We start from the raw sequence: 115,343 nt of genomic DNA, 5'->3' as shown, positions 1-115,343 counted from the left end.
TGCCGCATCCTGAAGTTCGACAAGCCCATCTTTATAAGCCCGACTTTGTGCGATCTTGCGGGCCCCTTCGACGACTTCAAGTGCAGTGTCACTGGCCGGATGAGCGCGTGCAACGATCCCTCCCTGAATCAGTGCCGCAATAGCGTCGAACCGATTGGTTTTGATCAGGTTGGCGCGTAGATGGATCGGAGCGCGTTTTTGCAACGCTTCTGCAACAGGAACAGCCTGATCCCCCAAGGAATCCTTGAACATAGGCCACATCCAATCGGGGATATCGTACCGCTCTGCATCAAATGCAAAGTCCCGCCCGGCTTCCGTTTCCAGCACAGCAGTCGGCGCGTGACGTTCGCTAGTGAAAAGCGCGGCAAGGTCAGCCTGGGCTGCGCGTGACGCGCCAATCATCAGCCCCCGCCCGGTTGCCGCTCCGCCAAGTGCTGCAAAGGATCGTTTGCATCGCACAGCACCGAAAACATGGTCACGAATGGCAGCACGATCTTTGGACCCCGCAAAACGGCTACGTCGCGCCCATCCCGTAAGCGCCTTTTCAACCGGCACTCCGCCTAGAATCTCGTCCAGAATGTCGATGGAGGCCTGAACGCGGGCTGCTGGTGTCATCGGGCTGTCCCTTGCTCTTTAGAAACACAAAACGGCGCCCTAACAGGCGCCGCATTGCACAATTCGAGAGTTTACATCACGCGGTAATTCGGGCTTTCGCGGGTGATCTGAACGTCATGCACATGGCTTTCCTTAAGCCCCGCGCCCGTGATTTTGACAAAGTTGCAGTTGCGCCGCATCTCTTCCACGGTTGCGCAGCCAGTATAGCCCATCGCCGCGCGCAGACCGCCGACCAACTGATGCACAACCGCGCTGGCCGAGCCTTTGTAGGGCACCTGCCCTTCGATCCCTTCGGGCACCAGCTTGTCGTTGGCGGCGTCCTTCTGGAAGTACCGATCCGCCGAGCCTCGCGCCATTGCGCCCAAGCTACCCATGCCGCGATAAGATTTGAACGAGCGGCCCTGATACAAAATCACTTCACCGGGGCTTTCATCGGTGCCCGCGATCATAGAGCCGACCATCGCGCAGGACGCCCCCGCCGCGATTGCCTTGGCAAAATCGCCCGAGAATTTAATGCCGCCATCGGCGATTATCGGCACATCCCCGGCCGCCGCAGCGCAATCCATGATCGCGGTCAACTGCGGCACGCCCACACCGGCCACCATCCGTGTGGTACAGATCGAGCCGGGCCCGATCCCCACCTTGATCGAGTCCGCGCCCGCGTCGATCAACGCTTTGGTCGCCTCGCCAGTGGCTACATTACCGGCGATGATCTGAACCTCGTTCGACAGGGTCTTGACCCGTTTCACCGCGTCCAGAACGCCTTGTGAATGGCCGTGTGCGGTGTCCACAACAATGATGTCGACGCCTGAATCCACCAATTGCTCGGAACGCTCAAACCCGGCATCCCCGACCGAAGTCGCCGCCGCAACGCGCAAACGGCCCAGGCGGTCTTTGCACGCAGTCGGGTTCAGCACCGCTTGTTCTGTATCTTTCAGGGTCAGCAGGCCAGTCAGTTTGCCTTCGGCGTCAACAACCAGCAGCTTTTCGATCCGGCGCGCCTTCATCAGGCTTTTAGCTTCTTCCAGATCGGCGGGTTCCTGCAGCATCGCCAGATTGTCGGCGGTCATCATCGCGTGGATCGGCGTGTCGTCCGAGGTCGCAAACCGCATGTCGCGGTTGGTCACGATACCGACAACGCGCCCCTCGGGGTCGACAACGGGAAAACCGGTGAAGTTATACCGCTCGACCAGCGCCTTGGCATCAGCCAGCGTCTGATCCGCGCGCAATGTCACAGGGTTATAGACGATGCCGGATTCGAACCGCTTGACCCGGCGTACCTCGCGGGCCTGTTCCTCGGTGCTCAGGTTCTTGTGGATCACGCCGATGCCGCCCGCTTGCGCCATGGCGATGGCCATGCGCGCCTCGGTCACTGTGTCCATCGCTGAACTCAGCAGCGGGATGTTCATGGTAATCTCGCGCGTCACGCGCGTCGTCGTGTTCGCCGTTGCGGGCAGCACAGAAGATGCGCCCGGAACCAGAAGAACGTCGTCAAAGGTGAGTGCCTCACGAATCTGCATCTGCTAACCCCATGCAAAACCCCGTTTGACGGCGACCCTATTGCATGGATTCAAGCTAAGGAAAAGCCCCTGACCTAAACTAGTTTTGCCCTGCGGGACATTGCCGCGGCAAAAAACGACGCAAGACGGTCAAAACCTGCCGCTGATTGCCCTTTCCCTTTGCGCACAAACCCATATCTTGCGCGGCAGATGCGCGAATACAAAAGGCAGGCCAGATATGACCACCGAACCCCTTGTCGTTTTTACCCCCTCGGGCAAACGTGGGCATTTCCCTGTCGGCACCCCGGTTCTGACCGCTGCCCGGCAGTTAGGTGTCGATCTGGATTCGGTCTGCGGCGGGCGCGGGATTTGTTCGAAATGCCAAATCACGCCCAGCTATGGTGAGTTTCCCAAGCACGGCGTGTCGGTATCCGAAGGCGCGCTGAGCGAATGGAACGCGGTGGAACAACGCTATGACGACAAGCGCGGGTTGAAGCCGGGGCGCCGTTTGGGGTGTCAGGCCACCGTTCAAGGTGACGTGGTGATTGACGTGCCGCCCGAATCTCAGGTCCATCGTCAGGTCGTGCGCAAAGCGGCTGCGGCCCGTGCCATCACCATGGATCCGGCGACGCGGCTGTATTTCGTGGTGGTCGAGGAACCCGACATGCACTCGCCCACCGGCGATCTGGAGCGGCTGGAACGCGCCCTGCGCGAGCAGTGGAAGATCGGCGCCGTCACCGCCGATCTGTCGCTGATGTCAAAGTTGCAGCCTGTGCTGCGCAAAGGCAAGTGGGAGGTCACGGTAGCCGTCCACAAAGGCCACAAGGATGAGGTCGCGCAGATCGTGGAAATCTGGCCCGGCCTGCATGAACAAGGGCTGTACGGTCTGGCCATCGACCTTGGCTCAACCACCGTCGCCGCCCACCTGACTGATCTGGAAACCGGTGAGGTCAAGGCATCGTCCGGCTTGATGAACCCGCAGATTCGCTTTGGTGAAGACCTGATGAGCCGCGTGTCCTACGCCATGATGAACCCCGGCGGTGATCAGGAAATGACCCGCGCCGTGCGCGAGGCGATCAACGACCTGACCACCTCGATCGCGGATGAGGCCGGGATCGACGCCGCGCTGATCGTGGAAACGGTATTTGTATGCAACCCGGTCATGCACCACCTGCTGCTGGGACTGGACCCGGTCGAACTGGGGCAGGCTCCGTTCGCGCTGGCGACATCGGAAAGCATGTCCCTGCCCGCGCGTGAGATGGACCTGACCAAGATGAACCCCCGCGCACAGGTCTATATCCTGCCCTGTATTGCGGGACATGTGGGGGCCGACTGTGCCGCCGTTGCCCTGTCCGAGGAACCGGGCAAGTCGGAAGACCTCGTGCTGATCGTCGATGTCGGCACCAATGCCGAAATCCTGCTGGGCAACACCACACGCGTGCTGGCTTGTTCCTCGCCCACCGGCCCCGCCTTTGAAGGCGCGCAGATCAGTTCTGGCCAGCGCGCTGCGCCCGGCGCGATTGAACGGATCGAGATCGACCCCATTACCAAGGAACCCCGCTTCCGCATCATCGGGTCTGACAAGTGGTCCGACGAGGACGGGTTCGATCAGGACATCGCCACCACGGGAATCACTGGCATCTGCGGCTCAGGCATTATCGAAGCCGTGGCGGAAATGCGCATCGCCGGGCTGCTGGACGAAAGCGGTCTGATCGGATCGGCTGAACAAACCGGCACCACGCGCTGCATCCCCGAAGGGCGCACACATTCCTATTTGATCCACGACGCCAGCGCCGAAGGCGGCCCGCGTATCACTGTGACCCAAGGTGACATCCGCGCCATCCAACTGGCGAAATCGGCGCTTTATGCCGGTGCGCGCCTGCTAATGGATGAGATGCAGGTCGACACCGTGGATCGCGTGGTTCTGGCCGGGGCGTTCGGCGCGCATATCTCGACCAAACACGCGATGGTGTTGGGCATGATCCCCGACGCACCATTGGACAAGGTCTCCAGCGCAGGAAACGCGGCCGGTACCGGCGCGCGGATCGCCCTGTGCAACATCGGATCGCGCAAGGAAATTGAACGAGTCGTGCGCGAGATCACCAAAGTCGAAACCGCGATTGAGCCCAAGTTTCAGGATCATTTCGTAGCCGCCAACGCGATCCCGCACAAAACCGACCCATTTCCGGAACTGGCGCAGGTGGTCACCCTCCCCTCGCCTTCATTCAACACCGGTGGCGGGGATGAGGAAAAATCTGGCCGCCGCCGCCGCCGCAGGTCATAGTTACCCCAAAGAACCGGAGGCGACATGGCGATAACAAACGAAGAACAGGCTGAATTCTGGGGCAACTCACCCTCAGGCGCAAAATGGCTGACCTATGAGGATCAGATGGATGCCCTTCTGGCCCCGGTTCTGGATCTGGTTCTGGATCGCGCCGCTCTTCAACCGGGGCATCGTGTGTTGGACATCGGCTGCGGCACTGGCGCGAGCACGGTTCAGGCCGCCCAGGTCGTTGGCCCCAAAGGTCACGTTCTAGCCGCTGATTTTTCACAGCCTTTTCTGGATCGAGCTGCGGTACGCGCAGAGGCAGCCGGGCATTCAAATGTCGGCTTTCAATTCGCAGACGCGCAGACCCACCCTTTTGACGAAGGCGACCGGGATGCCATGATCTCGCGTTTTGGCGTGATGTTCTTCGATGATACGGTTGCTGCCTTTGCAAACATGGCACGAGCCCTGAAGCCCGGCGGGCAAATGACTTTTGCCGCTTGGGGGCCGCTCTCCGGCAACCCCTGGTTCTTTATTCCACACATTGCGGCCACCGCGCGTCTAGGAACACCACCAAAAGTGGATCGCAACGCACCCGGACCTTTGGCCTTTCATGATCAGGATCGCGTCACAGGTTTGCTGGCAGACGCCGGACTGACTGACATCAAGGTCGACGCGGTTGACCTGACCTTACCTGTATACGGAACGCTAGAGGATTGCGCTGCACTCTGTACACGAGTTGGCCCAGCGGCGCGGGTGATCGCCCATTTCGACGGTGGACCCGAAGATATCGCGGTCATTCGGGACGCAGTAGCAGGTGAATTCCAGCCCTATCAGGCAGGGGATATGGTCAACGTACCTGCGCTTATAAACTTGTTTCAGGCACGTAGGCCCGAGTAACTGGAGCGGGTAGCGGGAATCGAACCCGCGCGTTCAGCTTGGGAAGCTGACAGGCTACCATTACATCATACCCGCCGCGCGGGTTTGAATAACATTGGCTCACGACCAGCTTCAAGCGCGTTTCGACAGGATGCCACAAGATTATTCTGTCCGGGCTCGCAGGCTGTCGATCAGCGATTTTTCAACGTCCAACACTTCGCACGCAGCATCGAGGGTTCGCTGATCCAGATGTTGCGGGCTCAGGTCGATGTCCCTGGAGAAAACCTCAACAATCGTTCGCATCGTCTTGATCCGGGCGTATTTCTTGTTATTGGCGGGGATCACGTGCCACGGCGCTATCTGGGTCGAGGTGCGCGCCAGCATCTCATCCACCGCGACTTCCGCCTCGGACCAGTGTTCGCGGTTGCGGAAATCCTCATAGGTCAGTTTCCAGCGCTTCAGCGGGTTGCGTAGACGTTCGGTGAATCGCGCCATCTGTTCCTCGGGCGAGATGTGGAAGAACAGCTTTACGATCCGCGTGCCGTCATCCACCAGCATTCGCTCGAAATCGTTGATCTCACCATAAGCGGCGCGCCAGCGATCTTCGGAGGTGAACTTTTCCAACCGCTCGACCAGCACCCGCCCATACCAGCTTCGGTCAAAAGCCGAGATCGCGCCCTCGGGCGGTAGCCGTTCCCAGAACCGCAACAGGTAATGACGATTCAGGTAGTAGTTGCGCGGCGCACCAATCGGCCAAACCTTGAAGCTGCGCGGGTCCAACGCCTGACTGATCCGCCGGATCGTGCCGCCTTTGCCCGCCGCGTCCCATCCTTCGAACACCAGCACGCCCTTGGTCCCGTGAAACAAAAACGCCTGTTGGATCAACGCCAGTTGCGCCTGCAACTCTACCAGTTCCTCAAAATACTCTTTCTTGCCCAGCCTCAGCGACAGATCTGCCTCGGTCAGTTTCGGGGGAAAATGCTTGGTCATAATGGCGCCCTGATCTGCGAAAAAATCACAACCAGTGTCACTACAACGGCCACAAGAGGCATTGATCGGTGTCAAACGAAAAAAAGCCGGGCACTAGGCCCGGCTTTGACTCAAAATGTGATGCGGATCACGCGCGGCGGCGACGTCCACCACCACGACGACCACCTGCGGCACCGGCTGCCGCGGCTTCTTCAGGCGACTTGTTGAACTTGATCCATGCCCCGCCATGCGGGTCGTTGTTGGTCAGCAGGTTAGCGGCTCGGATGGCCTCCATCTCTTTGCCAGCGCGCGGTTGGGTCGAGCCCAGGCCGAACAGTTGGCAGAAGGTCTCATCATCCATATCCGCAGGCAGTACGATGCCTTTGGCTGCTACCTCGGCCTTCTTTTCAGCCAGCTTTTTGGGACCAACTGGCAAGGCCACAGGGTTCATGATCGCCGAGGTCATGCCAGCGCCCATTGCCATCGGCAGGAAGGCATTGTTGATGCCGTGACGGTTCGGCAGACCGAACGAGATGTTGGATGCACCGCAAGTCGTATTCACGCCCAGTTCCTCGCGCAGGCGACGAACCAATGCAAATACCTGCTGGCCAGCGGTTGCCATCGCGCCGATGGGCATAACCAGCGGGTCAACCACGATGTCATGGGCCGGAATGCCGAAATCGGCGGCGCGTTCAACGATCTTCTTAGCGACGTCAAACCGCACATCAGGGTCTTCGGAAATCCCGGTGTCGTCGTTCGAGATTGCCACAACCGGCACGTTGTATTTCTTGACCAGCGGCAGCACCAATTCCAGACGCTCTTCTTCACCGGTAACCGAATTCAGAAGCGGGCGGCCCTCAGCCGCCTCAAGACCGGCTTCCAGAGCGCCCGGAACGGACGAGTCGATGCAGAGCGGGACGTCAACCAGGCCCTGAACCAGCTCAACGATCTTGGTCATCAGCGGTGGCTCGGTCTCGTTCGGGTTGGGGTTCGAGTTGTAGACAACGCCCGCATTGATATCCAGAACGGTCGCGCCTGCTGCAACCTGCGCGATGGCGTCCTTCTCGACAGTCGAGAAATCGCCCGCTTCCAGTTCTGCGGCCAGTTTCTTGCGGCCAGTGGGGTTAATCCGCTCACCGATCACGCAGAACGGTTCGTCAAAGCCCAGAACGGCGGTTTTTGTTTTTGATTCTACGACAGTACGGGTCATGTCCGTTCCTTAGGTATTTGCAGGCTTTGCCGAAGCGCCGCCATTGTTGATAGCCCAGTTGGCGTTGGTCTTGACGCCGCCAAGCGGGAAGAAATGTACGTTGGTGATGTTGAAATCCGGGTTGGCGGCTTTGTGGTTGGCCAATTCGGTGATCACATCGGTCGGCTCATAAGGCAGCAACAGCTTGGATACATCCATCGCACGCTTTTGCAGAACCTTCAGCGATGGACCAACGCCACAGGCAATCGCGAATTTGATCAGAGTCTGCAACTTGGCCGGACCCGCAATACCAATATGGATCGGTAGGTCGATCCCCGCGGCCTTCAGACCGTCTGCCCATTCGATGATCGGCTTCGCGTCGAACGCAAATTGTGTCGCCAGCGCCATTTCGGCGTCGGTTGTCTCGCTGAATTTCTGTTTCCAGCGCAGCGCATCGTCAACATTCTTGGTCGAGCCGTCCGGGTCGATATCCTTGTTGCCCTCGGGGTGACCAGCCACGTGCAGACGCTTGAAACCTGCCTTCTCAAACAGGCCGGTCTCCATCAGTTGCATCGAACTGTCAAAATCACCCTGCGGCTTGTCCAGTCCACCGGCCAGCAGCAGCGCCTGATCCACGCCTGCTTCGCCCTGATACATGGAAATCCAGTTTTCCAGCGTCGCCGCGTCCTTGATGATCCGCGCAGGAAAGTGCGGCATGACCGGATAGCCCTCGGCGGCGATGCGCTTGGCGGTCTTGACCATGTCCTCGATCGGGGTGCCCTCGATATGGGCGATGTAGACGCGGGTGCCTTCGGGCAGTAGAGCGCGGAAATCCTCGACCTTTTCGGCCGTACGGGGCATTACCTCGATCGAATAGCCCTGCAAAAAGGCTTCGACGGTCGGGTTCACAGGGCCGTTTTCGGCCGCATCACGTTTCTTGAAGTTCAGCAAAGCCATCGCGGCCTCCCATACAGATTTCGGGCTCATGCCCAACCGTCATTTGCGATCAGCGCCTTGATGCGGTCCTGATCATATTCCGCTTCCAGACGCACGGCCTCGGCCTCGGCGATCTCGGACGGGTCGCCCTCAACCGCAAAAGGTTCGGCCTTGCGCCACTCGGCCAGATAGGCGTCGCTATCCTTGGCGTTCACCTTCATAGCCGCGCGGTCGATGGCTTGCTCGAACCGTTCCTCCAACTGCCGCTTTGCGCCCCGGCGGCCTTTGCCGACGATGACTTGAGCTGGGATATCGCGCCAAAAAACGATGGTGACGTCAGGCATCGCGTTTGATTCCTCCTAACCAGATGGATCGGTTCTAAACTTCAATATGGGCTCAGGTCGGTCGATTTTCGACACAAGGCAGAGTTCTAACGACCTTTTTACCCACGATGGGATACCGGCCTTGTAACGAAGTCTTGAGCAAACCCTCACATCAAAATTCTCATCACCTTAATGAGCGTCTTGCACGACGCAGGCGCGCGACCTATGGTCGGGGTAACTCGAAAATCGGAGGGCGTTACGATGGCGCCCAAGCGTCCCAAAGGTGCGGGCGCGTTCCCGAAGGCGGTCGAAAGCCCCGCGCCGGCAAGACCCGATCCAGATGCGTTGTATGCGGCGCTGGATTTGGGGACAAATAGCTGCCGCATGTTGATAGCCCAGCCCAAGGGCAGCGGGTTCCATGTGGTCGACAGCTTCTCAAAATCCGTGCAATTGGGCGCGGGTCTTGAGCGGACCGGGCGTTTGTCCCGGTCATCCATGGCGCGCACCATTCAGGCGCTGCGGATTTGCCAGCAAAAACTGAAACGCAATAAAGTCCGACGAATGCGGCTGGTTGCGACGGAAGCTTGTCGGCGCGCCAAAAACTCACGCGACTTCATCCGGCAGGTGCTGCGCGAAACCGGGCTGACGCTTGAGATCATCCAACCCGAGGAAGAAGCACGGCTTGCCGTGATCTCCTGCGCGCCTCTGGTTTCAACCAAGACCGAACAATTGCTGGTCGTGGATATCGGCGGCGGCTCGACCGAACTGGTGTGGATCGACATCTCATCCGTTCCGCGCCGGGACAGACCTGCGGCGATCATGCGCCTGCACAATGGGTTCCACGCGGCCGAAAGCCCATTTCCTGCGGCCAAGGTTGTGGACTGGATCAGTGTTCCCTTGGGGGTCGCGACCCTCCGGGACCAATTCAATGACGTCGAGGACGACTCGGCTCGGTTTGCCTTGATGAGCTGGTTTTTCGAAGAGAACCTGGCCGATTTCGCCCCCTACAAAGATGAGCAGGCACGTGAAGGGTTTCAGATTGTAGGCACCAGCGGCACGGTCACAACCGTTGCTGCCTCCCACCTTGGGCTCAAACGGTATGACCGAACCAAGGTCGATGGCCTGCGCATGACCAGCGATCAGATTGACAAAGTGATACGTGGTTATCTAGAACTCGGCCCTCAGGGTCGGCGCCGGGATCCGCGTATCGGTGATGACCGGCAGGCCCTGATCATGTCCGGCTCGGCCATTTTGCAGGCACTATTACGCTGCTGGCCCACCGACCGTCTTTCCGTGGCGGATCGTGGGCTGCGCGAGGGTCTGCTTTATGCACAAATGAGCGCGGACGGCGTATTGGAAGACGGACCGTTCTGATGGCGAAGACACCGACTGGTAAAAACAACTCGGGCCGCGGGCAGCGCGACCTGAAGGTTAAGGTCAAGACTGCACGTGGGCGCAAGCTCAGTTCAACCCGCTGGCTCGAACGGCAGTTGAATGACCCTTATGTCAAGCGCGCGAATGCCGAAGGGTATCGCGGACGTGCGGCCTATAAAATATTGGAACTGGACGACAAGTTCCGCTTTCTGGTCCCCGGCGCGCGCGTCGTCGATCTGGGCTGCGCGCCCGGCGGGTGGTTGCAGGTCGCTGTCAAGCGGGTGAATGCGCTGGGCGAAAAAAGCGGTAAGCGGATCGGCACGGTTCTGGGCGTAGACCTGCAAGAAGTCGAGCCGGTCGCTGGCGCAACGGCCCATGTGCTGGACTTCATGGAAGACGACGCCGACCAAAAGGTCAAAGAATGGCTGGGCGGCAAGGCCGATGTGGTAATGTCGGACATGGCAGCCGCCTCATCGGGGCATAAGCAAACCGACCATTTACGGATCATGGCACTGTGTGAGACAGCCGCCTATTTCGCATTTGATGTTTTGGAAGAAGGCGGCACCTTCGTCGCTAAAGTCCTGGCCGGTGGTGCCGAGGGCGATCTGCAAAAACTTCTGAAACAGAAATTCACCAAGGTCGCCAACGTCAAACCACCTGCGTCCCGCTCAGACAGTTCCGAGAAATTTGTTGTAGCGACTGGGTTTCGGGGCGACTCTTAATCCTCTAACGAAACCCGCTCTCCCGTTAGAACCTGCTCGCGCAGGGACGCAGCCGCGATGCCCTGTAGCAGCAGAGCCTCGCCATGGTTAAGGTATTGCGGCTTCCGTGTGCGCAGATCTTCAATGCGCTGGGACATTGATAGCGGTCGTTGCAATTGCGATATCCGAACCGGTTTTCCAAGCATTTCAAACCCCTTACCGAAAAAAGCTTCTACTCCTTCCGATTTGGATACCGATAGATTTTGCCGTGAACGTGGCCGAAAGCGGGTATTACAATGCCAATTCAGCGCCCGATCTGGGCCTTTAATTGCAGCAATTCGGGGTGGTTTGGAACCCGCGACAACCCTTCAGCAAGAACGCTCTGCGCGGCCTCGACCCCACGGTTCAGTTGAACGAGTTGAACCAGTATCGGCCACGCTTCAGCACGCTGCGGGTCAAGGGTAATCACTTCGGCAAAGGCGCGCTCGGCCGCTTCGGGATTGCGAAGCGTCAAAGCCATGCCACCCAGCACCATGTGCGTTTCGGGAAAATCCAGACGGTTGGCAATCGCGCCTTGCCACTCGGACATACCCTGCCCGGCCAGTTGCCCTTGTTCGCGGGTCATTACTTGCGGCGGAATAGTCAGAAACTCTTTCGCCGCTGCAATCCGAACATTACGGCGCGGGTCCGACAGCAACGGTTCCAACCGCTGAACCCGATCCGACATACTCGCATATCGTTGCAGAGGGGCTGCGTTGGCGCGGACAACCGGATCAACGTCCGCCAGCATAGACGCCGTCTGAGCCGCAATTTCGTCCGAGCTAAAATCTTGCAGCAAATACGCCGCTGTCGCGCGAACGATGCCCGCCTGCCCGGGATCGGTGGCGATATCAAGCAACGCGGCGGGTCCGTCCGCACGGCCTGTCAGCGCTTGCTGAAACGACGTGCCATAATGCGTGCCACGCTGTTCCGACTGGGGAAACCATGCCTCAATCTGTGTCGCCGCCCATTCCTGATCCTCGTCCTTATGACAATCGGTGCAGGCATCTTCGCCAAGCCCCAAGTCCGGGCGCGGAATACGGAAACTGTGATCACGCCGACCATCGACCCCCATGTAGACACGTTCGATCATGTGGCACGACTTGCACTGTGCGCCGTCGCTGCCGTCAGGATGGTGGTGGTGATCAGGCGCGTCGTATTCTTTTGCCGTCAAAGTCGGAAAGCGGCTGTTCCCAGCGGGAGAATGGCACTGTGTGCAAACACCATTCCCCTCGGCCCGCAACGTTGCGCTGTGGGGCTCGTGGCAGTCCATGCACCCTACGCCTTGCGCGTACATTTTGGACTGCAGGAACGAGCCATAGACATAGACTTCATCCAGTATCTGCCCATCCGGGTGGTACAATCCCGGCCTTAGGACCGCGAGGTTATAGGCATCATGATACGGCGTTCCCGGCAAGGGGTTGCCGTCACCATGTGCTTCACGGCGTGAATGGCATCCGGCACATTGCTGGATTTCAGCTTCGGTCTGACCGCTGCCCCAATCCGTAGTGAACCCGTATTCTGTCAGGTCGCCGCCGACACTTTGGCCGTTGGTCCAGTCGATATGGGCAGAACCCGGGCCATGGCACGCCTCACACCCGACACCTATTTCCGACTGTATTGATGTGTAAATGCGGGTTTGCGCGTCGTAGTTCTTTTCAAAAGCAGTCGCATGACATTCTGCGCAGCGGGCATTCCAGTTTTTGTAGGGTCCGGTCCAATGCAAGCCGTCATCCGGGGGCAGATCTTGATCGGGGTAAAGGTGAAACCAACGCTTTTGCTCGGTATCCCAAACCACGTCAAAGCTTTGCAATCTGCCCTGTTCGGTTTCGAACAGATATTGCTGAAGTGGCGCGATTCCGACCACTGAATGCACATCATACTTGGTCGCTACACCGTCTTTCTCGGTGACCCGAGCACGCAGGGTATCGTCGCTGGAAAACTCGACAGACATGCCGTCATGCTCAAATCTGGTGCCGTCAAAGTCAGCGACAACATGACCGGCATCTGCCTCGTTCCACGCCAATGCGTGATGAGATTTGGCCCATGCGTCGGCTTCGGCCTTATGACACTCAACACATTTATCCGAGCCGACATAAGACGGAACCTGTGCCCAAGCGAACGCCGGGAAAAGCACTAACAAACCGAAAAGAAAATGTCTCAATCCACGGTCCCTTCGCCGGAGTTCTGAAGGTCCATCAAAGCGCCGTTAAACTCAGCGCCCAAGATCAGGATCGCGGCGCATAGATACAGGAAGATCAAGGCCGCCATTGCACCGGCCAATCCGGCGTAGGTCGTGCTGTAAGACGCAAACTGACCGATATAGATCGAGAACGCCCATCCCCCTGCTGCCCAAAGCGCCAGCGTAAGAGCCACGCCGGGCAGAATCTGCATCACGGAATGTCGACGTGTCGGCAAAAGAAGATGCGCCAGAATCACGGTTCCGGCTGGAACGGCAACCGCAAAGGTCCATCGCAGCCGATCCACGGACAACCACTCTGATACGTTTACATCAGTCCTTTCAGACACAAGTTTTGTATAGACCGGCAAGACCACCTCGACCGCAGCGATCGCCAGAATCGTGGCGCCACCGATTACCACCAGCGCCAAACAGAACAGCCGGGTTTTCCAGAACGGCCAGCTATCGTGATCATGATATGCCTGGTTCATCGCTGCACGAACGGCCGCAACTCCGTTGGATGCGAAGAACACGGCCAACAAACCCCCGATGGTTATGACGCCTGAACCGGATTCTTCCAGCACGGCCCGCAGCTCGGCCACAATAGGGTCGGCCACGTCTTGCGGCCAAGCCCCAAAGATCAGCTCAATCAATTCGTTGGTGACATAATCCTGAGACAAGGATCCGGCCAAGGCCACAGTGAACAAGACGAACGGAAACAAGGCGAGCATAAGGGACATGGCGACATGGCTGCTCATCACCAACCCGTTCTTGGCACCAAAACGACCAAGGGCCAGCCACAGCGCCTGAAGAGGCCGGCCAAAAAGGGGAATCACGTTCGCGCTCATGCCGAAAGCCTACCCCGGCTCATTGGATCACAGAACCATCAAATCCAGTATAAAGACAAATTAATCCGTACAAATATCTGGGTGCATTGCATAATCCCGCGCGGCTGTGCAGGATCAGGATAGGATAACCAGCTTGAGGCAATCTCAGCTCAGCGGCGGGAAACCGATGCCCTTGGACCAAAACGATACGTATACGACACCCCGGCTGAAGCTGTCTGTCGTCCGCGATACCGCCATTGTTGCCACGCTGACCGTGCTGGGCCTGTATGCCGGGTCCGCATTTCTTATTCCCTTGACGATGGCATTGCTGATCAACGTTCTGATTATCGCCCTAAGCGACCGGGTGATTTCCGTCACCCACGCCCCTGTCTGGCTGGCCAATGTCGCTGGTGTGACTGTCGTTTTGGCGGGCTTGTTCATGATCATGTATATTCTGGGCAGCCAAGCGACCCAGTTCGCGCGGTCCATCAGCACCTATGAAAATCAGTTCGACGGCGCGGTAAACCGCGTCACAGGGCTGGTCGGCAATGACGTGACCACCTTTATCAGGGACAACCTAATCAGCATCGACATGTCTTATGTCGCCCGCGTTCTGTTGGGCAGCGCCACGTCCTTGCTGAACCATTTCTTCCTGATCAGCCTTTATGTGGCTTTCCTCATGGCTGAACGGCTGGCCTTTCGAAAAAAGATACAACTGGCGGCAGGAAACCCTCAGACCGGGGCCGAATTTGCGTCGGTACTGGACGCGATCTCTTACAGCCTGCAGCGTTATGTCGGTGTTAAGACATTCATCAGCCTGATCACCGCCGGAATCAGCTATTCGGTTTTCAAACTATTGGGTCTTGAATACGCCGAAACATGGGCTGTACTTACTTTTGCGCTGAATTTCATACCCTCAATCGGTTCGATCATTGCGGTGATTTTTCCTGCGATGATTGCACTTGTTCAGTTCGACAGCATCGGTCCGTTCCTCATCATCGTATTTGGATGCGGGACGATCCAGTTCCTCATCGGCAATTTTCTGGACCCCGCCATGCTGGGGCGTTCGCTGAACATGTCGACGTTTCTAGTCATTCTCGCGCTGACCTTCTGGACAACCGTCTGGGGCATGATCGGCGCCTTTCTAAGTGTACCTCTGACGGTCTGCATCCTTATTGTCTTCAGCCACATCCCCGCGCTGCGCCCGATCGCAATCCTGATGTCGCTGGATGGACGACTGGGTGAAGATCAACAACCAACTTCCACCACCTGAGCGATGCGCCCACTGTTCATCGGATCAGAGATCTATCGAAACTCGACCTATGGTTCGAAACACGCGCTTGCGATCCCGCGCGTTTCAACGGTTATTGATCTATGCCGGGCGCAAGGATGGCTTCCCCCCGAGGCATATCGGGTCAGCCCCCGGGCCAAGCCTAACGCCCTGCGCCTCTTTCACACGCCCGATTATATTGCCGCGCTTCAAAAAGCGGAAAAGACACAGTCGGTTTCCGATGAAACGCGCAAGAAATACGGCCTTGGCACACTTTCAAATCCAGTTTTCGCCGAAATGTTTCGCAGGCCAGCAACCGCCGCAGGGGGATCGTTGCTGGCCGCAGAACTACTGCGGGACGGCGGGATCGTTTACAACCCGGCCGGAGGGACGCATCACGGCCTGCCTGACCGCGCAAACGGGTTCTGCTATCTGAACGATCCTGTACTTGCGATCCTGACCTTTCTGAACGCAGGTCTAGAGCGTATCGTTTACGTGGATATCGACGCGCATCATTGTGACGGGGTCGAAGCCGCCTTTTGCGGATCTTCCAAAGTCAGAATGATCTCGGTCCACGAGGCGCGGCGCTGGCCCTTTACCGGCGCGCTTGAAGACACGGCTGGGGGTGCTGCGTTCAACCTGCCAGTCGCGCGCGGACTGAACGATAGTGAGTTCTACGCGATACTGGATCAGGTGATCCTGCCCGCCACGGCCACGTTTCGCCCGCAGGCGATTATCCTTCAATGTGGCGCGGATGCTGTCGCCGAAGACCCGCTGTCGCGCCTGTCTCTGTCAAACAACGCCCATTGGCGCGCCGTGGCACACCTAAGAGATATGGCACCCAGGTTTCTTGTTCTGGGCGGAGGCGGCTATAACCCATGGTCAGTCGCCCGGCTGTGGACCGGCGTTTGGGCGGTGCTTAATGGCTTTGAAATCCCTCAGGAATTAAACGCCGATGCGCAATCCGTCCTCGGCGCTTTGACGTGGAACCGGGCCGCTGGCAAACAGCCGCCGGACCATTGGTTCAAGACGTTGCGCGACAATCCAAACACCGGAGAGATCAGGCCCGATCTGTTGGCGGATATGAGGCGGCTTGCAAGCCGGATTTCGTAGTGGATTGACTTCGGAAGGGCTGCTAACCTGCAGTCATTACGAAATATTTCTGACCGCCCGGAAAATTTGGAAACCTGCCAGCCTGTTTTAACCGATTGGCTGCAATTGGATCACCAAAATGAATGCACACGAACAAATAAGCGACCTCAAGGCCCGAATGGGACAGTCCATCATTGGCCAGACCGAAGTCATTGATCGCCTGATCATCGGTTTGCTGGCAAACGGTAACCTGTTGATCGAAGGATTGCCCGGCCTTGCAAAGACCCGCGCCGTCAAAGCAATGGCGCGCAACATGGACGCCAGTTTCAGCCGGATTCAGTTCACGCCAGACCTTCTTCCGTCAGACGTGACCGGAACCGAAGTGTTTCAGCAAACCGATACGGGCAGCACGTTTCGCTTCGATCCCGGCCCGATCTTTGCCAACATCGTATTGGCAGACGAAATCAACAGAGCCCCGGCCAAGGTTCAGGCCGCGCTGCTTGAGGCGATGGAAGAACGGCAGGTCACGGTTTCCGGAACAACGCATAAAATGGACCCGTTGTTCATCGTAATGGCCACGCAAAACCCCATTGAACAAGAGGGCACGTACCCCCTGCCCGAAGCGCAAATGGACCGGTTTCTGATGCATGTTCAGATCACCTACCCGCCGGTCGAAGACGAGGTCGAAGTCATTCGCCTGGTCCGGAACGAGGAAATCGCAACAGGCCGGGAAATGTCTGGGGAACGCCCTGCCCCAATCCCGCAGGACGCCGTGTTCACCGCGCGTTCGGAAATCGGCCAGATCCATGTCTCGGACGCGATGGACAGGTATATGGCAGATCTTGTGCAAGCGACCCGAACACCGGAAAACCTGAGCGAAGAGCTTGCCAACTGGATCGAGATCGGGGCCAGCCCCCGCGCGTCATTGGCGCTTGATAAGTGCGGGCGCGCTCATGCCTGGATGAACGGGCGCGACTATGTCGACCCCGCCGACATTCGCGCTATTGCCCATGACGTCTTTCGCCATCGCATATCCTTAAGCTTCGAAGCGCAGGGCAGCGCCAAAACCGCCGATGATGTCATTGCGGAAATCCTGCGCCTTGTGGCGTTGCCGTAAGGGCCCCACATGGCGCAGACAGCCACATATCTCTCAGACACGCGCATCCATGTGAATGCCGAACATTTACAACGGCTGGGTCCGAAATCGCGATCGCTCAGCCTTTTGCCCCGGCAACCCGCGCGATCAATCCTCAATGGACGTCACGCATCGCGTTTACGCGGACGTGGGCTGAACTTTGAGGAATTGCGCACGTATATGCCAGGTGACGACATTCGAACAATTGACTGGAAGGTCACCGCACGCACCGGCACACCCCATGTTCGGGTCTATACGGAAGAGCGCGATCGCCCCGCCCTTTTGTTGGTCGACCAAAGGGTATCCATGTTCTACGGAACCGAGATCTATATGAAATCCGTGATCGCGGCAGAAGCCGCGGCCATTGCCGCACATCGGGTTCTGGGGCAAGGCGACCGTGTTGGCGGGATTGTTTTCGGTGATACGGACTTGGCCGAGCATCACCCGCAACGGCGCCCTGCTGCACTGACGCGGTTCCTATCATCTGTTGGAGAATTGAATTGTAGCCTGAACGCGAAGCTGCGCCCAAAACCAACTGTGACACTGAACGACGTACTGAAACAGGCAGTCCGACTTGCACACACGAACGCATTGGTGTGCGTGTTTTCCGATTTCGACGGGATCAACGACAGGTCCGAACGTCTTTTCAGCAGGTTATCGCGATCAAATGATCTGATCCTTTTCAATGTTTTTGATCCAAGTTCGCGCGCATTACCTCCGGGGGTAAAACTGACGGTATCCGACGGGGACAACCAGATCGAAATCGACAGCTCGATCCCTGATCTGCCCGATCGCGTCAGATCAGCGATGGAGGACAGGCTTTCGCAGTTGAACCTGTGGTCCCGCCGCTATGGCTTCCCAATTGTCCCCCTGACAACAGCGGTCCCTGCTCTGGATCAGTTGCTGAAGCTGTTCGGGCATCCGGGGGGACGATGATGGCGGTCGATGTTTCGGGCAAATCACTGGTTGAACTTTTGGATATGCTAGAGCCTGCTCCGGCCCCAGATCCAATCGCAATGACCCCGCAAACATGGAGTTGGGCGGTTCTTGCAGTGGTGCTGGCAGCGGCCTTGACCTATTGCTTCTACCTGGCCCGTCGACATTGGTCGGCAAATGCCTACCGACGCTCGGCCCTTGCAGAACTGGATCGGGCCGGAACCGATGCGGCACGCGCGGCCGAGATTCTGCGGCGGACCGCTCTGGTCGCTTTTCCGCGTGCGACTGTGGCAAGTCTTCACGGGCAAGAGTGGTTGAATTTTTTAAATCAGACGTATGAAAAGAAAGAATTTAAAGGCGCCTCCGGCGAAGTCCTCCTTGCCGCGCCGTATCAAGAAACCGTTCAAAACACCGACGTCCCAGATCTGGTTCGCAGTTGGATCAAACTCCACAAAAGGGACCAAGGGGCATGACCTACACCTTCGCCGCGCCCTGGGTCTTTGTTCTTTTGCCATTGCCTTTGGTCGTGTTTTGGTTCGCCCCACCACATAAGGAAAAGGTGCAAGCCACACGCATTCCGTTTTTCCGGCACATCGCGGCCGCGACCGGCCTTGAACCCAAAACCGGATCAAGCATTCTAGGACGAACATGGTTGCAATCTATAATTGCGACGCTGGTTTGGGTCTTGTTGGTTACAGCGCTGGCACGCCCTGAACGGCTGGCGGATCCCATCGTGGTGGAAAAATCGGCGAGGGATGTGGTCCTGGCCCTAGATATATCCGGGTCAATGGACCAACGGGATTTCACGTCCGAGGATGGAACCCACAAACAGCGCCTCGCAGCGGTCAAAGATGTACTGCGGGACTTCATTGCCGCGCGTCAGGGGGATCGAATGGCCCTGATCATCTTTGGGACACGCGCGTTTGTGCAGGCACCGTTCACCGAAGATTTGAATAGTTTGAATGGGTTCCTCGACCAGACTGAAGTGGGAATGGCTGGGCCGAACACGGCGCTTGGCGATGCCATTGGGTTGGGCATACGGCTGTTTGACTCGAGCGAAGTCGATCAGCGCCTGATGATCGTCCTCAGCGACGGGGCCGACACGTCAAGCCGCATGACACCCGTCAACGCGTCGGCAATCGCTGCGGACAAAAATGTGGTCATTTATACGATCGGAGTTGGCGACCCGAACGCAACAGGTGAAGACCGCGTAGATTTGCAAGCCCTTCAAGACATCGCGCAAACGACTGGCGGACAATACTTTTTTGCCGATGACGAAGCAGCTTTGACGCAGACCTACCAACAGATCGACGAGCAAAATCCAAGAGTTGTTGAAACTCAAAGCTATCGACCGCGCGAAAGCCTTACCCATATACCGCTTTTAATCGTCATTGCGGTGATCCTGTTCAGTTCCGCAGGATTTCATATCGCGCAACACCAGCGGAGTGTTCGATGATTGAGACACTCGCAGATTTCCACTTTATCCGAGCGGCTTGGCTTCTTTTCCTGATACCGGTTTTTGCAGTTTGGTGGCTGATCCGTCCAAGATCGGAACGGTCCACTCAAGTTCCAGACGGTATCGCCCCGCACCTGGCCCAAGCCCTTGAGGTGGGCGACACGGACAAACGCAAGCTGAACCCCGTAGACGGGGTCATGGCCATCGCAGTGCTGGTCACCTTGGCCGCCGCGGGCCCAACGTGGTCGCGCGCTCCCAACCCACTGATTGCAGACACCGCGCCGTTGGTTATTGCGCTGAAAGTCACCGAAAGCATGGAAGGCACCGACCTGCCCCCATCCCGGCTTGAGCGTGCGAAATACAAGATCACCGATCTGATCAACACGCGCTCTGGGGCGCGGACCGCTTTGATCGCGTATGCAGGCAGTCCGCACCGCGTTGCCCCCCTGACCGAGGATGCCAACATCCTTCGCCCGCTGCTGGAGGGGTTAACGCCCGCCGTTATGCCGCTGAAAGGCGACGCGGCAGCCGATGCCCTGGCACTGGCTCAGAACATACTCGCCGATGCGGAAACCCCGGGCGCCATTTTGTTTGTGCTGGACGATATCGACCCGTCGCAGGTTCAGGCAATGAATAGTGCAGAGGCCGACCTGTTGTTTCTTACGATGCTGCCAGAAGGTAAAAAACTGGTTCAGCTAGACGCGTTAACATCCACAACCGTGGTGCCGTTTTCGGCTGGTGATCAGGATGTTACGCGGCTCAACAGAAGTATTCACAACGCCTATGTCGACGCTCTGGACGAAGAGGATCAGTTGGATTGGCAGGATCAGGGTTGGATTTTGGCTTGGCCTGCGGCGTTGCTCTCACTTTTGTGGTTCCGGCGCGGCTGGGTCATTCGGTGGGCATTTTTGCTTTTTTGCATCACGCACCCATCCGGTCCTGCGCGGGCCGAAGGTTGGAAGGACTGGTTCCTGACACCTGATCAACAAGGCCAAATCGCCATGAACCAAAAGCGCTTTTCTGACGCGGCCGATTTGTTTCAGGACCCCTACCATCAAGGATACGCCATGCTCAAAGCAGGCCGCTATCCTGAGGCGACCGAGGTCTTTTCGTCGTTGAACACACCTGAAGCCGCGTTTGCGGAAGGAATGGCGCGCATCCGTAACCGCGAGTACCGCCCAGCGATTGCAGCATTTGAAACCGCGTTAGAACGTCGACCAGACTGGCCAGAAGCCCAGCACAATTTGGAAGTTGCGACAGCAATTCTGGAGTATGTCGAAACCACCCGAGAGCAATCGGATACCAGCGAAGAGGCCGGGATCGGCGCGGATGATACAGTATTCGACAATGAAGGCGCGCGTGGTCAGGACACCACAGTGCAAGCCCAGACCGAAGTAGCGCAGCCGATGTCTGCAGACCAGTGGATCAGCGCAATTGATACCGACATGCAGGACTTTCTGAGAAACCGGTTCCTGCTGGAAAATCAGGTGCAATCGCAATGAGATATTTTCTATTCCTCATTTTACTGTTCCTGCCGACGGTGGTCACTCCGCAGACCCCAACAGATATTGCCCCACTTGTAACAGTGGACCTTGCAGAGGGCGATGTGATCGTCGGGCAACCCACCATTTTGCGCGTCAAGGTTTTGGTTCCTACCTTCATGCCGGCCCCTCCGGTCTTTCCGTCATTGGAGCAAGAAAACTTATTGGTCCGCTTGCCCGAGCGCGCATCCGGCCCGGTCAGCGAAACTGTGCAAGGCGACACGTGGTCTGGTGTTCAGCGCAGCTATCGCCTTTATCCTTTGCAAGTTGGAAAAATCCAGCTGGGCCAGATGGATATTTTGGTTACTTACGCCGATCCTGATACCAACGCACCGATTGAGGTTTCAGTCCCGCTGCCACCGATATCCTTTGACGCTGTGGTCCCGCAAGGAGCGCAAAATCTGGACCCGCTTATTCTGGCGTCGGACTTTTCCATTGAACAAACGCTGGATGGTGACACTGACATTCAAACCGGAGGCGCGATTACGCGAAAGCTCACTGCCAAAATTTCGGGGACTACTCCGATCTTGATACCTCCTCTTATTCCGGAAAATCAGGATGAACTTCTGCGTGCATACCCAAAAGAGCCGCGTTTTACCGAAGCTGAAGATCGCGGAGTGTTGTCAGGTCAGCGCGTTGATGAAGCCGTTTATCTGGCTCAGGCAGGTGGGCAGACGCAACTTCCTGCTGTTTCGATCGACTGGTTCAATCTGACGACCCAACAGGTTGAAACTGTTGATATCCCTGCAGTCGACTTAACCTTGGCTGCACCCAAAACGCCCCCGAAAGACATGGGCGATTTTCTTAGGCTTGGCTTAGGGGTAACACTCGTGTTGCTGATGATCTGGACCGGCAGGTGTTGGGTTGCACCCCGCTTCAGGACGCGCCGGGAAGAACGCGAACGTGCTTATAGGTCCTCAGCCGAATATGCCCTTGCACAGCTCAGGCTGTCTTTGAAAAACCACGACCTGTCAGGCGCCTATTCGGCACTGGATCTTTTGAAGGCACGCGCAGAAACACCCGTGGATTTACATAAGCTTGAAGCGCAATTGGCATTGATCGGCGCAACACGCTACGGGTCTGATGCCGGCCGGCAGGCCCCGCATTGGTCCGAGGCTGTCGCCACCCTTGACACCTTTGTCCGGCCGCGAGGGGCTAACGCCAATTCGTTGCCCCCATTGAACCCTTGAACCCATTGAACCCATTGAACCCATTGAACCCATGATGCTTAGTTCTGACAATTTGCAATAAGGCCACGCCGGTCCTTTAGAAGCACACGGCCATAGCCCACCTCAACCAAACCAAGATCAGCCAAGCGGTGCAGACTGCGGTGAAGTGTCGGTTGCGAGACCGCTATCATCTCGGCCAGCTCCTCTTGCGACACCTCAATCCAGCCGTCGGACTTCGAAGTGCCCTCGTCCAGATGGAGAAGGCGCAGCGCAAGGCGCTTTTCCGTACCAGTCACTACAAGGTTCGCCACGATACGCAGCGCGGTCTGCATATTCTCATGACTGAGCGCATAGAAATCCCTAACATAATCAGGCTTCTCCTGAACTAACTTCGTGACACGCGAGTTTGGAAAGAACAGGGCGCGGGTTGTCTGTGTCGCGACAACACTGACCAGCCTTGAGGAATCGGCGAACAAAGCCAGGTCGCCAACCCAGAAACCTGCGCCTTCGCGGTGTATGACGAACTCCTGCCCATCGTCGGCTGGCACGGTTATCTGTACGCCCCCCTCAAGGACGGCGAAAATACCGTTCACTGTATCGCCGTGATGATACAACGCCTGGCTCGCTTCAAAGTCCTTCGCGATTCCACACTCCAGCAAGTCGCGTTGAAATGCGGTCGAACGGTTGCTGAACCAGCCGCCTTTCCGCAAGGTCTTAAGATTGTTGGATTTGTTTAACATTAGAATTTTCCAAACTCGTCAAATGATAAGTTTTTAACACAGATCATCGCCTATGCTAATTCCGTTCGATTCCTTCTATCACGCATTATCGCAGATCAATATCGAACCGACTTTCAGGCCGCGTTTTTAATTAGTTATCGCGCCAAATTTAAGTTTCAACAAAGGGTCGTACAGGGCCCAGAAAAACGGGAGAAAACCATGTCACCACCACGTTCAATGGCAGACACTTGGCGCAGGGGCTTACGTAGATTCGCTGTCGCAACGGTTGCGGTCGCGCTGGCGGTTCCCGCATGGGCGCAAGACCAAAAGCCAAATATTCTGGTGATCTGGGGCGATGACGTCGGACAATCCAACATCTCGGCCTACACGATGGGTCTGATGGGTTATCAGACGCCAAATATCGACCGTGTCGCGAAAGAGGGAATGATCTTTACCGATTACTACGGTGAGCAATCCTGTACCGCCGGTCGATCCTCTTACATCATGGGTCAATCCGTATTTCGGACCGGGCTGTCCAAGGTGGGTTTGCCGGGCGCCGATCTTGGTATGCAAGTCGAAGATCCGACCATACCCGGTCTGCTTAAGGATCATGGCTATGTCACGGGTCAATTCGGCAAGAACCACCTAGGCGACAAGGATGAACATCTTCCGACAAACCACGGTTTTGATGAATTTTTCGGAAACCTGTATCACCTGAACGCCGAGGAAGAGCCCGAAAACGAAGACTATCCCGGTGATACTGTACTGGCCGACGGTCGCACCTTCCGCGAAGCCTACGGCCCGCGCGGGGTGATCAAGTCAAAGGCCGATGGCACCATCGAAGACACCGGTCCGCTGACCAAAAAGCGTATGGAAACGGTGGATGACGAAACCGTTGCCGCAGCGATCGACTTTATCAAGCGTGCCCACGAACAGGGTCAGCCTTTCTATGTCTGGTGGAACGGGACGCGCATGCATTTCCGGACCCACGTCAAGGATGAGATGCGCGCTCAGGCCAACGAAATCGTTGGCGGAGTGGCTGACGAATACACCGCTGGCATGATCGAACACGACATGCATGTTGGTCAGTTGCTTGATCTGCTGGATGAACTCGGCATCGCCGACAACACCATCGTCCACTACTCAACCGATAACGGCCCCCATATGAACACCTGGCCTGATGCGGCGGCGACCCCGTTCTGGGGCGAAAAGAACACCAACTGGGAAGGCGGCTGGCGTGTGCCCTCAATGGTGCGTTGGCCCGGCAAGATCGAAGCCGGTTCTGTAACCAACGAGATCGTTCACCATATGGACTGGCTGCCAACCTATCTGGCCGTCGCCGGTGATCCGGAAATCAAGGACAAGCTGAAGGCGGGATACAGCTCTTCAGGCATGGGCCGTGATTACAAGGTGCATTTGGATGGCTACAACATCCTGCCCCTTCTGACTGGTGAGGCGACCGAAAGCCCGCGTAAGGAGATCTTCTATTTCTCAGACGATGGCGACCTGACCGCGCTGCGCTTTGAGGATTGGAAACTGATCTTCCTTGAGCAGAAAGCCTGGGCAACGCTTCGTGCGTGGATCGAGCCGTGGACCGAATTGCGCATTCCACTGATCGTCAATCTGCGCCGCGATCCGTATGAACGGGCCTATCGTACGTCCAACACCTATTACGATTGGTTGCTGGAACGTGCGTACTTCCTGGTGCCTGCGCAGCAGTATGTCGGAACCTTCCTTGAAACATTCCAGGAATTCCCGCCTCGACAGAAGGCGGCCAGCTTCAACCTGGATCAAGTGATGGAGAAACTGGCCACACCGACAAACAACTAAGGCCAGACAACAACAAACAAGGGGCCGCCACGCACATGGCGGCCCTTCTAAGATATTTATTTAGGGTTTTGGAATTTCCTATGAAGGCAGCTCTGTTCACCACGTTCCTTTCGATAACAGCGACGACCTTGTTCGCCGACCCGCTGCCCAGTTGGGATGATGGAGACTCCAAGTCCCGGATCGTTGAATTCGTCAGCACGGTGACCGACCCAAACCACTCGGATTATGTAACTCCAGCCGAACGGATCGCAGTATTCGACAACGACGGCACTCTATGGGCCGAACAGCCGGTCTATTTTCAGTTGATCTTTGCCATGGATCGGCTTGAAGAACTTGCAAAAACAGACCCGTCCATCCTGAACTCCCCCATTTTGGAAGCCGCAGCCAAAGGCAATGTCCAAACCATTGCAGAAGGCGGGCATGAAGCATTGATCGAGGTAATCAACGCCTCACACGCGGGCGCCAGCGTCGATGAGTTTCAGGCTTCCGTAGCCGACTGGCTGCAATCAGCGCGCCACCCTGACACGGGCCTGCCTTACGACCAAATGACCTATCAGCCGATGGTGGAACTTCTGCGGTATCTCCGGGACGAGGGTTTTAGCACCTATATCGTGTCCGGCGGCGGCCTGCACTTCATGCGCGTTTTCGCCGAAGACGCATATGGCATTCCACCTGAGCAAGTGCTTGGCACATATGCTGACGCCACATACGAATCCATCGACGGTACGCCCACTATTGTAAAGTCACCCGGAATTGCGTTCATCGACGACAAACAGGGAAAACCCATCAACATAGAACGTACAATTGGCCGACGTCCCATATTGGCGGCTGGCAACTCGGATGGCGATTTTGCGATGTTGGAGTGGACGACTGCTGGGGAAGGCAATCGTCTTGGGGTATTGATCCATCACACGGATTCTGAACGTGAATGGGCCTATGACCGCGAAAGCCCGATTGGCAAGCTTGTGGACGGGCTGGACAAAGGCCCGGACATGGGATGGGTCATCGTCGATATGGCGGAAGATTGGAAACGCGTCTACACTGGGGCAAATTAGGTAGAACAGAGACTGATAACCCCATGTGGACACTACTTGTTTCCGCGTTTGTCTTTATCCTATATGTCACCGCGATCCTCTTTGCGATCCGGGCGGCGCAAACGGCGCGCACGCCACAAGGTGCAGTTGGATGGGTTGTCTTATTGATCTCCGCTCCGGTGTTCGGCGTGCCGCTCTATCTGTTTTTAGGGCACCACCGGTTTCGCGGGTATCGGATTGCGCGCAAACAAAGCGAAACCGTGGTCGAAGGCATCAAGACTTTCGCCGACTTCTCAAAACCCGACCCAGACACAATGCAGGTGAACCCAAGACCGTTTGAGGCGCTGGCGCACCTGCCTGTATCTCGTGGAAACGGGGCCGAGTTGCTGATCGACGGTCAGGCCACGTTCGATTCCATTTTCGAGGCGATTGACGCCGCGCAGAATTACGTCCTGATCCAGTTCTACATCGTGCGCGATGACGCTTTGGGCCAACAACTTCAGGCAAAGTTGATCGAAGCGGCTAAACGCGGTGTCAGTGTTCGATTCATGACCGATGCGGTCGGCAGTTATGGCCTGCCCACGGCGTATCTGGACAAACTACGCTCTGCAGGGGTTGAGATCGCCAATCCACGTGATCGACGCGGCCCGCAAAACCGGTTTCAGCTCAATTACCGCAACCACAGAAAAACCGTGATCATTGACGGGGAAACCGGCTTTATCGGCGGTCACAATGTGGGTGTCGAATATCTGGGACAGGACCCGCATTTCGGCCATTGGCGGGATACGCATATCAAAATGTTCGGCCATATTGTCCGCCAGTTGCAACTTATCTTCTGCGAAGATTGGCATTGGGCACATGAAGAGGATCTGATTGATCAACTGGACTGGGCCGGAACAGAGGCCGAGCAGGACATGAACGCGCTTCTGGTCGCCACAGGTCCCGGCGACGATACTGAGACCGGGGCAATGATGTTCTTCGCCGCCATCGCTGCGGCGAAAGAAAGAATCTGGATCGCATCCCCCTATTTCGTGCCTGACATCGACATCATGACGGCGTTGCAACATGCCTCATTGCGCGGAGTGGATGTTCGAATTCTTGTGCCTGACGTGATTGACCACCGCCTGCCCTGGCTGGCCGCTTTTGCCTATTTTGACGAAATTCGCGAATGCGGTGCGCGCGTTTTTCGCTATACCAACGGGTTCATGCATCAAAAGGCATTTGTCGTTGATGATACTCTCGCGGCGGTCGGCACGACCAATCTGGACAATCGCTCTTTCCGATTGAACTTTGAGGCGATGGCCCTGTTCTTTGACGAACGCGCAGCGCAGGCTGTGGACGATATGCTAAAGGCCGATTTCAAAGACTGTTACGAACTAGAGCGGAACTTGCCTGAACAACCCGCCTTTATCCGCTTTGGCTCTCCACTGGCGCGGCTGTTTGCCCCGATCCTTTAGGACATCAATTCCTCTTTGAACACCTGAGTCATCAAGGCAACCATAAAGGCCGTCGACAATCCAAAGGCCAGCAAACCCGTGACGGAAGCAAACGCGCCAAAAATCCGCAGGTCCTCACCCAAAACGATGTCGCCATAGCCAAGCGTTGTGAAGGTCACCAAAGAGAAATAAAGCGCCGAATTCCAATCCGGCAGGGTTTCCCCAAGAACCCAGACGATCGCCCATAGCCACACCTGAAACGTGTGAATCGCGACGATAAACACCAAGGCAACGCAGATCGGTGCGGCGATTGTGACAAACCGTTTACTTTCTTCCAGTTTCAACGCCATGCTGCGGATTGTCTGCGTGCACCAAGTCAGCAGAACAAGTTCAATCAAAAAGCAAATACCAAGATATATACTGCCCCAAAGAATCTGCTGCGCTAAGGTCATAATTCGGTATCTCTTGTCTTGGTCAGTGAATGCAGCGTCAGAATGACCGTTTAGGCAAAGGCTCACAACCCTGCCTCGGGCACCGCGACGAATAGAACCGAATCTGTGTCGGGTCTGGACTCTGCCCGGGTGGGTTCCACATTGTTGCAAATACGACCCGAGGCTTACTGATGCTGTTGAAAATAGACAATGTTCAGAAATCCCATCCCGGAGGGCGCCCTGTCCTGCGCGGTGTCTCACTGGCGCTGGACAAGGGGCAAACGCTTGCGCTTACCGGTGAAAGCGGCAGCGGGAAAAGCACGCTGCTGAACCTTGCCGCCGCGCTGGACAGTTTTGACGGCGGAGAGATCACGCTAGACGGAACCGATCTGTCCGGGCTGGAAGATCCCGGTCGTGCCGCGTTGCGCCGTCAGAGCGTTTCTTTGGTGTTTCAGCAATTCAACCTGATCCCTTCTTTGACCGTCTCGCAGAACCTGTCCTTTCACGCGCGTCTGGCAGGAAGACTGGACGAAGCGTGGTCGACCCATCTTGCGGACAGGCTTGGGCTGTCGGATTTACTGAACCGCTATCCCGAAAATCTGTCGGGCGGCCAACAGCAGCGTGTTGCGATTGGGCGCGCTATGGCTGCGCAGCCTAAACTGCTGCTTGCAGATGAACCCACCGGAAATCTGGATGAAACCGCCAGCGCAACCGTTCTGGACCTCATGCTATCTCTTGTAGCCGAAACCGGGGCCGCGCTGCTGCTGGTCACGCATTCACAGGATATTGCCGCACGGCTGGACCGAAGGGCGCATCTGTCCGGTGGGCGTATCACATGACTGTGGCGATTATTCAGGTGCTGCTGTCTCATTGGCGGCGGCACCGCTTGCAACTTGCAACCCTATTAATCGGGATTGCGCTGGCGACCGGCCTGTGGTCAGCGGTTCAGGCTATCAACGCCGAAGCACGGGCAAGCTATCAGCGCGCCAACGAACAACTCGCGCTGGGACAACACGACGAATTGAGAAATCCGGCTGGTCCAATCACGATCGACAGATATCTGTCATTGCGGCGGGCCGGATGGCAAGTTGCGGCCGTGTTGGAAGAAACCACGCGCATAGGGGGGCGCAGCATCCGCGTCATGGGCGTCGACATGGTCGCCTATCCAGCTCTGCCTGCTGTTACGGGCATTGAGCAAAGCGCCACCCCACCGGACCCGGCTGACATGCTGACCGCCCCCGGTCGGTTGCTGGCCTCACCTGACTTGGCTCGGTTTCTGAGCAACCAAACCGGACTGCCGCCCGTTCTGACAAGCCCGGACCTTCCCCCTGATCTGATCCTGACAGATATCGGTGTGGCCGAGGTTTTGCTGGACAGGAAGGGCCAAATCTCAAGGCTGATCATTCTGCCAGACCAGCCACGCACGCTTCCTGAAATCGCCGCGATTACACCCGAGCTGGAGCGGGTCGAAGCGTCGTCGCAACTGGACACCGCGCAACTGACCGACAGTTTTCACTTGAACCTGTCGGCCTTTGGGCTGCTGTCTTTCGCCGTTGGCCTGTTCATCGTGCACGGAACGGTTGGGCTGGCTTTTGCGCAGCGTCGGGGGATCATCCGAACGCTGCGGGCGCTTGGCGTTTCCATGCGGCAACTGGTCTGGGTGATCCTTTTGGAACTGTCCTTGCTGGTACTGTTCGGCGGGTTGGCAGGGCTGATGCTTGGGTACTTTCTGGCGGGTGCGCTCTTGCCTGATGTCGCAGCAACCTTGCGGGGGCTGTACGGCGCTCCGGTAAGCGGCGAAATTGCATTACAGCCGAAATGGGCGGTGGCTGGTTTGGCAATGGCTCTGGGCGGAACGCTGCTGGCCAGTGGTCACGCACTAATCCGATTGTCCCATATGCCCCTGCTGTCCGGTGCCGGAGTTCAAGCGTGGCGGACAGCCGCCTTTAACGGTTTCACCACCCCGCTTTTGGGCCTGTTGATCATATTGGTCGGCATCATCGTGCAACTGTCCATTGGTGGATTGGTCGCCGGGTTTACACTGGTTGCCGGCATGCTGCTGGGTGCGGCGCTGCTTTTGCCGTCCTTGCTTTCGCTGGTGATCGCGATTTTTCAGCGCTTTACCAAAGGCCCAATAGCCCAGTGGATCTGGTCGGATATGCGCGCGCAGTTGCCCGGCCTTTCCCTGGCGTTGATGGCGCTTCTACTGGCCCTTGCGGCCAATATCGGCGTTGGAACGATGGTTTCCAGCTTTCGCCTGACCTTCACAGGCTGGCTGGATCAACGCCTGACGTCCGAGCTGTATCTGACGGCAAAGGATGACCAGCAAGGGCGCGAAATCTCAAATTGGTTAGCGCCGCAAGTAGACGCAATTCTGCCAATTCGCAGCGTGGAACTGGCGCATCCCAGCGGACCCCTTTTTCTGTACGGAGTCGTCGACGATCAAACCTACCGCCAGCATTGGCCTCTGATCGCCTCGGGTGCGGATGTCTGGGATCGCGTGAATGCGGGCGAAGCGGTGCTGATCAATGAACAACTCGCCCGCCGTCAGGACCTGTGGCCCGGTGACGATCTTATAATCAACCGTGAATACACATTGCCCGTTGCTGGCGTGTACTCTGACTATGGCAACCCAACTGGACAAGCGATTGTCTCGATGACGCGGCTGGATCAAATCGCCCCGGGGGTTGAGGCAAGGCGCTTCGGGATACGTACGCACGCCGAAAGTGCAACGGAACTGGCACACACGCTACGGGACAGATTTGACCTTCCAAGGCAGGCCGTGATCCAACAGGCCGCGATGAAGGCACAATCCATGACCGTGTTTGAAAAAACCTTTGTGGTCACTTCGGCGCTGAATGTGCTGACGCTGGGTGTCGCGGGGTTCGCCATTCTGACCAGCCTGCTGACCCTCTGGACCCAACGCCTGCCGCAGATTGCCCCCGTTTGGGCGTTGGGCCTGACCCGCGCCAGACTCGCGCAGTTTGAGCTGTTGCGCAGCGTATTGTTGGCGGCGATTACCGCGATTATTGCGCTGCCCCTTGGCTTGGCTCTAGCCTGGACCCTTTTGGCCATCATCAATGTCGAGGCATTTGGCTGGCGCCTGCCGATGTACCTGTTTCCCGCAGATTGGGCCCGATTATTCCTTCTAACCTTGCTGGCGGCTTTGGTTGCAGCGGCTTTACCCGCCATGCGCCTTCTGCGCCTGCCTCCGGCTGAATTGCTAAGGGTGTTCGCCAATGAACGTTAAATCGTGGCTATTGATCCTTGCTCTGCTGCTTCCATCCTTCGCGCAGGCCCAAGGATATGCGGGGTTGGGCGGATCGGCTGAAGGGTTCGACATTCCGCAGCCGGGATACCGATTCAAGTTTCCGCAGGATCACGGCCCACACCCGTCCTTTCGCATTGAATGGTGGTACCTAACGGCAAACCTGACCGGAGAGGACGGGCGGCCCTACGGTATTCAATGGACGTTGTTTCGTTCTGCCCTCAAACCCAAAGAAACCGCGGGTTGGCAAAGCCCCCAACTATGGATGGGGCACGCGGCGGTTACGACCCCGGATCACCACTACTTTGCGGAAAGACTATCACGCGGCGGCATCGGGCAGGCTGGTGTGACGGCGCAACCGTTCGAGGCTTGGATAGACGAATGGCACATGCGCGGACCGGATATCAATAAGCTGTCCCTTTCGGCCAATGGGGGCAATTTCGGATATGACCTAAACCTGAACGCTCAGGGCCCGCTGGTGTTTCACGGCGACCAGGGATATTCGGTGAAATCAGGGGTTGGACAGGCCAGCTACTATTACTCTCAGCCGTTTTTCGCGGTCGAGGGCACGTTACACCTGCCGGATCAGGATATCGCGGTCACCGGACAAGGCTGGCTGGATCGCGAATGGTCATCGCAACCACTGGCAGCAGATCAAAGCGGATGGGACTGGTTTTCGCTGAGCTTCGACGACGGGAACAAACTTATGGCGTTTCGCCTGCGCGGGGATCGCAGTGACTTTACGGCAGCGACCCTGATCTCGGCAGAGGGCGAGACAACTGCCCTGCCCGATGGTTCCGTCACGTTTAGCCCGCTCGAAACGTCCACGGTCGCTGGCCGCACGATCCCGACACGCTGGCGCGTGACGCTGCCTGACCGGAACCTTGATGTCGACGTGTCCGCACTGACACCCGAGGCTTGGATGGCGACAAGGTTCGAATATTGGGAAGGTCCGGTTACGATCTCGGGCAGCCACTCGGGGCGTGGATACCTTGAGATGACAGGATACTGAGCCCTAGCGCACGACGTAGACCGAAACCGTCGAATGCCGCACAACCCGCGCAGCGTTCGGGCCCAGCAAGTAATCCTTCAGGTCCGGTTTATGCGCCCCGATCACGATCAGATCGCTGCCTGCGCCCTCGGCCGTTTTGAGAATTTCCTGATAAGCCGTTCCCGTCGCGACAACATGGCGGATTTTTTCGTTCCGCTCTTTGCCAACCGCTGCGACGCACATCTCGACCAGTTTGGAATGCGCTTCTTCCATCGCCTTGTCGTGAAAGTCTGGCTGGAAGAACCCGGAAACCCAGCTTTCCCCGAAATCGGGAAGCACCGTCACCACATCCAGTTGCGCATTATCCTGATCCGCCAGAGCCGCGGCTTTGCTCAAGACATTGCTATCCAGTTCGCCGTTGCTGATGTCGACGGCACAAAGCACCGAGTTCGTCATGCGGGCACCTCTTGTCTGGCGGCTCGGCCGCGTTGCAGGAATGCGATCAGACCCAGAAAGATCATAGCGGGAATGTAGATCAATTGCTTGGGAGGCTGGCTGGACGGCAGGCTGACCGAGGACAGACGCACCGCGTCATCGCCGTAATAGTCGAACATATCCAGCTCATCCGCCACGGGTGTGCCAAACAGCGGTTCTTCTAGTTTGACCAACCCGTCTTCTTCCAGAAGAAGCAAGCCCATAGCATCAACCCGCGCCGCGCCGCCCTCTTCGCTGCCGACCGTGACAACAACGGTTGTGTCTGTCATCTCGAGCGTGTCGAAATCCGGGCCGCTGACGACCATGCGTACTTCGGTTCCGGGCGGGGTCTCCCCGATGGTTTCCACAAATGCAGCAGGCTCGACCGATGTATAGGGCGGCGCGATGCGGTCCATGAAATAATCCGGCCTGAACAATGCAAAGGCCACCGCGATCAACGCCACGCTTTCGTAGATGCGGCTGTGGGTCAGGAAATACCCCATCGTTCCCGCCGTAAAGACAAGAATCGCTATGGTCGCAAATATCGCGACGATTATCCCTTCTACCCAAGTCACGTCGATCAACAGCAAATCGGTGTTGAAGATGAATACAAACGGCAGCGCCACGGTGCGCAGGCTGTAGAAGAACGCGGTGAACCCGGTCTTGATCGCATCCCCACCAGATACAGCAGCGGCGGCGAAACTGGCCAGGCCCACAGGCGGTGTCACATCCGCCATGATACCGAAGTAGAACACAAAGAGATGGACCGCGATCAGCGGCACGATCAGTCCGCTTTGCGCACCCAGTTCAACGACAACCCCGGCCATCAATGAGCTGACCACGATATAGTTCGCAGTGGTTGGCAGGCCCATGCCAAGGATCAGACTCAGCAGGCCGACCATCACCAGCATCAGGATCAGGTTTCCGCCTGACAGGAACTCGACCAGGTCGGCCATGACCTGCCCCACTCCGGTCAGGGTCACGGTACCCACGATCACACCCGCGGTGGCCGTGGCCAGGGCGATCCCGATCATGTTGCGTGCGCCGTCGATCAGGCCCTGCCACAGGTCGGCAACACCGTCGATGAACGTGTCTTTCAGATTGCTTTGCCCCCGGAACAACGCTTTGAGTGGCTTCTGCGTCAGAAGGATTACAAACAACAGCGCCGTCGCCCAGAACGCCGACAACCCGGGCGATTTCTGTTCGATCATCAGGAAATAAACCAGCACGATGATCGGCAGCAGATAGTGCAGACCTGCCTTGTAGATGTCCGCGATCACCGGCAGCGTAACTTCCTTGGCATTCGGATCGTCGGGTTCAAGGTCCGGCACCTGCGCGGCCAGATACAGCAGCGCCACGTACACTGCGCAGACGACAAGGCTCAGGATCAAACCCGCCGAGGACGGTGCCCAGCTTGTCACCGCCTCGACTGGGAACTGCGAGCCATAGCAAAGACCCGCAAAGACAAGGAAGAAGGACAGCATACCCAAAACAGTGCGTGCCAGATGAACGTCGCGGTCACCCAGCGTGGGCATGTTCCGCTTCACCGCCTCAAGGTGGACGATATAGACCAGTGCGATGTAGGAAATCGCGGCAGGCAGGAAAGCATGGGTGATCACCTCGACATAGGAAATGCCCACATATTCCACCATCAGGAAGGCGGCAGCGCCCATAACGGGCGGCATGATCTGGCCATTCACGGAGGAGGCAACCTCGACCGAGCCTGCCTGTTCGCTGCTAAAGCCTACCCGCTTCATCAGCGGGATGGTGAAAGTACCGGTCGTCACCACGTTCGCAATCGACGAGCCCGAGATCAGGCCGGTTGCAGCCGAACCCACAACGGCTGCTTTGGCAGGTCCGCCGCGCAGGTGGCCCAATGCTCCAAAGGCCATCTTGATAAAATAGTTCCCTGCCCCCGCCTTATCCAAAAGCGCACCGAACAGAACGAAGAGGAACACGAATTTGGTGGACACACCCAAGGCAATGCCGAACACGCCCTCGGACGTGATCCACATATGGCTCATGGCTTTCTTGAGGCTGGCCCCTTTCCAACGGATAACTTCAGGCACCCATTCCGACGAGCCAAAAAAGACATAGGCCAGGAATATGGTCGCGATGATCGCCATCGCAGGGCCGAGCGCACGGCGCGCGGCCTCAAACAGCAGCAGCAGACCACCCAGCGCGACCCATTTATCGGTGTCATCGGCAAGACCGCCTGCGTTTACGATCTTGTCGTAGAAGAAATACCCATACAACGCCACAAAGGCGCCAAGCGCGCCCATAATCCAGTCCTGCACAGGAATGTAATCCCGCGGGCTGGACTTGAGCGCAGGATAGGCGGCAAACGCCAAAAACATAGCGAAAGCCAGATGAATCTGGCGCGAGTTGTTCACCACGCTGCCCGGCAGCACCACATTCGAAACAGGTGAGGCCAAAACAACCTGAAACACGGACCACAGCGCCGCGACAACAGCCAGAAAAATTCCGACATTACCGACCGGGTTACGCCCGCCCGCATCGGACGAGGCGACAAGGTCCTGTAGCTCTTCTTCGGATAGCGGTCGGTTGGATTGGGTGTCGGAACTCATCAAGATGTCTCCCCGTCATGCGGCCTTTTTGACCTTATTTACTGCCCGGTCGAGCCGGGCTTGGGTTGCGGGGCGCCCGAAGGCACCCCGCGTCAGGTCTGGCTTACTGGATCCAGCCTTTTTCTTTGTAGTACTTCTCGGCACCCGGATGCAGAGGTGCCGACAGGCCGTCTGCAATCATTTCCTCGGGTTTGAGGTTGGCAAATGCCGGGTGCAGCTTTTTGAAGTCGTCGAAGTTTTCGAAGACCGAGCTGACAACCGCGTAAACCGCGTCATCCGACACGTCGGCCGAGGTCACAAAGGTTGCACCCACACCGAAGGTGGTGGTGTCGCCATCCGACCCACGGTACATGCCGCCCGGAATGGTCGCGGTGCGGTAGTATGAGTTACCGTCAATCAGGCCGTCGATCGCATCGCCGGTCACGTTGACCAGAACGGAATCACAAGCTGTGGTCGCTTCCTGGATCGAACCCGACGGGTGACCAACGGTGTAGATCATCGCATCGATCTGGTTGTCGCACAGAGCCGCCGACTGTTCAGCCGCCTTCAGCTCGGACGCCAGTTCGAAATCGTCAAGGCTCCAGCCCATCGCTTCGAGAACGACGTCCATGGTGCCGCGCTGACCGGAACCGGGGTTGCCGATATTCACGCGCTTGCCCTTGAGGTCTTCAAAGCTGGCAATGCCGGAGTCAGCACGGGCCACAACGGTGAACGGCTCGGGGTGGACCGAGAACACCGCGCGCAGGCTTTCGAAGGGACCAGCCTCTTCGAACTTCGAGGTGCCGTTGTAAGCGTGGAACTGCCAGTCGGACTGGGCAACACCAAACTCCAGCTCGCCTTCGCGAATGGTGTTGATGTTGTAGACCGAACCACCGGTAGATTCTACCGAGCAACGCACGCCGTGCTCTTTGCGGCCTTTGTTGACCAGACGGCAGATCGCACCGCCTGTCGGATAGTACACACCGGTTACACCGCCGGTACCAATTGTGATGAATTCCTCGGCGTATGCGGCCGGAGCCATAAATGCCGCGGTTACGACCGCGCCAAGGCTAAGCTTGCTGCTGTTTTTCATTTTTGAGAACTCCCAAACTCTTATTATGGATGAGAGACTTTTCAGCGGTCCCTCATCTGGGACCTTGCCGGTACGACAAGCCACCCCGTCTTGCAACAGGGTCAAGCATCTGAATTTTCAAAATCTCCCAACTTATTTGACGTTTCATTCAGACACTCCGCTTGTCAACCCCCGCGCCCCCCTCAACCGCCCCGAGCAGCAAATGTGAGAGAATTTCCAGAACTTTCCCCCCGAGATCAGGGGAATTCACCAGAACTGGTCTGATTGCCTTTGTTCGAAGGTGCTCACATTGAATGACGACACAGCGTGTAAAGCACGCCGGTCCTTTCGGTCATGCGCGCAAATGGAATAACCTAGAAGAAATGGCGCAGAAAGGCCTCGGATCGTGGACAGGAAATCCCCCAGCCCGCTTTTGATAATTGCTCTGACCCTCAGCGCGGGCATCGCTGCATGGGGCATTGCCGATCCGCATGGACTGGGTCGCCTTGCGACTGCGGCTGTCGAGACACAATTCAGCAGCCGTGGCTGGTTTATCATGCTCGAAGTCAGCGGCCTTCTGTTTGTTGCAATCTATCTGGCCTTTTCGCGCTTTGGCGACATACGTCTGGGGACCGATACGTCCGAGCCCGAATTTTCAACGCCGGTCTGGATCGCGATGCTGTTTGCAGCCGGGATGGGCGTGGGCCTGCTGTTTTACGGAACGGCCGAACCCCTGACGCATTTTGAGCTTTTGCAAAACTATAGCGACGATGCCGAAGCCGCCAGCCACGCCATGTTCGTGACCTACTTGAACTGGGGTTTCCACGCCTGGGCGATATACGGGATCGTAGCGTTGGTCATTGCCTATTTTGCATACCGACAAGGCCGCGCCCTGTTGCTAAGCGCACCACTGCTCGCCGCATTGGGAGAGGCTCGCTGGGTCAAGGCGTTGGGCTGGGTTTTCGATCTGCTTTCAATCGTCGCCATCGCGGTTGGTCTGGCGGGATCTATGGCGATGGGCGTCTTTCAAATTCAAACCGGGGTGGCCGGTTTGATTGGTGTTGAGCAGCCCGATAGCCTGACCCTTCCAATATTTGGAGCCCTGTGCATCGCCTTCATCATTCCCCTGCGCAGAGACCTCGGCGACGGCATGGCGCTTTTGTCGAATGCCGCGATGCTGATAGCCGTAGGGCTGATGATCTACCTTTTAATCTTCGGCCCGACTTCGTATGTGATGGACGACATCGTATCGGGGTTTGGGCGCTACCTGTTCGGCGTTCTGCCCGCTGGTTTTTCAACGGCCGGATTCTTTGACCAAAAAATCGTCAACTGGTTCCATAGCTGGACGCTGAATTACATGATCTGGTGGCTCGCTTGGTCACCATTTGTGGGTATTTTCATCGCCCGCATCTCGCGCGGGCGAACGATACGAGAGTTTTTGATCGGCGTTATTGTCACCCCCTCCCTGTTTTCAATCCTTTGGTTCGGAATCTTCGGGGGGCTAGGATTCTTTGACACTCTCAGACAGGACGGAACGCTGGCCGCGGTAAATGCCGAAAACCTTGACGCGACCACATTTGCATTGCTTGAAAAGTTTCCGCTGGACGGTTTGACCCGCACGGCGACAGTTCTGGCAGCGTTCCTGTTCGTCGTTACAAGCGTAGTCAGCGCAGGCTTTACCCTTGCTATGATTGGCGCCGGAGGGGATGAGAACCCTTCGCCCCGCATTCGTACAATTTGGGGCGGGATTCTGGGGGCCCTTGGACTTGCAATGATTTTGGTCGGGGATATCGGCCTAGTGCGCTCGATCATCGCGCTATCCGCCATTGCTTTTGTGTTTATTGTTCCGGTTCTGGTCATTTGCTTGTTCAAGTCCCTCACCAAGGAGGAAAACGCATGACTGGTGGACTGATTGATACAGTGCTGAACCTAAGTGTGTTCGCCTATGTAGGCTTTCTGATTTGGCTCAGCCAGCGCCCGGATCCGTGATCCACGGTTGCACAACTTAGAAGGCGACGCTGAACACCACGCACAAAACAGCCGCCACGCCGAACCCCATTGCAAAGCGACTGAACAGCTTTGATCCCGTGATTTCCTTCCACGCCAATTGAAAGGGTTTCAAATATAGCTCGACGATCGACCCAAACGGGTTGGGTTCGGCGCGTGAAATGCCAAATTCCAGCTTTTCGTATCCTTTTGGAACGTAAAGCGTGCCGAACAACCAATCCCAAATCGCGAAGATAAAGCCAAAGTTTTTGTCAAAGTGCTTTTCGTCAATCGAGTGATGGGTTTGGTGCTGCGCCGGGCTGATGAAGATGTAAGACAGCCAGCGCGGATAACTGAGCCAGATATGCGAATGCCTCAGATTGTACCCCAATAGGTAAAATCCAAAGAGCACAACATTCAGCCCTCCGATCGTAAGCTGCGCGGGTTCGGACATCGTCAGATAGGCATAGAACGCAAAAGCGACCTCGGTCAGAACCACCATGAACGTACCCGTAATGAACAGGTCGACCGGGTGTTGACGATAGACAGTTACGATGTTCAGCACTTCGGCAGAGTGATGAACAGAATGGAAATGCCACAACGGTGCAAACTTATGCTGCACGTAATGGGTTAGGAAAATGGCAAAATCAATCGCAAGGACCGCCACCAGAGTATAGGCCAGTGACGTGAACACGGACAACGTGAATAGGGCCTCGTGACGCGGTCCGAGCACTGACTCAAACACGTTACCGAATGCGTTGAACACGATATGCCCCGAGATCATAAAGTGGGCAATGATCCCAGAATAGATGAAAGTGTTTACGATAAAGAAATAATAATCCTGCCTTGAAGACGGGTGAAGCCAGACTTTTCGGTCAAAAATATACCCAAAAAGACCCTTCTCGATCTCGTCAGGTCGGCGCTCGCCCTCTTTTCTTTCGAAGAAGAAAAACACCGCAGCCGAGATGATAAACGCTGAAACTACATAGAGATAGAACAGGCTTGTCGATGGCAACAAAGGTGCCATGAAGTTCTGAATAACTCCGTCTTTGAACAGATCAACAAACACTGCTGGATGTACCTTTTACTTCTTTTCCCAAACAGTGAGCGGAACGACGCCGCAAGTCAACGTGCGCCTCAACCAGTCTATTTGGAAACAGTGGGTCCGACACTGCGCGGAACTACAGCAAGCACCGCAGGTCGCGCACGCGCGACTTTTCATTAGACCTAAGACCGCTTCCAGATTAGCACTTGAAGACTTAGTTTATTTTCGGAGCTTTGTCGGATGAGTTACTGGTTAGCTTTGTTGCTTGCGATTTGCGGGAATATTGGCGCGAACTTTGCTTTCAAGAAATTTACAGTTGAAACCGAGATATCCCGCTCGTGGTCTTCCACGCTGTCTGCCGCACTGCACCCGATGCTGTGGGTTGGACTGACGTTGGGTGTCATGCTTTTACTCAGTTATCTATATGCTTTGCGCGGGCTTCCTTTGCGCACCGCGTACACGCTTGCGACAAGCCTCTCTATCGTCGGAATTTCAAGCGTCGGGATGATCTTTTTTGGCGAGGCCATAGGTTTGAAAGCGGTACTTGGAATTGCCTTTGTTATTGTTGGAGTCGGGCTTCTGACAACCGGGTGACCTGTCCAGCAGTTTCAATTTTTACTCTTTCCTCAAAAGCAGACCGTATCCAAGTTCACCGAACTCAATCTTCTCGCCTTTGGCAATCGCTTGCTTGGGCATTTTTGAGTAAACTTCCGTCAGATTACTGGCTTGCTTCAGAGCCAAGGCAGAGGGTGCAATGACATCTGGGTAGATCATGACCTTATGACCACTATCCATGGTACCCTCCAGCCGACTAAGAATGACGTCGGTCTGTGTGTCCTTGGCGAAAATCGTATCGGCGGCGCCTACATAACTTAGATATTTAAACAACGGCCAGTCGGCCCCAATGATAACCAAGTCCTTCTCGCCAAGGCGGGTAATGGCGGGTTCGGCCAGTATGCGATTGTAGTCCCGCGTTGCATTGGCAAACACTCCAACGCCTGCAAACCAGTTATGAACTCCAAAGACCGCAACAATTAAAACAAGTACCGACACATGCCCAGAGCGTTGCAGAGGTCCGGAAATACGACTTCCCAACAGTAAGAATACAGGCACAAGCGTTGGCAACCACGCTTCGAAACCTTCGGGGTGCAATCCCAGCACCATAAGCGCCTGCACGGTCAAAAGCGAAATCGCACTTAGTTCAGGGCTGGTCAGCGGGCGTCTTTCACGCGCCTTAAGAACGCGAACGACTGCAAGAAGCAACAAAACCAATGCTGCCGGAATCGTAAGAAGGAATAGGCGGTAACCCCAATAGGCCGGGTCAGTGGCGACCAACTCGTGCATGAAATGGTCCGCAAACTTGCTTTCGATGACGTCCCGTGTTGGTGGGAACGCAAACATCCAATTCGCCGACAACAGGTTTTGAAAGAACGCCACCGCCGAAGCGGAAAGACTGACCATGTCGGGCAGCACAACAACTTTGCCGTCCGTATCTAAAATTGTGTGCAACGGATCACTAGATCCCCCGGTGCGTGCCAAGCTTAGAAACCCCGCCGCCAAGAACAGACCGTAGATTGCACAGTATTGAATAAGGTCTTTCAAGACCCGCCGGGACAGGAAGAATACCGGGATTGCTATGCCTGCGACGATGCCCAACGGCTGATAGAAAAACGAAGCAACTGCACCCGCTATCGCAGTGATCCAGATCCGTTTTGACCGCGCAGAGGGCACCATCCCCGCCGAAGAGAAGGCCAAGGTAAGCAGAACTATCGTGAACAACATCGCTGAGGGATAAACCTCAAGCTCGGTTGCGTATCGCCATGTGCCGTAACTGACCCCGAAAGTAATGGCGGTAAGCCAAGACGCAGGTGAAGGCACAGCGAATTGTCGCGATAACAACCGTTCAAGCAAGATGACTGAAAGCGAAGCAAATATCGCGTTGGCGATACTCAGGATCAAAAACGGATCGGGCTCGGCCTGAAAAATTGAAACTATCTGGTAAAGCAACTGCATCGAAGACAGCCACAACAACAGCCGGACCGGCGCCTCGAAAAGGTCATGTTGCGAGATAATCTCGGCGAAATAATACGAGTCGATTGCTGTCGTATGATACTGAGGCGCAGTCACCAGATAGGAAACAGTGAGAATGCAGAACACGCTGACTCTCAGCAGCGCCTGATAAGATTGAGTATGCCGGGCCGCAATCATCGGGTGGCGCTCGTTTCTTGGGCCAAATCGACGGCATCCGTGTCTTCGACGGCGAAATCCGGTCTTCGCAAAGGCAGCTCGGTGCTATTCAGAGTCTTCGCGTGCCCAGCCATCGTCGTGACGTCATACTCAGCGTTCAGCTTGGACAAGAAGCGCTTCATGCGGGCAAGCTTTTCAGTAGAGGGTTGGTTCATACCGGGGAAAAATGCCAACTGCTGCACGTCATCCCCCCCCATGAAGTCCAGCGGATGCAGTAACATCGAAGGGGCTACACCGGCCACATCACAAGCTCGTAAAGCGGATGCATAATAGGCCGAAGCCAGCCCCTCGGACGCGCCTGCGATCCAGTGCAAATAACTGTAATGGAACGGTATTCGAGCAAACGGCATAGTCGAAACTGGGATTTCGACTATCCGCTCTCGGTTCAGGTCCCATGCATAGGGTTTTAAGGGTCGAAAGCCATCCTTTATCCCGCCGAACAGGACTTTTCGTCTTTCCTTTTGATCTGATGACAAGCGCGACTTGGCAAAATAATAAGCCCGCGCCAGAGGGCCGACGATCGTGGGAAAGGTCGAGCAGTCATAGTCATACCCACGTTGTTTCAGTACATCCAAAACGGTTTCTGACAAACTGTAACCCGGACCCCGGAACCCCTTGGGCGTAACGCCTGTAGCAGAGTGGATCGCCTCTTCCGCGCGTTCGATTTCCTTACCGATCTCCTCGGGGGAATAAAGGTGCAACCAAGGTTCATGGTTGAATGAGTGATTGGCGATCTCGTGACCTGCATCGGCGATGGATTTTAGGATCGGCTTGTTTTCCTTGATCACCGCATCCTGCCCGACAATGAAAACCGTCATGCTTATGGAAAGCTCGTCAAGCATGTCCAGAAACCGCGGCACGACAACGTCCAAATATCCGGGAAAATCCTGCCATCCCGGATCGCCATGCGTTTTCATGTAGGACCACAGGTTATCAAGATCGAGCGACAGGCTTGCGAGCTTCTTTGTCATGCTGCTGGCCTCGCCTCGGCTGTGGTGCGGCCCAGTTCGAGTTTCGCCATGGCCTCGTCTAAGACGCCCAGTGTCGCATCGACGTTCAACGTCCCGTCAATGATCTGGGCCGAGTTCACAAAGTAAAGGCCAGGCACCGAAGTCACCGATTGCGGAGCGTTCTCACGATACCCAATGGTTGGCACGGCCATCACCTCGCGTACTCTTGATACTTTTATGTCCAGAACATCGGTGCTTGCGACGTCCGGATGCACCTTTCGCAGCGCGTCAATAAATTGCAGCGCGATCCCTTCATCGCTTTGGGCCCAATACGGATCATCCTGCGTGACGTAACGCGGTAAATAGACCAGGGTTTTGCCGTCAAACGCATCGGTGCCCGTCAAAGCAGACATTTCAACGATGCCTGTGAAAGGCAGCGCCTCGTCTGTCAGGTAGGTCAGATAATAACCGGCCAGCGGTCGATTCAGCACAACGGACGCGCAAATTATGCCTTGGTAAACCACCCCATCCAGACGGTTTTTCTCCTCGGCATTCAGCCCCTCGCACACTGCCAGATTTGCTTTTGTCGGAAGTGTCGAGACAACATTTTGGAATACCTGCCTGCCGGATGGGGTTTCGACGCAAACACCTGCGGCGGAACCAAAAACCCGGCTTACGGGGGTGTTGGTTTGCACCTCGATCCCTCTTGCGGTCAACGTATCGCGAAGGGCGTTCAGGATACGGGCATAGCCACCATTCTTTACAAAACCAAGCTGTTCAACTTTTTGAACACCCTGCCGCGCAAGGTACAAACGGCGTATGCTTGACCAAATGAACGCCGCCGATGCCCGCGATGCATTATCACCCAACTTTGCCCTGAGTAGCGGCCGCCAGAGCCGTTCAAACCCAGCCTGTCCACACCAGCGGGTTAACCACTCTTGAACGCCGATCTGCTCAAGCGGAGCCCCATCCCTGATCCGTCCAGCCGCCATCAACAGATAGGCAACCCGCATCTTGGTCACCAAACCAATTGATCTGAGGCGCAGATAGTCGAGTGCCCCGTTCAGCGGCATCAGCCGTCCGTCGCTGAAAAAACCTGTTCGCGTTGACCTCCATTCAACGTCGTCCCCCAACCCTATGTCATCGATCAGAGCGAGAGTTCGTTTATCAAACGGCAAAATCACGTGATAGAACTTGTCGTAGGTGATACCTCCGACCTGCTGCGCCATTGCAAGACCGCCCAACTCTGGCGCGGCTTCAATCAGGGTCACGCGCTTACCGGCTTTCTGCAACCGAAGCGCCAGTGCCTGACCCAAAATCCCCCCGCCAAGGACCGCCCACGTATCCGCCTGCCCAACAGTCATGACACGCTTTCCAACTCGGACGAAACGACCCCGTCTTGATAACTGTATTGCCGGTCGCACTTTGGGCAGGTCACCCTTCCCTGCCCTTCAAGGCTTCCACGGACCAAAACGTGGCCGCATTTGCAAACAGCCCCCTTCAGCCGGGCCGGGTTACCAAATACCAGATGGAACGCGCCCACGTCTTTGGTGACAACCGATCCCATTCCTACCATTGCGAACTCAGCAATTGTTATCCCGCCAGAGATTCTGCTGCCCGCTCCGATGGTGACACCGTCCCCAACAAAGGTCGGGAGCGTACTATCCTGCGGACCGGAATCCAAAAGCTGTGTGATGTCGGGGTCAGTGGCACGCGGTGTGATGTCATTGGTAAAAATAGTGCCCGCAGAAATCATCACGCCATTCCCGACCTTGACGGCATTCGGAATGTAGACAAACGAGTTTATCTTTACGAAATCGCCGATTTCGACCCCGTACGCGATATAGCTTTTGCCACCAATAATGCAGTTGTTGCCGATCTTACTGGGACCGCGCAGATGAACGTTGTCCCATACCGATGTGCCGGCGCCGATTTCTACGCCCTTCTCGACGATCGCCGTTGGGTGAATCCTGGGCGTCACGACACCACACTCTTGGGCATGACCCTGTCGATGGTGGCAACGCCGTCAACATCAACCCATCTGCCGCCTTCTGCAATCGATGTGTAACCGGCGGATATCACGTCCACTGACGCCAGAATATCCCGCCCTGTCGCAAGGCTTTTGGTTGGTTCTCCGCGAACTCCGGCTGCAAAATCCAAGACCTGATTGGAGAATGCCGGCACCTTTCCATAGCCGGTGCCAAAGGTTTCCCACTGTCCGGTCAAAGGACGCCGTATGCGCGAGGACTTCCAACCGACTTCAATGACGCCTTCGTCGCCGTACAACGCCAAGTAGTCCGAACTGTCCTTGTGGAAACTCCAAGACGTTTCGATCTGGGCCAGAGCCCCGTTTGCCGTCCTGAGCGACATGAAGACGTGGTCTTCGACACTGATATCCTGAAGACTTGGGCCCACCATGGCAGAGGCGGCGACAATACCGCCCGTGAAGAAGCGCACTATATCCACGCAATGCGTGCCATTATCCACCAAGACGCCGCCGCCAGATATTTCAGGCTGCGCGTTCCACCGGTCGGACATGTCCACCACGCCCGTAAAGACGTTCTCGATCAGTTTGAGTTCGCCAATCTCTCCCGCAGCCACCTTTTCCCGCGCGATCTGAACGTCATCCACATAGCGAAACTTTGACGCCATCGAGATCAGAATGCCTTTCTCACCAGCCGCCGACGCCATTCTGCGCGCACTTACACCATTAATCGCAAAAGGTTTTTCGCAGAGCACGGGTAAACCCGCCTCAATCAGATCCAAAACCACAGCTTCATGGGTCGCGGGCGGTGTGGATACGATCACCGCGTCACACAGCCCTGACAACGCCAATTCCCGATGCGACGCAAACGTCGCAGCGCCGTGGCCATCGGCCAATGAACTTGCGGCATCAGGTACCGTATCTGCAACGGCAGCCAGGCAGACGCCTTCGGCCTGCTCCAGTGCTTCGGCATATGCTTTTGCAATCGCGCCAGCCCCAACAATACCAAATCGTACCATCAGCTTTACTCCGCCACGTCCAGATGCGGCACGCCAGAACACACAGCGGCAATCTGTTGTGCCAAGTAATCGACGTGCTCGTCGGTGTAACGCTCGTTCCACGGCAGAACGAGAACATCGTTAAGGAAAGAATAGGTTCCCTCAAATCGCTCGGGCGCATAGTCAACAGCTTCGGGCCGGGCAAGGTTAAAGGGAAAGCCGCTGTCTCCGAACGTCTGTTGATCACGGATCACGGCGCATTCAAACGCGGGCTTCTGGATGTATCGTGGCGCCGAGTTGATGCCAAATCCGCGCAACGCCTCGGCAACGCGAACGGGGCCGCCAATTTCGGGCTGAACGATCAGCGGATATTTCCAATAGCTGTGAACAGTTTGGTCATCCGAATACGGAGCCACCAGCATGGGCAGGCCAGATATCGCGTCCGTCAGCTTTTGGGCCATCGCTTTTCTCTGGTGTACGCTATCATCAAGCTTGGCGAACTGAGCAAGCGCCACCGCGCCTTGAAGTTCGGTCATCCTCCCGTTCAGCGCGACAAAATAATGGTCCGGCTTTGGATCCCCGTAACCCCACGCCTTGTCGATAAACAACCGTATGCGCCGGGCAAGACCTTCGTCGTTGGACGTTACAATTCCACCTTCGCCGGTCGTGATGTGTTTACCTTGCTGAAGGCTAAAGCACCCGATGTCGCCAAATGTCCCGACATGACGACCGTCTATGGTTGCGCCATACGCTTGCGCGCAGTCTTCAATCACTGGAATTCCATGCTGACGGGCAACAGCGCAAATCGCCGGCATGTCTGCGGGATACCCAAAAAGGTGCGTGACGATGATGGCTTTCGTGCGGTCACTAATCGCGCGCTCAATCGTTTCCGCGGTCAGGTTTCCCGTGATCGGGTCGACATCCGCAAAAACAGGTATGGCGGTCTGGTACAGGATCGGGGTTATCGCACCCATATCGGTGATCGCCGACGTGACGATCTCGTCGCCGGGACTTGGGTCAATTGCGGAAACCGCGGCATGGATCGCCCCTGTACCCGAACTGCAGGCATACCCGAACACAGCCCCGATGGATTGGGCGAATTTGGACTGAAACTCTTTTACGAAATGACCTTTGGTCGACGTAAGCGTACCAGAGCGAATTGCGGACGTCAGGGCCACGATTTCTTCTTCACCCAACTGGCGACCGCTAGCATCCTGATCTGAAGGGAAATCGGGAACAGATGTACTCGTCATTAATCTCTTTCTCCACGAACTTGAGGGCCCGCAGAAACTTCCTGCGGGGGGATACGGTTAAAAAAAATCTTTCCGACTGCGATACTGGACATCAAGGACAGGTGATCGCGAACCACCCGCATCAGCTTCAGCTTGGACTGCCCGTATTTGCGTGTTGTCAAAACGGCCGGAACCTCATCAATGCGCCACCCACGGCGGTCCAGCAAAGCAAGAACCTCGGCCACACCGGAAAACCCGTCATGCCGGCGGGGTAAAGATACAACCGAGCTTTTCCGATACAGGCGAAAGCACGACGTGTACGTAGCCAGATTGTTCCGAAGCAACTGCCGATAACCCCAAGACGCGCCCTTGGACAAAAACAGACGCCATTCTGGTACACCTTCCACTTGTCCCTGCGGATGGTACGGTGATGCCGTCACGATCGACGTGTCTTCTTTCAGCAAGGGCAGCATCTTGGAAATAAGCGCCGGATCGTAAGAACAATCGCTGTCGATGACCGCGACCGCCTCGTCTGTCGATGCCGCTATCCCGGTGGCCGTCGCCGCCATGATCCCAAGATTTTCCTTATGACGCAGGCAGGTAACGTTCGGCGAACGCCCGAACAGGTCGTGCATTACATCCCACGTGTTGTCAGTGCTTCCGTCATCGACCAGAACGATCGACAGAACCACTTGCGAACCAAGGTTCGTCTGCAATTTGGCAAGCTTCTCTGCCAAATAATGCAGCCCCTCTTCCTCGTTGAAACACGGTGCGACCACGGTCAAGGACTGGTGATCAAGGAAGGTATCCGCCCCACTTTGTGCGCGCTGATTGTCCGCCGGAGTGGGATCGGACATGCCCGTCATTGCACCGTCCCCGCAGTAGCCAATTCAACGGCTCGCGCCACCGTCTGCCTTTTTTGCAGGATGTCCAATATCCTGGCTGCGCTGTTTCCCCGGCCAAATGGGTTTTCAACTTCTCCGACCTTTGTGGCCCAACTTTTGGGGCAATCAAGCTCCAGAAGTTCTTCCTGCAGGCGTTGCGCCGATTGACCGACAAGCCGCGCGATCCCGCAGCTCACGGCTTCCGAACGTTCTGTTTCGTCGCGCAAAATCAGCAGCGGCTTCCCAAGGCTTGGTGCCTCTTCCTGAATGCCTCCTGAATCTGACAGAATAACCCACGAGGCCGCCAGCACGTGCAGGAAATCCGGATAGGCCAAAGGCTCAACCAAGTGAATCTGATCGGACCCGGATAACTCGGCGCGCGCTACATTCTTGACCTGCGGGTTGGGGTGGACCGGGAACACAAGGCTGATGTCTGGCCGTTCTTCGACATAGCGGCGCAAGACCTTAAGGCGATCGCACATAACGGACCCAAAGCTCTCTCTTCTATGCGTCGTCAACACAATAATTCGACGCCCCTTAAGGCTGGATATCAACGACGCAACAGGCTTGGAGGGACGCCTTTGCCCCATTACATGCCTGATCGAGTCCACCACCGTATTGCCAGTCAGGAAAACCCCCTGCGCTGGTACTTTCTCGGCCAGCAACGCGTTTTTATTGCTTAGGGTTGGTGCGAAATGAAAACTGGCTATGCGGGAAATCAGCCTCCTGTTCGCCTCTTCGGGGAACGGAGAATCGATACTCGCAGTCCGCAGTCCAGCCTCGACATGACCAACAGGTATCTGTCGCTGCCACGCAGCCAAAGCACTGCCAAACGCGCTTGAGGTGTCACCCTGAACAAGAACCACATCTGGCTTCTCTTCCTCCAGAACGCGATCAATCCGTCCAACAACCCGAGAAATCACGTCATTCAATGACTGCGCGTGCTTCATGACTTCAAGGTCGTAATCAACGGGGATTGCCCATTCTTTAGCCAGAGACCGCACAAGGTCAGTGTGCTGGGACGTCATCACTGTAATCAGCTCAACATCTTCACGCTCACCCGCTTCGCGAATAATCGGCAGCATCTTGATTAATTCCGGGCGCGTTCCAAAAACCAACATGACTTTCAACGCCGCACGACGTGATTGTCTGCCCGAACGCCGACCCAAAGGTGCTTTTCCAAACACCTTTTGTTCAGACCTATTTTCCGAATGAGGGTTCCCCATAACGCTTAAACAGCGCCGAAAACTGCGCCCATTCGAGCGCACAAATAACCAAATTCACACAAACCAAACACCCCACTATTCATCATTACCCCGGGCGTAAAATTCCGCCCAAGTCACAATACTTTTCGTACTGCTCTGCTATGAATAGTCGCGAGATTTTTACTCGCAAAAATTGCCTGCCCCCACATTCAAAGTCCGTTATGGGATGCAGAATTGTCAACCGATTCGTTTAAAACGGCCTGAATTCGCCCCCGAGCATCCAGTCTTTTTAACAATTTAGGGCAAGGCGAAAGGGAAACTGAACGACAAAAAAAGTGTCCACGAAAGAGAAACAATTATAGCTATTTTGGAAATATTGACGCCCAATTTATCCCGTCAACCATCACAAAGATCTGACTTTCAATCAGCCGTCAACGCGCCCGAATTAAGTGCGACTTGATATCAATTTAATTGGCGATCATTCAATCCATACGCCTTTAATTTTGACGATCGCGCACAGATTTGCGACATGTTGAAGACCGATTTGAACAATTGCGGCGGGATTTGCCGAGTGAACCATGCACGTGAATTAAAAACAGGCCAAAGCTCAATTTGCCCGGCCTGTGAAAATAGAACCGAATTTGCATTCGCCAAAAACGGACACTCAATTATGCAATGCCCGGCCTGCGGAAACCGCTCGGTTGCAGGCTTGTTTGATCAGGACCACGTTGCATCAGTTTATGACGATAGCTATTTTTTTGGTGGTGGCGCTGGGTATTCCGATTACCTGAGCGAGGCTCAGTTGTTGCGAGACCAAGGCCGACGGTACGGAGAACTCCTGTCCCGCCATTCAAAAAATGGGCGGCTTCTTGAGGTTGGTAGTGCCGCAGGCTTTCTTCAAGCCGGGATGGAGGATGCAGGCTGGGCGACGACAGGCCTGGACCCCAACCAGACGATGGTTTCGCACGCTCGGGACACGCTGGGTCTGAACGCGCTGCAGGGAAGCCTTGAAGACTGCAAAGGACTGGAACCTTTCGATGCCGTCAGTTTGATACAGGTTATCGGCCACTTTCACGACCTGCCCAAGGCCATGAAATCGGTCGCGGATTTGACGCGGCCAGGCGGTATTTGCGTGATTGAATACTGGCGTCTGGACAGTTGGATGGCACGTTTGATGGGCAAGCGTTGGCACGAGTATTCGCCCCCAAGCGTCCTGCATTGGTTTACGCGATCCGGGCTTGATACACTGATGCGGCGTCATTCTTTTTCGGTGATGGATAGCGGCAAACCAAAGAAATACATATCCGCAGGGCACGCTGCGTCGTTGTTGGAACATCTTCTTGGCAGCAAGATACCTGTTAAGCTCCTTCGAATGCTGCACCCTGACGCGAAAATCCGCTATCCGTCATATGATCTTGAATGGAGGCTGTATCGCCGCGGGTAACGTGCACGAAACCACCAAGTAGACAGCCGACTGGACGGACGGACCAAACGCATCGGCGGAAATCGCTTGCCTCAAAGCGCCAAAAATATGGCTGCCGCATTGCGCAACAAATTCACAAACGTCGAAATCGGAATTGTGGTGCCCAAGGAGAGACTCGAACTCTCACGCCCGTGAAGGCGGGGGATTTTGAATCCCCTGCGTCTACCATTCCGCCACTTGGGCCACGGACACTGAATTATCGCCCAAGAACCGGAACGTCCAGAGGCAAAAAACACCCCAACGCCAGATTGTTTTCCTCCGGTAGGTTGACGACACATCTGGCCCGTGATTTTGCTTGAACATCAAACCAACAGGATTTTAGCACCTAATGTTGCGATCGCTTTATGACTGGACCATTCGTCTGGCCGAACATCCGCACGCGCTGTGGGCGCTGGCCGTGGTTGCCTTTATCGAAAGCTCGTTTTTTCCGATTCCCCCCGACGTACTGATGATTCCAATGATCATCGCCCGACCGTCACGCGCATGGTTGATCGCGACCGTTGCCTTGGTTGCTTCGGTATTGGGCGGATTGCTGGGTTATGCCATTGGTGCGTTTTTCTATGAAAGCATTGGACAGCCCATTCTGGAATCCATGGGCAAGGCGCACGCCATGGAGGAATTCAACACGCGATTCAACGATTTCGGATTCTGGGCCGTTCTCGGCGCGGGAGTGACTCCGTTTCCCTACAAGGTCGTTACGATCATGTCCGGGTGGACCGGTATGCCCTTTGGCACCTTCGTCGCGACGTCTATTCTGGCGCGTGCTTTGCGCTTTTACGTTGTGGCAGGGCTGCTATGGGGATTCGGGGAACCCATTCGCGCCTTTATCGAAAAGCGCCTTGGCCTCATGTTCACGCTGTTTATCATCCTGCTGTTTGGCGGGTTTATTGCGGTGAAGTACCTATGACGCGTCGAAACCTTTATGTCCTGATCGCCGCCGGAGGCTCTGCTGCGCTTTTACTTGGGGCCTGGGGTTTTCAGTATTTGGGTGGACTGCCGCCCTGCAAGATGTGCATCTGGCAGCGATACCCGCATGGGGCGGTCGTTTTGATTGGTGTATTGGCGCTAGCCCTGCCCCGTAACACGTTGCTTCCGGTATTGGGCGCTCTTGCAGCGATGACAACCGCCGCCATTGGCGTTTTTCACGCAGGCGTAGAGCAGAAATGGTGGGAAGGCCCGTCAAGCTGCACTTCAGGAGACATTGGAGGCCTGTCCACACAAGAACTGATGGACCAGATCATGTCTGCCCCATTGGTACGCTGTGACGACATCCCGTGGGAGTTTCTGGGTTTATCCATGGCCGGCTGGAATGCGGCTATCTCGGCTGTGCTGGTTATGATCTGGCTCGCAGCGCGACGCGCCAGCGATTAAAACTCATCTAATTCTGCATCCCAGTACAGAAAATCAATCCAGCTATCGTGCAGGTGGTTTGGCGGGAATTTCCGACCGATATTCCGAAGCGCCTCGGCGTCCGGTTGACGTGGGGGCTTGCGCAACGCCATCCCGGCCTGACGCAACGATTTTGACCCCTTCTTCAAGTTGCAGGGGCTGCACGCTGCCACAACGTTTTGCCAACTTGTCACGCCACCTGCCGCGCGGGGGACGACGTGGTCAAACGTCAGGTCTCCGCGTGCGCCGCAGTATTGGCAACGGAACTCATCCCTCAGAAATAAATTAAAGCGCGTGAAGGCCACGCGCTTTCTGGGTTTTACATAATCTTTGAGGACAACGACCGAGGGTATTCGTATCTCGGTACTCGGGCTTCGCACGACTTCGTCATATTCTGCGACGATGTCCACCCGGTCAAGCCAGGCCGCCTTGATCGCCTCCTGCCAGGGCCACAATGACAGTGGGTAATAGGACAAGGGGCGGTAATCGGCGTTCAAAACCAATGCCGGATGATGCTTTAGCGCACCGGGTTCCCTGACAAATTCGGTTCTGAAGTCTCCATCCATATCAGAATCGCTCCTCGCTCTGCTCTGCCCGTTTTGACATCAGAGCGGGGAACACCCGCCCCGGCCTTAACTCAACTATATATCGTGTTAAAACTCTGACAAGCCCTGAGTTTCCACAATATCTCGGGCATGGGGTAAGCTGCCTAAGTAACAGGCACGTGACAGTTATCCACAGGTTGCGTTGCCTGTGTCGCTCGGGCTATGGCGTGACTTATGTCCTGGTTCATCCGCTTCAACAAACCTTTCGACGTGTTGCCGCAGTTCACCGATCGCGCCAATGCAGATTCGCCGCGCAGCACCTTGTCTGACTTCATTGATTTACCCGGCGTTTATCCCGCCGGACGATTGGATCGCGATAGCGAAGGGTTGATGCTGCTGACCGACAATGGCCGGTTGCAGGCGCAGATATCTGACCCGCAGCACAAGATGCTAAAAACCTATTGGGTTCAGGTTGAAGGTCTGCCCGATGCTTCCGCGCTGAAGGCGCTGAGGAACGGGGTCGAACTGAAGGACGGTTTGACCCGCCCTGCAAAGGCACGCCTGATGGATGAACCCGACCGGCTGTGGCCGCGCACACCTCCGATACGGGTTCGTCAGACAGTGCCTGATTGCTGGATCGAATTGACCCTGCGCGAGGGTAAGAACCGGCAGGTCCGCCGGATGACGGCCGCGGTTGGCCACCCAACCCTGCGCCTAATCCGGGCCCGCATCGGAGACTGGACACTTGACGGGCTGGAACCGGGCCAATGGGACAGCCTGCCTGCACCTGCCATCGATGTCGCGCCTCAGCGCAAACGGGACCGCCGCCCGCGCCGGTGACAAAAACCGCGTTTTGTGATAGACTTACGCCATGAAAGTCACACCAGACATACCAAGAGCACAAGGTGTTCTGGAGGCCGCACTTTACGTCGATGATCTGGATTCAGCAGAACGGTTCTATGGCGAAATATTGGGGCTGGAGAAAATTCAACGTGTCACCGACCGCCATGTTTTCTACCGCCTCGGTGCAACGGTTTTGCTGATCTTCAATGCGGATGAAACTGAAAAGGCCCCAACGAACCTGGACCTTCCTGTTCCGCCCCACGGGGCACGCGGGCCCGGGCATGTCTGCCTGTCCATGCCACGCGCGCAGATACAAGTGATGCGCAAACATCTGCTGGACTGGAACGTACCCATTGAGGCCGAGTTCGACTGGCCGAATGGCGCGCGCTCACTCTATATCCGTGACCCGGCTGGAAACTCGGTGGAATTCGCCGAACCTCACCTTTGGGGCTAGACTTAGCGAAGGGGTTGCTTTTCGCCCCCGACGATGCGGCAGATATCGCTAGACGTCACCCCTGCTTCGCCCAATGCCGCCCGAAACGCGGCCATATGCGGAGCGGCAAAGTGCGCCTCGAGTGCAGCTTGGCTTTCCCATTCCTCATACACGCGGAACCGGTTGGTGTGGCCTAGGACCTGACTGAACTCATAGGTGATGCAGCCTGCTTCCTTGACCGTTTCCGCCACCATTTCCAAAGCCGCTTTCTCAGCCTTTTCAACACCTTCCGGCGCAACTTCAACCGTTCCTGTGACAACCAGCATTCTTAGCCCTTTCTCAATTCAAACCGTTTGGAAATCCGATCCACCGGGGTACCGTCCCTAAGAGGAACACCATAAGAGACCGAGTAATCCTGAAACCCCATTTTTTCGTAATAGCTTAACCCCTGCCGGTTATCGGCCCTTATCGTCGCGTTGATCTCCCGCAGCCCGAGCGCCCCGGCATGTTTCGAAGTCTCGGCAAACAACGCCCGCCCTGCACCCTTCAACAGAGGCTCTCGGCGCGTGAATGTGGCGATGTCGGCGCATCCGTTTGGCAGAGCTTCGTTCAAACCCAACCATTGAAAGCCGGCGACTTCACCCTGTTCATCAAGCGCGACATGGCAACAAATCTTGTCCGGCCCATCCAAGTAGCTTTGCGTGAATAAGGCCTCGGAATACGGGATTTCATGTGCGGTCGTGCCGCCGATGTCTATGATTTGGTTGAGGACATGGCAGGCAACTGCCACGTCCTCTCGCATCATCGGACGGACCGCGATCACGGGGTCAGAGGCTCAGCTTGTCGCGCATAAACGCCAGCGCAACGCTGAGGCCGTCGGGTGCGATACCGTGACCAGTGCCTTTCATGACATGGGCGAAGACCTCTTTGAAATCGGCGGCCTGCAACGCCTCGGCCGCCTCGGGCAAGGATTGCGGTGGAACCACGTCATCCGCATCTCCATGTACCAGAAGGATCGGCATCCGGCTGACGGTTTCATCGGGTAGTAGGTCTGGCTCCAGCAAACGGCCCGAGAAGGCTACGATCCCGGCCACCGGGTCTTCGCGGCGGGGGGCGACATACAAACTCATCATCGTGCCTTGCGAAAACCCAAACAGAACCACCTGTTCGGGCAGAACGTCCTCGTCCACCATCAGCGCATCGAGAAACGCGTTGAAATCCTCAACCGCCATCGCCATTCCGCGCCGTGCTTCTTCCTCGGACGATCCGTCAATCCACGGGATCGGGAACCACTGGTAACCATTCGGCATTCCCGGGATTTGTTCCGGTGCATCAGGCGCCACGAAAAGCGTGTCGGGCAGGTGTTCGCCCAGTACATCCGCGATCCCCAGCAGGTCTGCGCCATTGGCCCCATAACCATGCACAAATACCACGACCGAGCGCGTGTCGCCCGAAACCGGCTCTTTTCGGAGCGCATTTAATACTCGAGTCATCTGATCCCTTCTCGTTCCTTTGCCACCCGGTAATAGGCCCACAGCACCCGCGCCGCAACCGACCGCCAAGGCGACCACGCCTCGGCCATTTGTCTCAGTTCTTTGTCGGTTGGACGCTTGGGCAGGTCATAGAGAATACGCGCGGCCTCTTGCAGGGCCAGATCACCGGGCGCGATCACATCCGCTCGGCCCAGCGAAAACATCGCGTAGATCTCGGCGGTCCAGACGCCAATGCCCGAAACCTCGGTAAGGATCGCGACAACTTCGTCGTTTGGAGCATCCCGCAACGCTTTGTAATCTATACGTGCCTCCGCCAGCGCGCGGGCATAGCGTATTTTCTGTCGGCTGAGCCCAACTGCCCGTAGGTCGTCATCCGTGGCCCACATAATCTTGCGCGGACCGGTCAGTTTTGCGTCCTTCAACCGGGTCCAGATCGCATTGGCCGAGGCCACGCTGACCTGCTGACTGACAATCGCGCTAAGCAGTTGAGCGAATCCGTCCGGTCGCCGACGCAGAGGCAACGGCCCCACCTGATTCAACGCGTAAGCCATACGCGGGCAAGCGCTGGCCAGCCACACGGCACCCTCGCTGACACAGTCATTGGTTTCTATGATACGTCCGACGGACATGTGCGCTCCGGGGGCTGAATAATCACGAGCACGTTAGGCTGCTTTGCCGTATATGCAACCCGCTTGTATGCCACGCTTTTCACGGATACGCATAGGCACATGACAATGACCGCCTCTTCCCCAAATGATAGTGTGGCCAAGCGCAACGTCGCTGTGCTGGTCGCGGTGCAAGCCGTGCTTGGCGCGCAACTGCCGATTATCTTTATCGTCGCTGGATTGGCGGGGCAGTCTCTGGCAACCAACGCTTGCCTGGCAACACTTCCGATTTCGTTGATCGTGCTGGGGTCAATGCTGGCGGCTACGCCGATCTCCGCGATCATGCAACGCTGGGGCCGGCGCGCGGGTTTTCTTTTGGGGGCAACGGCCGGTGCCCTAGGCGGGCTTGTCGGCGCGTATGGGCTGTACCTTGGGTCTTTCCCAGTGTTTCTTTTTGGAAGCCTTCTGACCGGCATCTACATGAGCGCGCACGGCTTCTATCGCTTTGCCGCTGCAGACACGGCCTCGGATGAGTTTCGCCCCAAGGCAATTTCTTACGTTATGGCAGGCGGTCTGGTTGCAGCAATCATCGGGCCTCAGATCGTCAAGCTTACCTCGACGGCATATGTCATCCCTTTTCTCGGTACTTATCTGGCTGTGATTGCTTTGAACGTTGTTGGTTCAGGTCTGTTCTTCTTTCTGGACACCCCAACCCCCAACATGGCCGAGAAAGGCACACCAAGGGGCAGAACCCGGCTTGAGATGCTAAAGACGCCGCGCATCGCCGTGGCCGTCATCTGTGCGATGGTGTCCTACGCGCTGATGAACCTTGTCATGACTTCGACCCCGCTGGCTGTCGTAGGCTGCGGATACTCGGCGAATGATGCGGCGGATGTGGTAACCGGTCACGTGTTGGCCATGTATATTCCCAGTTTCTTCACCGGCCAGTTGATCGCACGTTTCGGGGTCGAAAAGATCGTTGCGCTTGGCCTCGCCATTCTGGGCGGTGCGGGTATCGTGGCCTTGCAAGGCGTTGAACTTGAAAACTTCTTTATTGCCCTGATCTTGCTGGGTGTCGGCTGGAATTTCGGCTTTATCGGGGCAACCACGATGCTGGCCGCCTCACACGACGTAAATGAACGCGGTCGGATGCAGGGCCTGAACGACCTGTTGGTGTTCGGCGGTGTGACGTTAGCCTCTTTGTCCTCGGGCGGGTTGATGAACTGTTCGGGCGGGTCCCCGGTTGAGGGGTGGACTGCCGTCAACCTTGCCATGATCCCGCTGTTGACTTTGGCTGGGGGCGCGTTGCTGTGGCTGGTCCTGCGCCCGACTGAACCGGAAACGGCCTGACCGTTACCAGCGCCCCCGGGCGACGTTCCACATCAGTGACAGCCTACGCCGGATTTCACCTTGCGCCAGCGCACTAGCGGCGACGCGATCTGGTTGCGCAATCGCCTGCCGCAACACCCATTCTGCCTGCCAACCGGCGTACAGGGCCGGACGCGCTTCGTTTGAGACAGCAGATCGCTGAGCGCGGGCGGCGTGAAGTCGATCCAGTGCCGATTTTGCCAATTGCTGCACCCCGTCCGGTGTTCCATCCAACAGGGGAACACGCCCGCGCGCCTCAAGCTCGGGGATCGCCCGCAACCAGTTCGCGACACCCACTGCATAACCGAAATTGCGCAGAACCTGTTCGTCCGCCTCGCCCAACGCCTGCGCGGACGCGACAATCAAAGTTCCGGCGCTATGGTTGAAATAGGACTCAAAATGCGCCTGATCCTCAAACGGATCACGGTAGATATCCCAACGCCTTACGGCCACATACTCATCCAACTGAGCCGCCAAATGCGGCGACAGAATTCGGGACAAAGGCGTCACGACCTCATGCCTGCGTACCGCCTGCCCCTCGGCAATCTCCTGCAAAGCGTCACGCCACCATTGAAGGCGCATTTCGGCAATAATGGGTTCCTGCGTGACCCATGGTGCGCGGGCGACTTCGACATTCAACGCATAGATCGGAAACAGAACCGCCCGTGCTGTGACAGGGGCAGCCATTGCCGCCATAAACCGATCCGGGTCGGCGCGATGCACCAGTGCGGCACAGGCTATTACGTCATCGTCGAAGGCAACGCTCACTCGGCCACCGCCGTCTGCGGTCCGCAATCGCGAACCAGTTTCCACTGAATCGCATCCAAAAGCGCCTCGAACGAGGCATCGACTATGTTCGCGCTGACGCCCACAGTGGACCAGCGCCACCCCTGCCCGTCTTCGCTGTCGATGATGACGCGGGTGACAGCCTCGGTCCCGCCTTGCGTAATGCGCACCTTAAAGTCCACCAACCGCATATCCGCCAGCACCTGCGAATATTGCCCCAGATCCTTCGCCAGCGCTTTGGCCAGCGCGTTCACCGGGCCGCGATCGCTGCCATCCTCGTCCAAAGACTCGCTAACCGACAGCTTCTTTTCGCCGTCGACCTTCACCACGACCACGGCCTCGGACAGGCTGACCATCTTGTTGTACTTGTTCTTGCGCCGCTCGACCGTGACCTTGTATCGCTTGACCTCAAAGAACGCTGCCAATTGCCCCAGTTCGACCCGCGCCAGCAATTCGAAGCTCGCCTGAGCAGTGTCGTAGGAATAGCCCTCAGCCTCGCGCTGCTTGATCCGATCAAGGATACGCCCCAATGCCGGGTCGCCTTTATCCACTGACAACCCCGCCTCGGTCAGGCGTTTTCGCAGGTTCGATTGCCCCGCCTGATTGGACATCGGAATGATCCGCGCATTACCAACCGCGCCCGGGTCCACATGCTCATAGGTCGATGGGTCCTTGAGGATCGCGCTGGCATGCAACCCTGCCTTATGCGCAAAGGCCGAGGCCCCCACATAGGCCGACTGCTTGCTGGGCACCCGGTTCAGAATATCATCCAGCATCCGGCTGATCCGCGTCAGACCGGCCAGCGCCTGTGCACTGACGCCTATTTCAAACTGCGAGGCATAGGGTTCTTTCAGCAACAAGGTCGGGATCAAGGCGGTCAGGTTCGCATTGCCGCACCGCTCTCCCAGCCCGTTCAGCGTGCCTTGAATCTGGCGCGCGCCAGCATCCACGGCAGCAAGCGAACAGGCAACCGCGTTTTCCGTGTCGTTATGCGTATGGATGCCCAAACGATCGCCCGGCAGCCCTGCGGCGATCACCTCGGCCACAATGCGTGAAACCTCGGCAGGCAGCGCGCCGCCGTTCGTGTCACAAAGCACGACCCAACGGGCGCCTGCCTCCAACGCGGCCCGGCAGACATGAACCGCATAGCCGGGATTGTCCTTATAGCCATCAAAGAAATGCTCGGCATCGAACAACGCCTCGCGCCCCTGCGCCACGATATGCGCGACCGAGGCTCTGACATTCTCGACATTCTCCTCCAGCGTGGTCCCCAGCGCGTGGGTCACGTGGTAATCATGCGATTTGCCCACCAGACAGACGGCTTGCGTCCCCGCATTCATCACGGCGGCCAGCACATCGTCATTTTCAGCCGACCGGCCCGACCGCTTGGTCATCCCGAACGCCGTCAACCGGGCCGAGGTCTGTGGCGCAACCTCGAAAAACGCGCTGTCGGTGGGGTTCGCACCCGGCCAACCGCCCTCAATGTAATCGACGCCCAACTCGTCCAGAGCCTTGGCGATCTGCACCTTTTCAGAGGTCGAGAACTGTACCCCCTGCGTCTGCTGCCCGTCGCGCAGGGTGGTGTCGTATAGATAAAGCCGTTCCTTCGACATCACACACCCTCCAGCTTGGCCGCATCAAACCCGGCCCCCGGCACCAACTCCACGCCGTCCTTGCTCATCCGCACTTCCAGCCCTGCCGCGACAAAGGCCGCCTTCAGGCGGTCCACTTCCGAGAAATCCTTGCTTTGCATCGCAATGACCCGGGCATCTGCAAGCCGGTTTTCGTGTGCAGACAGGTCTACCGAACCAATATCCGCCCACTCGCCCATTTGTTCGGAAAGAAGCCCGAGAAGCTGAGCCGAAGCAACAAAACTTCTTTTGGCTTCTTCAGGGCTTCCATATTCTTCTAAATTCAAAACGGCTTTTGTTTCCAAAGCATAAACACGGGCGAAAAGCGCGTGTAGCTCGGCCAATGCCCCCGCCGTGTTCAGGTCATCACTCAGCGCCGCGATTACCGAGGGGGCCGCGCTGGGGGCGGGCTCGATGCCCGCTGTAAGTGCCCGCCACTTGCGCAGCGTCGCCTCTGCCTCGCGCGCCTTTTTCTCGGTCCAGTCCATCGGCTTGCGGTAATGCGTTTGTAAGAACACAAACCGGATCACTTCACCCGGCACACCCTGATCCAAAAGATCGTGGACGGTAAAGAAATTGCCCAGCGATTTGGACATCTTCTTACCCTCGACCTGCAACATCTCATTATGTAGCCAGACCCGAGCGAACTCGCCCTCGGGGTGCGCGCAGCAGCTTTGTGCGATCTCGTTCTCATGATGCGGGAACATCAAGTCATTGCCACCGCCATGAATGTCGAAACTTTCACCCAACAGTTCATAGCTCATAGCCGAGCACTCAATGTGCCACCCCGGACGACCCCGGCCCCACGGGCTGTCCCAACCCGGCAGTTCATCGCTTGACGGTTTCCACAGCACGAAATCCATCGGGTTCTTCTTGTAGGGCGCAACCTCGACCCGCGCCCCCGCGATCATGTCATCGACCGAGCGGCCCGACAGTGCGCCGTAACGCTTTTTCCAGCTATACACAGCGAACAGAACATGCCCCTCGGCAACATAAGCGTGGCCTTTGTCAATCAACCCTTCGATCATCGCGATCATCTGCGGGATATACTCGGTCGCGCGCGGCATCTCGTTCGGTTCAAGCGCGCCCAAAGCGCCCATATCGTGCAGATACCAGCCAATCGTTTCGTCCGAACGTTCTTGTACCAATTGCTCCAACGTGCCTGGCGAACCTGCTTTTTGCCGCGCCAAGGCCGTGGCGTTGATCTTGTCATCCACGTCAGTGAAATTGCGCACATAGGTCACGTGATCCGCGCCATAGACATGGCGCAGCAACCGATACAGCACATCAAACACCACCACTGGCCGCGCATTGCCCAGATGGGCACGGTCATAGACCGTGGGACCACAGACATACATCCGCACATTGTCGGCGCTGATCGGCACGAAATCCTCTTTCGTCCGCGTCCGTGTGTTGTGCAGTTTGATCGTCTTCATCGGTCGGCTCCTCAGAACAGCATGGGCTGTGTCGCGTTGGCGCGGGCATAGCAACTTGTCTCAGGGATGAAAACGAAAGAAACCTGCCCGCTTGAATAATCAGCAGGAAATGCAGCAAATAATGATGCAGGTCATCCGGTTCATGACACCCTGATTATCACGCAGCATCCCTCTCGCCAAGTCCCCACGATCCGGCGGGTATTCGATTGACAATTGAAACGCCCTCTGGCCCTTTCAGCCCAAAAGACCACCACAGGAGCGTGCCATGAAACTGTCGCAGCGTATCACTCATCTAACCCCTGGCGGCAACGACGGCTGGGATGTGTTCTATCGCGCGCGCCGGATGATCAGTGAGGGCCACGCCATTACTGAGCTGACTATTGGCGAACATGACATTCGCACCGACCCTTCAATCCTGCAGGCAATGGACCTGTCTGCCCGGCAAGGTCACACCGGATACGCGATGGTCCCTGGCACAGATTTGTTGCGTGATACGGTCGCGGCCCGCGTTCAGGCCCGCACAGGCGTACCCACTTCGCGCCGCAACGTCCTGATCACGCCAGGGGGCCAAGCCGCACTGTTTGCCGCCCATGTTGCGGTCTGCAATCCGGGTGACGTCGGGTTGTTTCTCGATCCATACTACGCCACGTATCCCGGTACGATCCGTGGTGCGGGCGCAATTGCCCGCCCGGTGCAAACCACCGCAGAAGATGCCTTTCAACCCTGCGCCGAGCGGATCGACGAAGCAGCCGAAGGTGCGGTCTCATTGCTGATCAATACGCCCAATAACCCGACCGGCGTGACATATTCCCGGCAGACACTTGAGGAAATCGCCAAGGTTTGCCGCAGGCGTGACCTGTGGCTGATCTCGGATGAGGTCTACGACACTCAGGTTTGGGAGGGCGACCATATCTCTCCGCGAAGCTTGCCTGACATGGTCGAACGGACGTTGATTGTGGGGTCGATGTCAAAATCTCATGCGATGACAGGCTCCCGTTGTGGCTGGATTGTTGGTCCCGAGGACGTCATCTCACATCTGATCAATCTTGCAACCCATACGACCTATGGCGTTCCCGGTTTCATACAGGATGCAGCCAGTTTCGCGTTGACGTCTGGCGTGGCAATGGAAGAGGAAATCGCCGCGCCATTTCGCAGGCGACGCGCCAAAGCGGTTGAAATTCTTGCGGCACAAAACACGGTCGGTCTGGTTCCGGCGCAAGGTGCCATGTACCTGATGCTGGACATCCGCGCCACCGGTCAAAGCGGCGAAGGTTTTGCCAATGCCTTGCTGGATACGCACGCGATCGCGGTCATGCCGGGTGAAAGTTTCGGTGACGCTGCTGCGGGGCACATTCGCGTGGCTATGACAATTGACGATGACCGCTTTGCTTCGGCGCTTCAGACAATTTGTAACTTTGCAAGTGAACTGGCCGACCGCCGCGCAGCCGAGTAGCGGTGTTCAGAACCGAAACGTCGTCCGCAGGTTGAACACGTTGGAATCAAGGCCGCCTTCGGAGCGGGTGACATCGTCGAAATTCTGGCGCAGCGCCTCGCCACTGATGACAAAGTTCTCACCGATCGGATAAGCGACGCCAATGCCGTAGACGGCGGCGGTGTCATTATCGACCGTCGAATCCACGCGCGCGGCTCCAACCACGACATACCCCAGCGCGGATCCAAAATCGTATCCACCCCGCAATTTCAGACGTGTCATGCTGTCCAGGCTACCCTCACCCTGCCCTAGATTCAGAGACAAGCGGTTATATTCCAGCTCACCCCCAAGCACGAAGTTCCCGAAATCATGATCGTACCCGAAATGAGGACCAAAAGTCAGGTCGCTGCCGCTTGAACCGTTGGGCCCATCTGCGTCGGCATACCCAAAGCTGAAACCGGCATAAGCCCCGCTCCAATCCTCGGCAACTGCCGGGGCAGCGCACGTTATGATCAGAGTGGCGATAAGGGCCGAACGAGGTATCACAACTTTCACCAAAAACCTTCCAATAAGGAATTCGAGAATTTAGTTCACTTTCGCATAAAACTGGGTCGCAATCGTTAACAATCAATTGAGATCACGAACCGCTCTTAAATAAGTGACAGAAGTATAACAGATTTCCCGCGTTTCGGTAGAAATTATTGAACTCTTTCGCATCTTTGATCCGCACCCAAGCATCCATTTCGTTTTTGAACCCCAAAGTCGCAAACAGGACAGAATGTCGCGACCTGTATTGAAAGACTGATAGCATAAGGTGAGGACCTGCATGCAAAGCGACGTTTGGAAGATCCGTCTGATCAGCCGCACAATAGGCGCGGATCGAGGACGCGCGGCCCGAGGGCGCCCGACGGGGGTGTAACCACATTCACCCCCCTCACGTGCCACCTAGCGGAATCTCAACATGAACGATCAATCCCGTAATAATTCGCGCAGCGGCGGACGCGCCGCGCGCCGTGCCGCCCGTGCCTCTGCCCTTCCGGATCATTTGCGTCCCATACGCCCGGGGCTTGAGGGCGGAACCTACAAGCCGTTGACCCAAACTCAGGTTGAACAAATCCACGACGCAGCGCTGACCGCGCTTGAAACGATTGGTTTGGCAGACGCCCCGCAAAGCGGGATCGACTATCTGGTCGGTGCCGGGTGCACATTGGGCGATGATGGCCGCATACGGTTTCCCCGGGCGTTGGTTGAAGACACGATCGCCAATGCCAACCGATCAGTTACTCTGTGCAGTCGTGACGGGAATACCGATCTGGAACTCTCGGGCACTCGCGTTCACTACGGCACGGCCGGGGCTGCTGTCAGCATGGTGGACGTGCACGGGCGCGAATATCGCGACTCGACCGTGCAGGACCTGCACGACGCAGCCCGGATTTGTCAGCAACTTGATAATATCCATTTCGTTCAACGCCCTATGGTGTGTCGTGACATTTTCGACAATCAGGAAATGGACCTGAACACAATCTACGCAAGCTGTTCGGGAACTTTCAAACATATCGGCACGTCTTTCACTGAACCAAGCCATGTCGCCCCGGCGATGGAAATGCTCCACATGATTGCGGGTGGTGAGGACAAGTGGCGCGAACGTCCGTTCGTCTCAAACTCGAATTGCTTTGTCGTGCCGCCGATGAAGTTCGCCACCGAAAGCTGCGAAGTAATGGAAGAATGCATCAAGGCAGGCATGCCCGTTCTTCTTCTTTCCGCAGGGATGGCCGGAGCGACCGCACCTTCAACCATCGCCGGTGCCATCACGCAAGCCACGGCGGAATGTCTTGCAGGATTGGTTTACGTAAATGCCGTAAGTCCTGGGGCACCAGCCGTTTTTGGCACTTGGCCATTTGGTTTGGACCTGCGCACCGGGGCAATGTCCATCGGCTCGGGTGAACAGGCCCTTTTGACCGCAGGCTGCGCCCAGATGCACCAGTTCTACGACCTGCCCGGTGGGGCTGCAGCGGGGGCGTCGGATTCGAAATTGCCCGACATGCAAGCAGGATGGGAGCAAATGTGCTCGAATGTCATGGCGGGGCTGTCTGGGGTTAATATGGTTTACGAAGCAGCCGGAATGCACGCTTCGCTGCTAGGATTTTGCTTTGAAAGCCTGATCTTGGGGGACGATCTTATCGGACAGGCCCAGCGTTGCATTCGCGGAATTGAAGTGAACGAAGAAACGCTGGCCTTGGATCAGATCGCCGAGGTTTGCATGGGCGGACCCGGGCACTATCTGGGTACCGACGCAACACTCAGCCGTATGCAGGCGGACTATGTCTATCCTACCTTCGGTGACCGGACATCACCAAAAGAATGGGCCGAACTAGGCAAGCCGGACCTGATCGAAAAGGCGACCGCGCGGAAAGAGGAAATCCTGTCCAGCCCGTCACCTGCACAGTTTGATCCGCTGCTGGATGCCCAGATCCGCGCCCGGTTCAACATTCACCTTCCGACGTAATCCAAGAAAAAAAGGGGGCCGAAGCCCCCTTTAAGTTTCGCCATCCAGGCTCATATCGTTGACCGCCCGGTGTTTTTTTGCCTGCGGCCTGGACTGCGCATGGGACGAGCGCACCCGTCCCGTGAAAGAGTGGGAAAGAGCAATATTCCGCCCCACCCTGTTCCCGGTCGACACGGGCATGTCGACCGAGTGGAGCAAGGCAGCTTGGGTAAGTCTCAGTGCCTTGCTCCGTATTCGTCGGGACCGGATATCCGGGGGGAAGATCGCGGTCCCTACACCCCGTTGCCGGGGCGCTTGCCTTAGCTACACCCGCTTGTTGCCCCGCAGGTGTTGCATTTCATGCAGGTGCCGTTACGCACCAGCGTGTAATTTCCGCACTCGCCACAAGGATCGCCCTCATAGCCTTGCATCTTGGCTTTGGTCCGGGCGTCCATTCCGGTTGCGACGGCGGTTTCCGCGACAGGGGCCTCAAACGCCGCAGCAGCTTCGACCATACCGGACAAATCCGCCTGGGGATTGAACACCGCCAGATCCTGCGGCAATCGCTTGCGCAGATACCCGGTCGAACTGATTTGTTTCAGCACTTCCAGCGACTTGGATGCCGCAGTATCAGTGACTTCGGAGACATTCGAGACACCTTCTTCCTCACCGCGGCCCAGATCATCGAAAGTGGCACCTTCGGGCTTTACGTGGGCCAGATCGGTGCGGTCCAGATAGCTGACGGCCAGTTCGCGGAAGATGTAATCTAAGATCGACGTCGCGTTCTTGATCGAGTCGTTGCCCTGCACCATCCCCGCCGGTTCGAACTTGGTAAAGGTGAAGGCATCCACAAACTCTTCCAGCGGCACACCGTATTGCAGGCCAACCGAGACCGCGATGGCAAAGTTGTTCATCATCGCCCGGAAACCAGCACCTTCCTTGTGCATGTCGATGAAGATTTCACCCAACTGTCCGTCTTCGAACTCACCGGTGCGCAGGTAAACCTTGTGCCCACCTACGATCGCCTTCTGGGTATACCCTTTGCGGCGATGCGGCAGCTTTTCGCGATGGCTGCGGATGACTTCCTTGACGACCACTTTCTCGATGACCTTTTCGGCCAACACGGTGGCTTTTTCCTGCGGCGAGCCGCTTTCCAGAACTTCGGCCGCCTCGTCGTCATCCTCGACCAGCGCAGCCGCCAGCGGTTGCGACAGTTTCGAGCCGTCGCGATAGAGCGCGTTGGCCTTCACACCCAGCGACCACGACAGTTCATACGCCTTCTGGCAATCTTCGATGGTCGCGTCATTCGGCATGTTGATCGTTTTTGAGATCGCGCCCGAGATAAAGCTTTGGGCCGCGGCCATCATGGTGATGTGGCTATCAACCCCAAGGAAACGCTTGCCTTTCTTGCCGCATGGGTTGGCACAATCGAAGATCGCATAATGCTCTTCTTTAAGGTGCGGAGCACCTTCCAGCGTCATGGTCCCGCAGACATGGTCGTTGGCTGCGTCGATATCGGCCTTGGTGAACCCAAGGTGACGCAGCAGGTCAAAGGTTGGGTCATTCAGCTTAGTCGCTGGGATTCCCAGAACACCCGTGCAGAAATCTTCGCCCAGCGTCCACTGGTTGAAGACGAACCGGATGTCAAAGGCGCTTTCCAGCGCAGCGTCCACTTTCGCCAACTCGTTTGGACCAAAGCCGTGACCAGTCAGCGACGTATGGTTGATCCCCGGCGCGTTGCCGATGGTGCCATGGCCTACCGCATAACCCACGATCTCTTCGATCTGCGCCGAGGAATAGCCCAGCTTTTCCAGCGCCGACGGCACCGAGCGGTTGATGATCTTGAAGTAACCGCCACCGGCCAGCTTTTTGAATTTTACCAGCGCAAAGTCCGGCTCAATCCCCGTAGTGTCGCAATCCATCACCAGCCCGATGGTACCGGTCGGCGCGATCACGGTGGCCTGCGCGTTGCGATAGCCGTTCTTTTCGCCCAGGCTCAGGGCATCATCCCAAGCGGACATTGCCAGATCGACCAAACGCTTATCGGGGCAGTTGCCGTGATCCAGAGGCACCGGCTTCACGGCCAGCTTTTCATAGCCCGTCGTGACACCCTGCGACGCGCGGCGGTGGTTACGAATAACACGCAGCATGTGGTCCGCGTTCCGCTCGTACCCCTTGAACGGCCCCAGTTCACCCGCAATCTCGGCCGAGGTCGCATAGGCCACGCCGGTCATGATCGCGGTCAGTGCACCACAGATCGCCCGACCCTCATCCGAGTCATAGCTGTAGCCCATGTTCATCAGCAGACCGCCGATATTGGCATAGCCCAGACCCAAGGTACGGAAGTCATAAGAAAGCTGCGCGATTTCCTTCGACGGGAACTGCGCCATCGTCACCGAGATTTCCAGCGTCAGGGTCCACAGGCGCGCCGCATGCATGTAGTCGGCCGCCTGGAACTCACCATCCTTGAGGAAGGTCAGCAGGTTCATCGACGCCAGGTTACAGGCCGTATCATCCAGGAACATATACTCGGAACACGGGTTCGAGCCGCGAATCTCACCATCCTCGGGGCATGTGTGCCACTCATTGACGGTGTCATGGAACTGAATACCCGGATCGGCACAGGCCCATGCAGCGTGGCCGACCTTTTCCCACAGATCGCGCGCCTTGACGGTCTTGGCGACTTGGCCATCGGTCCGATTGATCAGCTCCCAATCGGCGTCTTTCTCGACCGCAGTCAGGAACGCGTTGGTCACGCGGATCGAGTTGTTCGAGTTCTGACCCGAAACCGAGCTGTAGGCTTCGGAATCCCAATCCGTATCATAGGTGGGGAATTCGATGCTGTCGTGGCCCTGCCGCGCATAATCCAGCACGCGCTTGATGTAAGTCTCGGGGATCGCGACCTTTTTTGCCTCGCGAACCGCTTTCTTCAGGCTGTCATTCTTGTTGGGATCATATGCATCTTCCTGCGCGCCGTCCCATGAGCGGATGGCCTCGAAAATGCCGTTCAGCATCTTCTCGTGCATCTTCGATCCGGCAACGATCGAGGCCACCTTCTGCTCTTCGATCACCTTCCATTCGATGAATTGCTCGATGTCCGGGTGATCTGCATCGACGATTACCATCTTTGCTGCTCGACGGGTTGTCCCGCCTGATTTGATCGCGCCAGCGGCGCGGTCGCCGATCTTGAGAAAGCCCATAAGGCCCGAGGACTTGCCGCCACCCGACAGCGCTTCGCCCTCTGCACGCAGATGGCTGAAGTTGGTCCCGGTGCCCGAGCCATACTTGAACAGGCGCGCCTCACGCACCCACAAATCCATGATGCCGCCTTCGTTCACCAGATCATCATCGACGGACTGGATGAAACACGCGTGCGGCTGCGGATGCTCGTAAGCAGATTTCGATTTTGTCAGCTTGCCGGTTTTATAGTCGACATAGTGGTGACCCTGCGCAGGACCGTCGATTCCATAAGCCCAGTGCAGACCGGTGTTGAACCATTGCGGACTGTTCGGCGCGGCGCGCTGAGTGGCCAGCATATAGCGCATCTCGTCAAAGTAAGCGCGCGCGTCTTCCTCGGTCGAGAAATAGCCGCCCTTCCAGCCCCAATACGCCCATGCACCTGCCAAGCGGTCAAAGACCTGCTTGGACGACGTCTCACCGTCGAATTCAGCGCCATCGGCAGGCACCGAGCGCCACAGGAATTCGGGAACGTCTTTCTCTTTAACCTTTTTCAGCTTGGACGGAACACCGGCTTTGCGAAAGTACTTCTGCGCAATGACATCGCTTGCGACCTGGCTCCAGCTGGCAGGAACTTCAATGTTATCCAGGCGAAATACTATCGTCCCGTCTGGGTTCCGAATCTCGGACGTTGCAGACACAAAGTCCAGGTCCGCATATGCATCCTGCCCCGATGTAGTGAATTTTCTGTCAATCTTCATGTCCGCCGCCCTAGATTCAATCAACTTATTCTTTGGTTTCAGGTCCGAAACTGTAGACCATCGACCGCGCCAGAAATTTGGGCGCAAAAGACCGTTCGCTGCCTATGACAGCGCAACCCGTCCAAACGGTTGCACGTTAGTATAGCTGTGCTTTCCGACCCTCGCCCTGTACCATCTCTGGATTTACTACCAGATTTAGTGGCACCACCTTCGGCCCATACAAGTTGACGCATTCAGCCATAGATCGTCAACGTCATTTTTCGGTCATTTTTGGAATCTTTACTGTTGACCGGTTCGCACTCGAACACTGTCGAACTTTCGTGGCCGATTCCTCCACAGCTTCATCCACCACTCTTGGCCGATGAACTCATGTTCGGGAGAACCAATTAACTGTGTTGCCTCGTATGGTTATCGGCATTTGATAAACCCGCGCTATGATTGCCGTGTCAAAAAAGAATCGGTGCAAGGACGGTCATGAAGAAAAATTCGGTCGAAAATTTTTGCAGGCCAAAAATTGGGCAAGCAGTCTGATGAGATGGCTTGGATTGGTTCCTCTGATTGGCCTGATCGTGGCCTGTGCACCACAAGATGTGCCCCTTCCATCGCGCAGCGCGCAATTCGAAAACTATCCAGAGCGCTTGTTTAAAACCTTTGAAATTGGATGCGACGGACCCGGCGAACAGTTTCAAAGGCTTGGGAATCGGGTTTTTGAATGCTCCGAGTTGCTGCCCCCGGATACGACGGCCTACCTGATTCTCAACTACGACGGTTACCCGCAGGATCTTCCCACCAGTGTCATGCGGCTGACATCGACCAAGAACTCAACCGGGTACCGAGTGGATGCTGATTTGTATTTTGACGTACCGCGACGAACAGGACCTGCCGTTCAGGTCCCTGTGGAAAGCGAAACGCTGGATAAGGCGCTGACAGCGCTTTATCAGGCTATGGGTGGATCACCAGCGATTTAAGAAGAAGTGGTCGGGGCGGCAGGATTCGAACCTACGACCCCCTGTACCCAAAACAGGTGCGCTACCAGACTGCGCCACGCCCCGGACCGTGCGCCTTCCTAACGATGCCTTTCTGATTTGAAAAGCCCTAACAGGGCCAAATTGCGGGACCTTGTGCAAAAATTTCGTGCTGCACCTCGGTTCCCGGCGTAATCGAATACCGCGCAGACAGCCCGGCATTGATTTCCAGCACCGCAAACACGGAATCACCGCCTTCAATCGGCGTCAAATCGCCAGGAACAGCGCCCTGATGAATGTGTGTGATTACACCTGCCCGGTCGATGAAAATGATATCGAGGGGAATCAGTGTGTTCTTCATCCAGAACACAACAGGTTGTGGAGGATCGAAAACAAAAAGCATGCCCGACCGTGTCGGCAGCGATTCTCGGAACATCAACCCGCGGGATCGCTCTTGCGGCGTGATGGCGAGTTCGACATCAAAACCCGCCTGCATCTTGTCATTCTTCAGGTTAACGCGATCTGCACGGCACGCGGCCAGCGCATCTTCGGTCCATAGCAGAGAGATAAAAGCAAGAACCGTGAGAAACCTGAGCATTGTCCGACTTATTCGTCCAAAGCCGCTTCCCAGGCCAGCACCTGAGCCGCCATACGCCCGCGCTTGCCGTCGATAACGCGCATCGCCAACGCCTCTCCGGGCTGAAGATCAGCCAATCCGGATCGACGTAGAACCTCGATGTGAAGGAATACATCTTCGTCGCGCCCAAAGACATTCGCAAAGCCAAAGCCTTTGCCCTTATCGAACCACTTCACGCGCGCAGCTTCCAACGGAGCTTGCGCGATCACCACTGGATCGAGCTCGGCAAAATCGGCAAGCATCATCGAGTCGGTACGCACCGGCGGGTCGACGCTGACCACTTCAACCGCCTGAACACCACGATCGGTTCGATGCGTCATAATCTCGATTCCCGCGCCGTCAGCTACCGAGCTTTGGCCGAAATTGCGCAAAACATTTACATGCAACAGAATATCAGGACCGCCCTCATCAGACACAACGAATCCGTACCCCTTGGCGGGATCGAACCATTTTACGTGTCCACGGACGCGGTACATGCTGTTCAGGTCTTCTGGCACAGTGTTTCCATCGCGAGTTTTAGCACTTCGTTAAGAGTTCGATGTGTATGGGAATGGCCCGCAATTTCAAGCCGAAAAAATCCTTTATTCTCTGAGTCTTGCATTTCACGATACGCGAACGTCATGGATTCAGCCTTTGAATTTGCCAGGGCGAGCCCGAATGATCGCGTTGCCATCGAAACCGATCGTGCAGTCGAAACGCTCCGTCCGCCCAAAACTCGATCTCGACCGGCTCCAGCCTGTAACCACCCCAGAACGGAGGGCGCGGCGGATTCGGCCCCAGTTTCGCCGTTACTTTGGCAACCTCAGCCATCAAAGCCGCGCGACTACTCAGAGGCTGCGACTGCTTCGATGCCCAGGCCCCCAAACGGCTTTTTAAAGAACGGGACGCATAGTATTCGTCTGCCTGCGGCCCACTCTCGCGTGTTATTGTACCACGAACTCGGATTTGACGCCGCAAAGATTTCCAATGCATCACAAATGCGGCTTTGCCAGCACTGTCGAGCTCAGCAGCTTTGGCGCTTTCATAGTTTGTATAGAAAACAAAAGCGTTCTGTTCGATCTCTTTCAACAGAACCATGCGCACGTTCGGCAAATCAGAATCATCCACGGTTGCCAAGGCAATCGCGTTCGGATCGTTCGGTTCACTATCCCTGGCCTCGTCCAACCACCGCGCCGCGATAACAAACGGATCGGTGCCGGCGAAAATGCCGTCTCGTTCGTTCATTTCCATCCCCTGGAAACTCTTGCCTTCCACCCTAGGGCGAGAACCCGCCTCGGGCAAGAGCGCGCGGCCTTGATGCCGCGCATCCAATGGCATAAACCATCTCAACATGACGCGAAGACAGGCGGAGAACCGAACATGTCAAATCAGTTGATGGCCGGAAAGCGCGGCCTCATCATGGGACTGGCCAATGATAAATCAATCGCTTGGGGAATTGCCCGTGCATTGTCAGAAGCCGGAGCAGAGCTGGCTTTTTCCTACCAAGGGGACGCGCTTAAGAAACGCGTCGACCCTTTGGCGGCGCAACTCGGCAGCGAAATCGTGCTGCCCTGTGACGTCAGCGATGAAGAGTCAATCGACGGGCTTTTCTCGGCGCTGTCGGAAAAGTGGGGCAAGCTGGACTTTGTCGTTCACGCCATTGGGTTCTCGGACAAGAACGAACTGCGCGGTCGTTATGTCGATACATCGCGCGCAAACTTCAAACTGACGATGGATGTTTCGGTCTACTCCTTCACTGCCGTCATGCAGCGCGCCGAAAAGATGATGTCTGAAGGCGGCAGCGCCGTCACCCTCACATATTATGGTGCCGAACAGGTTATGCCGCATTACAACGTCATGGGCGTTGCAAAGGCTGCGCTGGAAGCTTCTGTAAAGTACCTGGCCGAAGATCTTGGCAAGGACGGCATCCGGGTCAACGCGATCTCGGCCGGCCCCATCAAGACACTGGCCGCCAGCGGCATTGGCGATTTCCGCTATATCATGAAGTGGAACGAGTATAACTCGCCCCTGCGCCGCAACGTGACAATCGACGATGTGGGCAAGTCAGCCCTGTACCTGTTGTCAGATCTCAGCAGCGGTGTGACCGGCGAAAACCTGCACGTTGATTCGGGATATCATATCGTCGGCATGAAGGCTGTCGACGCGCCAGACGTTGAGAAGGGTTAACAGCATGAGCGCCAAGGACCGTCTGCCCCACGAAAAAGGTTTTCACATCAGCTGGGATCAGATCCATCGCGATTCCCGTGCTTTGGCGTGGCGTCTAGATGGGCAAGGCCCCGACGACGGCGCATGGCGCGCTGTGGTTGCCATCACGCGTGGTGGCATGGCCCCTGCGATGATTGTCAGCCGTGAACTCGACATTCGAACCGTCGATACCATCAGCGTGCGGTCCTATCACCATCAGGAACAAGGCGAGGCCGAAGTGCTCAAGGCTCCGGACGCGGATTTGATGGGCGACGGAACCGGCGTTCTGATCATCGACGATCTTGTCGACAGCGGAAAAACGCTGGAGCTGGTACGCGCGATGTATCCCAACGCCCATTTTGCGACCGTCTATGCCAAACCCAAGGGTCGGCCAATGGTGGACACCTTCATCACCGAAGTCAGCCAGGACACCTGGATTTTCTTCCCGTGGGACATGGCCCTGCAATATGTCGAACCCTATCGAGGAACCGACTGACGCCAACAGCAATAACACTCAGTTTTCCAACGGTCAGAGAATACAAATGCCCCGGACACGCACTGCCTCAACCTTCGCGCCACCGGTGATGGAGGCGAGGCGTTGGCTAGACGGCGTGGAATTCCCGGAAGATCGCCCGCTTATCAACGTCAGTCAGGCAGCCCCGGTTGATCCACCGCCACTGGCTCTGCGACAGGCAATGGCAGAGTTCGCGATTTCCGAAGATGCGGCCCACCTTTATGGGCCGGTGCTGGGCAATACGAACCTGCGAGATGAACTGGCAGGCCAGATCAGCGCACATTACGATGCAAAGGTTCACCCGGATCAGGTCGCAATAACCTCGGGGTGCAATCAGGCATTCTCAGCGGTGATATCAGCGATCACGGATCAAGACGATGAGGTTATCCTTCCAACCCCTTGGTACTTCAACCACAAAATGTGGCTGGATATGGCTGGCGTGCGTGCGGTTGACCTACCGACCGGCGACGACCTTCTGCCCGATCCTGATGCGGCCCGAGCGCTGCTGACCGATAAAACCCGGGCAATTGCGTTGGTTACTCCCAACAATCCAGGCGGCGTTGAATACCCTGCCGATCTGGTGTTGGCCTTCTACCAGCTATGTCGTGACGCTGGTATCCGGTTGATCGTGGACGAAACCTATCGTGACTTTGACAGCCGCAGCGGGCCGCCGCACGATTTGTTTCAGCAGCCGGGGTGGGAAAAAACTCTGGTGCATCTCTATTCGTTTTCGAAAGCCTACCGGCTGACTGGCCACCGTGTTGGTGCAATCGCCACCGATGTCGCGCTTTTGGCTGAGATTGAAAAGTTTCTGGACACCGTTGCGATCTGCCCCGGTCAGATCGGCCAGTTCGCAGCACTTTGGGGAATGAAGAACCTTCCAGAATGGCTTGCGGGTGAAAGACAAGAAATTCTGGACCGGCGCGCTGCCATTCAGGAACTGCTGCCTGTGTTAACGGACAAGGGATGGCGTCTGCTTGGGCTTGGGGCCTATTTCGCGTATTTTGAGCATCCGTTCGATATTCCGTCTGACGAGTTGGCCCGTCGTCTGGTGCCAGAGGCCGGTGTGCTTTTACTGCCAGGCACCATGTTCACGCCCACGGGCGACCCAGCAGGAAAACGCCAGGTACGCATCGCATTCGCCAATCTGGATCGCACCGGGCTGGGACAATTGTTCGATCGGCTACGTACCCTTTCCTTCTGAGCTTGCCCCCCGGCGGTGCGCGTCGTATTCAGGGCCGCAACCGACGGGGCAGTAACCTGCCACAAAGCACAAAGAGGGCAAAATGGCCGCAGGCATGAAAAACCTTTCGAAGACCTTTGTCTGGATATTGATGGGCCTTCTGATGCTGGGTCTTGCAGGGTTCGGAGCAACCAGCCTGACCGGAACAGTTCGGACAGTGGCGCAGGTGGGCGACGAGGATATCTCGGTCAACGAATATGTGCGTGAGCTTCAGCGAGAAATCCGTGCCGTCGAAAATCAGACCGGTCAACCGCTGCAAATGTCCCAAGCGATTGAGATCGGATTGGATCAGCTTGCCCTATCTCGCCTGACCGCGTTGGCCGCGATTGATAACGAAGTTGGCTTGCTTGGCATTTCGATCGGCGACGAGAACCTGCAAAAGGAAATTCTGGCGATCCCCGCCTTTCAGGGTGTCAACGGCACATTCGACCGCGAGGCCTATCAGTTCCAGCTAGAACAGGTCGGCATGACCGACACAGAGTTCGAGACCGACCTTCGCAAGGAATCGGCCCGTACCATCGTACAGGGCGCAATCATGGGTGGTATTGAGATGCCGCAGGCCCTGACCGATGTCCTGACGGATTTCATCGGCGCACGGCGCAGCTTTACCGTTGCTACGCTGACACCTGATGCCCTGACCACGCCGGTTGCCGACCCGACGGACGCGCAGGTGCAGGCGTACTATGATGAAAATTCCGACCAATTCACCCTGCCCCGCACCAAGCAGCTAACCTATGCAATCCTGTCACCTGACATGCTGTTGGACAGTGTCGAGGTTGACGAGGATTCGGTTCGCCGCCTGTATGACCAGCGCTCGGCTAAGTTTTTGCAACCCGAACGCCGCTTGGTCGAACGCCTTCCCTTCCCGTCCGAGGAAGAAGCAAAAGACGCAATGGCGCAGCTTGAGGTCGGCGGCACGTCTTTCGAGCAACTTGTTCGCGATCGCGAGCTTGAACTTAGCGACGTCGACCTTGGCGACGTGACCCGTGAGGATCTGGAAGGTGCCGCCGACGCTGTTTTCGCGGCAGAACTGGATACCGTCGTCGGACCTTTGCCGTCGGTTTTCGGCCCTGCATTGTTCCGGATCAACGGATCGCTTGCGGAAAACAATACCTCATTTGAAGACGCCGCCCCGATCCTGCGTGAAGAACTGGCAGCAGATCGCGCCCGCCGTCAGATCGAGGCACAGTCCGAAGACATCAATGACTTGTTGGCTGGTGGCGCCACATTGGAAGAACTGGTTGCGGAAACCGAGATGGAGCTGGGCCAAATCGACTGGACACGCCAGAGCGAAGACGGCGTCGCGGCCTATGAAGGTTTCCGTGCCGCCGCCGAGGCAGTTCAAGAAGGTGACTTCCCCGAGGTTGCTTTTCTGGAAGACGGCTCGATCTTTGCGATGCGTCTGAACGAAGTTCTGCCCCGCCGACCTGAACCTCTGGGCACAGCCCGCGAACGCGTGGCTGTCGCTTGGACCTTGGCCGAAACCGGCAAAGCCCTTGAAGAACAGGCAAACGTGGTTCTGAAACAACTGAAGGAAGACGGCGACTTTACCGCCACGGGCCTGCCGTTCCGGGTGGAAAATGCCCTTACCCGCACGGCCTTCCTTGATGACGTGCCTGCCGACTTCATGACGCAGGTATTTGAGATGGAGCCGGACGAACTGCGGGTAGTTCCCGGCGCGGGAACCGCCCTGATCGTGCGTCTGGATGAGCTGTTGCCGCCAGATGAGACTGACGAGCTACGCCAGGCGCAAGAGGCATTGGCCGCACAGTTGAATCAAGCTCTGGCACAGAACATTTTCGACGTTTACGTCCGCGATGCACAGGTGCGCGCGCGCCCCGTCGTGGATCAACGTGCCCTGAACGCCGTGCAAGCGAGCTATTAAAGAGACCAAAGATGGCCCTTACCCCAGAATTCGACAGTTTCGCGCGCGCTTACGAGGCGGGTGAAAATCAGGTCGTTTACACGCGTCTTGCCGCTGATCTGGACACTCCGGTATCGCTGATGCTGAAGCTGACCGGCGCGCAAAAAGATGCATTTATGCTGGAATCGGTGACTGGCGGTGAAGTCCGTGGACGGTACTCGATCATCGGTATGAAACCTGACCTGATCTGGCGATGCCAAGGCGAAACCTCGGCCCTGAACCGCTCGGCCCGGTTCGATCCCGAAGCGTTTACCCCGCAAGATGGCAACCCAATGGACAACCTGCGGGCGCTGTTGACGGAAAGTCGGATTGCCTTGCCCGAAGACCTGCCGCAGGCCGCTGCTGGATTGTTCGGGTATCTTGGATATGACATGGTTCGTCTGGTCGAATATCTGCCGGATGTGAACCCAGACCCGCTTGGCCTGCCGGATGCGGTCATGCTGCGCCCTTCGGTCGTTGCTGTGCTCGACGGGGTCAAGGGCGAGGTAACCGTCGTGTCGCCTGCATGGGTCAGCGAAGGACAATCTGCAAAAGCGGCCTACGCTCAGGCGGCAGAGCGCGTTATGGACGCGGTGCGCGATCTTGAACGCGCAATGCCTGCCGAAACACGCGATTTGGGGGATGCGTCCGAGGTCGCCGCGCCGGTATCCAACTTTACCAAATCCGGCTATATGGAGGCCGTTGAGAAGGCCAAGGAATATATCCGCGCAGGCGATATCTTTCAGGTCGTTCCCGCGCAACGCTGGACTCAGGATTTCCCGCAGCCTCCCTTTGCGCTTTACCGGTCCCTGCGGCGCACAAACCCGTCGCCCTTCATGTTCTACTTCAACTTCGGTGGTTTTCAGGTTGTTGGTGCCAGCCCTGAGATTCTGGTGAGGGTGTTCGGGGATGAGGTTACAATCCGCCCGATCGCCGGAACCCGTCCGCGTGGCGCGACCCCCGAAGAGGACAAGGCCAACGAAGTGGATCTGCTGGCCGACAAGAAAGAGCTTGCCGAACACCTGATGCTTCTGGATCTGGGTCGCAACGATACCGGTCGGGTCGCAAAGATCGGCACTGTGCGCCCGACAGAAGAGTTCATCATCGAACGGTACAGCCACGTCATGCACATCGTATCGAACGTTGTCGGTGAACTGGCCGACGACAAAGACGCATTGGACGCGTTTTTTGCCGGAATGCCGGCTGGCACGGTCTCGGGCGCGCCCAAAGTGCGGGCGATGGAAATCATCGACGAGCTAGAGCCTGAAAAGCGCGGAATTTACGGCGGCGGCGTGGGGTATTTCAGCGCAGGCGGTGACATGGATATGTGTATCGCGCTGAGAACGGCGATCGTAAAGGACCACAAACTCTATATTCAGGCAGGCGGCGGTGTTGTCTACGACAGCGACCCCGAGGCTGAATTCATGGAGACCGTCCACAAGTCGAACGCGATCCGGCGCGCAGCCGCAGATGCGGCGCGATTTACGGGCAGCGGGAACAGTTAAGCCAGAGGCCAATCGCGGATTGGCCTTGCAACAGTGTTATTGAACTTCTTGCATCATGACTGCTGAAATTGGCGCCATGGCGACCCGACCACCGCGATCTTCCAGCCCCCACAACAGCAGGGCAGAGATCGTGTCAGGTCGCAACCTGCCAAGCATAACGACGGTTCCTTCCTGACCAGCGCGAAACGCGGCCTGATCCAGAAAACGACGCATGATTTTCGGGTCCTGCCGGGCGCCATCTATGTCACGAAAGATCACGCCCGACGGGATACCGTTTCGCGCAGCCAGTTTCTGCACTGTGTTCAGACCATTATCCTGCGTAATCAACCCACGCCCTGTGCCACCTGCAATCGCAGCGACCTGATCTGCGAGTTTTCTGTTGCCCTGAATTCCTGTCTCAACACCTTCGAGAATACCAACGGTTTCGGGCAGCATATCCAGCCATACAGACAAAGAGACCTCGGCATCCTGTGCGCTCGCCGCCTTGGGCAAATCTGCCATGGCCAATACCTCGAACCCTGCTGCACGGTGCTTAGCCATCTTTTCGGCAGCGTCCGGATCAGCGGGACTGATGGCAAAACTGATTGGGTACGGGAAATCCTGCAGCGCTTCGGCACCAAACGCACCTTCGTCGTCAATCAGAATGATGGACATCAAGGGTTTCGCTTCGGGATTTTCAAACTCAGCCGAATACGCTTCGATCGGTTTTCCCGTGGCAACAACGGTTCCGCCAGCCGATTCAACAATCGGTGCGTCATCACGCTCGGTCAAGGGCACAATCCGCTTGCCGACCGAATTCGAGCTTGCATCAGTCTGCTCTCCTCCGATCTGGGGAACAGACGCAATTCGCGGCAGTTCGGCCGGCGCGACCTCTTCCTCACCTTCAACTGCGATCGGGTTGTCTTGCGGAAGGGTTTCGTCCTGACCCAGCGTTTCGGCATCTGCGACTTCGTCGCTCTGATCCTGAGGAATTTCTTCCACTTCGGCCTCTTCCACTACAGGCGCAGGAGGTTCAGGGGACTGTTCAGCTACCTCCGGACCCGTTTCTTCCAACGGCGTATCTGGCAACGGTGCAGGTGCTTGCGGCGCGATAGGCGCTTCGGTCGACACGGTCACATCCTGTGCTTCGGTCGGCTGTGTCGCCTGTTCCACCTGAGTCGCCGTATCGTTGACCTGAGGCTGCGTGTCTGTGGCGGTTTCCGCCTCATCCAAACCTGCTAATGTATCGGCCTGTTCCTCGGCCGGTTCAGCGTCTTGCGGTGGAATTTTGACAAGCCCGGCATCGGAGACGCTTTCTTCCACTTCCGAGTCGCTTGAAACTGATTCCACCGGCGCCGGTTCCGGAGCGTCCTCGGCGACAATGGGTTTTCTGGTCAAAGGTGTATTCAGGGACAAAACTGCACCAAGCAGTAACACAACGACCGCGCCTGCGATCATTCCACCCATAAATCCGCCCATAACAATTGCCTCTCGTCTAATTCCTGCTTCGACCGCCAGTGTGCCATCTTGCGCAGCACTCACCTGCCGGTTCGTCAAGAATGGGATGTCCTCTTGACGCTGCCCCGCAAGCCTGAGCATGTATGTGCAAACATTATATCGCGGCTCGGGGCTGCATCACCAGCCCGAAATGCCCAATTCGAGACAAGTGCCCAAATGCTGCTGCTCATCGACAACTATGACTCGTTCACCTACAACCTCGTCCATTATTTAGGCGAGCTTGGCGCTGAAATGGTCATTCGCCGAAACGACGCACTGGACGTGCAGGAAGCGATGGCCATGAACCCGGCCGGTATCCTTCTTAGCCCCGGACCGTGTGATCCCGATCAGGCCGGAATTTGCCTTGCCCTGACCGGAGCGGCGGCTGAAACCGGAACACCTCTGTTGGGGGTTTGCCTTGGGCATCAAACAATCGGGCAGGCGTTTGGGGGAAACGTTGTTCGCTGTCATGAAATCGTACATGGCAAGATGGGCACAATGCACCACACGGGCAAAGGCCTGTTTGCGGGTCTGCCCTCGCCTTTTGAAGCAACGCGGTATCATTCCCTGATCGTAGAGCGGGAAACACTACCCGATTGCCTTGAGGTCACCGCCGAATTGGAAGATGGCACCATCATGGGTCTGCAACACAAAGAACTGCCGATCCACGGGGTTCAGTTCCACCCCGAATCCATCGCTTCCGAGCATGGCCATGCCATGCTCAAGAACTTCCTGACTGAAATGAAAGTCCCTGCATGAGCGACGCTCTTAAACCGCTGATCGGTGCTGCGGCGGACCGACCCTTGTCCCGCACCGAAGCAGAACAAGCCTTTGGCATTCTATTTGACGGTGCAGCCACCCCGAGCCAGATCGGTGGGCTGCTAATGGCCATGCGTACACGGGGTGAAACCGTTGAGGAATACGCGGCAGCCGCCGCTGTGATGCGCGCAAAATGCAATGCCGTCAAAGCCCCGGCGGGCGCCATGGATATCGTTGGAACCGGGGGTGACGGCAAAGGTACGCTGAACATATCGACCGCGACTGCGTTTGTCGTCGCAGGTGCCGGTGTCACGGTCGCCAAGCACGGCAACCGCAATCTCAGTTCAAAGTCTGGCGCGGCCGATGCGCTTGGACAACTGGGCATCAACGTTATGGTCGGTCCACAAACCGTTGAAAAGGCTTTGCAAGAGGCCGGTATTGGTTTCATGATGGCCCCGATGCATCATCCCGCAATCGCGCATGTCATGCCCACCCGCCAAGAGCTGGGAACTCGGACGATATTCAACATTCTGGGGCCGCTGACCAATCCTGCAGGGGTCAAACGGCAACTGACCGGTGCTTTCAGCCGCGAATTGATCCGCCCCATGGCCGAAACTCTGGGTTTGTTGGGATCAGAGCACGCCTGGTTGGTCCATGGCTCTGACGGAACCGATGAACTGACCATAACCGGCGTGAGCTGGGTTGCCTCAGTAGAAGACGGCGTAATCAAAGACGTTGAGCTTCATCCCGAAGATGCCGGACTGCCGGTTCATCCTTTCGAAGATATTATCGGCGGCACCCCCGAAGAAAACGCCGTCGCTTTTCGTGCCCTTCTGGACGGTGCGCCGTCAGCCTATCGTGACGCGGTATTGCTGAACGCCGCCGCTGCGCTGGTTGTGGCGGATGCGGCTGGCGACTTGAAGGAAGGCGTTGCCAAAGCTGCCGAAAGCATCGACAGCGGGCGCGCCAAAGAAAAAATAGCGGTACTGGCCCGCATCACTCAGGAGGCCGCATGACCGAGACGGTACTGGACAAGATCAAGGCTTACAAGCTTGAGGAAGTTGCTTCAGATAAGACGCACAAGTCACTGGAAACATTAGAGAGTGAGGCCAGGTCCGCCCCGGAAGTTCGCGGTTTTGCAAAAGCACTCCAAACCGCGGCGCGTCAGGGCTATGGGTTGATTGCAGAAGTCAAGAAAGCCAGCCCATCCAAGGGCTTGATCCGTGCTGATTTTAATCCGCCTCTACTTGCGCAAGCCTATGAGGAAGGCGGTGCAGCTTGCCTTTCCGTTCTAACAGACGCACCCAGCTTTCAGGGTGCCAAAGAATACCTGACCCAAGCGCGTGAGGCTTGTGGGTTACCCGCGCTGCGCAAAGACTTCATGTATGATCCATATCAGGTCGTCGAAGCCCGTGCTTTGGGCGCAGACTGTATCCTGATCATAATGGCCTCGGTCGAGGACGAACAAGCCGCCGAGCTTGAGCAGACAGCTTTTGATTGGGACATGGACGTTTTGATCGAAGTTCACGATGAAACCGAGTTGGAGCGCGCAACAAAACTTAAAAGCCCGCTGATCGGAATAAACAACCGCAATCTCAAGACGTTCGAAACCACACTTGATACGACAAGACGTCTGTCCAAGCTGGTACCGACAGATCGGACGATCGTGTGTGAGAGTGGCCTCAGCAACCCGGAAGACCTAGCGGATATCGCCCGCTATGGCGCGCGCAGTTTCCTGATTGGTGAAAGCCTGATGCGACAAGACGACGTTGCGCTTGCCACGCGCACCCTGTTGGCGAACCCACTGATACCCGGAGTGATGTGATGCCTTTGACGCATTTTGATGCCCAGGGTCAGGCCCATATGGTTGACGTCTCGGACAAGGCTGTAACCGACCGCGTTGCCGTTGCCGCAGGACACATCAAGATGGCGCAGGAAACCTTTGATTTAATATCCGAAGGTCGCGCAAAAAAAGGGGATGTGCTTGGTATCGCTCGATTGGCGGGGATTATGGGGGCGAAGAAAACGCCAGACCTAATTCCTTTGTGTCATCCCTTGCCTGTGACGAAGGTGGCCGTTGAACTGACGTTAGACCCCGATCTACCCGGAGTTCAAATTGAGGCCACCGTAAAAACATCCGGGCAAACCGGAGTGGAGATGGAGGCGCTTACGGCGGTTTCTACCGCCGCGCTGACGGTGTACGACATGACCAAAGCCGTGGACAAAGCGATGGAGATTGGCGGCATTCGTGTCATCTTAAAAGACGGCGGTAAATCAGGACGTTATGAGGCGTCATGATTACGGTTGAAGACGCGCGAGCACTGCTTTTCGATCTGGTCGAACAACAGCCCATCGAAACGGTTCCGCTGGCGCAGGCCGCTGGACGTGTGTTGGCGCAAGATATCGCCGCGACGCGGGATCAGCCACCCTTTGCGGCCTCATCCATGGATGGATATGCGGTCAAATCGTCCGAAGTGGAACCGCACGCGATGTTCAAGATCGTGGGGGAATCCGCTGCCGGACGCCGGTACGAGGGCCAAGTCGGTGCCGGGCAAGCCGTGCGCATCTTTACCGGCGCACCGGTTCCAGAAGGTGCTGATTTCGTTGTAATTCAAGAAGATACGGAACGCCGTGAAGATCTTCTTACGATCACCGACAATCCCGGCGCCAAGGATAACATCCGCCCGTCTGGCGTGGACTTCAAAGCTGGCACCAAGATCACGTCGCCTCGGCTTTTGCGACCCGAAGACCTTGCGCTGATGGCCGCCATGAATGTCGCAGTGGTTCCGGTTGCGCGCAAACCGTCGGTTGCGCTGATTTCGACCGGAGACGAGCTGGTTATGCCGGGTGAGGTTCCCGGACCGGATCAGATCATCGCGTCAAATACCTTTGGCCTCAAGGCCTTGCTCGAAAAAGCTGGGGCGGATGTTAGAATCCTTCCCATTGCGCGCGATACGATTTCTTCGCTGGAGGCCGCTTTTGGCCTCGCACAGGGGGCTGACCTAGTTGTTACCATTGGTGGGGCATCGGTTGGGGATTATGATTTGGTTTCAGAGGCCTCTACCGGATTGGGTATGGAGAGGTCTTTCTACAAAATCCGAATGCGACCCGGGAAACCTCTGATGGCTGGCCGGTTGGGGGACATACCGATGGTTGGACTTCCGGGGAATCCTGTCAGTGCAATGGTTTGCGGGTATTTGTTCCTAGCTCCCATGGTCTTCCGCATGTTGGGGATTGAACAGGCTGTACCCTCCTTCCGCAACGCTGCGCTGACAGCTCCATTAACAGAGAACGGCCCGCGCGAGCATTACATGCGGGCGGTTTTGGACGAAACCGGCATCCGGGCTTGCGATGATCAGGACAGTTCGTTGCTTAGTGTTTTGGCCTATGCAAACGCATTATTGGTCCGCGACCCCAATGATCCGGCACGCGCTGCCGGAGAGATAGTCAGGTACCTGCCAATCTGAACGGCGCGCAAATCCATTGACACAAAACGTGAACATGCGTAGAACAAAATAAAACGCATGACCGACGAGGTGTGAGCAATGCTGACCAAGAAGCAGTTGGATTTGTTGGAATTCATCCACAAACGCGTGCAAGCGGATGGTGTTCCCCCCAGTTTTGACGAGATGAAGGCCGCATTGGACCTCAGATCCAAGTCAGGCATCCATCGACTGATTACCGCGCTTGAAGAACGCGGGTTTATTCGCCGATTGGCGCATCGCGCTCGTGCGATCGAAATCGTCAAGCTACCGGAAAGTCTTGGCGGTGAGCCAACGGTTGCTTTCAAACCCCGCGTGATTGAGGGCGACAAACCTCTAGGCCCGAGACCGGCGAATTTTGAACCGGTGACGGTCGACGCCATGGAACTGCCCGTAATGGGACGTATCGCCGCCGGTGTGCCGATCGAAGCGATCAGCCATGTGTCGCATCGCGTTGCTGTCCCCGGCAGCATGGTGTCCGGCAAAGGCGAACATTATGCGCTGGAGGTGCGTGGCGATTCGATGATCGACGCGGGCATCAATGATGGCGACGTCGTTGTGATCAAAGAAACCTCTGTCGCGGATAACGGTGATATCGTTGTGGCCCTTGTTGAAGATCAGGAGGCGACTTTGAAGCGGTTCTTCCGCCGTGGTCACGCCATCGCACTGGAGGCCGCCAACCCCGCCTATGAAACCCGCGTCCTGCCCGAAGAAAAGGTCAAGGTTCAAGGCCGGCTGGTTGGTTTGATCCGCAGCTACTGATCGAACTTGTGGTCCTTGTCCTCAAATGGGGACCACAGTCTGTTGCCAATTTCATCTCTACTGGTTCTGAACGTGTTGCCATGGAGCGCAAGGCTCCCGGTATTCGAAAGGCGCTGAGGGTCAAATATCTGGCAGTTGCCCGGCAGGTCCATAGAAACAGCGGATATGATGATCTGATGCTCGGCACACTCGTCAAATGCGCGCGCGGCGCGTTTGCCGGTGATATGGATCAGCTCTTTGCCACGCCACAAATGGCGTTGAACCAAGTTTGACCCCTGAGGCCAACGATCTGCCGATTGCTGCTGATCCACGCCATCCCCGTCGTTCTCTAACCAGACCGTAGCGACAAAACCGCTGCCTTTCCTTTTGCTCACCGCCCTGCCCTTGTCCGTCATGACGCCAACAAGACCTCCGGATTCCGCGACCAGGACTTCGGGGCGATCACCCTGCCCCAAAAGAAGGAACGCGGCCAGGACCACCACCCCACCGATCCACCGCGCGGACCCAAGCCATAGCGCTAGCCACAATGCGCCCAATGCGAACATCGGCAACACATGGAAGGGCGGGCTGACCACGTGACTTTGCGCGCCATCCAATCCGGATACCCAATCCGATACTGTCAGAATCCATTCAAGCCCAAGGCCCATTACACCCAAAGCCACCCCCTCAAGACCAAAGGGGGCGAGCAAGGCGGCGACCACCGCCGACGGAACCACTACGGTTCCCATCACGGGAACAGACAGCATGTTGGCCAACAATCCATAGTGCGACAAACTGTTGAAATGCGCAGCGCCAATAGGAGCCGTCGCCAACCCGGCAATGGCAGACGACAAAAGTAAGCCAATTACAGGCTTGAACCATTTCGGGCCTGGCAAAGGGCCATAGTCACGCAATTCACCAAACACCGCGACCAAGGCCGTTGTTGCTGCGAATGACATCTGAAAACCCGGACTCAGCAGAGTTTCCGGCCGTAAACACAGGACAATAAGGGCCGCAACCGCAACTGCGCGCAGAGAAATCGCGCGGCGGTCGATCAGAACGGCGACCAGCATGACACTTGCCATGATGAAGGCGCGTTCGGTGGCGACATTTCCGCCAGACAGCATCAGATAGATGACAGCCGCAAGCAATGCGCACACCGCCGCCAATTTACGGACCGGCCACCTAAGGGCAATCACGGGCAACGCCGACAGCGCGATCCGGCAAGCAACAAACACAAATCCGGTCAACAGCCCCATGTGCAGGCCAGAAATCGCAAGTAGGTGCGCAAGGTTGGACGCGCGCAGGGTTGTCAGCGTTTCTTGCCCCATGCCGCTGCGGTCGCCAGTGGTCACAGCGGCCGCGAACCCTCCGACCTCACCCGGTAGTTTCGTTCGAACATGGTTGGATATCGCCATGCGCCATGCTGTAATACGCAGGCCAGTTTCGTCAGCAGCGGAAGCCGTCAGAACAGGAACCCGGGTATACCCAACAGCCCCGAGCCCCTGAAACCACGCGTGACGGCGAAAATCGAAGCCGCCCGGCTCAACCGGGCCTTGCGGAGGAGATAGGTGACCTGTGGTCACGATCCTTTGCCCCGGCGACACTGATACATCCGTGCCGTGCAGAGACAGGCGAACCCGCTGGGGGCGCAAGTCCTCCGGCACATCATTCAGCCGCACGTGATCAAGTGTCACCCGCAACGCGTCAGAGGCGGAACGATCAATTGCGACCACGCGCCCTTCGATCGGACCATAGTACCGCCATCCAAGAACCGGTTCCGCTACAGAGTGCGCCCGCGCACCTGCCAGAACAAATCCAGCCGCGACAAGCATACCGCCAATCGCCAAGGACACCCAGACCGAACGCCAGTGTCTGACAGCCCACGCACCCACAGCGATGACGCCCAATAGGGCTCCATAAAAGTGCCATCCCGGTTCAAGCCTGAGCGAGAAATACAGCGCAATGCCTATGGCAAGACACACTGGAGACCACTGGAACAAATGGCCCGTCTGGTTCAGCAATGCCGCCTCGACCCGTGCCAGAACACGCATGGTTGCCCCCGTCCCTCCGGCTCGTTAGACAGGCGCCAAACTATGCCCGACACGGTTACCAAAAGGTTAATCCACAAAATGTCCGATCAGGTCGTCACTCGTTTCGCTCCTTCACCCACCGGCTTCTTGCACATCGGCGGCGCGCGTACTGCGCTGTTCAACTGGCTTTATGCTCGTGGACGTGGTGGTAAGTTCCTGCTGCGGATCGAAGACACCGACCGCGAACGCTCGACCCCCGAGGCGACAGCGGCAATCTTGCAAGGCATGGCATGGCTGGGGCTGGATCATGATGGCGACGTGATCAGCCAATTCGAAGGTGCCGACCGCCACGCCGAGGTTGCCCGTCAATTGCTGGCCGAGGGTAAGGCTTACAAATGTTTTTCGACCCAGGATGAGATTGCAGCGTTCCGTGAACAGGCCCGCGCCGAGGGCACGTCCACCTTGTTCCGCAGCCCATGGCGCGACGCAGATCCTGCGACCCACCCGGACGCGCCCTTTGTGATCCGCATCAAGGCCCCGCAAGACGGTGCAACCGTGATCCGCGATCAGGTGCAGGGGGAAGTAACCATCCGCAACGATCAGTTGGACGACATGATCCTGCTGCGCTCGGACGGGACGCCGGTCTATATGTTGGCCGTGGTGGTAGACGATCACGACATGGGCGTCACCAATGTGATCCGGGGCGACGACCACCTGAACAACGCCGCGCGCCAGATGATGATTTACGAGGCGATGGGATGGGACGTACCGGTCTGGGCCCACATCCCCCTGATCCACGGACCTGACGGCAAGAAGCTGTCCAAACGCCACGGCGCATTGGGTGCGCAAGAATATCAAGCCATGGGTTACCCCGCTGCCGGGATGCGCAATTACCTCGCGCGGCTGGGTTGGAGCCATGGGGACGATGAGTTCTTTACCGACGAACAGGCCAAAGAATGGTTTGATCTTGACGGAATCGGCAAAAGCCCGGCCCGTTTCGATCTGAAAAAGCTCGAGAACCTGTGCGGCCAACACATAGCCGTTGCAGATGATGCTGCATTGCGGCAAGAGATCGAAGCCTATCTTGCCGCGGCTGGATTGCCTGCTCTCAGCAACACACAATCCAGTGATCTACAACGTGCGATGTATTGCCTCAAGGATCGAGCCCGCACCTTTCCTGAACTCCTTGAAAAAGCGCAATTTGTATTGGCATCCCGCCCCATTCAGCCAGATGAGAAAGCCCAAAAAGCCCTTAACTCTGTATCCGATGGTATACTGAATGAATTGACGCCGCAGTTGCAAAATGTTAGCTGGTCGCGAAACGAACTGGAGGATGCCCTGAATTCCTTTGCGGAAGCGAATGGGCTGAAGTTCGGCAAGCTGGCTGGACCCTTGCGGGCGGCATTGGCGGGTCGGGCTGTGACACCTTCGGTCTTTGACATGATGCTTGTGTTGGGGCGAGAAGAAACCCTTGCACGGCTTTCTGATGCAGCAAGTTAAACCAAAGCTTCACATTTGGGTAACGCTGCTCCGCTAACACCCGGACTGCGCGTTTGCGCGCATCCGTTGCCCGTAAGTTCGGACAGCGATCCGACTTGCGCATGAATGAGGAAGGGACACTATGACCGACAGCAATAAATCAGCCACTCTGACAGTCCATGGTGAAACGTACGAGTTGCCGGTTCATTCGCCGACCGCCGGTCCTGACGTAATCGACATCCGCAAACTGTATGGGCAGGCGGGTGTGTTCACGTATGACCCCGGTTTCACCTCAACCGCGAGCTGCGACAGTACCATCACCTATATTGACGGTGAAAAGGGTGAACTGCTGCACCGCGGCTATCCGATCGACCAGTTGGCTGGCAAATCTCACTTCCTCGAGGTGTGCTACCTGCTGCTGTACGGAGAACTGCCGACAGCACCCGTTCTTGAAAAGTTCGAGACGACGATCACCCGCCACACTATGCTGCACGAGCAGATGCAGTACTTCTATCGTGGCTTCCGCCGTGACGCGCACCCGATGGCGATCATGGTCGGCGTGGTTGGTGCGATGTCCGCCTTCTATCACGACTCGACCGATATCTCGGACCCGCATCAGCGCGAGGTCGCCTCGCACCGCCTGATCGCCAAGATGCCGACGATTGCGGCGTGGGCGTTCAAGTATCACACCGGTCAGCCCTTCGTGTATCCGCGCAACGATCTGGACTATGCGTCGAACTTCCTGCGCATGTGTTTCAGCGTTCCGGCGGAAGAATATGAGGTCAACCCGATCCTCAGCCGTGCTATGGATCGTATTTTCACCCTGCACGCGGACCACGAACAGAACGCCTCGACCTCGACCGTGCGCTTGGCCTCGTCCTCGGGTGCGAACCCGTTCGCCTGTATCGCGGCCGGCATCGCATGTTTGTGGGGTCCGGCCCATGGTGGTGCGAACCAGGCCTGTCTGGAAATGCTGGAAGAGATCGGCAGCGTTGATCGAATCCCCGAATTTATCGCCCGCGCGAAGGACAAGAACGACCCGTTCCGTCTGATGGGCTTTGGCCACCGGGTTTACAAGAACTTCGACCCCCGTGCGAAAGTGATGAAGCAGTCGGCGGACGAAGTGCTGGACCTCTTGGGCATCGAGGACAACCCGAAGCTGCAGGTCGCCAAAGCGCTGGAAAAACAGGCTCTGGAAGATCCGTATTTCGCCGAGAAGAAACTGTTCCCGAACGTGGACTTCTACTCGGGCATCATCCTCGAGGCGATGGGCTTCCCGACGTCGATGTTCACCCCGATCTTTGCCTTGTCGCGCACCGTTGGCTGGGTCAGCCAGTGGAAAGAGATGATCGCGGATCCGCAGAACAAGATCGGCCGTCCGCGTCAGTTGTATTTGGGTGAAACCAACCGCGACTATGTGGATATCGAGAACCGCTGATTTGCCAGATTAAAACAAACCGCCCCGGATCAGAACTCCGGGGCGGTTTTGATTCAGAACAGGCAAAGTTGATCTCCGGCCTGCGCTGGTTTGGAAAACAAATCACATCGCAGGGACGGAGTTCGCATCGCAAGACCCAACCGTTTGACGGCCAAGGCGAACCTTTTTGCGATCACCCCTGCGTATTCCCCCTCTCCGCGCATCCGGTGCCCCCAACGCGGATCATAATCCCGCCCCCCGTGCATCTCGCGGAGTTTTGACATGATCTTTTCGGCGCGGGCCGGTTCGTGTTGCTTCAACCAGTCCTGCCACAAGCCCGATACTTCGCGCGGCAACCGCAGCATGATCCAGCTTGCGGCGTCTGCACCTGCATCTCGCCCGGCTTCCAGCAGGGCCTCCAACTCGTGATCTGTTAGCCCTGGGATCAAGGGCGACGTCATGACGCGCACCGGCACCCCTGCCCCAGTCAACCTTCGCATAACGGCTAGACGACGCTGGGGTGATGGCGCGCGTGGCTCCATCCTTCGAGACAGGTCAGCGTCCAAGGTGGTCAATGAAATCCCGACCCTCACCAACCCATCCTGCGCCATTTCTGACAGTATGTCCAAATCCCGCTCGATCAGAGTGCCCTTGGTCACAATTCCGATGGGATGCCGAAACTCCTGCAGAACTGTCAAACAAGATCTGGTGATTGATAGGTCACGCTCAATAGGTTGATATGGATCGGTGTTTGTTCCCAACGCAAGTGGCGCGACCTTATAACCACGCGCCGACAGCTCTTTTCTGAGGACCGCCGCCGCGTTGGGTCGCGCAACCAAACGGGTTTCAAAATCCAATCCCGGGGAAAGGCCAAGATATGCGTGGCTTGGACGCGCAAAGCAATAGACACACCCATGTTCACATCCCCGATAGGGATTAATGGAACGGTCAAAAGGCAAGTCGGGCGATCGGTTATAGGTTATCACGCTGCGCGCAACCTCTTGGCGAACCTCGGTCCGAAGAACAGGAAGATCGTCCTCCGCATCCCACCCATCGTCAAAAGATTCGGTCTCATACCTCTCAAACCGGCCTGCGGAATTTGACAGGGTCCCCCGGGCCTTGATGTTGTGCGAAACCATGATGTTGCCCTTTTGTTCTAACTTATGCATACGCCCGTTCTGCGTCAGCGGCAAGCATTTCGGAAGTTTCGTTGGGAATTGAGCATCCGGACAAAGACCCGCGTACCGCCACCTTTTCTGAACGAAATGCAGGATGTTCATGCAGAAAATGACGTCGAGTTGATCAATAATTTGCCGTATAGGTCGGTCCCGGAACCGCCAAGGTCGCAATCGTCACAGTCGAACTGCGGCGAAATGGCCAAAACGGAAAAAATGCCACCACGGGCGCAATGCCCGAACAGCTCAGGGAAACGCCCCATGTCCGATGAAGAAGACATCGTCCTGTCCGAACTAAACGACGACGAACTGGTCGAACAGATGTTCGACGATCTTTATGACGGCCTGAAAGAAGAAATCGAAGAAGGTGTGAACATCCTGCTGGAGCGCGGATGGACCCCCTATGACATCCTGACCAAAGCCCTGGTCGGTGGCATGACCATCGTTGGCCATGACTTCCGGGACGGCATCCTGTTCGTGCCGGAGGTTCTGCTGGCCGCAAATGCAATGAAGGGTGGCATGGCCATCCTGAAACCGCTGTTGGCTGAAACCGGTGCACCGCGCGTTGGTAAGATGGTTATCGGCACCGTGAAAGGCGACATCCATGACATCGGCAAGAACCTTGTTTCGATGATGATGGAAGGCGCTGGTTTCGATGTTGTGGATATCGGCATCAACAACCCGGTCGAAAACTACCTCGAAGCGCTGGAATCCGAGAAACCCGACATTCTGGGCATGTCCGCCCTGCTGACCACGACCATGCCCTACATGAAGGTTGTGATCGACACTATGGTCGAACAAGGCCTGCGCGAAGAGTATATTGTTCTGGTCGGTGGCGCACCGCTGAACGAAGAGTTCGGCAAAGCGATTGGGGCCGATGGCTACTGCCGCGATGCGGCTGTGGCCGTGGAAATGGCCAAGGACTTCGTTTCTCGCAAACACAATCAACTCGCCGGTTGACAATAGTGACACAGATTTGAACGAGACCGCCCAACCCGGGCGGTCTTTTTGTTGGACGCCTTGAAAAGAACTTCATTATTTTAGAGTTTGGTTTCGTGATGCCGAGCATTGCGATTTAAGCTCGATAAGTGACCAGTTTTTACGAGGTAGTTTATGCCTACGACGTTCAATGTGCTTTTCCTCGGAACGCTTCCGATCATCGACCCGACCGAGGGCAACAACACTGCTGAAAACGCGAGTGCGCTTGTCGGCCAGACCTTTGGTGGCCAAGGCGACCCCCTGTTCGAGGAAGCCGCTGTCTGGAGCCCGGTGGGAAATCCCGGCGGCACCTATGAAAACAACGCAAGTGTCGACACCGACTCTTTCTCGATTGATGGCAACACGGCCCAATTCGATGCGGCGGTCGCGTATAACGCTACAATTACCTATGTCGACGGAACTACGGCGAACATAACTGCCGTAGTGGCGCAGGATGATGCTGGAAATACCTATCTGGTACCGGAGTTTTCGGCCAACACGGATCAGGCCGCGCTAGAGGATCAGGGCATCCGCTCCGTAACCTTCAACAGTATTAACACAGATACAGCCAGCGGTCTGAACTCTAACCGCCAAGAGTGGGACATTGCCACGTGCTTTACCACCGGCACCCTGATTGAAACAGAATACGGAGCTGTCGCGGTTGAAGACCTTCGGATCGGCGACAGGATTAAAACACTGGATCACGGATTGCAGACGTTGCGCTGGGTCGGTCGCCGAACCGTTCGCGCCACCGGTGCATTCGCGCCCGTTCTTTTCAAGGCCGGAGCACTTGGAAACAGCAGGGATTTACTGGTGTCCCAACAGCACAGAATGCTGATTGACACTTGGCAGGTTGAGTTAAACACCGGATTTTCCGAGGCGCTGGCGCCCGCAACCCAATTGGTGAACGGCAATGACATCGTGATGCAAGCAGGCGGCCTTATTACCTACTATCACCTGATGTTTGATCAACACGAACTGGTCTGGGCCGAGGGGTGTTTGACCGAGAGCTTTCATCCGGGCATCCAAGCCTGGAATAGTTTGACCGACGCGACACGGACCGAGATTCTGAACCTGTTCCCGACACTGGCAGATCAAGGAATTACCGCATACGGTCCCCCTGCCCGTCCGTCGCTACAGCACTTCGAGACGCAAGCGTCGGTCGCCTAGCGCGGGATGTCGTAAGCAGGCTTGTCTTCACCCCGATTTCGGCCTTTGATGTCGCAATCGCAGCCGGAACAAAGCCATGCAGCACAACAGCCCGCCAGATGACGAAAGCCTGACGTCGCAAGGCTATAGTGAAACCGGGCGCTCGGGCAGTATTCTTCTGCTGGCCTGTGGCGCGCTGGCGCGTGAAATTCTTGACCTGAAAAATCGTAACGGCTGGGATCACATATCGCTGACCTGCCTGCCCGCGATATTGCATGTTCATCCAGAACGGATCACGCAAGCTGTTGAAGAGGCCGTCGCCAAGCATCGCGACGAATATGACCAGATCTTTGTTGTCTATGCTGATTGCGGCACCGGGGGGCTGCTCCAAAAAGCCTGTGCCGAATTGGGGGTTGAGATGGTTCAGGGCCCGCACTGCTATTCGTTTTTTGAAGGCAATCAGGCCTTCGACGCGCGTGGCGAAGACGAAACCACGGCGTTCTATCTGACGGACTTTCTGGCCCGCCAATTCGATGCCTTTGTCTGGAAACCGCTGGGCTTGGATCGTCACCCCGAACTCAGGGACATGTATTTCGGGAATTACACGAAACTGGTCTATCAGGCACAGACGGACGATCCGGATCTGACAGATCGCGCCCGCGACTGCGCCGACCGGATGGGGCTGGCGTTCGAGCGTCGCTTTACCGGGTATGGAGACCTTGAAACCACGCTTGCCGATTGGGCCACTCGCGCGCCCAATAACTAACGGGGTCAGGCGTTTTCCTGAGCCACTTCCCGAATGCGCTGGATCATCGCCCGCAGGCCATTTGAACGCTGGGCGGACAGGTGATCATTTAGGCCCAGCCGCGCCAATTCTCCGCCTGCATCGACCTTTGGCACCTCTGCAACCGGCAAGCCGTTATAAAGCGACCGCAGCACAGCGATCAGGCCCCGCACGATCAACGCATCGCTGTCGCCATCAAAGCGAAACACACCACCTTCAATAATGGGTTGCAACCATACTTGGCTGGCACAGCCATTCACCTTGGTCGCGGGCACCTTGAGCGCATCGTCCAACGGCTCCATCGCTTTGCCCTGTTCTATGACGTGGCGGTACCGGTCTTCCCAGTCCTCCAGAAACTCGAAATCCTCAACGATTTCTTCAAAGGCTGGCGTTGCCATCTTGCGGCGATCCTTTTGTTGCGACCATACAGGAGAACTATGCCGCGCACCCGCATCTGTCCAGCCCTGCCATGGGTTTTCAAAGCTTGCAAATTACGATAACCCATTGCGGAATTTAATGCTCTGAGCTGGGTCTATGCAAAAATCACTGTCACTCCTTATGATCGCCGCACTGACACTGTCTGCCTGCAACAGTTGGAGCGACTCGCGGGCGAACCCATCCAACTGGTTCGGGTCCAGCACGTCGACCCCACCACCCACCGAGGCGGCCTATGACCCCAACGTCCTGGTACCGCCAGAACGCGAAGGGTCCGGCCTGTTTTCAAGACCTGATCCCGTGGACAACAGCGTGCCGATCGCCAAGGTTGATGAGCTGCGGATTAACCCCACGCCCTCGGGTGCCATCATTTATGTAAGGGGTACCGCTGCGCGCCAAGGCGCTTATGGGGCCCAACTTGTCCGGGTTGAAAACGCAGAGAACCAAAAGAACGGGGTTCTGGAGTTCACGTTCCGGGTCAGCTACCCCAGCTACGCCACCAATCAGGGGACAGAACGGTCACGAGCGGTGTCCGATGCGGTTAATGTTAGCCTGGATGACCTGCAAAACACCCGTCTGGTTCGGGTCGTCGGTCAGCAGAACGCACTGGAATCCAGGCGCCGGTAACTGTCGCTAAAGCGTGACGACCTTCACCGTTTGCCCCTTGGCAGCCAAAGCGATCTTACCTTCACACAGTTTGAGGGCGTCCTCGCCGAACACCTCGAAACGCCAGCCTGACATGGCCGGCACGTCGCGCTCACCGGCGGCAATCTGATCCAACTCGGAACTGGTTGCGATCAGCTTTGCCGCAACGCCCGCGCTTTCGGTTTTTGACTTCAGCAACACGCGCAAAAGGTCCGCCAGCGCAGGATTGACCTTAAGCTTGTCTCGGCTGGTGTCCACGCGCGGCATTTGTTCGGGCGGGCAACTGACCCCTTGTTTGACAGCGTTCAAAATACCTTCGGCAATAGCCCCCTTGCGGGCTTCGCGCAGCAACAAACGAGAGCCACCCAGGTCTGACGGCGATTTCGGCTTGGTAGATGCAAGTTCGATCAGTGCATCATCCTTGAACACACGGCTGCGCGGTACATTATTTTCCTGCGCATAAGCCTCGCGGAACCGGGCCAATTCGCGCACGACGGCCAGAAACTTGGCGGAATTTGTCCGCGTCTTTACCCGCTTCCAAGCGTCTTCTGGGCGAATATCGTATGTGTCAGGCAAGGTCAGTGTCCGCAACTCTTCGGCGACCCAATGGCTACGCTGGGATTTCTCCAACTCAGCGGCCAAATGTTCGTAGATTTGCCGCAGGTGCGTTACATCTGCCAGAGCATAGTTTTTTTGCGCTTCGGACAGTGGCCTCCGGGACCAATCTGTAAAGCGTGAGGTCTTGTCCAAACCTTGTTTGCAAATCTTGCGCACCAGCGTTTCATAACCAACCTGTTCACCAAAACCGCAAACCATCGCCGCCACTTGCGTGTCAAACAACGGCTTGGGGAACACGCCAGCCTCGACCCAGAAAATCTCAAGATCCTGCCGGGCCGCATGGAAGACTTTGACAACACTTTCGTTAGCAAAAAGCTCGTACAACGGGTCCAGCGACAGTCCGTCCGACAAAGGATCAACAAGAACAGCACTGCCCTCGTCCGAGGAAGGAACCGCAAGTTGCAGCAGGCAGAGTTTGGAATAGTAGGTGCGTTCCCGCAGAAACTCGGTGTCCACGGTGACATAGTCATGATCCGCAGCCGCCGTGCAGAACTCGGCCAACTCTTGCGTCGTTGTCAGGGTTTTCATTCGTGGTGCTATTCTTGCTTTTGTTCTTTGTGACTGCCCGTCAGTTTTTTGACATACCGAGCCGTAGTGCAGACCATAGGCCGAATATCACGTAAGTGTAAATCACCCTGAAATGTTCAAGGCAGCAACACCGGGGTGCGATCCGCGCCTGCATAACGTCTAAGCACCGCCGGGTAGAGTTTGTGCTCTAATACCAGGACACGTGCAGCCAGCGCTTCGGGCGTCTCATCTGGTTCAATGTTCAAACGGGCCTGACCCAGGATTGGACCGTCATCCAATGCGGCCGTGACCTCATGAACCGAGCAGCCATGTTCAACATCGTCTGCTTCGATTGCCCGGGCGTGGGTATTCAAACCCTTGTATTTTGGCAACAGTGACGGGTGGATATTCAGCATCCGGCCCTGAAATCGCGACACAAAATCCGCCGTCAAAACCCGCATGAAACCAGCAAGGCACACGATGTCAGGTTGGGCTTGCTCCAAGGGCTTCAGCAACTCGGCCTCAAAAGCGGCGCGGTCCCCCTTGAACGGTCGGTGATCAACCGCAGCCGTAGCGATGCCGCGGTCGGCGGCTTTCACCAAGCCGCCCGCCTGCGGATCGTTGGACAGCACCAGACACGGTCGCGCAGGGTGATCGCCAGTCATGCTGTCGACCAGCGACACCATGTTGGAACCGCCACCCGAAATTAAGATCGCGACGCGCTTGTAGCTCACAGCAGGTGGCCCGAATAAGATACGCCGGGCACGTCTGTGACGCTGCCGATCCGGGCAACGGTCTCACCTGCCTCGGCCAACAAAGTGGTCAGTTCATCTGCTTGCGCGGCGTCGCAAACGACGATCATGCCGATACCGCAGTTGAAGGTCTTTAGCATTTCAGCCTCGGCTATGCCACCAACGTCAGCCATCCAGCGGAAAACGGGCGGCAAGTCCCACGCATTCAGATCAATCTGCGCACCCAACTCATCAGGCAGTACCCGCGGCAGGTTTTCAGTCAGGCCGCCACCAGTGATGTGCGCCAGCGCGTGAACGCCCCCTGCCCGGATCGCTTGCAACGCCTGCTTGACATACAAACGCGTCGGCGTCAGCAGCGCCTCGCCCAGCGAGCCTTCGCTGAACGGCGAGGCGGCATCCCAGCCCAGCCCCGAGAGTTCAACCAGTTTGCGCACCAACGAATAGCCGTTGGAATGCACCCCGTTCGAGGCCAACCCTAGCAGCACATCACCCTGCTGCACGTCTGCGGGCAGATGCGCGCCACGCTCCATCGCGCCGACCGAGAAACCGGCCAGGTCGAAATCGCCTTCGGGGTACATGCCAGGCATTTCCGCGGTCTCACCCCCGATCAGGGCGCAACCAGACTGTACACAGCCCTCAGCGATGCCTTCGATGATCCGCGCGGCGGTATCTGTGTCCAACTTGCCGGTGGCGAAATAGTCGAGGAAGAACAGCGGCTCGGCGCCCTGACAGATCAGGTCGTTGACGCACATGGCCACCAGATCAATGCCCACACCGTCAACTACACCGGTATCAATGGCGATGCGCAGCTTGGTACCTACACCATCGGTCGCGCCCACCAGAATCGGGTCGCTATAACCTGCGTCCTTGAGGTCGAACAGCGCGCCAAATCCGCCCAGACCGCTCATCACGCCCGAGCGGTTCGTCCGCTTGGCCGCAGGCTTGATCCGGTCGACCAGAGCGTTCCCCGCATCAATGTCAACGCCTGCATCAGCATAGGTGATTCCGTTCTTGCCCGCTGTCATGGCCAACCCCTTATGAATGGTTCACGCGCGGGTTAGTCGATTGTTGGACATGTTGCAACGGTCAGGCTTGACGCGGCTGTTCACCGTGGTACGCAAGGCGCTTAGGCGGGCCTGTAGCTCAATTGGTTAGAGCAGAGCGCTCATAACGCTTTGGTTGGGGGTTCGAGTCCCTCCGGGCCTACCAAAAAACCGCTTCAACGCAAGCCCACATACTGACAGGCTGTGTAGAATTCGTCACAGGGTTCAAACCACCCGAAATAAATCACGCCTGCGATTACGACACCAATAAAAATAAGCAACTTATTCAAAATCTTAACCTCACCATTTACCAAGGCGCGCAAATCAGAAATTTCGACTTTCGGTCAATGTGAATACACCGACGCGAAACACGCGCGACCGGACCTTTGACCTAAATCCCCGACAGACGGCCTAAAAAAGCATAAATGCTCTCTACCTTTCCTTCGGATTCATCCTAGCACATTTTGGCGATTGTCAAAAAACCTACGTCCAAAGCGGACCAGTTGCCCCGAGTCATCGACCGATGATTATGTCCGCGCACAGCCCGCCCAGCCTTTCGCTTTTGCCCAAACGTAACACCCCGCCATGCGCGCGCGCGATGTCCGAGACGATCGCAAGGCCAAGACCAACACCGCTGCCCTGATTCTGATTCCGCGCGGGATCAAGGCGAGAAAACGGTTTAACTGCCTCGGTGCGCTGATTCTGTGGAATACCGGGGCCGTCATCCTCAACCCGAAAACGGATCGTCTTGGGCGTCATCGACAGGCTGACTTCGGCCTTGTTACCGTACCTGACCGCGTTTCCGATCAAGTTCTCAACGGCCCGGCGAATGGCAGTGGGACGCAGCAAAGCCGTACCCTCGCCCTCGACCGAGACCAAGCTGGCTTCGTGACCCGCGCGGCGTGCATCCTCGACAATCTGCCTCAGCAAAATCTCGGGCTGAACGGTTTCCGGCGGGCCCTCTGCGGCCCCGCGCGAAAAGTCCAGAAATGCGTCCAACAGCAACTGCATTTCATCCACATCCTGTTGCAGCGGCGCGGCTTCATCGTCGGGCAGCATGGACAGGCCCAGTTTCAGTCGCGTCAACGGGGTTCTGAGATCGTGACTGACCCCCGACAACATCAGTGTGCGCTGTTCCATCTGGCGTTCAATTCGCGCGCGCATGTCCAGAAACGCACTGCCCGCTGCGCGGACTTCAATTGCCCCACCGGGTGAATAAGGCACAACCCTGCCCCGGCCAAATGCCTGCGCTGCATTCGCCAGTCGAGTGATCGGCCGAAGTTGATTGCGCATGTACAAAAAGGAAATCGAAGTCATGATCACCGCGAAGAAAACCATGGTCACGATCAACTGGTGCGGCGCGGTTGGGGACAAGCGACGGCGATCCAGTGTCAGCTCAAGCAAGCCTAGATGGGTCCGCATATACAGCCGCGCCTGATCGCCCGTTGGCAGAGCGACTGCCACAAGATCCAGCAATTGTTCGTGCAGATCGGCTTCTACCTGTGGCGCGATGAAGTCATACCATCTGCGGTATCCAATATCGGGCCCTTCATTGATCCCTAGAAATCGGGCCTTCATTTCCAATGAGGCAATGTCCTGTCGAATCGCGGCAATGGCCTGATGCTGCGTTTCGGCGTCTGCCATCGTGTCTGTAATCAGGTCGACCTCACGTGCAGCCGCGCTGGTCATTTGCGCGGTCACATCCTCAAGGTGTTTTTGAATGAACGCGACGCCGACCACCAACAGAAGAACGATCACCGGAAGAACCAGGATCAGAACCGCACGCGCATAGAGACTGCGCGGCATATAGGATTTGAGCCACCGACTGGACATGCGCTAAACCTAACGGGCTGATCCGACAAGAGAAAGAGTACAGAATGCAGGCTCCCGACGATTTCAACCCGCGCCCCGGTATGGCTGTCGAGTTACAGACGGGCCTAAGGCGCATTCTGGCCCCCAATCCATCGCCAATGACATATCGGGGCACCAACACATATCTATTGGGTGATAAGGACTGCGCCGTCATTGATCCCGGCCCACTGAATGAGGGTCATCTTCAGGCGATTCTGGATGCTTTGCAGCCCGGCCAGCGGATCAGCCATATTATTGTAACGCACACGCATCTTGATCACTCGCCCCTTGCCGCACCATTGGCCGCCCGCACAGGTGCCCCGATTTTGGCATTTGGCGGCCCCGAATCTGGCCGCAGCGCAGTTATGTCCGAATTGGCGGAACAGGGCCTCGCAGGCGGCGGCGAAGGCATCGACACCGATTTCCGTCCGGATATCGAGGTTTCAGACGGCGAAGTTATCCAAGGCGACGGCTGGCAACTCGACGTCACTCACACCCCCGGTCATCTGGGCAACCATATCGCGCTGGGTTGGTCGGATGTCTGTTTTTCCGCAGATCACGTCATGGGTTGGGCCAGCTCTCTTGTGTCACCACCAGATGGTGATCTGACTGATTTCATGAACGCCTGCTACCGCCTGCGCGAACGTGACTGGAGCAGTTTTCATGCCGGTCACGGAGCACCGATTCAGAATCCAACCGAGCGTCTGGACTGGCTGATCAATCACCGGCTTGAACGCGAAGCCCAGATTCTGACCGCACTGGAGGAAAAGCCCGGCACCGCACGCGACCTGGCCGAAAGGATATACACAGAAACCCCTGCGGCCCTTCTACCCGCCGCCGAGCGCAATGTTTTTGCACATCTTGTCGATTTATGCGGAAAATCAAAGGCTTCACCAAAAGGCCAGCTTTCCGTGAATGCGCTTTTTGAAAGGTTGGGCTAACCAAAGAACTTTTTTCAGCTCTTATGACGATCTTGTCTTGTCGGCCAAAAACGAGGTTGCTATACGGCCCTCAGTTCCGGCGTAGCTCAGCGGTAGAGCAGTTGACTGTTAATCAATTGGTCGTAGGTTCGATCCCTACCGCCGGAGCCAAAATTTCCCAAATATTTCAAAAGTTTACCAATCTCCATCTTCGCGACCTATGCATTGTGAGCGGCAAATTGCCAAAATTTTGCCAAAACTTTCTTGGCAAGATCTTGGCAAGATCTTGGCAAGCTCAATTGCGACAAGTCGCCCGAAACTAATGCAACCAATTGTTTTATAACATTATTTAATGGCACCCCATCTTTAAGACCAATTGATTCGAGAAAATTGGTCGTAGGTGGTCTCAAATCTGAAGTTCGCTGTTCCATTCACGAACTTCCGGAAACGCAGGAATGAATCGTTTACTGCAGCCCGCGCGGAAGGCTGCTTAGCGGGACGAAGCTGCCGCTTGAAGTTGTAGGTTATTTGTTCTTTATTGCCTTTCCTGGCAGTAACTCTGTGTCGATCTCTCCATCACTGATGAGCACTGTTCCGTTGACGAGGAGATACTCTACGCCCACCGAAGCTTCTGCTGGTTTGTCGATGTTGGCTCGATCACTGATCGTGTCTGGATCGAATACGGTGATGTCTGCGTCCATGCCTACTTGCAGACGCCCTTTGCGTTCCATTGAAGGTACGAGACCGTCAAAGAGTTGCGCAGGGATTAGCGAAACCTTCGCGATAGCTTGAGGCCAATCCAGAAGTTGATCTTCTCGCACCCAGACCCTCAAAAACTTGGCGAATGTGCCAGCGCTCCGGGGATTTGATTGCGCATTCTCGGGTACAGGCCAAGTGCTCCCAATAACCGGAGTCCCATCTGGGAGAGTGTACGGTATTGAGTCCGATGCAATGGCGATCCATGGTTTTGCTGTTACCTGTTTCAGGATTTCAGCGTCACTGGCTTTCTTTTCATCCAAATACTCCATAATTATGAATTGCCCTGGATCTTCCTCTTGCTCGTTGCGGATATCAGCTTCGTCTTCGATCCAACGCTGTTTGGCCACTAGGCGAACTGAGTCAAAATCGATTCCCATCCGGTTTCGAAACTCGTCGCCCTCCTGCAAGAGTACCGCTGAGGCAATAGGCATTGTTGCGATCCCGTAGGGATAAACCTCGGTCGTCACATCGACACCCAATTCCCTCGCCGACGCCACCATTTCGGCGGCCGTAAGTGTGTCGTGGAGATTTGTTGAATGCAGGTGGCAAATATTAGTTCGCGCACCAGTAGTTGCAGCTAGACCGAGGACCATGTTGAGACCTTCAAGCGAGCTCAATGGATCAACCTGCGACCAATTCCTCATATGTGTACTGATCGGAACGTTGTTTTCGGCCGCAGTCTCCCAAACACGTTGAAGTTCCTTGCCACCGACACCGGGAACGTAGCCAGAATTGACACCAATCCCGAGTGCGCCTTCATCAAGGCCCTGTTGCAGCAAGGAGAGGACATCTTCTAGTTCTTCTTCGGTGGAGACGTCCGTAGTCCAGCGTGGATACGCGAAAGCACTCTGATACCATGTTGCCGTAGGTTCCTCCGCATGGCCTGGCTTGGACGGGTTTGCAAAATTCATCGGTTTGCATCCCAAAATGCTTCAAAGAGAACTTGCAAGACACGGCACGACAGGAGCAAATCTCGTAGACAGCGCGAAAATGCGTCAGGCGGAGCAATGGCTGACCGAGGGGCGCCTTTCTATAACAGATATCGGAAAGAACTTGGGCTACAAAAACCCAAGTGCGTTTACACGAACGTGTCGCCGTTGGTTTGGATCGTCGCCTTGCCGGTTAAAGCACGACCTCGATGTTCGATGATATGCCCGTGAAGTAGGTCCGCTTTGCGAGCAAAATCTGAGAACAATAAATTACGATTTGATTATACAAAATGTTGGAGTATCCTATGTTACAGCAACCAAATATAGATTGACTAGTCAGGAGGGGATGGTGAAAGTTCTTAGATCAGTGGTTGCAACTGCACTAACTGCAACGCTGATAACATGCCCTAACTTGGGCGCAGCAGACCAAGTCTCGGAGCAGATAAAAGCGCTGCTGCAGTCAAATACGAATGCGAGTAGTACACTTTCAAACAGCAAGAGTTTGGATGCAGAAATCCTTGTACCTCGTTTCTATACGGACAGAGAATTTACGCCAGCTTGGACCAGTTTTGAATTGGTTGACGAGCTTTTTGAGGAGTTGGACGGAGCAATTGATCAGGGTTTTACGCCGAGTGACTTCAAACTAGAAGAGCTTCGATCCGCATTCAAAGCCTCACAGGATGGCGATGCCTCCAGTCGAGCTTTATTCGATATTCTGGCGACTGACGCGGCCGTAAAACTCGTACACCATTTGGTGTTTGGAAAAGTCGATCCAAATGCGCTAGACGACGCTTGGAATTTCTCAAAGCCAGTAATACAACAAGACCCTTCCGCTGTATTGAGCCACTATCTTCAAGATGAAGGCTTCAGCGCTTTAATTGAACGCATCGATATCGACAACGCGCAATATACGATGCTCGTTGATGCATTGAGAAAATACAGAGCTATCGCATCAAAGGGAGGCTGGAACACAGTCCCCGAAGAAACGGTTCTGAAGCCGGAAATGGTGGATCCTGCCGTCGCCGAACTGCGCAAAAGGTTAGCGACAGAAGGCTACGATGGAACAAATGAATTTCCAGAAATCAGCCAAAGCGGTATAAATCCAGCTTGGGTTTATGACGATCATTTGGTGCGACAGGTAAAAACCTTTCAAAATCGTCACGGCTTGGAGGCAGATGGCGTCGTTGGTGGTAAGACCTTCGCGTCTCTCAACAAATCTGTCGAAGATCGCATAGATAAATTGCGGCTCAGCCTGGAACGAGGCCGCTGGCTCATGCGCGAAATCGACGAAGAGTTCGTGCTGGTAAACATTGCAGGCGCTCGTACTTACTTGGTCACGTCCGATGGGACGCTTTGGACCACTCGGTCGATCACAGGATCAGCCTACCGAAAAACCCCAGTGTTCCGAGATGAAATTGAATACATGGAATTCAATCCGACTTGGACTGTTCCCGCCTCGATTTTTCGGAAGGATAAGCTTTCGCGCATCCGCAAGGATCCAGCCTATCTGGCGCGCAACAATTACGTAGTTCGGAACAAAGACGGGCAGACGATTCCTGCCAACGCTGTGAACTGGGGGGCAAAGAACCCTGGCGTCACTTTGGTTCAGCAACCGGGTCCAGACAATGCGTTAGGATTAGTCAAGTTCATGTTTCCCAACGAATACGCAGTGTACTTGCATGACACCAACGACCGCAGTCTCTTCGACCGAAATGAGCGAAACCTAAGTTCAGGCTGCGTGCGTCTTGAGTATCCATTCGAATTTGCCAGCCTTTTGATGGAGGGAGAGCCGGACTGGAGCCGGCAAAAGATGCAATCCATCCTGGATAGCGGGAAGACAACGCGAGTTAACCTACCCGAGCCCATGCCGGTCCTTTTGACCTATTGGACTGCGTGGGTCGAAGATGGGACCGTTCATTTCCGCGAGGACCCTTACGAGCGAGATGCTCGAATACTTGCGGCTTTGGACCGATGAACACGTCATCCTAAAAGAGATGCGCAATTCTAAGCGTGCTAAATTGCCAGTAGCATTGGTGACTTCTAATTGGCGGAAATTCGAAGCAGTGTGAGCTGCAATAGGGGAGCACATGAGGGTTTGGCTCGTAAGAATAGTTGGGCTTGTTGCATTTCTAGCCTTCGCTGCAATCGCTTTTGTCTGGTTGTTGCTTGCTGCTCCGATGTTCTCGGACATGCGACGTGGCCTTGTAGAAAGAGTACTATCGGAACAAATTGGTCGGCCTCTGTTGGTCAACGATGATGTAAGCGTCGTGCTTGGACGCATTAGTCACATTTACGTCGGCGGGGTGGTCATCCCGAGCCAGACAATGCCGGAGTCACCACTTGTAGAATTGAATCTGCTTGAACTGGAGTTGGACATTGCCGCGTTGACCAATGGACGTCTGCATTTTGACAATCTGGTAGTGGAAGGCCTCCAAGCGAATATTCTTACAGCCGCAGACGGCACAACAAGCTGGCGAAAAAACGGGCCAACACCCAAGCCGGTGTCCGAGGAAACTGTATCAGCGGATGATCAAACAGACGTCGCTAGCGCTGATAGGATCAATGAAAGCGACACTGAAGGCAGTGGGATCCTGAACTTTCTGAGCGACAAGAACGTCAGTTTCACGTCTATCGGGTTAAACATCGACGACAAGGTCTCGGGCTTCTCGTTTGTATTTGACCTCCAGTCACTCGCGCTCGCACTAGTCGACAATGGGCAACGAACAAAGGTCTATGGTTCCGGCTCCGTCAACGGTCAGGGTTTCAATATCGATGGCGACTACCCTCGCGCCGCGCCATTTACGACGCGGGCCAGTTTTGGAGAAATGACCGTGAGCTATGATGGCGAACCCTTCACGGAAGACGAAGGTGGTGGCTATCGAGCTGTATTGGAGATGGACACCGGAGAATTCGGTGATTTTCTGGATGTCATTGGATTGGAACGTGTTTTGGAAGGCAATGGCCAGTTGCAAGCTGAACTCGTGTCCCAAGACGCCCTAAAAATCGAAGCGTTTACAACCACCGTAAGCTTGGAGGGAGGGCAGAAACTTGAAGCTGAGGGTTCAATAGATGACCTCTACACCGCTCAGGGCGTCGATCTGCTTTTCAATGCGCGGCTTCATCCCGAAGGACAGCCGCCGCCAGCAGCAAAAAGTATCCAAGAGCTGAAATTCACCGGCTTTGAAATGCATATGGTCGGATCTCTGACGTCCTTCGAATTCGAGAAGCTACTTTTTCAAACAAATGCGTTTGACCAGGGGTTAGACGTAATCGGTCCAGCCTCTATCGAAACCATTCGTCGCATGCCAGACGGCCGGCTCGCCATGCTGGGCATCGCGCTGCAAGCCGGTCCAATTGAAGAGCCTGTCCTGAAAGCCGAGGGGGAAATTCTCGATCTGCTTCAGCTTCAGGACGTAACTTTCGATGGGGAGCTGAACGGGCCCGCCAAGTTGATTTTTCCCAACCTCGATAAAAGCTACGTAGACCAATTCGGCGGTATCGAAGCTGATTTCAACATATCCAATACAGGCGGCCCGGTTTCTCTCAATAGGTTCAATGCTACCAACTATGGCACCGAACTATGGGCGCTCGATCTCGCACTATCTGTCAACGAACTCAAAGGTCTGGCCGGTCTCGATTTCGATGTGGAACTGGATGTCGACGACGGTGCCCAGTTTCTGACCGCGCTCAACCTGCAACCTGTTGAAATCGGAGCACTCGCTATCGATTCTGAAACCTCCAGGCAGGGTGAAGACTTTGATGCCGCAATCCAGTTCGAGGCCGGGTCTTCGCATCTTCGTGCAGCTTTGGATGCACAGTTTCCCGAAGGTGCATCCGTCGTCCGTGGCAACATCACGAGTGAAAAGCTCGACCTCAACGACCTGAAGAACCTGACTGCCGTGTTGGACCAACTGAAAAGCTTGATGGGCGAGGCCTCAAAAGAACCTGACGCCGAAGTTCAGCCCTTGGTTTTGCCGAAGGAGACAGATGTCCAGCCCCTGGTGTTGCCAAAGGAAAAAGGGAAACCTGCCGATCTTCTGGATGTGCAACGCGTGCTAAGAGAAGCTGACGTCGAGGTACAAATCGAATTCAAAGAGATTTTAGGCCAACAACGCGTAACATCTGTTTCCAGCCAAATGTCTGCCAAAGAAGGAACCGTGGATTTAGGACCTCTTCAGATGTCTTATGGCGGCGGAAACTTCAGCCTGCGGGCGGTCATGGACCTGATTGACTCACCTGATTGGCTTTCATTGTCAGGATCGACCTCAGGATGGGAATTTGGTGAAATCCTTGATGAATTGGGAATTGGAATTGATGCCTATGGCCGTTTGAGCGGTGAGTTCAACGTTTCTGGCAATACTGCCTCGGGCAAGGCCTTCATCAACTCGATGCGCGGCAACGCGTCTTTGTCGATGTCGCAGGGCTATATCAGCACCAGCTTATTGGAACTGGCGGGGCTGGGCATTTTCCCCTGGCTGTTTTCAGAGGAGTTCAGAAAAGGCTACACCGACATAACTTGCGTCGTTGCCCCGGTTGATATCCAGGCCGGACAAGTCAGTTCAAATTCCATCGTAATAGAAACAGGATCGGTTCAATTGGTTGCAAGGGGGCAAGTGGATTGGCTGAATGATACGATAGCAATAAGAGCGGAGCCGCGGCGCGTTGGCAAACCCCTATCCCGAAGCGCCTGGCCCTTTGATGTGACTGGCCAGCTTTCGTCGCCAAAGTTCAAGCTTGATGTGGGCGGGTCCAGAAACAAGGCCCCTGAAGGCGCTGATGCTATGCCTGCCGACAGGCAACCCTGTGTGCCAGACATCAATCAATTGCAGTAATCGGACGCACCTAGTTCTTCAGTGGTTCCGGCTGTTCGGTCTGACACGCCAGAACCGCTTCGATTGCTTTTGCAGACCCGCTGAGATCTAGTTCAACCTCAGCCCCGCTTTCACCAATAATCGTGACACTTTGGCGTTTTCCAAACTCGGTCACAAATGCCGGGTTGTCGAAAAAGGCGTAACCACCGGGCACGCCATTCTTAAAGACACCCACCGCTTCGCCTTCAAACTTCGCATCACCAAAATCGAACTGTACGACCCCGGTCGCCCCATCCTCGATTTGAATCCAGGCCGGATTAAAAGCGGCAAAAAAGCCGCCGGCCTGATTGGGTGCTGCGCCGATTTCAACGGTCATATCATTTTCAAAGGGCTTCCATGCGAGACAGCCGTTGCCCTTTTCGGGATCAATCAGGATTGTCCAGTCGCCGGTTTCACCCCACCGCTCCATACCAGCGGCATGAAGTAAGCTTGCAAAAAACAAAGCCAATGTTGTCAGCACATACCTGTACATTTTTAACCCCAGATTAGTTTTGAAGGTTTACCCATCCTACCGATCAAGGAAGATCAATCAAACGATACAGAAGAAGCTTATTCAGGACACAAGTTGTTGGAGCGCAACGGTTGAGCCTGCTTCCTGTTCATAGCCGTATACGCTGCTATTAGAAGGAATGCCCGGTTTGAGCAGTCTTCTGCACTTTGCAAAGTCCGCTTTCTGTGCATTGCTGTCATTGGGACATCGCGCAGCATCAGTCAAAATGGGCTCGAGGCAGTCATCCAACGGTTTTTGTCGGATGCCGGCTAAGCGCCGCTAAGCGGCCGTTCGGTCACGAAAAACCGAACTTTCAGCTCTCAATGACTCCTTTGGGCGAAAGCAGACGCTGGTCAAAAATTCGTCAATGATCGCTGCGCGGACATTGCTGCCCTTGACAGGAAGAGCCTAAATGTCGGCTAACCGCGGTCTCTCTAGGCTGGGCGTATTCCATTCAATGGCGGACATCTGCTTTTCTGACCTTTCTCGATTTTGCAGATGACAAAGCTCCGTCGCTGCTGGTATCTGGATAAAGGCGTGCGCATCACAAATTGGAGAACCGTCAATGAACTGCGCAGGTTGGCTCATTGGCTGAGAATGGGCACTGGCACCCCAAGACTAATCCGTTCACGCAATTGCTCATTCGGAGTTGAGAATGTCAGGTTTCGCACAGACAACCCCATCGGTTCTTGGAAACGTGAACGCACCTTGGGTGTTGGACGGTAGAGCGGTCGCCGAAAACCTCGGCGTGAACCCTGAGACGGGATTGAATCCGGACGAGGTGGCCAAGCGGCTTTCAACACACGGTCCAAACCGCTTGGAAGAGACTGCAACAGTTCCGCCATGGAAGATGCTCCTGCGGCAATTCGCAAGCCCGCTGCTGATCATCCTGATAGCAGGTGCTCTTGTCTCGGCCTATACGGGGCATTGGGTTGATGCGATTGCGATATTCGCGATCGCCGTCTTTAACGCCTTCATCTCCTTCTGGCAGGAATATAAGGCCGAGCAGTCCTTGGCAGCCCTGCGGGAGATGTCTGCACCGCAGGCCTTCGTGCGCCGCGGCGGCGAGATCGTCGAGGTACCGGCGGCGGATCTCGTGCCGGGCGATATTCTGCGAGTAAAAGCCGGTGACATTCTGGCCGCCGACATTCGCTTTGTCACCGCCAGCCGGATGCAGGTCGACGAGGCCGCGTTGACGGGAGAATCCGAACCGGTCGACAAACATGCCGATCCGATCGAGGACGAAGACGTCGTTTTGGCCGATCGTCTGAATATGGGCTTCATGAGCACGCAGGTCACTGGCGGCGCTGGTGAAGGCATTGTCGTGGGCACCGGAATGGAGACCGAGGTCGGTCACATCGCTGCCCTCATGTCCTCTGCGAAAGAGCCAAAGACCCCGCTGCAACTCAAGATCGAGGGCCTTTCCAAGGTGCTGATCATGGCGGCCCTGATCGTGGTCGCCATCGTGATCGGCATTGGCGTGGTCAATGGAATGGATGCGGCTGAGATGCTGAACACGGCAATCTCGCTGTCGGTCGCGGCGATCCCGGAGGGCCTGCCGACAGTAGTCACCATCGTTCTGACGCTGGGATCACAAAACATGGTTGCCAGCAACGCCTTGGCGCGACGGCTTTCCTCTGTAGAAACGCTCGGCGCGACCTCGGTGATCTGTTCAGACAAGACCGGCACGCTCACGCAGAACCAAATGCAGGTGATGCAATGCTGGGCCGGTGGCAAGGACTGGGAAGTGACCGGCGAGGGGTTCGATCCGCATGGCGAGTTCCGTTCCGAAGACGGCAGCGTGGCCGAGATCGAGGCCGAAACGGATCTTCGGCAGATGCTGGCCGTCTCCGCCTATTGCAACGATGCGCGTATGGTCGAGGCTGACGGGCGCCCGGCGATCCAGGGCAACCCGACTGAGGGCGCTCTCGTCGTGGCCGCGGCCAAGGTCGGGATTTCCCGCGAGAAGTTGACAGAAGCGCGGGTCGAGGCGCTTCAGCAATTCCCCTTCGATTCAACGCGCAAGATGATGTCTGTCTTCGCTCGATTGCCGGATGGGCGCACTGTACTCGGCGCCAAGGGGGCGCCTGATGTGATCCTGTCAAGGGCGAGCCATGTCCGCATGGCCGGGGAAACGCTTGAGATCTCCCCGGCTTTGCGGGAAGAGATCGAGGCGGTGATCGACAGTTTCGGCGAGAAGGCGCTCCGGACCCTCGCCGTGGCTTATCGGGAGGTGGCAGAAGAGGATCTGGACCATGCCGATCCCGAGCAGCGGATCGTACTGCTTGGCATTCACGGCATCATGGACCCGCCGCGCAGCGAAGTACCCATCGCCGTTTCGGAGGCAACCGGGGCCGGCATCCGATCGGTGATGATCACCGGCGACCACGCCGTGACCGCCCAAGCGATTGCGGAACAGATCGGCATTCGCACCAGCGACGCGCAGACGGTTCATACCGGGGTCGAGCTCGACCAGATGAGCGATCAGGATTTGAAAGAGATGGTGCAGCACGCGGCCGTCTTTGCCCGGGTGACCCCGGAGCACAAGCTGCGCATCGTCAATGCCCTGCAGGAGAATGGCGAGGTGGCGGCAATGACCGGGGATGGCGTCAACGACGCGCCCGCTCTGCGAGCGGCGGATATTGGTGTCGCCATGGGCATCACCGGCACGCAGGTCGCCAAGGACAGCGCTGCCCTCGTGCTGCTCGATGACAATTTCTCCACCATCGTGACGGCAGTCCGCGAAGGCCGGCGCATCTTCGACAATCTGTTGAAATTCATTCGGCAGGCGCTCACCGCCAACGTGGCCGAGGTCTCAACGATCCTGTTCGCCTTCCTACTGATGGGAGCAGACCCGCTCCTGCCGATCACACCGCTGATGATCCTCTGGGTGAATCTTGTATCGGATGGGCTACCGGCTCTGACACTCGGCTTCGAGAAAGCGGAACCCGACCTGATGCAGCGCCCACCGCGCCCGCGCGACGATAATCTGTTCGGCGGCGGAATGAAGGAGCGGATCCTGATCCGGGGAACGCTGCTCGGCCTGCTGACCTTTTATGTCTTCCAGGAGTTTCTCGAACGAGGCGCCTCCTTGGAACACGCCCAGACAGCAGCGTTCATGACACTGATCTTTGCCCAGATCTGGCATATTTTCGACGCCCGAACGACCTCCACGCTCTACCGCAAGTCGCCGCTCGGCAACCGCACCTTGCTTGGAGCGGTGAGCATTTCCATATTGCTGTCTCTTCTCGCCATTTACACCGGCGCTGGACATTTCGTGCTTGGAACAGTTTCCCTGCCTCTGTCGCATTTGCTCGGAGTGTTCTTCATCGCCGCACTGCCCACGCTTCTGTTGTCTGCGCTGAAGGAAATGTTCGGACTGAAATGGCTCTGACGCTACCTTTGCTTAGAACGGCACTGAAGGTGCTAGAATGGACATCCTGAAGCACCCATTCGTTGTCAACTTCTTGGCAGAGGGTCTGCATTGTGCCTGGCCAGCATTCCGCCCACAAGGATGTCAGAGGAAGTTAAATTTTATGGCCTGATAACCCATACGCACGATCTAGTGACGCGCAGCGCGCAGTGTCGACCCCGGTGTCCCATAGAAGGCATTACAATCAACAAAGCCTATTCTTCGGGCCTAGTGAAACTGTGTTTCCCCGGCCTCTAGCGATACCGTCGTACCTTTTTCACCGCGAACGGCTGCAGGAACGTCAGCAAGCGCGCAAATAACGGCCCGACCGCCCGAGGATCGCACAAAGTCTTGTGCGGACTGCACCTTGGGACCCATTGATCCAGCGGGGAAGTCGTACTCATCCAACGCGTCGGGGGTGATCAACCGAATACCTTTTTGGTCAGGCGTTCCCCAGTTCAGGAACACGGCTTCTGCATCTGTAGCGATGACAAAGAAATCTGCGCCAAGGTTCTGCGCCAGTAGGCACGAGGCGAAATCCTTGTCGATTACGGCTTCGACCCCGACCAGTTTCCGTTCTGCGCCTGCCTGGTACATCGTCGGGATGCCGCCTCCGCCAGCAGCGATCACGGTCGCGCCCTTATCCAGGATCCAACGGATTGGTTCGACCTGAAAGATACGTTTCGGGCGGGGCGAGGGCACCACGCGCCGCCAGTACTCGCCATCTGGTTTCACCGTCCAGCCCTTGTCAGCCGCCTCTTTCTTGGCGTCCGCTTCGGAATAAACCTGCCCGATGAACTTGGTCGGATTGTCAAAGGCCGGGTCGCTCGGATCGACCTCGATCATGGTCAAGAGGGTGGCGATGTGATGCTCAAAAGGCAGGATGTTCCCAAGCTCCTGCTCGATCATGTAGCCAATCATCCCCATCGTCTCGCCCACCAGCACGTCCAGCGGGTATTCCTCGACATCCGTATACATGATCTCTTGCAGGGCCAGCATCCCGACCTGCGGACCATTGCCATGAGTGATGACGGTTTCGTGCGCTTCGCAGAGCGGGGCGAGGGCTTCGGCGGCAATCTTTGCGTTCTTGCGCTGATTGTCCGCCGTCATCGCCTCCCCCCGTTTGAGAAGCGCGTTGCCGCCAAGTGCTACAACAACGCGTCCCATGGATCAGGCTCCCAATGTCGCGACGAGGATCGCTTTGATCGTGTGCATCCGGTTTTCGGCTTGCTCGAACGCGATATTCATATCACTTTCGAAAACCTCCTCGGTGACTTCCATCTCGGTGATGCCAAACTGTTCGTGAATGTCCTGACCGACCTTGGTCTCCAGATTGTGGAAGGCGGGCAGGCAGTGCATGAACTTGACGGCTGGATTGCCGGTTTTCTTCATCAGATCCATGTTGACCTGATAAGGGCTCAGCAGCTTGATCCGCTCAGCCCAGACTTCTTTAGGCTCACCCATCGACACCCAAACATCGGTATGAATGAAATCCGCGCCCTCTACGGCCGAGGTATCGTCCGTGATGGTCACACGTGCGCCGGTCTTTTCAGCCCGCTCTATCGCCAATTCGCGCACATCGTCATGGGGCTGGGTTTCTTTCGGCGAAATCATCCGCACGTCGCAGCCCATGATCGCGCCCAACATCAGCAGCGAGTTGCCCATGTTCGACCGACAATCGCCCGAGTATGCATAAACAATGTCCTTGCGGGGTTTGTCGGCGTGCTCGATCATGGTCTGCATATCGGCAAGCATCTGGGTCGGATGCCAGTCATCCGTCAGGCCGTTATAGACCGGAACACCGGCATATTCAGACAGCGTCTCAACCATGTCCTGACCCGCACCGCGGAATTCGATCCCGTCGAACATGCGGCCCAAAACGCGGGCAGTGTCTTTCATCGACTCTTTGTGCCCGATCTGCGATCCCGACGGATCGAGATAGGTGATGTTTGCACCCTGATCGTAGGCGGCCACTTCAAATGCACAGCGGGTACGGGTCGACGTTTTCTCGAAGATCAGGCAAATGTTCTTGCCGGTCAGCGAGGGCTGTTCGGCGCGGGCATATTTCGCGCGTTTCAGGTCACGGGCCAGATCCAGCAGGTACAGCATTTCACGCTGGCTGAAATCGGCAATTTTCAGATAGCTACGGCCTTTTAGATTGAATGCCATTTTGTCTCTCCCTAACAAAAAATCAGTGGGCGCAAGGGCGCGCGCCCTTGGTAAATTCAATAGGCGGGGTCGCGGTCGATCGGGCAGGTCATGCAGTGGCCACCGCCGCGGCCGCGACCAAGTTCCTGGCCTGAGATTTCGATCACATCGACACCAGCTGCGCGCATCTTGCCGTTCGTAAACGTGTTGCGCGCATAGCCGACGACCACGCCGGGCGAGAGGGCGACGACGTTATTCCCGTCATCCCATTGTTCGCGCTCGGCCTGGAATTCGTTGCCACCGGTCGAGATGACTTCCAGCGAGTTCAGCCCAAGGGCCTCTTTGTAGACGTCGAACAGGTGCCCTTTTTCAACGTGGATATCCAAATCTCCACGGTCACCCGGACGGATCGAGATGCAGGTGATCTGGTCCGCAACTTCCGAGAATGCAGTAACTTTGTCATGGTCAAGGCAAGTGAAGACGGTATCCAGATGCATGGCCGCGCGGCTTTTTGGCATGGCACAGGCGACGACACGTTCGGCGCCGCCCTTCGTGAACAGCGCTTCCGCAACCTGAGCGACGGCCTGCCGGGTTGTGCGCTCGCCCATACCTATGAAGACAGTGCCGTTGCCCACCGGTTGAACGTCGCCACCCTCAACCGAAGCGAGGCCGAAATCGTCGTCGCTATCGCCCCACCAGAACTCGAACTCGGCGTCCTTGAACATCTTATGGTGGCGATACACCGTACGCATGATCAGGGTTTCTGGCTTACGAGCAGGCCAGAACATCGGGTTCGTCGTCACGCCATCGAAAATCCAGCAAGAGGGGTCGCGCTGGAACTGCGCGTTGGGGATGGCGGGAAGGATGAAGTCGCCCAGAGAAACCAGATCACCGAACTGTTCGTCGATCATACCCTTGGGCAGGTCTGCAAAGATGATGCCGCCAAGCATATGGCGAGCAAGCAGCTTGGCATCCATCTCGTCCAACCAGGCACGCATTTCTACGGAAAAGCCCAAGCCGACCATGTTGGGCGTGATCAGACGGTCCAGCAGGAAGGCGCGCGCTGCGGGGTCGTCTGCGATAGCTTGGGCGAGCAGATCCTGAATATCGTAGACCTCGACCCCGCGTTCCCGCATCAGGGAACAGAATTCTGCGTGGTCCTTGCGGGCCTGCTCGACCCAGATCACGTCATCGAACAAAAGCTCTTCGCAGTTTCGTGGTGTCAGACGATCATGCGCCAGTGAAGGGCGCGAGACGATCACCTTGTTGAGCTTTCCGATCTCGGAATGAACACCGAGCTTCATTGCAACTCTCCTTTCGAACTATCGGTTTTCTGAATGTCTTCAATATCATTGGCCTGACTCCAGCGGACCCAGACATGGATTGGCACGCCCATAAGCAACAGGACCGAGCCAACCAAAACGGTTTCAGCGCCTGAGCCAATGAAGGCCCAGACCGAATAAATGAACCCAAGTGCGCCCAGCACGACGACCTTGGCCAATTCCGGGCCGTGCAGGACCTGCCCGCCTTTCAGCCGGATCATAATCTCCGCCACAGAGCAGATGGCATAAGGCAACAGGCTGGCGACAACGGCGAGCAGAATGACAAAGTTGAATGCGGCGACCAGCCCTTGCGCATAGTTTATGATGATCAGAACCGAAGCCAGCGCATTTGACAGGATTAACGCATTGGCTGGCGTTCCAAATTTGGATTTTTGGCCCAAGGCTGCAGGGAAGACGCGATCCAAGGCAGCACCGTAAGGGACCTGGCCACTGAGCAGTGTAAAGCCGTTCAAAGTGCCAAAGGTCGAAATCACCGCACCCACTGCAACAAGGACACCACCAACGGGACCAAACATCACCTCACCGACGGCTGCCAGAGGTGCGGCGGAAACAGCGAGCAACTCGGCAGGAATGACGCCCATCGAAACGGCGGTTACCGAGATATAGACGCTTGCCGCGATAATCACGCCGATCACGGTGGCGCGTGGAATGGTCTTTTCCGGCTCGATAACATCGCCAGAGGGAACTGTTGCAGATTCAAGGCCCAAGTAAGCCCAAAGCGTCAGAGCAGCCGCGGCGGAAATCGCCGTAAACGCCGTGGTGCCGCTTTGATTGACCGGAACATAGTTCTCAGTGTTGATCCAGAAGATACCCAATATGCCAATCAATATCAGCGGAGCGAGCTTGAGCACGGTGGTCACGATCTGAACCAAACCAGCCCCTTCGACCCCTCGGATGTTAACCAAGGTGAGCGTCCAGATTGCAACCAACGCGGTCGATAGGCCGTACATTGGCACTTCGATGATAATCGGGAACAGGAATCCCAGATATCCCACCAACGCGACAGCAACAGCTGCGTTCCCAGTCCAAAGTGCGATCCAGTACCCCCAGGCAATTATGAAGCCTGCAAAGTCTCCGAATGCTTCTTGCGAATAGGCATAGGGGCCACCGGGTTTCGAAACGACGCGAGACAGCCTTCCGAAAATGATCGCGAGAACAAGCGCCCCCGCCGAAGTCAGAATCCACCCACCAATTGCGATTGGCCCGTACGGTGCAAGTGACGCTGGTAGAAGGAACACTCCCGACCCGATCATGTTTCCGACAACCAAAGCGATACAGGCCGTCAGCCCTAGCGCACCCGATGTCGAAGTCGTCTCTGGAGCGGAGCGATCGGTCATTGCGACGGCTCAGTTCGATGTTGTGTCTGAAGTCTCGGTTGTGGGCCCGTCGATCCCCGGATCAGTTATGGCCCCAACGGTAAGTGCGGCGCAGATGATCACGGCCAGAATTACGAGCAGCGGGAAAACAAAACGTAGCCACCGGTCATAGGAGACACGGCCAATGGCTAGCCCACCCATGACGACGGCAAATGTCGGGTTGAACAGGTTCACCCATCCGTTTGCTGACTGGTACGCAGTAACC

103 protein-coding genes and 5 tRNA genes (2 of these 108 running past the window's edge) are annotated in these 115,343 nt (G+C 56.5%); 53 read left to right on the top strand and 55 right to left on the bottom strand.

The window, feature by feature from the left end:
* Together GOV87_RS08350 and guaB are read right to left on the bottom strand one after the other, a co-directional pair.
* Positions 1-615, bottom strand: the 5' portion of a protein-coding gene (locus tag GOV87_RS08350; RefSeq protein ID WP_171211460.1) for an RsmB/NOP family class I SAM-dependent RNA methyltransferase. 543 nt of this gene lie to the left of the window's left edge; only the first 615 of its 1,158 coding nucleotides appear in the window; the start codon lies at positions 613-615; the stop codon falls past the left edge of the window.
* A 71-nt stretch (positions 616-686) separates the two neighbouring features.
* A complete protein-coding gene (gene guaB, locus GOV87_RS08345; protein WP_171211459.1) occupies positions 687-2,135 on the bottom strand; it encodes an IMP dehydrogenase in 1,449 nt (482 codons plus the stop codon).
* A gap of 217 nt (positions 2,136-2,352) precedes the next feature.
* Between guaB and GOV87_RS08340 the strand changes: the two genes are divergently transcribed.
* Positions 2,353-4,398: an ASKHA domain-containing protein gene (locus tag GOV87_RS08340; protein WP_171211458.1), complete on the top strand. Its 2,046-nt coding sequence runs from the start codon at positions 2,353-2,355 to the stop codon at positions 4,396-4,398.
* Between the two features lie 24 nt (positions 4,399-4,422).
* A complete protein-coding gene (locus GOV87_RS08335) occupies positions 4,423-5,280 on the top strand; it encodes a class I SAM-dependent methyltransferase (RefSeq protein ID WP_171211457.1) in 858 nt (285 codons plus the stop codon).
* 1 nt (position 5,281) lies between these two features.
* On the opposite strand, the gene GOV87_RS08330 is transcribed toward GOV87_RS08335, so the two are convergent.
* The 5 genes from GOV87_RS08330 to GOV87_RS08310 form a co-directional block, all read right to left on the bottom strand.
* Positions 5,282-5,355: transfer RNA gene (locus GOV87_RS08330), tRNA-Gly, on the bottom strand.
* A 66-nt stretch (positions 5,356-5,421) separates the two neighbouring features.
* Entirely contained in the window at positions 5,422-6,249 is an 828-nt protein-coding gene (locus GOV87_RS08325; RefSeq protein WP_171121483.1) for a polyphosphate kinase 2 family protein, read from the bottom strand.
* Positions 6,250-6,376: 127 nt separating this feature from the next.
* Positions 6,377-7,438 carry a methyltetrahydrofolate cobalamin methyltransferase gene (locus GOV87_RS08320; RefSeq protein WP_171121484.1) on the bottom strand — a complete coding sequence of 354 codons (1,062 nt, stop codon included), beginning with the start codon at positions 7,436-7,438 and terminating at the stop codon, positions 6,377-6,379.
* Between the two features lie 9 nt (positions 7,439-7,447).
* The gene (locus GOV87_RS08315) at positions 7,448-8,374 is read right to left on the bottom strand and encodes a methylenetetrahydrofolate reductase (protein ID WP_171211585.1); all 927 of its coding nucleotides are present in this window, start codon (positions 8,372-8,374) and stop codon (positions 7,448-7,450) included.
* A gap of 26 nt (positions 8,375-8,400) precedes the next feature.
* The gene (locus tag GOV87_RS08310) at positions 8,401-8,697 is read right to left on the bottom strand and encodes a virulence factor (protein ID WP_171121485.1); all 297 of its coding nucleotides are present in this window, start codon (positions 8,695-8,697) and stop codon (positions 8,401-8,403) included.
* Positions 8,698-8,937: 240 nt separating this feature from the next.
* On the opposite strand from GOV87_RS08310, the gene GOV87_RS08305 reads away from it, so the two are divergent.
* Positions 8,938-10,050, top strand: coding sequence for a Ppx/GppA phosphatase family protein (locus GOV87_RS08305; protein WP_171211456.1), 1,113 nt, complete (start codon positions 8,938-8,940; stop codon positions 10,048-10,050).
* A complete protein-coding gene (locus GOV87_RS08300; RefSeq protein WP_171124964.1) occupies positions 10,050-10,772 on the top strand; it encodes an RlmE family RNA methyltransferase in 723 nt (240 codons plus the stop codon). The genes GOV87_RS08305 and GOV87_RS08300 overlap by 1 nt, the downstream gene beginning before the upstream one ends.
* Here the strand turns inward: GOV87_RS08300 and GOV87_RS08295 are convergent.
* From GOV87_RS08295 to GOV87_RS08285, 3 genes are all read right to left on the bottom strand, one after another.
* Positions 10,769-10,909 carry a hypothetical protein gene (locus GOV87_RS08295; protein WP_171121488.1) on the bottom strand — a complete coding sequence of 47 codons (141 nt, stop codon included), beginning with the start codon at positions 10,907-10,909 and terminating at the stop codon, positions 10,769-10,771. The two genes, GOV87_RS08300 and GOV87_RS08295, sit on opposite strands and share 4 nt — an antisense overlap.
* Positions 10,910-11,055: 146 nt before the next feature.
* Positions 11,056-12,954, bottom strand: a complete 1,899-nt coding sequence (locus tag GOV87_RS08290) for a cytochrome c3 family protein (protein ID WP_171211455.1) — start codon at positions 12,952-12,954, stop codon at positions 11,056-11,058.
* On the bottom strand, positions 12,951-13,817 hold the full coding sequence (locus GOV87_RS08285; protein WP_171211454.1) for a YihY/virulence factor BrkB family protein: 867 nt from the start codon (positions 13,815-13,817) through the stop codon (positions 12,951-12,953). The genes GOV87_RS08290 and GOV87_RS08285 overlap by 4 nt, the downstream gene beginning before the upstream one ends.
* Before the next feature lie 133 nt (positions 13,818-13,950).
* Here GOV87_RS08285 and GOV87_RS08280 point away from each other — a divergent pair, with 133 nt between their 5' ends.
* The 8 genes from GOV87_RS08280 (at position 13,951) to GOV87_RS08245 (ending at position 22,416) form a co-directional block, all read left to right on the top strand.
* Positions 13,951-15,069 (top strand): AI-2E family transporter, encoded by a 1,119-nt coding sequence (locus GOV87_RS08280; protein WP_254428766.1) that lies wholly within the window; start codon positions 13,951-13,953, stop codon positions 15,067-15,069.
* Between the two features lie 3 nt (positions 15,070-15,072).
* On the top strand, positions 15,073-16,179 hold the full coding sequence (locus GOV87_RS08275; RefSeq protein WP_171211453.1) for an acetoin utilization protein AcuC: 1,107 nt from the start codon (positions 15,073-15,075) through the stop codon (positions 16,177-16,179).
* Positions 16,180-16,297: 118 nt separating this feature from the next.
* Positions 16,298-17,275 carry a MoxR family ATPase gene (locus GOV87_RS08270; RefSeq protein WP_171124959.1) on the top strand — a complete coding sequence of 326 codons (978 nt, stop codon included), beginning with the start codon at positions 16,298-16,300 and terminating at the stop codon, positions 17,273-17,275.
* A gap of 9 nt (positions 17,276-17,284) precedes the next feature.
* Positions 17,285-18,229: a DUF58 domain-containing protein gene (locus GOV87_RS08265; protein WP_171211452.1), complete on the top strand. Its 945-nt coding sequence runs from the start codon at positions 17,285-17,287 to the stop codon at positions 18,227-18,229.
* Positions 18,229-18,702: a DUF4381 domain-containing protein gene (locus GOV87_RS08260; protein ID WP_171211451.1), complete on the top strand. Its 474-nt coding sequence runs from the start codon at positions 18,229-18,231 to the stop codon at positions 18,700-18,702. Before GOV87_RS08265 ends, GOV87_RS08260 begins: the two co-directional genes overlap by 1 nt.
* A complete protein-coding gene (locus tag GOV87_RS08255; RefSeq protein WP_171211450.1) occupies positions 18,699-19,685 on the top strand; it encodes a VWA domain-containing protein in 987 nt (328 codons plus the stop codon). The genes GOV87_RS08260 and GOV87_RS08255 overlap by 4 nt, the downstream gene beginning before the upstream one ends.
* Entirely contained in the window at positions 19,682-21,187 is a 1,506-nt protein-coding gene (locus GOV87_RS08250) for a VWA domain-containing protein (protein ID WP_171211449.1), read from the top strand. The genes GOV87_RS08255 and GOV87_RS08250 overlap by 4 nt, the downstream gene beginning before the upstream one ends.
* Complete coding sequence (locus GOV87_RS08245; RefSeq protein ID WP_171211448.1) at positions 21,184-22,416, top strand: BatD family protein; 1,233 nt, start codon at positions 21,184-21,186, stop codon at positions 22,414-22,416. The genes GOV87_RS08250 and GOV87_RS08245 overlap by 4 nt, the downstream gene beginning before the upstream one ends.
* 38 nt (positions 22,417-22,454) lie before the next feature.
* Here GOV87_RS08245 and GOV87_RS08240 read toward each other — a convergent pair whose 3' ends face one another.
* Entirely contained in the window at positions 22,455-23,135 is a 681-nt protein-coding gene (locus tag GOV87_RS08240) for a Crp/Fnr family transcriptional regulator (protein ID WP_171211447.1), read from the bottom strand.
* Positions 23,136-23,333: 198 nt separating this feature from the next.
* On the opposite strand from GOV87_RS08240, the gene GOV87_RS08235 reads away from it, so the two are divergent.
* From GOV87_RS08235 to cls, 3 genes are all read left to right on the top strand, one after another.
* Positions 23,334-24,944 (top strand): arylsulfatase, encoded by a 1,611-nt coding sequence (locus tag GOV87_RS08235; protein ID WP_371808563.1) that lies wholly within the window; start codon positions 23,334-23,336, stop codon positions 24,942-24,944.
* An 80-nt stretch (positions 24,945-25,024) separates the two neighbouring features.
* Positions 25,025-25,999 carry an HAD family phosphatase gene (locus tag GOV87_RS08230; protein ID WP_171211446.1) on the top strand — a complete coding sequence of 325 codons (975 nt, stop codon included), beginning with the start codon at positions 25,025-25,027 and terminating at the stop codon, positions 25,997-25,999.
* A 23-nt stretch (positions 26,000-26,022) separates the two neighbouring features.
* Positions 26,023-27,435 carry a cardiolipin synthase gene (cls, locus tag GOV87_RS08225; RefSeq protein WP_171211445.1) on the top strand — a complete coding sequence of 471 codons (1,413 nt, stop codon included), beginning with the start codon at positions 26,023-26,025 and terminating at the stop codon, positions 27,433-27,435.
* Here the strand turns inward: cls and GOV87_RS08220 are convergent.
* On the bottom strand, positions 27,432-27,866 hold the full coding sequence (locus GOV87_RS08220; RefSeq protein ID WP_171121501.1) for an ion channel: 435 nt from the start codon (positions 27,864-27,866) through the stop codon (positions 27,432-27,434). The two genes, cls and GOV87_RS08220, sit on opposite strands and share 4 nt — an antisense overlap.
* A 170-nt stretch (positions 27,867-28,036) precedes the next feature.
* Here GOV87_RS08220 and GOV87_RS08215 point away from each other — a divergent pair, with 170 nt between their 5' ends.
* From GOV87_RS08215 to GOV87_RS08205, 3 genes are read left to right on the top strand one after another with little or no spacing between them, the layout of a single operon-like run.
* Positions 28,037-28,684, top strand: a complete 648-nt coding sequence (locus GOV87_RS08215; protein ID WP_171211444.1) for an ABC transporter ATP-binding protein — start codon at positions 28,037-28,039, stop codon at positions 28,682-28,684.
* Positions 28,681-31,095, top strand: coding sequence for an ABC transporter permease (locus GOV87_RS08210; protein WP_171211443.1), 2,415 nt, complete (start codon positions 28,681-28,683; stop codon positions 31,093-31,095). The genes GOV87_RS08215 and GOV87_RS08210 overlap by 4 nt, the downstream gene beginning before the upstream one ends.
* The gene (locus GOV87_RS08205; RefSeq protein ID WP_171211442.1) at positions 31,085-32,125 is read left to right on the top strand and encodes a lipocalin-like domain-containing protein; all 1,041 of its coding nucleotides are present in this window, start codon (positions 31,085-31,087) and stop codon (positions 32,123-32,125) included. The genes GOV87_RS08210 and GOV87_RS08205 overlap by 11 nt, the downstream gene beginning before the upstream one ends.
* Positions 32,126-32,128: 3 nt before the next feature.
* Here GOV87_RS08205 and GOV87_RS08200 read toward each other — a convergent pair whose 3' ends face one another.
* The 3 genes from GOV87_RS08200 to GOV87_RS08190 all read right to left on the bottom strand — a co-directional run bounded on the left by GOV87_RS08200 (position 32,129) and on the right by GOV87_RS08190 (position 36,238).
* Positions 32,129-32,560, bottom strand: coding sequence for a universal stress protein (locus GOV87_RS08200; RefSeq protein WP_171124940.1), 432 nt, complete (start codon positions 32,558-32,560; stop codon positions 32,129-32,131).
* Positions 32,557-35,166, bottom strand: a complete 2,610-nt coding sequence (locus GOV87_RS08195) for a TRAP transporter permease (protein WP_171211441.1) — start codon at positions 35,164-35,166, stop codon at positions 32,557-32,559. The genes GOV87_RS08200 and GOV87_RS08195 overlap by 4 nt, the downstream gene beginning before the upstream one ends.
* A 103-nt stretch (positions 35,167-35,269) precedes the next feature.
* Positions 35,270-36,238, bottom strand: coding sequence for a TAXI family TRAP transporter solute-binding subunit (locus tag GOV87_RS08190; RefSeq protein WP_171121507.1), 969 nt, complete (start codon positions 36,236-36,238; stop codon positions 35,270-35,272).
* A 385-nt stretch (positions 36,239-36,623) separates the two neighbouring features.
* Here GOV87_RS08190 and GOV87_RS08185 point away from each other — a divergent pair, with 385 nt between their 5' ends.
* Positions 36,624-38,117 (top strand): BCCT family transporter, encoded by a 1,494-nt coding sequence (locus tag GOV87_RS08185; RefSeq protein WP_171211440.1) that lies wholly within the window; start codon positions 36,624-36,626, stop codon positions 38,115-38,117.
* A gap of 105 nt (positions 38,118-38,222) precedes the next feature.
* On the opposite strand, the gene GOV87_RS08180 is transcribed toward GOV87_RS08185, so the two are convergent.
* Positions 38,223-39,272: a sterol desaturase family protein gene (locus GOV87_RS08180; protein WP_171211439.1), complete on the bottom strand. Its 1,050-nt coding sequence runs from the start codon at positions 39,270-39,272 to the stop codon at positions 38,223-38,225.
* Between the two features lie 216 nt (positions 39,273-39,488).
* Here GOV87_RS08180 and GOV87_RS08175 point away from each other — a divergent pair, with 216 nt between their 5' ends.
* Positions 39,489-39,842 (top strand): multidrug efflux SMR transporter, encoded by a 354-nt coding sequence (locus GOV87_RS08175; protein WP_171211438.1) that lies wholly within the window; start codon positions 39,489-39,491, stop codon positions 39,840-39,842.
* Positions 39,843-39,863: 21 nt separating this feature from the next.
* On the opposite strand, the gene GOV87_RS08170 is transcribed toward GOV87_RS08175, so the two are convergent.
* Genes GOV87_RS08170 through wecB form a run of 8 tightly spaced genes read right to left on the bottom strand, consistent with a single transcriptional unit; the run spans position 39,864 to position 48,664 of the window.
* Positions 39,864-41,456 carry a DUF2723 domain-containing protein gene (locus GOV87_RS08170; protein ID WP_171211437.1) on the bottom strand — a complete coding sequence of 531 codons (1,593 nt, stop codon included), beginning with the start codon at positions 41,454-41,456 and terminating at the stop codon, positions 39,864-39,866.
* A complete protein-coding gene (locus GOV87_RS08165) occupies positions 41,453-42,466 on the bottom strand; it encodes a polysaccharide deacetylase family protein (RefSeq protein WP_171211436.1) in 1,014 nt (337 codons plus the stop codon). Before GOV87_RS08165 ends, GOV87_RS08170 begins: the two co-directional genes overlap by 4 nt.
* The gene (locus GOV87_RS08160; RefSeq protein ID WP_171211435.1) at positions 42,463-43,809 is read right to left on the bottom strand and encodes an FAD-dependent oxidoreductase; all 1,347 of its coding nucleotides are present in this window, start codon (positions 43,807-43,809) and stop codon (positions 42,463-42,465) included. Before GOV87_RS08160 ends, GOV87_RS08165 begins: the two co-directional genes overlap by 4 nt.
* On the bottom strand, positions 43,806-44,426 hold the full coding sequence (locus tag GOV87_RS20655; protein ID WP_171211434.1) for an acyltransferase: 621 nt from the start codon (positions 44,424-44,426) through the stop codon (positions 43,806-43,808). Before GOV87_RS20655 ends, GOV87_RS08160 begins: the two co-directional genes overlap by 4 nt.
* Positions 44,423-45,448 (bottom strand): Gfo/Idh/MocA family protein, encoded by a 1,026-nt coding sequence (locus GOV87_RS08150; RefSeq protein WP_171211433.1) that lies wholly within the window; start codon positions 45,446-45,448, stop codon positions 44,423-44,425. The genes GOV87_RS20655 and GOV87_RS08150 overlap by 4 nt, the downstream gene beginning before the upstream one ends.
* A gap of 5 nt (positions 45,449-45,453) precedes the next feature.
* Positions 45,454-46,680: a DegT/DnrJ/EryC1/StrS aminotransferase family protein gene (locus tag GOV87_RS08145; protein ID WP_171211432.1), complete on the bottom strand. Its 1,227-nt coding sequence runs from the start codon at positions 46,678-46,680 to the stop codon at positions 45,454-45,456.
* Positions 46,680-47,525, bottom strand: a complete 846-nt coding sequence (locus tag GOV87_RS08140) for a glycosyltransferase family 2 protein (RefSeq protein WP_171121517.1) — start codon at positions 47,523-47,525, stop codon at positions 46,680-46,682. Before GOV87_RS08140 ends, GOV87_RS08145 begins: the two co-directional genes overlap by 1 nt.
* A complete protein-coding gene (wecB, locus tag GOV87_RS08135; protein ID WP_171211431.1) occupies positions 47,522-48,664 on the bottom strand; it encodes a non-hydrolyzing UDP-N-acetylglucosamine 2-epimerase in 1,143 nt (380 codons plus the stop codon). The genes GOV87_RS08140 and wecB overlap by 4 nt, the downstream gene beginning before the upstream one ends.
* 754 nt (positions 48,665-49,418) lie before the next feature.
* On the opposite strand from wecB, the gene GOV87_RS08130 reads away from it, so the two are divergent.
* Positions 49,419-50,192, top strand: a complete 774-nt coding sequence (locus GOV87_RS08130; RefSeq protein WP_171211430.1) for a bifunctional 2-polyprenyl-6-hydroxyphenol methylase/3-demethylubiquinol 3-O-methyltransferase UbiG — start codon at positions 49,419-49,421, stop codon at positions 50,190-50,192.
* Positions 50,193-50,328: 136 nt separating this feature from the next.
* Here the strand turns inward: GOV87_RS08130 and GOV87_RS08125 are convergent.
* Positions 50,329-50,414: transfer RNA gene (locus GOV87_RS08125), tRNA-Leu, on the bottom strand.
* Positions 50,415-50,559: 145 nt separating this feature from the next.
* On the opposite strand from GOV87_RS08125, the gene GOV87_RS08120 reads away from it, so the two are divergent.
* Together GOV87_RS08120 and GOV87_RS08115 are read left to right on the top strand one after the other, a co-directional pair.
* Positions 50,560-51,138, top strand: coding sequence for a YqaA family protein (locus GOV87_RS08120; RefSeq protein WP_171211429.1), 579 nt, complete (start codon positions 50,560-50,562; stop codon positions 51,136-51,138).
* Entirely contained in the window at positions 51,135-51,602 is a 468-nt protein-coding gene (locus tag GOV87_RS08115; RefSeq protein WP_171211428.1) for a disulfide bond formation protein B, read from the top strand. The genes GOV87_RS08120 and GOV87_RS08115 overlap by 4 nt, the downstream gene beginning before the upstream one ends.
* Here the strand turns inward: GOV87_RS08115 and GOV87_RS08110 are convergent.
* Positions 51,599-52,186, bottom strand: coding sequence for an HNH endonuclease (locus GOV87_RS08110; RefSeq protein WP_171121524.1), 588 nt, complete (start codon positions 52,184-52,186; stop codon positions 51,599-51,601). The two genes, GOV87_RS08115 and GOV87_RS08110, sit on opposite strands and share 4 nt — an antisense overlap.
* Before the next feature lie 213 nt (positions 52,187-52,399).
* On the opposite strand from GOV87_RS08110, the gene GOV87_RS08105 reads away from it, so the two are divergent.
* A complete protein-coding gene (locus GOV87_RS08105) occupies positions 52,400-53,005 on the top strand; it encodes a pseudouridine synthase (RefSeq protein ID WP_171121525.1) in 606 nt (201 codons plus the stop codon).
* Between the two features lie 31 nt (positions 53,006-53,036).
* Positions 53,037-53,462, top strand: a complete 426-nt coding sequence (locus tag GOV87_RS08100) for a VOC family protein (RefSeq protein ID WP_171121526.1) — start codon at positions 53,037-53,039, stop codon at positions 53,460-53,462.
* A gap of 2 nt (positions 53,463-53,464) precedes the next feature.
* On the opposite strand, the gene GOV87_RS08095 is transcribed toward GOV87_RS08100, so the two are convergent.
* From GOV87_RS08095 to GOV87_RS08080, 4 genes are read right to left on the bottom strand one after another with little or no spacing between them, the layout of a single operon-like run.
* Positions 53,465-53,767: a putative quinol monooxygenase gene (locus GOV87_RS08095; RefSeq protein ID WP_171121527.1), complete on the bottom strand. Its 303-nt coding sequence runs from the start codon at positions 53,765-53,767 to the stop codon at positions 53,465-53,467.
* A gap of 2 nt (positions 53,768-53,769) precedes the next feature.
* Positions 53,770-54,246 (bottom strand): GNAT family N-acetyltransferase, encoded by a 477-nt coding sequence (locus GOV87_RS08090; protein WP_171211427.1) that lies wholly within the window; start codon positions 54,244-54,246, stop codon positions 53,770-53,772.
* Positions 54,247-54,268: 22 nt separating this feature from the next.
* Positions 54,269-54,934: an alpha/beta hydrolase gene (locus GOV87_RS08085; protein ID WP_171121529.1), complete on the bottom strand. Its 666-nt coding sequence runs from the start codon at positions 54,932-54,934 to the stop codon at positions 54,269-54,271.
* Entirely contained in the window at positions 54,931-55,563 is a 633-nt protein-coding gene (locus GOV87_RS08080) for a DNA-3-methyladenine glycosylase (RefSeq protein ID WP_171211426.1), read from the bottom strand. Before GOV87_RS08080 ends, GOV87_RS08085 begins: the two co-directional genes overlap by 4 nt.
* Positions 55,564-55,662: 99 nt before the next feature.
* On the opposite strand from GOV87_RS08080, the gene GOV87_RS08075 reads away from it, so the two are divergent.
* Complete coding sequence (locus GOV87_RS08075) at positions 55,663-56,889, top strand: MFS transporter (protein WP_171121531.1); 1,227 nt, start codon at positions 55,663-55,665, stop codon at positions 56,887-56,889.
* 3 nt (positions 56,890-56,892) lie between these two features.
* On the opposite strand, the gene GOV87_RS08070 is transcribed toward GOV87_RS08075, so the two are convergent.
* From GOV87_RS08070 to cysS, 3 genes are read right to left on the bottom strand one after another with little or no spacing between them, the layout of a single operon-like run.
* Entirely contained in the window at positions 56,893-57,675 is a 783-nt protein-coding gene (locus GOV87_RS08070) for a squalene/phytoene synthase family protein (RefSeq protein WP_171211425.1), read from the bottom strand.
* The gene (gene cimA, locus GOV87_RS08065) at positions 57,672-59,306 is read right to left on the bottom strand and encodes a citramalate synthase (RefSeq protein WP_171211424.1); all 1,635 of its coding nucleotides are present in this window, start codon (positions 59,304-59,306) and stop codon (positions 57,672-57,674) included. Before cimA ends, GOV87_RS08070 begins: the two co-directional genes overlap by 4 nt.
* A complete protein-coding gene (gene cysS / locus GOV87_RS08060; RefSeq protein WP_171211423.1) occupies positions 59,306-60,760 on the bottom strand; it encodes a cysteine--tRNA ligase in 1,455 nt (484 codons plus the stop codon). The genes cimA and cysS overlap by 1 nt, the downstream gene beginning before the upstream one ends.
* 265 nt (positions 60,761-61,025) lie before the next feature.
* On the opposite strand from cysS, the gene GOV87_RS08055 reads away from it, so the two are divergent.
* Positions 61,026-62,213: a pyridoxal phosphate-dependent aminotransferase gene (locus GOV87_RS08055; protein ID WP_171211422.1), complete on the top strand. Its 1,188-nt coding sequence runs from the start codon at positions 61,026-61,028 to the stop codon at positions 62,211-62,213.
* A 6-nt stretch (positions 62,214-62,219) separates the two neighbouring features.
* Here the strand turns inward: GOV87_RS08055 and GOV87_RS08050 are convergent, their stop codons facing one another.
* Entirely contained in the window at positions 62,220-62,747 is a 528-nt protein-coding gene (locus GOV87_RS08050) for a porin family protein (RefSeq protein WP_171211421.1), read from the bottom strand.
* 406 nt (positions 62,748-63,153) lie between these two features.
* Here GOV87_RS08050 and GOV87_RS08045 point away from each other — a divergent pair, with 406 nt between their 5' ends.
* Complete coding sequence (locus GOV87_RS08045; protein ID WP_171121537.1) at positions 63,154-64,698, top strand: trimethylamine methyltransferase family protein; 1,545 nt, start codon at positions 63,154-63,156, stop codon at positions 64,696-64,698.
* A 299-nt stretch (positions 64,699-64,997) separates the two neighbouring features.
* Here GOV87_RS08045 and GOV87_RS08040 read toward each other — a convergent pair whose 3' ends face one another.
* Entirely contained in the window at positions 64,998-68,615 is a 3,618-nt protein-coding gene (locus tag GOV87_RS08040) for a vitamin B12-dependent ribonucleotide reductase (RefSeq protein WP_171211420.1), read from the bottom strand.
* Between the two features lie 530 nt (positions 68,616-69,145).
* Between GOV87_RS08040 and GOV87_RS08035 the strand changes: the two genes are divergently transcribed.
* Positions 69,146-69,583, top strand: coding sequence for a hypothetical protein (locus GOV87_RS08035; RefSeq protein WP_171211419.1), 438 nt, complete (start codon positions 69,146-69,148; stop codon positions 69,581-69,583).
* Between the two features lie 7 nt (positions 69,584-69,590).
* Here GOV87_RS08035 and GOV87_RS08030 read toward each other — a convergent pair.
* The 4 genes from GOV87_RS08030 to pdxH form a co-directional block, all read right to left on the bottom strand.
* A tRNA-Pro gene (locus GOV87_RS08030) sits at positions 69,591-69,667 on the bottom strand.
* A gap of 43 nt (positions 69,668-69,710) precedes the next feature.
* Positions 69,711-70,178 carry a DUF192 domain-containing protein gene (locus tag GOV87_RS08025; RefSeq protein WP_171121540.1) on the bottom strand — a complete coding sequence of 156 codons (468 nt, stop codon included), beginning with the start codon at positions 70,176-70,178 and terminating at the stop codon, positions 69,711-69,713.
* 8 nt (positions 70,179-70,186) lie between these two features.
* Positions 70,187-70,714 carry a cold shock domain-containing protein gene (locus GOV87_RS08020; RefSeq protein ID WP_171121541.1) on the bottom strand — a complete coding sequence of 176 codons (528 nt, stop codon included), beginning with the start codon at positions 70,712-70,714 and terminating at the stop codon, positions 70,187-70,189.
* Positions 70,715-70,835: 121 nt separating this feature from the next.
* Entirely contained in the window at positions 70,836-71,441 is a 606-nt protein-coding gene (gene pdxH / locus GOV87_RS08015) for a pyridoxamine 5'-phosphate oxidase (RefSeq protein WP_171211418.1), read from the bottom strand.
* A gap of 135 nt (positions 71,442-71,576) precedes the next feature.
* On the opposite strand from pdxH, the gene fabI reads away from it, so the two are divergent.
* The 5 genes from fabI (at position 71,577) to trpE (ending at position 77,566) form a co-directional block, all read left to right on the top strand.
* Positions 71,577-72,383 (top strand): enoyl-ACP reductase FabI, encoded by an 807-nt coding sequence (gene fabI, locus GOV87_RS08010; RefSeq protein ID WP_171211417.1) that lies wholly within the window; start codon positions 71,577-71,579, stop codon positions 72,381-72,383.
* A 4-nt stretch (positions 72,384-72,387) separates the two neighbouring features.
* Positions 72,388-72,897, top strand: a complete 510-nt coding sequence (gene gpt, locus GOV87_RS08005) for a xanthine phosphoribosyltransferase (RefSeq protein WP_170413262.1) — start codon at positions 72,388-72,390, stop codon at positions 72,895-72,897.
* A gap of 46 nt (positions 72,898-72,943) precedes the next feature.
* Positions 72,944-74,119, top strand: coding sequence for an aminotransferase (locus GOV87_RS08000; RefSeq protein WP_171211416.1), 1,176 nt, complete (start codon positions 72,944-72,946; stop codon positions 74,117-74,119).
* Between the two features lie 82 nt (positions 74,120-74,201).
* Complete coding sequence (locus tag GOV87_RS07995; protein ID WP_171211415.1) at positions 74,202-76,043, top strand: SurA N-terminal domain-containing protein; 1,842 nt, start codon at positions 74,202-74,204, stop codon at positions 76,041-76,043.
* Positions 76,044-76,054: 11 nt separating this feature from the next.
* A complete protein-coding gene (gene trpE / locus GOV87_RS07990; RefSeq protein WP_171211414.1) occupies positions 76,055-77,566 on the top strand; it encodes an anthranilate synthase component I in 1,512 nt (503 codons plus the stop codon).
* A gap of 36 nt (positions 77,567-77,602) precedes the next feature.
* Here trpE and GOV87_RS07985 read toward each other — a convergent pair whose 3' ends face one another.
* On the bottom strand, positions 77,603-79,087 hold the full coding sequence (locus GOV87_RS07985; protein WP_371813480.1) for a divergent polysaccharide deacetylase family protein: 1,485 nt from the start codon (positions 79,085-79,087) through the stop codon (positions 77,603-77,605).
* 132 nt (positions 79,088-79,219) lie between these two features.
* Between GOV87_RS07985 and GOV87_RS07980 the strand changes: the two genes are divergently transcribed.
* From GOV87_RS07980 to lexA, 6 genes are all read left to right on the top strand, one after another.
* Positions 79,220-79,801, top strand: coding sequence for an aminodeoxychorismate/anthranilate synthase component II (locus GOV87_RS07980; RefSeq protein ID WP_171211413.1), 582 nt, complete (start codon positions 79,220-79,222; stop codon positions 79,799-79,801).
* Positions 79,798-80,817 carry an anthranilate phosphoribosyltransferase gene (trpD, locus tag GOV87_RS07975; RefSeq protein ID WP_171211412.1) on the top strand — a complete coding sequence of 340 codons (1,020 nt, stop codon included), beginning with the start codon at positions 79,798-79,800 and terminating at the stop codon, positions 80,815-80,817. The genes GOV87_RS07980 and trpD overlap by 4 nt, the downstream gene beginning before the upstream one ends.
* A complete protein-coding gene (trpC, locus tag GOV87_RS07970; protein ID WP_171211411.1) occupies positions 80,814-81,626 on the top strand; it encodes an indole-3-glycerol phosphate synthase TrpC in 813 nt (270 codons plus the stop codon). The genes trpD and trpC overlap by 4 nt, the downstream gene beginning before the upstream one ends.
* On the top strand, positions 81,626-82,099 hold the full coding sequence (moaC, locus tag GOV87_RS07965) for a cyclic pyranopterin monophosphate synthase MoaC (RefSeq protein ID WP_171211410.1): 474 nt from the start codon (positions 81,626-81,628) through the stop codon (positions 82,097-82,099). The genes trpC and moaC overlap by 1 nt, the downstream gene beginning before the upstream one ends.
* Positions 82,096-83,268 carry a gephyrin-like molybdotransferase Glp gene (gene glp / locus GOV87_RS07960; protein WP_171211409.1) on the top strand — a complete coding sequence of 391 codons (1,173 nt, stop codon included), beginning with the start codon at positions 82,096-82,098 and terminating at the stop codon, positions 83,266-83,268. The genes moaC and glp overlap by 4 nt, the downstream gene beginning before the upstream one ends.
* A 78-nt stretch (positions 83,269-83,346) precedes the next feature.
* Positions 83,347-84,045: a transcriptional repressor LexA gene (gene lexA, locus GOV87_RS07955; protein ID WP_171211408.1), complete on the top strand. Its 699-nt coding sequence runs from the start codon at positions 83,347-83,349 to the stop codon at positions 84,043-84,045.
* On the opposite strand, the gene GOV87_RS07950 is transcribed toward lexA, so the two are convergent.
* Positions 84,039-86,078, bottom strand: a complete 2,040-nt coding sequence (locus GOV87_RS07950) for a ComEC/Rec2 family competence protein (protein ID WP_171211407.1) — start codon at positions 86,076-86,078, stop codon at positions 84,039-84,041. The genes lexA and GOV87_RS07950 overlap by 7 nt on opposite strands.
* A gap of 78 nt (positions 86,079-86,156) precedes the next feature.
* Between GOV87_RS07950 and gltX the strand changes: the two genes are divergently transcribed.
* Both gltX and gltA read left to right on the top strand, forming a co-directional pair.
* Positions 86,157-87,557 (top strand): glutamate--tRNA ligase, encoded by a 1,401-nt coding sequence (gene gltX / locus GOV87_RS07945; RefSeq protein ID WP_171211583.1) that lies wholly within the window; start codon positions 86,157-86,159, stop codon positions 87,555-87,557.
* Between the two features lie 121 nt (positions 87,558-87,678).
* Positions 87,679-88,974, top strand: coding sequence for a citrate synthase (gene gltA / locus GOV87_RS07940; RefSeq protein ID WP_171124867.1), 1,296 nt, complete (start codon positions 87,679-87,681; stop codon positions 88,972-88,974).
* A 53-nt stretch (positions 88,975-89,027) separates the two neighbouring features.
* Here gltA and GOV87_RS07935 read toward each other — a convergent pair whose 3' ends face one another.
* Positions 89,028-90,122: a PA0069 family radical SAM protein gene (locus GOV87_RS07935; RefSeq protein ID WP_254447334.1), complete on the bottom strand. Its 1,095-nt coding sequence runs from the start codon at positions 90,120-90,122 to the stop codon at positions 89,028-89,030.
* A gap of 267 nt (positions 90,123-90,389) precedes the next feature.
* Between GOV87_RS07935 and GOV87_RS07930 the strand changes: the two genes are divergently transcribed.
* From GOV87_RS07930 to GOV87_RS07920, 3 genes are all read left to right on the top strand, one after another.
* Entirely contained in the window at positions 90,390-91,088 is a 699-nt protein-coding gene (locus tag GOV87_RS07930; protein ID WP_171121556.1) for a B12-binding domain-containing protein, read from the top strand.
* A gap of 153 nt (positions 91,089-91,241) precedes the next feature.
* Positions 91,242-92,276, top strand: coding sequence for a Hint domain-containing protein (locus GOV87_RS07925; RefSeq protein WP_171211406.1), 1,035 nt, complete (start codon positions 91,242-91,244; stop codon positions 92,274-92,276).
* Positions 92,277-92,352: 76 nt separating this feature from the next.
* Positions 92,353-93,021, top strand: coding sequence for a DUF1638 domain-containing protein (locus GOV87_RS07920; protein ID WP_171211405.1), 669 nt, complete (start codon positions 92,353-92,355; stop codon positions 93,019-93,021).
* A gap of 5 nt (positions 93,022-93,026) precedes the next feature.
* On the opposite strand, the gene GOV87_RS07915 is transcribed toward GOV87_RS07920, so the two are convergent.
* Entirely contained in the window at positions 93,027-93,437 is a 411-nt protein-coding gene (locus GOV87_RS07915) for a SufE family protein (RefSeq protein WP_171121559.1), read from the bottom strand.
* Between the two features lie 136 nt (positions 93,438-93,573).
* On the opposite strand from GOV87_RS07915, the gene GOV87_RS07910 reads away from it, so the two are divergent.
* Positions 93,574-94,101, top strand: coding sequence for a hypothetical protein (locus tag GOV87_RS07910; protein ID WP_171124859.1), 528 nt, complete (start codon positions 93,574-93,576; stop codon positions 94,099-94,101).
* A 6-nt stretch (positions 94,102-94,107) separates the two neighbouring features.
* Here GOV87_RS07910 and rnd read toward each other — a convergent pair whose 3' ends face one another.
* From rnd to purM, 3 genes are all read right to left on the bottom strand, one after another.
* Positions 94,108-95,265 carry a ribonuclease D gene (gene rnd, locus GOV87_RS07905; protein WP_171211404.1) on the bottom strand — a complete coding sequence of 386 codons (1,158 nt, stop codon included), beginning with the start codon at positions 95,263-95,265 and terminating at the stop codon, positions 94,108-94,110.
* A 116-nt stretch (positions 95,266-95,381) separates the two neighbouring features.
* A complete protein-coding gene (gene purN / locus GOV87_RS07900) occupies positions 95,382-95,978 on the bottom strand; it encodes a phosphoribosylglycinamide formyltransferase (RefSeq protein WP_171211403.1) in 597 nt (198 codons plus the stop codon).
* Positions 95,975-97,021 (bottom strand): phosphoribosylformylglycinamidine cyclo-ligase, encoded by a 1,047-nt coding sequence (gene purM, locus GOV87_RS07895; protein ID WP_171211402.1) that lies wholly within the window; start codon positions 97,019-97,021, stop codon positions 95,975-95,977. The genes purN and purM overlap by 4 nt, the downstream gene beginning before the upstream one ends.
* 107 nt (positions 97,022-97,128) lie before the next feature.
* Between purM and GOV87_RS07890 the strand changes: the two genes are divergently transcribed.
* Positions 97,129-97,205 (top strand) — tRNA-Ile (locus GOV87_RS07890).
* Positions 97,206-97,552: 347 nt separating this feature from the next.
* Here the strand turns inward: GOV87_RS07890 and GOV87_RS07885 are convergent.
* Entirely contained in the window at positions 97,553-98,872 is a 1,320-nt protein-coding gene (locus GOV87_RS07885; RefSeq protein WP_171211401.1) for an ATP-binding protein, read from the bottom strand.
* Between the two features lie 44 nt (positions 98,873-98,916).
* On the opposite strand from GOV87_RS07885, the gene GOV87_RS07880 reads away from it, so the two are divergent.
* Together GOV87_RS07880 and GOV87_RS07875 are read left to right on the top strand one after the other, a co-directional pair.
* The gene (locus GOV87_RS07880) at positions 98,917-99,831 is read left to right on the top strand and encodes an MBL fold metallo-hydrolase (RefSeq protein ID WP_171211400.1); all 915 of its coding nucleotides are present in this window, start codon (positions 98,917-98,919) and stop codon (positions 99,829-99,831) included.
* 75 nt (positions 99,832-99,906) lie between these two features.
* Positions 99,907-99,981 (top strand) — tRNA-Asn (locus GOV87_RS07875).
* Positions 99,982-100,028: 47 nt separating this feature from the next.
* Here GOV87_RS07875 and GOV87_RS07870 read toward each other — a convergent pair.
* Together GOV87_RS07870 and GOV87_RS07865 are read right to left on the bottom strand one after the other, a co-directional pair.
* On the bottom strand, positions 100,029-100,241 hold the full coding sequence (locus tag GOV87_RS07870) for a hypothetical protein (RefSeq protein WP_171211399.1): 213 nt from the start codon (positions 100,239-100,241) through the stop codon (positions 100,029-100,031).
* Positions 100,242-100,334: 93 nt separating this feature from the next.
* Positions 100,335-101,480, bottom strand: a complete 1,146-nt coding sequence (locus GOV87_RS07865) for an amidohydrolase family protein (protein ID WP_171211398.1) — start codon at positions 101,478-101,480, stop codon at positions 100,335-100,337.
* 16 nt (positions 101,481-101,496) lie between these two features.
* On the opposite strand from GOV87_RS07865, the gene GOV87_RS20650 reads away from it, so the two are divergent.
* The 3 genes from GOV87_RS20650 to GOV87_RS07850 all read left to right on the top strand — a co-directional run bounded on the left by GOV87_RS20650 (position 101,497) and on the right by GOV87_RS07850 (position 106,330).
* Complete coding sequence (locus tag GOV87_RS20650; RefSeq protein WP_371813482.1) at positions 101,497-101,718, top strand: helix-turn-helix domain-containing protein; 222 nt, start codon at positions 101,497-101,499, stop codon at positions 101,716-101,718.
* A 129-nt stretch (positions 101,719-101,847) separates the two neighbouring features.
* Positions 101,848-103,473 carry a murein L,D-transpeptidase gene (locus GOV87_RS07855; protein WP_371813479.1) on the top strand — a complete coding sequence of 542 codons (1,626 nt, stop codon included), beginning with the start codon at positions 101,848-101,850 and terminating at the stop codon, positions 103,471-103,473.
* A gap of 112 nt (positions 103,474-103,585) precedes the next feature.
* Positions 103,586-106,330, top strand: coding sequence for an AsmA family protein (locus GOV87_RS07850; RefSeq protein ID WP_171211396.1), 2,745 nt, complete (start codon positions 103,586-103,588; stop codon positions 106,328-106,330).
* Between the two features lie 10 nt (positions 106,331-106,340).
* Here GOV87_RS07850 and GOV87_RS07845 read toward each other — a convergent pair whose 3' ends face one another.
* Positions 106,341-106,841, bottom strand: coding sequence for a hypothetical protein (locus GOV87_RS07845; RefSeq protein ID WP_171211395.1), 501 nt, complete (start codon positions 106,839-106,841; stop codon positions 106,341-106,343).
* 673 nt (positions 106,842-107,514) lie between these two features.
* Here GOV87_RS07845 and GOV87_RS07840 point away from each other — a divergent pair.
* Positions 107,515-110,253, top strand: coding sequence for a cation-translocating P-type ATPase (locus tag GOV87_RS07840; RefSeq protein ID WP_171211394.1), 2,739 nt, complete (start codon positions 107,515-107,517; stop codon positions 110,251-110,253).
* Positions 110,254-110,499: 246 nt separating this feature from the next.
* On the opposite strand, the gene arcC is transcribed toward GOV87_RS07840, so the two are convergent.
* The 5 genes in view from arcC to GOV87_RS07815 are tightly spaced (at most 56 nt apart) and all read right to left on the bottom strand, a layout consistent with a single transcriptional unit that may run on beyond the window.
* A complete protein-coding gene (gene arcC, locus GOV87_RS07835) occupies positions 110,500-111,438 on the bottom strand; it encodes a carbamate kinase (protein WP_171211393.1) in 939 nt (312 codons plus the stop codon).
* 3 nt (positions 111,439-111,441) lie between these two features.
* Entirely contained in the window at positions 111,442-112,440 is a 999-nt protein-coding gene (gene argF, locus GOV87_RS07830; protein ID WP_170654231.1) for an ornithine carbamoyltransferase, read from the bottom strand.
* Between the two features lie 56 nt (positions 112,441-112,496).
* The gene (locus GOV87_RS07825; protein ID WP_170654233.1) at positions 112,497-113,723 is read right to left on the bottom strand and encodes an arginine deiminase; all 1,227 of its coding nucleotides are present in this window, start codon (positions 113,721-113,723) and stop codon (positions 112,497-112,499) included.
* Positions 113,720-115,099 carry an amino acid permease gene (locus GOV87_RS07820; RefSeq protein WP_171211392.1) on the bottom strand — a complete coding sequence of 460 codons (1,380 nt, stop codon included), beginning with the start codon at positions 115,097-115,099 and terminating at the stop codon, positions 113,720-113,722. The genes GOV87_RS07825 and GOV87_RS07820 overlap by 4 nt, the downstream gene beginning before the upstream one ends.
* A 9-nt stretch (positions 115,100-115,108) precedes the next feature.
* Positions 115,109-115,343, bottom strand: partial view of a YfcC family protein gene (locus tag GOV87_RS07815; protein WP_170654237.1) — the final stretch only. 1,253 nt of this gene lie beyond the right edge of the window; 235 of the gene's 1,488 nt are visible here — the last part of the coding sequence; its start codon lies off the right edge, out of view; it ends in the stop codon at positions 115,109-115,111.

It is taken from the genome of Ruegeria sp. HKCCA5426 (assembly GCF_013034585.1).
GTDB lineage: Bacteria > Pseudomonadota > Alphaproteobacteria > Rhodobacterales > Rhodobacteraceae > Ruegeria.
This window is presented reverse-complemented; position numbering and strand designations above follow the sequence as displayed.

Coding starts and splice junctions, on each gene's coding strand:
- guaB (WP_171211459.1), bottom strand. CDS start 2,135: ATGCAGATTCGTGAGGCACTCACCTTTGACGACGTTCTTCTGGTTCCG.
- GOV87_RS08340 (WP_171211458.1), top strand. CDS start 2,353: ATGACCACCGAACCCCTTGTCGTTTTTACCCCCTCGGGCAAACGTGGG.
- GOV87_RS08335 (WP_171211457.1), top strand. CDS start 4,423: ATGGCGATAACAAACGAAGAACAGGCTGAATTCTGGGGCAACTCACCC.
- GOV87_RS08325 (WP_171121483.1), bottom strand. CDS start 6,249: ATGACCAAGCATTTTCCCCCGAAACTGACCGAGGCAGATCTGTCGCTG.
- GOV87_RS08320 (WP_171121484.1), bottom strand. CDS start 7,438: ATGACCCGTACTGTCGTAGAATCAAAAACAAAAACCGCCGTTCTGGGC.
- GOV87_RS08315 (WP_171211585.1), bottom strand. CDS start 8,374: ATGGCTTTGCTGAACTTCAAGAAACGTGATGCGGCCGAAAACGGCCCT.
- GOV87_RS08310 (WP_171121485.1), bottom strand. CDS start 8,697: ATGCCTGACGTCACCATCGTTTTTTGGCGCGATATCCCAGCTCAAGTC.
- GOV87_RS08305 (WP_171211456.1), top strand. CDS start 8,938: ATGGCGCCCAAGCGTCCCAAAGGTGCGGGCGCGTTCCCGAAGGCGGTC.
- GOV87_RS08300 (WP_171124964.1), top strand. CDS start 10,050: ATGGCGAAGACACCGACTGGTAAAAACAACTCGGGCCGCGGGCAGCGC.
- GOV87_RS08295 (WP_171121488.1), bottom strand. CDS start 10,909: ATGTCCCAGCGCATTGAAGATCTGCGCACACGGAAGCCGCAATACCTT.
- GOV87_RS08285 (WP_171211454.1), bottom strand. CDS start 13,817: ATGAGCGCGAACGTGATTCCCCTTTTTGGCCGGCCTCTTCAGGCGCTG.
- GOV87_RS08275 (WP_171211453.1), top strand. CDS start 15,073: ATGCGCCCACTGTTCATCGGATCAGAGATCTATCGAAACTCGACCTAT.
- GOV87_RS08270 (WP_171124959.1), top strand. CDS start 16,298: ATGAATGCACACGAACAAATAAGCGACCTCAAGGCCCGAATGGGACAG.
- GOV87_RS08265 (WP_171211452.1), top strand. CDS start 17,285: ATGGCGCAGACAGCCACATATCTCTCAGACACGCGCATCCATGTGAAT.
- GOV87_RS08260 (WP_171211451.1), top strand. CDS start 18,229: ATGGCGGTCGATGTTTCGGGCAAATCACTGGTTGAACTTTTGGATATG.
- GOV87_RS08255 (WP_171211450.1), top strand. CDS start 18,699: ATGACCTACACCTTCGCCGCGCCCTGGGTCTTTGTTCTTTTGCCATTG.
- GOV87_RS08250 (WP_171211449.1), top strand. CDS start 19,682: ATGATTGAGACACTCGCAGATTTCCACTTTATCCGAGCGGCTTGGCTT.
- GOV87_RS08245 (WP_171211448.1), top strand. CDS start 21,184: ATGAGATATTTTCTATTCCTCATTTTACTGTTCCTGCCGACGGTGGTC.
- GOV87_RS08240 (WP_171211447.1), bottom strand. CDS start 23,135: ATGTTAAACAAATCCAACAATCTTAAGACCTTGCGGAAAGGCGGCTGG.
- GOV87_RS08235 (WP_371808563.1), top strand. CDS start 23,334: ATGTCACCACCACGTTCAATGGCAGACACTTGGCGCAGGGGCTTACGT.
- GOV87_RS08230 (WP_171211446.1), top strand. CDS start 25,025: ATGAAGGCAGCTCTGTTCACCACGTTCCTTTCGATAACAGCGACGACC.
- cls (WP_171211445.1), top strand. CDS start 26,023: ATGTGGACACTACTTGTTTCCGCGTTTGTCTTTATCCTATATGTCACC.
- GOV87_RS08220 (WP_171121501.1), bottom strand. CDS start 27,866: ATGACCTTAGCGCAGCAGATTCTTTGGGGCAGTATATATCTTGGTATT.
- GOV87_RS08215 (WP_171211444.1), top strand. CDS start 28,037: ATGCTGTTGAAAATAGACAATGTTCAGAAATCCCATCCCGGAGGGCGC.
- GOV87_RS08210 (WP_171211443.1), top strand. CDS start 28,681: ATGACTGTGGCGATTATTCAGGTGCTGCTGTCTCATTGGCGGCGGCAC.
- GOV87_RS08205 (WP_171211442.1), top strand. CDS start 31,085: ATGAACGTTAAATCGTGGCTATTGATCCTTGCTCTGCTGCTTCCATCC.
- GOV87_RS08200 (WP_171124940.1), bottom strand. CDS start 32,560: ATGACGAACTCGGTGCTTTGTGCCGTCGACATCAGCAACGGCGAACTG.
- GOV87_RS08195 (WP_171211441.1), bottom strand. CDS start 35,166: ATGAGTTCCGACACCCAATCCAACCGACCGCTATCCGAAGAAGAGCTA.
- GOV87_RS08190 (WP_171121507.1), bottom strand. CDS start 36,238: ATGAAAAACAGCAGCAAGCTTAGCCTTGGCGCGGTCGTAACCGCGGCA.
- GOV87_RS08175 (WP_171211438.1), top strand. CDS start 39,489: ATGAGTTACTGGTTAGCTTTGTTGCTTGCGATTTGCGGGAATATTGGC.
- GOV87_RS08170 (WP_171211437.1), bottom strand. CDS start 41,456: ATGATTGCGGCCCGGCATACTCAATCTTATCAGGCGCTGCTGAGAGTC.
- GOV87_RS08165 (WP_171211436.1), bottom strand. CDS start 42,466: ATGACAAAGAAGCTCGCAAGCCTGTCGCTCGATCTTGATAACCTGTGG.
- GOV87_RS08160 (WP_171211435.1), bottom strand. CDS start 43,809: ATGACTGTTGGGCAGGCGGATACGTGGGCGGTCCTTGGCGGGGGGATT.
- GOV87_RS08150 (WP_171211433.1), bottom strand. CDS start 45,448: ATGGTACGATTTGGTATTGTTGGGGCTGGCGCGATTGCAAAAGCATAT.
- GOV87_RS08145 (WP_171211432.1), bottom strand. CDS start 46,680: ATGACGAGTACATCTGTTCCCGATTTCCCTTCAGATCAGGATGCTAGC.
- GOV87_RS08140 (WP_171121517.1), bottom strand. CDS start 47,525: ATGACGGGCATGTCCGATCCCACTCCGGCGGACAATCAGCGCGCACAA.
- wecB (WP_171211431.1), bottom strand. CDS start 48,664: ATGTTGGTTTTTGGAACGCGCCCGGAATTAATCAAGATGCTGCCGATT.
- GOV87_RS08130 (WP_171211430.1), top strand. CDS start 49,419: ATGCAATGCCCGGCCTGCGGAAACCGCTCGGTTGCAGGCTTGTTTGAT.
- GOV87_RS08120 (WP_171211429.1), top strand. CDS start 50,560: ATGTTGCGATCGCTTTATGACTGGACCATTCGTCTGGCCGAACATCCG.
- GOV87_RS08115 (WP_171211428.1), top strand. CDS start 51,135: ATGACGCGTCGAAACCTTTATGTCCTGATCGCCGCCGGAGGCTCTGCT.
- GOV87_RS08110 (WP_171121524.1), bottom strand. CDS start 52,186: ATGGATGGAGACTTCAGAACCGAATTTGTCAGGGAACCCGGTGCGCTA.
- GOV87_RS08105 (WP_171121525.1), top strand. CDS start 52,400: ATGTCCTGGTTCATCCGCTTCAACAAACCTTTCGACGTGTTGCCGCAG.
- GOV87_RS08100 (WP_171121526.1), top strand. CDS start 53,037: ATGAAAGTCACACCAGACATACCAAGAGCACAAGGTGTTCTGGAGGCC.
- GOV87_RS08095 (WP_171121527.1), bottom strand. CDS start 53,767: ATGCTGGTTGTCACAGGAACGGTTGAAGTTGCGCCGGAAGGTGTTGAA.
- GOV87_RS08090 (WP_171211427.1), bottom strand. CDS start 54,246: ATGATGCGAGAGGACGTGGCAGTTGCCTGCCATGTCCTCAACCAAATC.
- GOV87_RS08085 (WP_171121529.1), bottom strand. CDS start 54,934: ATGACTCGAGTATTAAATGCGCTCCGAAAAGAGCCGGTTTCGGGCGAC.
- GOV87_RS08080 (WP_171211426.1), bottom strand. CDS start 55,563: ATGTCCGTCGGACGTATCATAGAAACCAATGACTGTGTCAGCGAGGGT.
- GOV87_RS08075 (WP_171121531.1), top strand. CDS start 55,663: ATGACAATGACCGCCTCTTCCCCAAATGATAGTGTGGCCAAGCGCAAC.
- cimA (WP_171211424.1), bottom strand. CDS start 59,306: ATGTCGAAGGAACGGCTTTATCTATACGACACCACCCTGCGCGACGGG.
- cysS (WP_171211423.1), bottom strand. CDS start 60,760: ATGAAGACGATCAAACTGCACAACACACGGACGCGGACGAAAGAGGAT.
- GOV87_RS08055 (WP_171211422.1), top strand. CDS start 61,026: ATGAAACTGTCGCAGCGTATCACTCATCTAACCCCTGGCGGCAACGAC.
- GOV87_RS08045 (WP_171121537.1), top strand. CDS start 63,154: ATGAACGATCAATCCCGTAATAATTCGCGCAGCGGCGGACGCGCCGCG.
- GOV87_RS08040 (WP_171211420.1), bottom strand. CDS start 68,615: ATGAAGATTGACAGAAAATTCACTACATCGGGGCAGGATGCATATGCG.
- GOV87_RS08035 (WP_171211419.1), top strand. CDS start 69,146: ATGAGATGGCTTGGATTGGTTCCTCTGATTGGCCTGATCGTGGCCTGT.
- GOV87_RS08025 (WP_171121540.1), bottom strand. CDS start 70,178: ATGCTCAGGTTTCTCACGGTTCTTGCTTTTATCTCTCTGCTATGGACC.
- pdxH (WP_171211418.1), bottom strand. CDS start 71,441: ATGAACGAACGAGACGGCATTTTCGCCGGCACCGATCCGTTTGTTATC.
- fabI (WP_171211417.1), top strand. CDS start 71,577: ATGTCAAATCAGTTGATGGCCGGAAAGCGCGGCCTCATCATGGGACTG.
- gpt (WP_170413262.1), top strand. CDS start 72,388: ATGAGCGCCAAGGACCGTCTGCCCCACGAAAAAGGTTTTCACATCAGC.
- GOV87_RS08000 (WP_171211416.1), top strand. CDS start 72,944: ATGCCCCGGACACGCACTGCCTCAACCTTCGCGCCACCGGTGATGGAG.
- GOV87_RS07995 (WP_171211415.1), top strand. CDS start 74,202: ATGGCCGCAGGCATGAAAAACCTTTCGAAGACCTTTGTCTGGATATTG.
- trpE (WP_171211414.1), top strand. CDS start 76,055: ATGGCCCTTACCCCAGAATTCGACAGTTTCGCGCGCGCTTACGAGGCG.
- GOV87_RS07980 (WP_171211413.1), top strand. CDS start 79,220: ATGCTGCTGCTCATCGACAACTATGACTCGTTCACCTACAACCTCGTC.
- trpD (WP_171211412.1), top strand. CDS start 79,798: ATGAGCGACGCTCTTAAACCGCTGATCGGTGCTGCGGCGGACCGACCC.
- trpC (WP_171211411.1), top strand. CDS start 80,814: ATGACCGAGACGGTACTGGACAAGATCAAGGCTTACAAGCTTGAGGAA.
- moaC (WP_171211410.1), top strand. CDS start 81,626: ATGCCTTTGACGCATTTTGATGCCCAGGGTCAGGCCCATATGGTTGAC.
- glp (WP_171211409.1), top strand. CDS start 82,096: ATGATTACGGTTGAAGACGCGCGAGCACTGCTTTTCGATCTGGTCGAA.
- lexA (WP_171211408.1), top strand. CDS start 83,347: ATGCTGACCAAGAAGCAGTTGGATTTGTTGGAATTCATCCACAAACGC.
- GOV87_RS07950 (WP_171211407.1), bottom strand. CDS start 86,078: ATGCGTGTTCTGGCACGGGTCGAGGCGGCATTGCTGAACCAGACGGGC.
- gltX (WP_171211583.1), top strand. CDS start 86,157: ATGTCCGATCAGGTCGTCACTCGTTTCGCTCCTTCACCCACCGGCTTC.
- gltA (WP_171124867.1), top strand. CDS start 87,679: ATGACCGACAGCAATAAATCAGCCACTCTGACAGTCCATGGTGAAACG.
- GOV87_RS07935 (WP_254447334.1), bottom strand. CDS start 90,122: ATGCATAAGTTAGAACAAAAGGGCAACATCATGGTTTCGCACAACATC.
- GOV87_RS07930 (WP_171121556.1), top strand. CDS start 90,390: ATGTCCGATGAAGAAGACATCGTCCTGTCCGAACTAAACGACGACGAA.
- GOV87_RS07925 (WP_171211406.1), top strand. CDS start 91,242: ATGCCTACGACGTTCAATGTGCTTTTCCTCGGAACGCTTCCGATCATC.
- GOV87_RS07920 (WP_171211405.1), top strand. CDS start 92,353: ATGCAGCACAACAGCCCGCCAGATGACGAAAGCCTGACGTCGCAAGGC.
- GOV87_RS07915 (WP_171121559.1), bottom strand. CDS start 93,437: ATGGCAACGCCAGCCTTTGAAGAAATCGTTGAGGATTTCGAGTTTCTG.
- GOV87_RS07910 (WP_171124859.1), top strand. CDS start 93,574: ATGCAAAAATCACTGTCACTCCTTATGATCGCCGCACTGACACTGTCT.
- rnd (WP_171211404.1), bottom strand. CDS start 95,265: ATGAAAACCCTGACAACGACGCAAGAGTTGGCCGAGTTCTGCACGGCG.
- purM (WP_171211402.1), bottom strand. CDS start 97,021: ATGACAGCGGGCAAGAACGGAATCACCTATGCTGATGCAGGCGTTGAC.
- GOV87_RS07885 (WP_171211401.1), bottom strand. CDS start 98,872: ATGTCCAGTCGGTGGCTCAAATCCTATATGCCGCGCAGTCTCTATGCG.
- GOV87_RS07880 (WP_171211400.1), top strand. CDS start 98,917: ATGCAGGCTCCCGACGATTTCAACCCGCGCCCCGGTATGGCTGTCGAG.
- GOV87_RS07870 (WP_171211399.1), bottom strand. CDS start 100,241: ATGGAACAGCGAACTTCAGATTTGAGACCACCTACGACCAATTTTCTC.
- GOV87_RS07865 (WP_171211398.1), bottom strand. CDS start 101,480: ATGAATTTTGCAAACCCGTCCAAGCCAGGCCATGCGGAGGAACCTACG.
- GOV87_RS20650 (WP_371813482.1), top strand. CDS start 101,497: ATGCTTCAAAGAGAACTTGCAAGACACGGCACGACAGGAGCAAATCTC.
- GOV87_RS07850 (WP_171211396.1), top strand. CDS start 103,586: ATGAGGGTTTGGCTCGTAAGAATAGTTGGGCTTGTTGCATTTCTAGCC.
- GOV87_RS07845 (WP_171211395.1), bottom strand. CDS start 106,841: ATGTACAGGTATGTGCTGACAACATTGGCTTTGTTTTTTGCAAGCTTA.
- GOV87_RS07840 (WP_171211394.1), top strand. CDS start 107,515: ATGTCAGGTTTCGCACAGACAACCCCATCGGTTCTTGGAAACGTGAAC.
- arcC (WP_171211393.1), bottom strand. CDS start 111,438: ATGGGACGCGTTGTTGTAGCACTTGGCGGCAACGCGCTTCTCAAACGG.
- argF (WP_170654231.1), bottom strand. CDS start 112,440: ATGGCATTCAATCTAAAAGGCCGTAGCTATCTGAAAATTGCCGATTTC.
- GOV87_RS07825 (WP_170654233.1), bottom strand. CDS start 113,723: ATGAAGCTCGGTGTTCATTCCGAGATCGGAAAGCTCAACAAGGTGATC.
- GOV87_RS07820 (WP_171211392.1), bottom strand. CDS start 115,099: ATGACCGATCGCTCCGCTCCAGAGACGACTTCGACATCGGGTGCGCTA.